Source organism: Curtobacterium sp. MR_MD2014, from assembly GCF_000772085.1.
GTDB lineage: Bacteria > Actinomycetota > Actinomycetes > Actinomycetales > Microbacteriaceae > Curtobacterium.
This window is the reverse complement of record NZ_CP009755.1, coordinates 1,832,535-1,947,877: the sequence shown is the minus strand read 5'-3', so window position 1 is coordinate 1,947,877 and position 115,343 is coordinate 1,832,535. Positions and strand designations below refer to the sequence as shown.

The window sequence follows — 115,343 nt, the reverse complement described above, 5'->3', positions numbered from 1 at the left end:
ACGACGACGGTCGCCGGGCTCACGAACGTGCGCACCCGACTCGTCGGTGATCGCGAGGGCGTGGCCGCCGACGCCGTCGTCGGGGTCGCGAAGGCATGGGCGACGGCCTGGAGGACCGTGCGGCGTCTGTGGGGCGAGGTCGCCGCGGTGGTCACCGGCCTGGGCTGGACGGTCGCCGTCGTCACGGTCGTCGCCTTCGCCGTGGGGTACCGCTTCGGTCTGCGCGAGGTCGTCGTGGTGGGCTTCGCCGGGGCGCTGCTCGCCGTCGTGGCCGCCGTCGCCCTCGTCGGGCGGACCCGGCTCGTGGTCCGGATGCGCCTGCCGCAGCACCGTGTGGCGGTCGGCGACGACGCCGGCGTCGTGGTCACCGCGGAGAACCCGGCCCGGTTGCCGTCGGTCCCGACCACGGTGGAGCTGCCGGTCGGGGACGGACTCGTGGACGTCGCCGTGCCGACCGTCGCCCCGGGTGGCGTGTTCGAGGAACAGGTACCCGTTCCGACGGTCCGACGCGGGGTGCTCGACGTCGGACCGGTCACCGGCGTCCGGGCCGACCCGGTGGGGCTGGTGCGGCGCGAGGTCGTGTGGACCGCCCGCGAACAGGTCATCGTCCACCCGCGGACGATCGCGATCCCGTCGACGAGCACGGGACTCGTCCGCGACCTCGAGGGGCAGGCCACGACCGACCTCTCCCCGGCGGACATCGCCTTCCACGCCGTCCGCGAGTACGTCCCGGGCGACGACCCGCGCACCGTCCACTGGAAGTCGACCGCGAAGTCCGGCGCGCTCATGGTGCGGCAGTTCGAGGACACCCGACGCTCGCACCTGGTCGTCGCCCTCGCGAGCCGTCGGGCCGAGTTCGCGGACGACGACGAGTTCGAGCTGGCGGTGAGCGCCGCCGCGTCACTCGGGGCTCGTGCGGTCCGCGACGGACGGGACGTCTCGGTCGTGGTGTCCGAGCGCACGTCGGAGTACGCGAAGCGGCCGTCCTACGCGGTGCACCGGCTCGCCACCGTCACGCCGACCCGCCTGCTCGACGAGTTCGCGACCGTCGGGCTGTCCGACGCGTGCCTGCCCGTCGCAGAGGTCGCCCGGATCGTCGGGAACGACACGGCGGGCATCTCCGTCGCGTTCCTGGTCGTCGGGTCGACGGTCGGGCTCCCCGCGCTCCGGCTCGCCGCCACGCGCCTCCCCGTCGGGGTCGAGGTCGTCGCCGTCACCTGCGAACCGGAGGCCCAGCCCCGGGTGCTCCGGGTGGCAGGGCTCACCGTCCTGACCATCGGCTACCTCGAGGACCTCCGCCAGGCGTTGCACCGGACGGCGGCCGCCGCGTGAGTGCCGCACCCCCGCTCGAAGGCCCGACCAGGGGCCGCCGCGCCACGCGCCGAGCGGCTCGCCGGCGCGCCCCGGTCCGCTCGGTCGGCGGCACCCTGGTCGTCTGGCTCCTGCTCGCCGTGGCGAGCACCGCCTGGTGGCCGGTCCACCGGGACGGGTCGATGGTGACCGCCGGCGTCACCGCTGTGGTCGCGGGCACCGCGGTCGCGCTGACCGGTGCACTGGGTCGGCTGCCGGCGGCGGTCGTCGGTGTCCTCACCGTGGCCGTCTTCACCGTGACCGGGGTGCCCGCCGCGGTCCCGGGGGAGTCGGCGGGGCTGCTGCCGACCGGACCCGGACTCGTCGACCTCTTCGCCGGCGTCGCGCTCGACTGGAAGCGGCTGGTCACCGTCAGCCTGCCGGTCGGGTCCTACGAGTCGCTGCTCGTCCCGTACTTCGTGACGACCCTCGTCGCCACGGTGACGGCCGTGACCGTGGCGGTCCGTGCCTCCCGGCCGGAGACCGCGAGCATCCCGGCGCTCGTCCTCTTCGCGGCGGGCGTCGTGGTCGGTCCGAGCCGTCTGGACCTGTCGGTCGCGACCGCCGTCGGCCTCGGCGGGATCGCGCTCGTGTGGGCGCTCACGGTCCGGCACGCGCGCCGGGCCGTCGCCGTGGCGACGACCGTCGGCGCCCGTGTGCCGGTGTGGCGGTCCGTCGCGCGTCCGGCGCTCGTCGGCACCGGGACGGTCCTGGCCGCTGCGGTCGTCGCGACCGGTCTCGGGTCGGTCGCCCCGCCGACGGTCGGCCGGAGCGTCGCGCGCACCGACGTCGTGCGACCGTTCGACCCGCGGGACGAGGTGAGCCCGCTCAGCGCGTTCCGGTCGTACGAGGAACCAGGTGCTGCCGACGCACCGCAGCTGCGCGTCACCGGGCTGCCGCAGGGCGGGTTCGTGCGCATCGCGACCCTCGACACGTACGACGGTGTCGTCTTCCGTGTGGGTGGCGACGACGGGTCCTCGGCCTCCGGCACCTTCGAACGGGTCCCCACGACCGTGGACGTGAGCAACGTGCGCGGCAGCGACGTGCGCGTCGAGGTGGACGTCGCCGCCTACCGTGGCGTGTGGTTGCCCACCGTCGGCGACCTGGAGTCGGTGACGTTCCGCGGGGCCGACGCCGAGCAGGATCGCCGGTCCTTCTTCTACGACCGCGCGACGTCGACCGGTGCGGTGGTCGGCGGGGTGGGGACGGACACACGCTACGACCTCGAGGCCGTGCTGCCCGACCAGCCGGACGACGAGCAGCTCGCCTCGGCGCGTCCGGGGGCCGCCGACGTGCCGTCGGCGAACGGGGTGCCGGACGCGGTGCGGGAGCGGGTCGAGTCGACGACCGCGGACGCACGGACGCCCGGCGAGGAGCTCGTCGCGGCCGTCCGGTGGCTCACCAGCACCGGGTACGTCAGCCACGGCGTCGGCGACGACCGGTCCAGCCGGTCCGGGCACGGCGCTGACCGGATCCAGGAGCTCCTCACCGCGCCGGTCATGATCGGGGACCAGGAGCAGTACGCGGTCGCCGCCGCGCTGATGGCCCGGCAGATCGGGTTCCCGTCGCGGGTGGTGATGGGGTTCACCCCGGGCGGCGACGTCCGGAGGTCCTCGTCGGATCCGGGTTCGGCGGCAGCCGGTCCGTCGGGCGGGTCCACGACCCTGCGCGGGTCGGACGTGACCGCGCGGGTCGAGGTGGACACCGCGCAGTGGGGGTGGGTCACCCTCAACCCGAACCCCGTCCTCCGCGAGATCCCGGACGAGCAGGACCAGACGCCGCAACCCGTCACGCGCCCGGAGACCGTCGTCCCACCGCCGCCCGTCGAGCAGCAGGACCAGGACCAGCAGGCCCCGCCGCAGAGCGACCGCGAGACACCGCCCGTCCCGCCGCTGTGGCTGCAGGTGCTGCTCGCAGCCCTGCCGTGGGTGCTCGCGACCCTCGGGTTCCTCGCGCTCGTCCTCCTGCCCTTCGCGGTGGTGCTGCTGCGCAAACGGCTGCGCCGACGTCGACGACGCCGCGCCCCGACACCGCGTGCCCGGGTCACCGGAGCCTGGGAGGAGTACCGGGACGCGCTGGTCGACCGCGGGCACGAGGTGCCGGGCGCAGCGACGCGGCGCGAGGTGGTCGCCGGCGCGCCCGGGCGCGGCGGGGCCGGACTCGCCGCGCTGGCGGACCGCAGCGTGTTCGGACCCGGGGCGGTCGACGCGGCGACCGCGGACCGGATGTGGTCAGCGACGGACGAGGCCATCGCGAGCCTGGCCGATGACCGCACGCGGCGCCAGCGCTGGCGGGCGGCCGTGTCGCTGCGGTCCCTCCGCTCCGCCGGGTGGTGGGGTCGACGCCGTCCGGCGACTCGGCGGAGGCCGAGCGGTGCGGTGCGTCCGTCCGGCACTGATCGCCACGACCAGGGGCGTCCCGGGGCCGGTGACTACGATGGGCCGGAGGCCGGCGAGCGTCGTGGACGGCCGAGTGAGGACAGAGGCGAACCGTGATCAGATGCGAACACTGCGGCTCGATGCTGCCCGACGGGGCGATCTTCTGCGGTGAGTGCGGGCGGTCGGTGAACGTCTCGGCGAACCGTCGGCCCGCGCCGGCTGCGCCCGTCGACGACACCCCGCCGCCACCGCTTCGGCAACCCGACCGGCACGGCCGCCGTCCCGATCCCGCCGCCGAGGCCTGGCTGCCCGAGGCGACGCTCGACCCCGCGACCCGTGCGTGGCTCATCGGCGAGGACCGGCAGCGCTCCGGCGCGACCGGGGACGCTCGCCCCACCGCACCGTCCGCTCCTGTGGTCCCGGCCGTTCCCGCAGCTCAGGCTGACGATCCGTCGTGGCTGCGCCCCGAAGGCGTCGACCCGGGTCGGTCGGACCGCGTCGGGGACGACCGGTGGACGCACGAGCAGCACCGCACGGACGAGCGGTCCGGGGCGTCGGAGCCGGAGCCGGAGCCGCCCCTCGATCCCGACGCGTCCCCGTCGTCCCCGACGGGGTCCTCCGCCGACGACGAGGCCGACACCGAACGAACCCGTCTCGCGCCGGCCCCGGGGGACCAGTCCGGCTCCGGGACGCCGTCCCCCGTGCCCGAGGCACCGTCCGCTGCGCCCGAGGCGCCGCCGACGGCCCCGGTGTGGGCGCCGCCCGTCGCACAGCAGCCGACGGCAGCTCCGTCGCGACCGTCGTGGTGGGTGGGCCGCGGAGGCGCGGCAGCCGAGCCGCCGGTCGAGGACCAGGTCGATGAGCCGTCCGCCGACGAACGTCCCCGTGCCGGCGACACCGCCGTCGTGGAGCCACTGGTCGACCGTCGTCCGGCACCGACGCCCCTGATCGCTCCGGGGAACGGTCCGGCCACCTGCCCGGTGTGCGGCCACGCCCTCGAACCTGATGACATCTTCTGCGCGGAGTGCGGCGCCGTCCGTCCGACCGTGACGGCTGCCTTCACCGGGCCCGTCGTGCCGCTGCCCCTGGCGCGGCCGGACTGGGCGGCCGACGACGAGATCCGTGTGGACGACGAGCCTTCGGACCCCGGTTCCGCCGACGGCGGCGCCGAGCGGGGCTCCACGGACCACGCGACGCAAGCGGATGTCCCCGAGGACGCCGGGTCCGGCACCGAGCACCGCGACGGCGCGGCGTCCGACGCCGGACAGCACGATGCCGGACAGTCCGACGCCGGACAGCCCGACGCCGGACAGCCCGACGCCGGACGGCCTGACGCTGGACGTCCCGACGCCGAGCGGCCCGACGCGGACCAGGCGCACGAGGACCGGTCGGACGAGCCCGCTGCGGGGCCGGGCCGCCACCTCGCCGACGACGAGGGGGCCGCGCCCGGCGTGCACCGGAGCGCACACGACGGAGGACCGGTCCCGCCTGCTCCCGCTTCGCCGACCCTGCCGTCCTCGGCGCAGGGCGCCGGCGGTCCCGACCTGCCGCCGGTCCCGCGTGCCGCGCCGCTGCCCCCGATCCCGGGGGCGACCGGCCCGGTCCTCCCGCCCGTCGGGTCCACGACGGTGCCGTCGAGCGGCGACCTCGCCCCCGACGAGGACGTCGAGGAGACGCGGATCGTCGTCAAGACCACCTCGGACGCGCCGTTCGTGCTGCACTTCAGCACCGGGGAGCGCACGGCGGTGCACGGTACGGGCCTGCTGGGCCGGCTGCCTCGACCGCAGCCGGGCGAGCGGTTCGACGACCTGCTCACGGTGCACGACCCCGGCAAGTCGGTGTCCAAGACGCACCTCGAGCTCGGGCGTGACGGCGACGACCTCTGGGTGTCCGACCGGCACTCGGGCAACGGCACGGTGATCCGGCACATCGACGGGAGCATCCGCCGCTGTGAAGCCGGGCGTCGCTACCGCGTGGAGCGCGGTGCACGGGTCGACATCGGGGAGCAGTTCTTCCTCGTGCAGTAGCCCTGACCGCCAGCCGGCCGTTCCTCCACAGGGCAGCGACCGCGACCCGGTCTCCACCAGCAGCCCCGTGCGCCCGAACCCGGACGCGCGGGGCTGTCAGTCTCGGTCCGTGTCCCCGCTCGTCGCCCGCTGCTGCCTGGTCGGTCCGGCCGTGGTGCTGCTGCTCGTCGGGGTCGTCGGCGACCTCCCGGTGGTCGCCAGGACGGTGCTGCTCGTCGCCGCAGCGAGTTGCGCGGTGCTCGACGCCCTGACGGTCCGGGGCACCGGTGCCGATCCTCCGCCCGCGGTCGTCGTGACCATGCCGACGGATGCCGTCTCCGGACCAGCAGTCTCCGGACCAGCAGTCGCCGGACCAGCAGTCGCCGCACCAGCAGTGTGCGGAGACGACGCGCTGAGCGACGCCGTCGGGGCGTCGTCGTGGACCCCGGACCCGCACGCTTCCGGCGTCGGCGTCGGCGGCGCCGTCGTCGTCGAGGGGCTGGTGCTCGGACGAGGACCCGACGGTCGAGCCGAGCGGATCCGCGCCGACCCCGGGTCGCCGTCCCACGTCGTCGTCCTCGGCACCGGGGCGTTCGCGCGGGCGGTGTTCGATGCGCTCGGCGCCCAGCTCGCCGCGTCCGCCATCGACGGGACAGCCGGTGCGGCGGGGAGCGCGGACGCGGGCGTGCGGATCGTCTCCGATGCGGGTCCGCAGTCCGGAGCGCCGCCCGGCGTGCGTCCGACACCGACGGGGACCGCGGTCGCCGTGCGCCACGACGGTCTCGGCAGGGTGCAGGCGACCGTGGTGCTCGTCCCCGGCGTCCACCTGCTCCCGCGTCGACGGGACCGCGTCATCGAGGTCACGCGGCACGGGTGCCGGCTGTGGAACGACGGCGACGGCGACGGGGACGGCGTGGCGCCGTCCTTCGAGCCCGTGCTCCCGCTGCTGGCCGGGGATCCCGTCGACGAGCTCGTCGCAGGGTGACCGTGCCGTGTCGGGCAGCCGGCGGTCAGCGCAGTCCGGCCCCCGCGCGCACGGCACCGACCGGCACGCCGCCACCGAGCACCTGCTCGCCGGTGGCGGCCAGCACGTCGGCGACGCCCGCGGCGTCCACCATGCCGTTCCGCTCGAGCAGCGTGAGCGCCGCGAGCGTCCCGGCACGCTGCGACCCGTCGAGCGTCTTGACCGCGACCGCCGCTCCACCGGGGAGCCCCATCACCATCACGCCCTCGGCACCGAACTTCGCGAGCACCCGGAGTCGTTCGATCGTCACCGTGTTCGCCCGGCCCACACCGTCGATCGCCCACGGGTGGTCGAGCACCGCGTCCACGAGTGCCGCGGTGTCCGAGTCCGAACGGGCGACGACAGCCGCGAACCCACGGGCGAGCCCCTGCAGGGTGAGCGGGAACACGGGCGCGCCGCAGCCGTCCGTGCCGACGACGTCGACGGTCTCGCCGGTGTACTCCTCCACGGTCTCCCGGACCCGCTGCTGCAGCGGGTGCGCCACGTCGAGGTAGGTCGCCTCGTCCCAGCCGTTCACCCGGCACGCGGCGAGCATCCCGGCGTGCTTGCCCGAGCAGTTCATCGCCAGGCGCCGCGGGCCGTCCATGGTGCGGGCGGTGGCTCGGTCGAACGGCAGGTCGGGCGGGCAGCCCAGGTCGGACTCGACGTGGTCGAAGGACTCGAGCATGTGCAGCGCGAGGGCCTGGTGCGCAGCGGTGCCGGCGTGACTCGCCGTCGTGAGCACGAGCTCGTCGTCGCTGAAGACCGCGCCGGCGCGACGGACGGCGAGGGCCTGGAAGGGCTTCATCGTGGAGCGGGGGTACACGCTCGCCGTCACGTCGCCGACGGCGTCGAGCACGGTCCCGTCGGCCGCGACGACGACGCCGGCACCGACGTGCCGGCTCTCGTCGAAGCCGTTCCGGTCCAGCACCGCGAGCTCGACGGAGCCCTCGGCGGTGAGAGGATGGCGGTCTGTGCGGACGTCGTGGCTCACCGTCATGCCGTCATCGTAGCGAGGGGCCGGCAGGCGCCACGTCCAGCACCCAGCAGCACGCACGAAGGAGCGCACCGTGACCGACCACACGTACGAGGTCTCCGTCCGCTGGACGGGTGACCGCGGCACCGGGACGAGCGGCTACCGCGACTACGGCCGCGACCACGAGGTCACGGCGCCGGGCAAGCACGCCATCGCCGGTTCGGCGGACCCCGCGTTCCGCGGCGACCGCGACCGGTGGAACCCCGAGGAGATGCTGCTCGGCGCCCTCGCCCAGTGCCACATGATGAGCTACCTGTACGTCGCCGTGCAGCGGGGCTTCACCGTGGTCGACTACGAGGACACGGCGACGGCCTCGCTCGACGTGCACCGCGACGGTACCGGCGAGGTCACCGAGGTCACCCTCCACCCTGTCGTCACCGTGCTCGAGGCCGACCGCGTCGCGGACGTCGAGGCCGCCCACGCCGAGGCGAACCGCCTGTGCTTCATCGCGCGCTCGGTGGCGTTCCCCGTCCACCACACGCCCGTCACCAAGGTGCGTGCGGCAGGATAGGGCCTCGTGAAGCGTCTCCGCCTGCTCCCGATCGCCATCGTCCCAGCCGTCGTGCTCGGACTCGCCGCCTGCTCCGGGAACGGCTCGGGTGACGCCTCGGCCTCGCCCAGCGCGTCCGCCAGCGCCACGGCGACGCCCATCTCGTCGTGCCCGGAGTCGGGCTCGGCGTCGAAGCGCATCGCGGTCACCGGCGCGGTCGCCGGGTCGGAGGCGCCGAAGGTCACCTTCGACAAGGGCCTCAGCGCGGAGACCCCGCAGGCCACCACGGTGGTGCAGGGCTCGGGCAAGGCGCTCAAGAGCGGCGAGTTCGCCCAGGTGTCGTACGCCGTCTACAAGGCCTCGGACGCCTCGAAGCTCGGCGCGGTCGGGTTCGACCAGGGGAACCCGCAGGTGCTCTCCGTCGGCGGGACCGGCTTCGGCGCGCTGCTCGCCTGCACGAAGGTCGGGGACCGCGTCGCGGTGGTCGGTGAGTCGTCGGCGCTCGGCTTCAACACCGGCGGCGAGATCGTCGTCGTGGCGGACGTCGTCGCGCAGACCCCGACGAAGGCGACGGGCACGCCGCAGACGCAGGACCCGTCGCTGCCCACGGTCGAGGACAAGGCGAGCGGCGAGCCGGAGATCACGATCCCGTCCGGTGCGACGGCCCCGTCGAAGACCGAGGTCGAGGTCCTCAAGCAGGGCGACGGCGCGACGATCGAGAACGGTGACACCGCGCTCGTGCAGTACAAGGGCGTGACCCTGGCGGACGGCAAGGAGTTCGACTCCTCGTGGTCGAAGGGTGCTCCGACCACCTTCACCGTCTCCGAGGGCTCGCTCATCAAGGGCTTCGTCACCGGGCTCGTCGGGCAGAAGGTCGGGTCCCAGGTCCTCATCGTGACCACGCCCGAGGACGCCTACGGCTCGAACCCGCCCGAGGGCTCGGGCATCCCGAAGGACGCTTCCCTCGTCTTCGTCGTCGACGTCCTCGCCAAGGGCTGACCCGTGCCGACCAGGCGTCGCATCGTCGTCCTCGGCAGCACGGGCTCGATCGGCACCCAGGCCCTCGACGTCGTCGCCCGGAACCCCGACCGCTTCGAGGTCGTCGGCCTGACCGCCGGCACGAACCGTGCCCTCGTCGCCGAACAGGCCGAGCGGTTCCACGTCCGTGACACCGCCTTCGGCGCGGCCGACGCCGAACGCCTCGTCCGGAGCGTCGAGGCGGACGTCGTGCTCAACGGCATCACGGGTTCCGTCGGCCTGGGTCCGACGCTCGCCGCGCTGGAGTCCGGTGCGACGCTCGCCCTGGCGAACAAGGAGAGCCTGATCGTCGGCGGTGCGCTCGTGCAGGCCGCCGCCCGTCCCGGGCAGATCGTGCCCGTCGACAGCGAGCACTCCGCGATCGCGCAGGCGCTGCGCTCCGGTTCCGACGCGGAGGTCCGCCGCCTGGTGCTCACGGCCAGCGGCGGACCGTTCCGCGGACGCTCACGGGAGAGCCTGCGCGACGTCACCCCGGCCGAGGCCCTCGCGCATCCGACGTGGGACATGGGCCTGGTGGTGACGACGAACTCCGCCACGCTGGTGAACAAGGGGCTCGAGGTCATCGAGGCGCACCTGCTGTTCGGCGTGCCCTACGACCGCATCGACGTCACCGTGCACGCCCAGTCGATCGTGCACTCGATGGTCGAGTTCGTCGACGGGTCGACGATCGCCCAGGCCTCACCGCCGGACATGCGGCTGCCCATCGCGCTCGGCCTCGCCTGGCCGGACCGGGTGCCCGGCGTCGGGGTCCCGCTGGACTGGACGACCGCGAGCACCTGGACGTTCGAACCGCTCGACGCCGAGGCGTTCGGCGCCGTCGACCTGGCCAAGCACGTGGGCGTGCTGGGTGGGACCTTCCCGGCGGTCTTCAACGCGGCGAACGAGCAGGCGGTCGCCGCGTTCCACGCGGGTGCGATCGGCTTCCTCGACATCGTCGACACCGTCCGTCGCGTCGTCGACGAGCACACCGCGGGGGAGTCCTCCCTCGACGGCGTCCTGGCGGCGGAGCGCTGGGCGCGCGTGACGGCGGACCGCCTGCTGGCCCGCTGACGCACCCGGGCGTCGCGAGCCCGCCGCGCGGTCGCGCGACGGGTGCGCCCACGGTGATCCGTGCCTCCAGGCCGGCCGGGAGGCACGGCAGACCTCTCAGGGCGCGTTCGGCTCCGTCATGGGAAGGGTCCCGTACCCTCTGACGGTGACCGTCGAATCCGTGCTCCTCTTCGTCCTCGGCGTGGTCGTCTTCATCGTCGGCCTGCTGGTCTCGATCGGACTCCACGAACTCGGACACCTGTCGTTCGCGAAGCTCTTCGGGGTGAAGGTCACGCAGTACTCCCTCGGCTTCGGCAAGGCGATCTGGTCCTTCCGACGGGGGGAGACCGAGTACGGCATCCGACCGATCCTGCTCGGCGGGTACATCTCCATGGTCGGCATGCTCAAGCCGCGTGCATCGGGCCGGCCGAACGCGATCACGAACACCGGCATGTACGGCGCGTTCGTGCAGGACGCCCGCCAGGCCAGCGCGGAGCAGATCGCCGACTCCGGCGGCGACGACTCCCGCGCGTTCTACCGGCTGACGCCGTGGAAGCGGATCATCGTCATGGTCGCGGGGCCCGCCATGAACCTGGTGATCGGCATCGTGCTGTTCGGCGTGCTGCTGTGCGGGTTCGGCGCGCCGACCACCACCTTCACGTCGAGCGTCGACTGCGTGCTGCCGACGAGCAGCGCGACGACCTGCACCGCCGGGGATGCCGAATCGCCCGCGAAGCAGGCGGGCATCCGCGACGGCGACGTCGTGCTCGCGGTGGACGGGCAGCAGGACCCGACGATCGCCGAGGTGTCCCGGGTGTTCCAGCGGTCGGCAGGGGAGAGCGTCAGCGTCGTCGTGGAGCGTGACGGCCAGCGGCGGACGCTCGAGGTCACGCCGCAGCTCGCGACCCGCGACGTCGTCACCGAGCAGGGCACGGTCGCGAAGAACGCGGACGGCTCGACGAAGACCCAGCGCGTGGGCGTGGTCGGTGTCAGCATCGGGCAGTCGCTGGTCCGGCAGTCGCCGGCGGCGGTGCTGCCCGCGACCGGGGCGCAGATCGCCGCGTCGGCGCACCTCATCATCGACCTGCCGCAGCGTCTGGTCGCCGTCTGGAACGCGGCCTTCGGCGCGCAGGAGCGGACGCAGGACAGCCCGGTGTCGGTCGTCGGCGTCGGTCGGGCGATCGGCGAGGTCTCGTCGATGAGCGGCGTGCCGGTGGTCGACAAGGCGTACACGATCCTCGGGCTGCTCGCCTCGCTCAACATCGGCCTGTTCGTGCTGAACATGGTGCCGCTCCTGCCGCTCGACGGCGGGCACATCGCCGGTGCGCTGTGGGAGGCCGTGAAGCGCCGTGCGTACCTGCTCGTCGGCAAGCCGGACCCGGGCGCGATCGACCTGGCGAAGTCGATGCCGCTGACGATGGTCGTCGTGGTGCTGCTGGCCGGGATGAGCGCGCTGCTCATCTACGCCGACATCGTGCGTCCCGTGAACCTGTTCGGGTAGCGCGGCCGCTCGCGCACGCGGGTCGCGCTGCCCACTACGCTCGGCGCATGAGCACCGCGCCAGAGGTCCGCGCCGTCGAGCGCCAGGGCATCGACGTCATCGCCGAGTCCGACCGGAAGGGGCGCCCGCGCGGGCTGTTCTGGCCGTGGTTCGCCGCCAACGTGTCGGTGCTCGGGCTGAGCTACGGTTCGTTCGTCCTCGGCTTCGGCATCTCCCTGGCGCAGGCCACGATCGTGTCCGTCGTCGGGGTGGCCTTCTCGTTCCTGCTGTGCGGCATCGTGGCGATCGCGGGCAAGCGGGGGTCGGCTCCGACGATGGTGCTGAGCCGCGCGGCCTTCGGCGTGCGGGGGAACCGGCTGCCGTCGTTCCTCAGCTGGGTCCTGACGGTCGGGTGGGAGACCGCACTGGCGTCGCTCGCGGTGCTCGCCACCTCGACGGTGTTCCGCGAGCTCGGCTGGGACGACGGTGTGGTGACGAAGCTCGTCGCCCTCGTCGTCGTCGCGGCCCTGGTGGTCGGGGCCGGGATCGCGGGCTTCGACGTGATCATGCGCCTGCAGACCGTCATCACCGTCGTGACCGCCGTGCTCACCGTCGTGTACGTGGTCCTCGCGGTGCCCTCGATCGACCTCGGCACCCTCGGCGCCCTGCCGGCGGGCAGCGCGCAGAACGTCATCGGCGCGCTGGTGCTCGTGATGACGGGCTTCGGCCTCGGCTGGGTCAACGCGGCGGCGGACTACTCGCGGTACCTCCCGCGGACGTCCTCGACGGGCGGCGTGGTCTGGTGGACGACGTTCGGCGGCGCCCTGGCGCCCGCGGTCCTCGTCGTCGTCGGCGTCCTGCTCGCCGGCTCGTCGGAGGACCTGAACGCCGCGATCGGCGCGGACCCGATCGGCGCGCTGACGACGATCCTGCCGGTCTGGTTCCTCGTGCCGTTCGCCCTCGTGGCGATCCTCGGACTCGTCGGCGGTGCCGTGCTCGACATCTACTCGTCGGGCCTGGCGCTGCTCAGCGCCGGCGTGCGGATCCCGCGGCCGGTCGCGGCGGGCGTCGACGGCGTGTTCATGGTCGCCGGCGCCGTGTACGTCGTCTTCTTCGCGAAGGACTTCATCTCGCCGTTCCAGGCGTTCCTCGTCACGCTCGGCGTCCCGATCGCCGCGTGGGCCGGGGTGTTCGTCGCCGACGTGGTGTTGCGGCGTCGGGCCTACGCCGACGGCGAGCTCGACGACGTGCGCGGTCGCTACGGGGACGTGCGCTGGGCCGCGATCGGGCTCGTCCTGCTCGGGACGGTGCTCGGCTGGGGACTCGTCACGAACACGTACGGTGTGCCCGCGTGGCTCAACTGGCAGGGGTACCTGCTGGGACCGTTCGGCCTCGGCGGCCGCGAGGGCGCCTGGGCGTACGCGAACCTCGGGGTCCTCGTCGCCCTGGTCATCGGCTTCGCCGGCACGCTGCTCACGGCGCGCGGGACGATCCGCCGCCAGGAGCACGACGCATGAGCGTCACGGTCCCGACCGACGCCTGGCTCGTCGCGATCGACCTGCAGGAGGTCTTCGCCGGCGACAGCCCGTGGGCGACACCGCGGTACGACGACGCCGCTGCCGGGACGCGACGGCTGCTCCCGCGGTTCGCCGGGCGCACCGTGTTCACCCGGTTCGTCGCGCCCGAGCGCCCGCAGGGCGCGTGGGTGCCCTACTACCGCGAGTGGTCGTTCGCGCTCGTGCCCGACACCGACCCCCTGTACGACCTGACCGCCCCCTTCTCGGCTGCGGCGACGGCCCACGGCGACCCCGTCGTCACCGAGCCGACGTTCGGCAAGTGGGGAGCGGGCCTCCGGGCCGTCGTCGGCGAGCACCCGCACCTCGTGCTCACCGGGGTGTCCACCGACTGCTGCGTCGTGTCCACCGCGCTGGCTGCGGCGGACGCGGGAGCGACCGTCACGGTCGTCGCCGACGCGTGCGCCGGCGCGAGCGACGAGGACCACGAGCGTGCCCTCGCGCTCATGCGGCTGTACGGGCCGCTCATCACGGTCGTGGACCGCGGGGCGGACCTGGTCACCGACCAGGTGTGACGTCACCGGGAGCGCGTAGAGTCACACCCGTGCCAGCAGTGAACCTCGGTCTGCCGAAAGTCCCCGAAACCCTGAGCCCGCGTCGGAAGTCGCGGCAGATCCGGGTGGGGAAGGTCCTCGTGGGCGGTGACGCCCCGGTCTCCGTGCAGTCGATGACGACGACGCCGACGACGAACATCAACGCGACGCTGCAGCAGATCGCCGAGCTCACGGCGTCCGGCTGCGACATCGTCCGCGTCGCCGTCCCGAGCCAGGACGACGCCGACGCACTGCCGATCATCGCCAAGAAGTCGCAGATCCCGGTCATCGCCGACATCCACTTCCAGCCGAAGTACGTCTTCCAGGCCATCGACGCCGGGTGCGCCGCCGTCCGCGTGAACCCGGGCAACATCCGGAAGTTCGACGACCAGGTCGGTGCGATCGCCCGGGCCGCGAAGGACGCCGGGGTGTCGCTGCGCATCGGTGTCAACGCCGGGTCGCTCGAACCGAGCCTGCTGCAGAAGTACGGCAAGGCCACGCCCGAGGCGCTCGTCGAGTCCGCCGTGTGGGAGGCATCGCTCTTCGAGGAGCACGACTTCCACGACTTCAAGATCTCGGTCAAGCACAACGACCCGATCGTCATGGTGAAGGCGTACCGTCAGCTCGCCGCCGCGGGGGACTGGCCGCTGCACCTCGGTGTCACCGAGGCCGGGCCGGAGTTCCAGGGCACGATCAAGAGCGCCACCGCGTTCGGCATCCTGCTCGCCGAGGGCATCGGCGACACCATCCGCGTCTCGCTGTCCGCGCCCCCTGCACAGGAGGTCAAGGTCGGCCTGCAGATCCTGCAGTCGCTCAACCTGCGTGAGCGCAAGCTCGAGATCGTCTCCTGCCCGAGCTGCGGCCGTGCACAGGTCGACGTCTACCAGCTGGCCAACGACGTGACGAAGGGCCTCGAGGGCATGACCGTGCCCCTGCGCGTCGCCGTGATGGGCTGCGTCGTGAACGGCCCGGGCGAGGCGCGCGAGGCGGACCTCGGCGTGGCCTCCGGCAACGGCAAGGGACAGATCTTCGTGAAGGGGCAGGTCGTCAGGACCGTCCCGGAGCGGGAGATCGTGCAGACGCTGATCGCGGAGGCGAACCGCATCGCCGACGAGATGGGTCCGGACGCCGCCACCGGGACCCCGCAGGTCGTCACGACGACCTGAGCCGCCGTCGTCGGACGCGCGCCGCTAGGCTTGCGTCCGTGGTCACACGGCTCTCCCATCTCTTCCTCCGCACGCTCCGCGACGACCCCTCCGACGCCGAGGTGACGAGCCACAAGCTGCTCGTCCGCGCCGGGTACGTCCGTCGTCAGTCCCCGGGCATCTTCGCGTGGCTCCCGCTCGGCCTGCGGGTGCGGCGCAAGATCGAGGACATCATCCGCGAGGAGATGGTGGCCGCCGGTGCGCAGGAGGTCCTGCTGCCGGCGCTGCTGCCCCGCGAGCCCTACGAGGCGACGGACCGCTGGACCGAGTACGGCGACGGCATGTTCCGCCTGCAGGACCGCAAGGGCTCCGACTACCTGCTCGCACCGACGCACGAGGAGATGTTCGCGCTCCTCGTGAAGGACCTGTACGGCTCGTACAAGGACCTGCCCGTCACGCTGTTCCAGATCCAGGACAAGTACCGCGACGAGGCCCGCCCGCGCGCCGGTCTGCTGCGCGGCCGCGAGTTCACGATGAAGGACGCGTACTCGTTCGACCTCACCGACGAGGGGCTCGACCGCAGCTACCAGGTGATGCGCGACGCCTACGAGAGGATCTTCGCCCGCCTGGGCCTCGAGTACGTCATCGTCGCGGCCGATGCCGGCGCGATGGGCGGCTCGAAGTCCGAGGAGTTCCTGCACCCGATCGGCGTCGGCGAGGACACCTTCGTCCGCAGCGCCGGCGGCTACGCGGCGAACGTCGAGGCGTACAACACGCCCGTCCCCGACGCCCTGCCGATCGCGGGGCAGCCCGAGCCCGTGCTCCTGCCCGCTGCCGACACGCCGACGATCGACACGCTCGTCGCCCACGCGAACGAGGTCGCCCCGCGTGACGGCGCACCGTGGACCGCTGCTGACACGCTGAAGAACGTCGTGCTGGCGCTGACCCACCTCGACGGCACCCGCGAGGTCGTCGTGGTCGGACTGCCCGGTGACCGCGAGGTCGACCTGAAGCGCGCCGAGGTCGCCTTCGCACCGGCCGAGGTCGAGGCCGCCGGCGACGACGACTTCCGGAAGCACCCGGGCGTCTTCGTGAAGGGCTACATCGGCCCGCAGGTGCTCGGCTCCGCGAGCCCGTCGGGCATCCGCTACCTCGTCGACCCGCGCGTGGTCGAGGGGACGAGCTGGATCACCGGCGCGAACGAGCGCGGCGTCCACGTCTCCGGCCTCGTGATGGGTCGCGACTTCTCCGCGGACGGCGTCGCCGAGGTGTCCGACGTCCGTGCGGGCGACCCCGCTCCGGACGGCTCCGGCCCGCTCGAGACCGCCCGCGGCATGGAGATCGGTCACGTCTTCCAGCTCGGCCGCAAGTACGCCGAGGCGCTCGACCTCAAGGTGCAGGACGAGAACGGCAAGCTCGCGACGGTCACCATGGGGTCGTACGGCATCGGCGTGACGCGCATCATGGCGATCCTGGCCGAGGCGCACAACGACGAGAAGGGCCTGGCCTGGCCGAAGGAGGTCGCGCCGTTCGACGTCCACGTCGTGGCGACGGGCAAGGACCAGGTCGCGTACGACCTCGCTGTGTCGCTCATCGACAGCCTCGAGGGCGAGCGGTACGACGTCGTGTACGACGACCGTCCGAAGGTGTCCCCGGGCGTGAAGCTCCGCGACGCCGAGCTGCTCGGCGTCCCCGTCGTCGTCGTCGCCGGGCGGAACGCCGCCGACGGTGTGGTCGAGCTCTGGGACCGCCGCTCGGGCGAGCGTCGGGACGTCCCGGTGGCCGAGCTGCTCGAGGCGGTCCGCGCGATCTGATCGCAACCCCTCCACGGACCGGAGGCGCGGTGTCGACCGGCACCGCGCCTCCGGTCCGTCTCGTGGTTCTGGGGTACGCTTGTAGCCGACTTCTGCGCAGTTCCACCCGCAGGAGCGACTCAGCTGAACACGGAGGCACCTCGGTGAAGATCGACCTCGCAGTCCTGCGACTCATGGAGCGCGAGCGGGAGATCCCGTTCGACGAACTCGTCCGCATCATCGAATCCGCCATCCTGACGGCGTACCAGAAGCACCGCGCGGAGAACGACGAGCCCGTCGACGCCCAGACCCGTGTCGAGCTCGACCGCAAGTCCGGCGAGGTCTCCGTCTACGTGCCGGAGCGCGACGAGGACGGCACCGTCGTCGGCGAGGCCGTCGACCAGCCGAGCGACTTCGGCCGCATCGCCGCCTTCGCCGCGAAGCAGGTCATCAACCAGCGTCTGCGCGACATCGGCGACGACAAGATCCTCGGCCAGTTCCGTGGCAAGGAGGGCGACATCGTCGCGGGCGTGATCCAGCAGGGTCCGAACCCGAAGATGGTGCACGTCGACCTCGGCACGGTCGAGGCGATCCTGCCGCCCGAGGAGCAGGTGCCGGGCGAGGAGTACAAGCACGGCAACCGCATCCGCGTCTACGTCACGAGCGTCGGCCGCGGTGCCAAGGGCCCGCAGATCACGGTCTCGCGCACCCACCCGGGCCTGGTCCGGAAGCTCTTCGCGCTCGAGGTCCCCGAGATCGCGTCGGGCGTGGTCGAGATCACGTCGATCGCGCGTGAGTCCGGGCACCGCACCAAGCTCGCGGTGAAGGCGAACGAGCCGGGCGTCAACGCGAAGGGCGCCTGCATCGGCGAGCTCGGTGCGCGCGTCCGCGCCGTGACGACCGAGCTCGGTGCGGAGAAGATCGACATCGTCGACTACTCGTCCGACCTGGCCTCGTTCGTCGCGAGCGCACTGTCGCCCGCGAAGGTCACGAGCGCGTTCGTGCTCGACGCGTCGACGAAGGCGGTCCGTGCCCTGGTGCCGGACTACCAGCTGTCGCTCGCGATCGGGAAGGAAGGGCAGAACGCCCGTCTCGCCGCGAAGCTGACCGGTGCGCGCATCGACATCCAGCCGGACTCCATACTGGACGGCGACGAGTAGGACACGACCGTGTCGGGCGACGCTCGTCGCCCGGCACCGTTTCGCTGGTGGCGTGGCCCGTCCGGGCGCGCCGGATCGCGGTGGTCGGAGGCAAGGAGTATGGTGGTTCCCGTCAGAATATGCATCGGCAGTCGTCGTCGTGCTCCCCGGTCCTCCCTCCTCCGTGTCGTCGCCCTGAGCGACGGTCGCGTCGTGGCGGACCCAAAGGCAGTCATGCCGGGGCGGGGAGCCTGGCTCACCCCGACCGTCGAAGCACACGATCAGGCCGTCAAGCGCAGGGCATACCGCCGCGCGCTCCGGCTCGACCGTGAACCGGACACGTCAGCGGTACGTGACTACCTCGAGGCGCTCAGCGCCGAAGAGCAGGCGCGTCACCGGGACACGACAGAACAGGCTGAACGGCTTATGGACAACTGATGAGCGGCTCGAAGTGAGACCCGTCATCCAGTGAGTCCTGCCCCCTTCGCGGGGTGGGACCCGTGAAGGAGAACAGTGGCAAAACCACGCGTACACGAGATCGCATCCGAACTCGGTGTCGACAGCAAGACCGCAATGGAGAAGCTCAAGGAACTCGGCGAGTTCGTCAAGGGCCCGAGCTCCAGTGTGGAACCCCCCGTCGCGCGCAAGCTCCGTGCTGCGCTGCAGGCGGACGGCGCCTCGACGGCGTCGAAGCCCGCGGCCTCGGCGAGCCCGAGCGCTCCCGCGAAGGCCGCTGCCCCGCGGTCCGGCGCCCCGAAGCCCGGCGGTCCCCGTCCGGGTCCGGCGCGTCCGGCTCCCGCGCCGAAGGCCGAGCCCGAGGTCGAGGCGCCCGTCGCCGAGACCCCGACGCCCGCCGCGCCGAAGTCGGTCGCGCAGCGCCAGGCCGAGGCCGAGGCTGCACAGAAGGCCGCGGCTGCCGAGAAGGCCGCCGCTGCCGAGCAGGCAGCGTCGGGTGAGCAGTCCGGCGACGACGCGAGCGCTCCGAAGAGCGACGCCGTCAAGCCGGGCGGCGCGCCGAAGCCCGGCTCCGCAGCCGGCCCCAAGCCCGGCGGCCCGAAGCCCGGCGCACGCCCGGGCAACAACCCCTACGCGTCCAGCCAGGGCATGGGCTCGCGCCCGCCGCGCCCCGGCAACAACCCGTACTCGTCCAACCAGGGCATGGGTCAGCGTCCCGCCGGCGGTGCCGGTGGCGGCAACGGCATCCCGCGTCCGGCCCCGCCGCGTCCCGGCGTGCCCCGTCCGGGCGCACCGCGTCCGGGTGGCCCCGGTCAGGCGAACCGTGCCCCCGGCTTCGGGCAGCGCCCGGGCCAGGGCGGCGGTCGTGGCGGCCCCGGTGGTCGTCCGGGTGGTGCCGGTGGTGCCGGTGGCGGCTTCCCGCGCCCGGCGTTCAGCGGTCCGCGTCCCGCCGGCGGCGGTGGCCGCGGTCGTGGCCCCGGTGGTGGTACCGCCGGTGCGTTCGGTCGCGGTGGCGGCAAGAGCCGTGCCCGCAAGTCGAAGCGGACGAAGCGCGCCGAGTACGAGATGCGGCAGGCGCCGTCGCTCGGCGGTGTGCAGGTCCCTCGTGGCGACGGCAACACGGTCGTGCGACTCCGTCGCGGTGCGAGCATCTCGGACTTCGCGGACAAGATCGACGCCATGCCCGGCAACCTGGTGACCGTGCTGTTCCACCTCGGTGAGATGGCCACGGCGACCGAGTCGCTGGACGAGGCCACGTTCGAGGTCCTCGGCGAGGAGCTCGGCTACAAGATCCAGATCGTGTCGCCGGAGGACGAGGACCGCGAGCTCCTCGAGGGCTTCGACATCGACATCGACGCCGAGTACGCCGACGAGGACGACTCCGTCCTGCAGCAGCGTCCCCCGGTCGTCACCGTCATGGGTCACGTCGACCACGGCAAGACCCGACTCCTCGACGCCATCCGCAACTCGAAGGTGGTCGAGGGCGAGGCCGGCGGCATCACGCAGCACATCGGTGCGTACCAGATCGTCACCGAGCACGAGGGCATCGAGCGTCCGATCACGTTCATCGACACCCCGGGTCACGAGGCCTTCACCGCCATGCGTGCCCGTGGTGCGCAGGTGACGGACATCGCGATCCTCGTGGTCGCGGCGGACGACGGCATCATGCCCCAGACGATCGAGGCGCTGAACCACGCGCAGTCGGCCAACGTGCCGATCGTGGTCGCGGTGAACAAGATCGACAAGGAGGGCGCGAACCCGGCGAAGGTCCGGCAGCAGCTCACCGAGTACAACCTGGTGGCCGAGGAGTACGGCGGCGACGTCATGTTCGTCGACGTGTCGGCGCGCAACAACGTCGGCATCCAGGACCTGCTCGACGCGGTGCTGCTCACGGCGGACGCCGGTCTCGACCTGCGTGCGAACCCCGACAAGGACGCCCGCGGTGTCGCGATCGAGGCCCGCCTCGACAAGGGTCGCGGTTCCGTCGCGACGGTGCTCATCCAGTCCGGCACGCTGCACGTCGGCGACGCCATCGTGGCGGGCACGGCCTACGGTCGCGTCCGTGCCATGACGGACGAGAACGGTGTGGCGGTCAAGGCCGCGACGCCGAGCCGTCCGGTCCAGGTGCAGGGTCTGTCGTCGGTGCCGCGCGCCGGTGACACCTTCCTGGTCACGGAGGAGGACCGCACGGCCCGCCAGATCGCCGAGAAGCGTGAAGCGGCCGAGCGCAACGCCCAGCTGGCCAAGGCCCGCAAGCGCATCTCGCTCGAGGACTTCACCCGTGCTCTCGAGGAGGGCAAGGTCGACTCGCTCAACCTCATCATCAAGGGTGACGTCTCCGGTGCCGTCGAGGCACTCGAGCAGTCGCTCCTGGACATCGAGGTCGACGACAGCGTCCAGCTCCGCATCCTGCACCGCGGTGTGGGTGCGATCACGGAGTCGGACATCGACCTGGCCACGATCGACAACGCGATCGTCGTCGGCTTCAACGTCCGCCCGGACGTCAAGGCCCGCGAGCGTGCGGCGCGCGAAGGCATCGACGTGCGCTTCTACTCGGTCATCTACAACGCACTCGAGGACATCGAGCAGTCCCTCAAGGGCATGCTCAAGCCCGAGTACGAAGAGGTCCAGTCGGGTGTCGCCGAGATCCGCGAGGTGTTCCGCTCCTCGAAGTTCGGCAACATCGCCGGTGTCATCGTCCGCTCCGGCACGATCACGCGCAACGCCAAGGCGCGCGTCATCCGTGACGGTGTGGTGCTCGCCGACGGCCTGGCCATCGAGTCGCTGCGTCGCTTCAAGGACGACGTCACCGAGGTCCGCACGGACTTCGAGGCCGGTATCGGTCTGGGCAAGTACAACGACATCCAGATCGGCGACGAGATCGAGACCACCGAGCTCGTCGAGAAGCCGCGCGACTGACGCCTGGCTATCCTGGACCCCGCTCCTCCCTCGGGAGGGGCGGGGTCCGTCCCGTTCCACCAGTAGATTCCCTGCCCCAGGAGGCACCCATGGCCGATCCGCAGCGCGCTCGCAAGATGGCGGACCGCATCAAGGAAGTCGTCGCACGGCGGCTCGACAAGGGGCTGCGCGACCCGCGCCTCGGCTTCGTCACGATCACCGACGTCCGCGTGACGGGCGACCTGCAGCACGCGTCGGTGTTCTACACGGTCTACGGCACCGACGAGGAGCGTGCCGACTCGGCCGCCGCGCTCAAGGCCGCGACCGGGATGCTCCGCAGCGAGGTCGGCAAGAACATCACGGCGCGGCTCACCCCGTCGCTGGAGTTCATCGCGGACGCGCTGCCGGAGACGTCGGCCCACATGGAGGACCTGCTCGTCCAGGCGCAGCAGCGGGACGCGCAGGTACGCGCCGCGTCGGCCGGCGCACAGTACGCCGGCGATGCTGACCCGTACAAGCACGACGACGAGGACGAGGACGAGGAGCGCGACGAGCGCGCCTGACCTGCCGCAGCACCACGACGGCCGCCGGACACCCCGTCCGGCGGCCGTCGTCGTGCGACGGGCGGCCACGGGGCGGACGGGGCCGTGAGGCGGCGGGCGGGCGGCCGTCAGGCGTCGGGCAGGCGGTACCCGGTCGCGTCGTCGCCGACCACGAGTCCGTCGCGCAGCAGGGACGCGATCGCCCGGGCTCGCTGCTCGGCGTCCGGCCACACCAGGTCGACCTCGTCGCGCGTGACGGGCACGTCGCTCGCGCGCAGCTCGGCCATCACCAGACCACGCACCTGGCGGTCGCTGCCGGCGAAGCGCGCCTGCTTCGCGGCCCGGGGCCCGTCGTGCTCCGGGTACCCGGCAGCCCGCCAGGCACACCGGTCGGCGATCGGGCACGCGTCGCACGCGGGGGAACGGGCGGTGCAGACGAGCGCGCCGAGCTCCATCACCGCGGCGTTCGTGGCCGCTGCGGTGTCGCGGTCCTCGGGGAGCACCGAGTCCATGAGCGGCAGGTCCCGCTTCGCGTTCGCCGGTCCGGGCTCGCCCTCACCGAGGACCGCACGGGCGAGCACACGGCGGACGTTCACGTCGACCACGGGGTGCCGGTCGCCGTACGCGAAGACCGCCACGGCGCGGGCGGTGTAGTCACCGATGCCGGGCAGGGCGAGGAGCGCGTCGACGTGGCGCGGGACCACGTTGTCGTGCTGCTCGGCGATCAGGGTCGCCGCCGCGTGCAGTGCGAGCGCCCGTCTCGGGTAGCCGAGCCGGTCCCACGCGCGGACCGCGTCGCCGGGGGGTGACGCCGCGAGGTCCGCAGGCGTCGGCCACCGGGTGAGCCACGCCTCCAGACGGGGGACGACCCGCGCGACCTGCGTCTGCTGCAGCATGATCTCGCTGACCAGCGTGCCCCAGGCGGGGAACCCCGGCCGCCGCCACGGCAGGTCGCGGGCCTCGGCGCGGAACCAGGCCACCAGCGGGGACGCGATGTCGGGACGGCTCCGGTCCGTCGGGTTCTCCACAGCCGGTCGGGAGGCTCCGCTCGCGTTCACCACGACAGCCTACGGTGGGTGCATGGCACGCTGGGCACCGCAGGAGACCGACACGATGGCCGCGATCGCGAGCGAGGTGATCGCGCAGGTCGGGACGAACCGGACCGTCGTCGGCATCGACGGGCAGGACGGCACCGACCTCGAACGGGTCGCCGCGGCGCTCGTCGGGGCCTTCCAGCAGCAGGGGGTGTCCGCGATGGCTGCCGCTGCGCCGTCCGCCGACCTCGACGTCCTCCGCGCCGACGTCGTGACGCCGTTCCGCACGACCGGGGCGGGGGAGGGCGTGCTCGTCGTGCACGGGCAGGGACTGCTCGCACCGGGTCCGCGGGGGCTCTGGCGCTGGTCGCTGTGGGTGGAGCAGGAGGACGGCCGCCTCGAGCGTCGCGCGGACGTCAAGATCGCCGCCTCGGCCGTGCTCGACGTGACGGACCCGGACCACCCCCGTCGCGAGTGGAACGACGCCTGCTGACCACACCGGGCAGGTCGGGCTGACGCACGTCGCTGGTACCCTCGTCCGGTGCTCGCTACCCCGCCTGACGGCATCCTCCTCGTCGACAAGCCGCAGGGCATCTCCAGTCACCGGGTGGTGTCGATCGCACGTCGGCGCCTCGGCCTGAAGAAGATCGGCCACGCGGGCACCCTCGACCCGATGGCGACCGGTCTGCTGCTGCTCGGCGCCGGACCGTCCACCCGGCTCCTCACGCACCTGGTCGGACTCGGGAAGACCTACACGGCGACGATCCGACTGGGCGTCGGGACGGACTCGGACGACGCGGACGGCACGCCGACGTCAGCCGTCGGGGTCGCGGACGCCGACGTGTCCGACGACGCCATCGAGCGTGCGGTCGCAGCGCAGCGCGGGGTGATCGACCAGGTGCCCTCGACGGTCAGTGCGATCAAGGTCGACGGGCGACGGGCCTACGACCTCGCCCGGAAGGGCGAGGAGGTCGTGCTGCGCTCCCGCACCGTCACGGTGTCCCGCTTCGAGGTCACCGGCCGCGACGACCACACCGTCACCGTCGACGGTGCAGCGGTCCCCGTCGTGGACCTCGACGTCGTGGTCGACTGCTCCTCGGGCACCTACGTCCGGGCGCTCGCGCGTGACGTCGGGGCGGCCCTCGGCACCGGCGCCCACCTCACGGCGCTCCGCCGCACCGCCGTCGGCCCCTTCGCCGTCGCGGACGCGGTGGACCTCGAGGACGAATCAGTCGACGTCGCGGCGGCCCTGGCACGCCCGGCGGACGTCGCGCGTCGACTGTTCGACGTCGTCACGCTCGACGCGGTCGCGGCGAAGGACCTCACGGACGGCAAGCGGGTCGCGGTCGAGCACCCCGACCACGACGGACCGGTCGCTGCGGTCGCGCAGGACGACGACCGGCTGGTCGGCCTCGTCTCGGTGCGGCGCGGTCGGTTGCGGGTCATCACCAACTTCCCGGCCCCGGCGACCGTCGGGACGACGACGGACGGAGCGCGCGCGTGATCGAGTGGTTCATGTGGGTGCAGCTGGCGGTGGCCGTGGTCGCCGGGCTGTTCGCCGTGGTCGTCGGGTTCCTCGGCTGGAAGCCCAACGACTACACCGTCGGGTCCCTCGCCCTCATCGAGCTGCTGCTCCTGGCGCAGGGCGTGGTCTCGCTCGTCCTCCCCGCCGTCGGCAGTCCGCCGCAGGGCAACGCGCTCGAGTTCGGGGTGTACGCCGTGTCGGTGCTGCTCGTGCCGCCGGCAGCGATCCTGTGGGCCCTGATCGACCGGACGAAGTGGAGCACGGTCGTGCTCGGCGCCGGGGCGTTCACCGTCGCGGTGATGATCTACCGCATGTACCAGATCTGGTTCGCGCTGAACTGAGCCCGTCGTCGTCGCCGGTGCCCGCTCGTCCGCGCGCGTCACCCGTCGTCGGTAGACTCGTCGCCGTGGCGAACAGATCCTCCCTCGCGACCGGCATCGGCCGCGTCCTCATCGCCGTGTACGGCATCCTCGCCCTCGCGGCGACCGGGCGCAGCGTCGTCCAGATCATCGAGAAGTTCTCCTTCGCGCCGTTCGCCTACACGCTGAGCGCCGTCGCCGCCGTCGTCTACATCGTGGCGATGATCGCGCTCATCGCCCCCGGCCGTGCCTGGTACCGCGTCGCCTGCGTGACCATCGGGTTCGAGATGGCCGGCGTGCTGGTCGTCGGCACCCTGTCGCTCCTCGACCGTCAGCTCTTCCCGGACGACACCGTGTGGTCGTACTACGGCCTCGGCTACCTCTTCGCACCGCTCGTGCTCCCGATCGCGGGGCTCTGGTGGCTCCGCAAGCACCACCGCACCGCCGTCGCCGGACCCGCTGCCGCGTCGGCGACGGTCGGCGAGTAGGGATCGGCGTGCAGTACTACGACGACGTCGCCGACGTGGCGCAGGGCTTCGGACCGAGTGCGGTCACCATCGGCAAGTTCGACGGCGTCCACGTCGGACACCGGGCGGTGATCGCGCACCTCGAGCGCGCCGCCCGTGAGCGCGGGCTGGTGTCCACCGTGGTCACCTTCGACCGCCACCCGCTCAGCGTCATCGACCCCGACCGGGTACCGCCGGCGCTGACGAGCACCCCGCAGCGCCGCGAGCTCCTCGAGGGCATCGGGGTCGACGCCATGCTCCTGCTGCGCTTCGACCAGGACCTGCAGTCGCAGGCACCCGAGGCGTTCGTCTCCGAGATCCTCGTCGGCACCCTGCACGCCGAGCTCGTGTTCGTCGGCAGCGACTTCCGGTTCGGCGCCCGCGGTGCCGGCGACGTCGCGCTCCTGCGTCGACTGGGGGAGCAGCACGGCTTCCGCGTCGAGCTCATCGACGACGTCGACCTGCGCGACGACGTGCGCCCCGCCGACGAGCGACGCGTCTCGTCCACCTGGATCCGCGAGCTGCTCGGTGACGGACGTGTGGCCGAGGCTGCCCGTCTGCTCGGGCGGGAGCACGCGGTCCGGAGCACGGTGGTGCACGGGAACCAGCGTGGTCGGGCCATGGGGTACCCGACGGCGAACCTCGATCCTGCGTGCGAGGGCTTCGTCCCGGCGGACGGCGTCTACGCGGCCCGCGTGCTGCACGAGGGCACGGTGTACCCGGCGGCGGTGTCCGTCGGCAACAACCCGACGTTCCAGGGTGTCCCGGCGAAGCAGATCGAGGCGCACCTGCTCGACGTCGACATCGACCTGTACGGGGACACCATCTCGGTGCTCTTCGTGTCGTTCGTCCGCGGCATGGTCGCGTTCTCGTCGATGGACGAGCTCGCGGCCCAGATGCGGCAGGACGACCTCGACATCCGGCTGTTGCTCGGACTGCCCGCGCCGGTCTGACGCCGGGCCGGGCCCGCCCTGCGTGAGTCTCGGCCAGCCCCGCGCGGGTCTCGGCCGGCCAGGGGCGAGTCTCGGCCAACCGAGGGCGAGTCTCGGCCTGAGCGACACGTCTCGCGCGTCCGAGCACGAGCACCGTCGCTCAGCCCGAGACTCGGCTCGCAGCTCGCAGCTCGCAGCTCGCAGCTCGCAGCGACGCAGGACGCCCCGCGACCGATCAACGGTCACGGGGCGTCCTGCGCGGTGCTGATCAGCTCCCGAGGGCGTCGAGCCAGATCTTGCGGGCGTCGAGGGCCTCCTGCGCCGCCGTGATCTTGCGGGCGTCCCCGGAGGCCTGTGCGGCCTCGAGCTCGGCCTGGAGCTTGCCGATGGCGTCCTCGAGCTGACTGGCGAGGCCGGACTGTCGCGCCTTGCGCTCCGGGTCCGAGGCCTTCCAGTGCTCGTCCTCGAGGCTCCGGACGTGGTCCTCGACCGCGCGCAGGCGGTCCTCGATCCGGCGGACGTCGCCGCGGGGGACCTTGCCGATCTCGTCCCACCGGCGCTGGATGTCCGTCAGGGTCCGGCGTGCGGCGACGCGGTCGGTCTGCTGCAGCAGCGGCTCGGCCTCGGTCAGCAGGGCCTGCTTCGCGACGAGGTTCGCGCTGAACTCCTCGTTCTCGACGGCGGCCTCGGCGTGGCGCTGCTCGAACAGCACGTCGCCGGCTGCCTTGAACCGTGCCCAGAGTGCGTCGTCGTGGCGCTTGCCGGCGCGCCCGGCCCGCTTCCAGTCGTCGAGCAGCTCGCGGTAGGCCGGGATGCCGTCCGTCCCGCGGGTCGCGAGCGCCTCGGCCTGCTGCACGAGCTCCTGCTTGCGGTTCCGCGCGTCGCGGTGCTGCGCGTCGAGCTCCGAGTAGAAGGCACGGCGGTGCTGGTCGACCGTCGAGCGGGCGGCACGGAAGCGCTTCCAGAGGTCGTTCGCGTCGTTCTTCGGCAGGCGCGGACCGTCGTGCTGGTGCTGCTGCCAGCGGGCGAACACGTCGTCGAGCTGCGCGGTGATCTGCTTCCACTGCGCGCGGGCCGGGTCGACGGCGGCGAGCGACTCGGCCTCCTCGACCAGGGACGCGCGGTACGCGAGCGCGTCCGTGAGCGCCTGCTGCGCCTGTGCCTGCTGCTCCTTGGTGAGCGACCCCACCTGCTCCGACAGGCTCGCGACACGGTTCTCGAGCGACTTCAGGTCGCCGACGACCCTGGCCTCGGCGACCTGCGTGCGCAGGTGCTCGACGGTCCGGGCGACGTCGTTCGCCGAGGCGCCACGCTGGACGCGCTGCTCGGCGATCTTCACCTGCCCCTCGAGGTCGGCGTACTTGCGCGCGAAGTACGCGAGGGCCTCGTCCGGGGTGGCGTCCGGGTACTCGCCGACAGCCTTCTCGCTGTCGTCGTACCGGACGTACACCGTCCCGTTCTCGTCGACCCGGCCCCAGGTCGTTGCTTCGTCAGGTCCCACAGGTCTCGCCTCGATCGTGGTCGTGCATCACCGACGTCCCCGTCGGCACGGTCAGGTCGTCAGCCTATTGCACCGGAGGGGCGCGGGGGCCAGTGGGACGTGCGGGCTGTGGACGACCGCGGACCCGGGTCCGCGGCGACCCGGTCCGGTCAGCCGTCCTTCCGGATGGTCGCGCCGGTGATCGTCGTGGCGACCTCCGGCTCGCCGGTGCCGTCGGACCCCGCCGACGCGATGCCCTTCGAGGTGATCTCGCGCTCCAGGTCGCCGAGCCCGCTCGTGACCTTGCCGACCACGGTGTAGCCGCCCGTCGACGCGTCGAGCGTCGTGTCGCCGTAGACGATGAAGAACTGCGTGGACTGCGAGTACGGCGACGCGCCGCGCGCGATCGCCAGCGTGCCCTCGGCGTAGCGGCCGTCGCTCGGGACGTTCTCGAGCGGGCCGTACTGGAACCCGGCGTCACCCGTGCCGTCGCCGTTCGCCGAGCCGCACTGCAGGAACCGGAAGTCGGTGCTGTCGGCCAAGCGGTGGCAGGTGGTGCCCTCGTAGAACTGCTTCCGGATGAGGTCGATCTCCACGCTCGCCGCCTGCGGAGCGGCCGCGCCGTCGAGCTCGATGCCGAGCTCGACGTCCTTGTTCAGCGTCAGCGTGCCGGTCCAGGTCGCCCCGTCAGCGATGCCCTTGCTCGGCACCTTCCCGGTGTTGCCGGCCGTCGCACTCGCCGACGGGGTCGGGGTGGACGTGGCACTCGCGCTCGCGTCCGGTGCATCGCCGGCCCGCGATCCCGCGAAGGCGAGCTGCGACCCGGTGGCGAGCGCCGCCACGAGCACGAGCACACCCGCGCCGACGACGTTGTCCCGCACCCTCCGGCGTCGCTGCCGGTCGTGCAGGCCCTGTCGGGCCTGGTACAGACGGAGCCGCTCACGCGCCTCGCGGTTGTCGCGCGCCTGGTTCTTCGGTGCCACGGTGCTGATCGGACCTCTCGTCGACTGTGCCGACGAGCGTAGCGGACCGCGGGGGACGCCCGGCCTGGAGGCACGCAGCACGTCGGCGGTCCGGCCTACCATCGGAGCATGGCAGCGGATCGATCGGGCATGCGCGCGCCCACGACGGGTGGTCGCGCCGGGTTGGCTCAGGGGTCCGTCCCGCTGGCGGTGCGGATGCGTCCGACGAGCCTGGACGAGGTCGCGGGGCAGCAGCACCTGCTCGGGCGGGGCAGTCCGCTGGTGCAGCTCGCCACCGGGACGCGTGAGAACCCCGGCGGGGTGTCGGTGATCCTCTGGGGTCCGCCCGGCACCGGCAAGACGACCCTGGCACAGGCGATCGCGCGGCAGTCCGGTCGCGAGTTCGTGGAGCTCTCGGCCGTGACGGCCGGCGTGAAGGACGTGCGCGAGGTCATGGAGAAGGCCCTCACGCACCGCGACCTGTACGGCTCGACCACCGTGCTGTTCCTCGACGAGATCCACCGCTTCAGCAAGGCCCAGCAGGACGCGCTGCTGCCCGGTGTCGAGAACGGGTGGGTCATCCTCATCGCCGCGACGACCGAGAACCCCTCGTTCTCCGTGATCTCCCCGCTGCTCTCCCGTTCCCTGTTGCTCACCCTCAAGCCGCTCACGGACGAGGACCTCGGCATGCTCGTGGACCGGGCGGTCGAGGACCCGAGGGGCCTGGGCGGCTCGGTCGTCCTCGGGGACGACGCTCGTTCGGCGATCGTCCGGCTGTCCTCCGGCGACGCGCGTCGGGCCCTCACCGCGCTCGAGGCCGCCGCGTCCTCCGCGATCGCGGCGCGCACCGGCGATGCGGACGACGACGAGGACGAACCGCGCGACGACGTCGCCCTCGACGTCGCCCTCGACGACGTCGAGACGGTGCCGCTGGTCGACGCCGACACGGTGGCCGCCGCGGTGGACCGTGCCCTGCTGCGGTACGACCGACAGGGCGACGAGCACTACGACGTCATCAGCGCCTTCATCAAGTCGGTCCGGGGGAGCGACGTCGACGCCGCGCTGCACTACCTCGCACGGATGATCGAGGCCGGCGAGGACCCGCGGTTCATCGCACGGCGCATCATCATCTCGGCGTCCGAGGACATCGGCATGGCGGACCCGCAGGCCCTGCCGATCGCCGTCGCGGCTGCGCAGGCGGTGCAGCTCATCGGGATGCCCGAGGGGCGCATCCCGCTGGCCGAGGCCGTGGTCTACCTGGCGACGGCCCCGAAGTCGAACGCGTCCTACAACGGCGTGAACGCGGCGGTGGCGGACGTCAAGGCCGGGCGGATGGGCGTCGTCCCGGCGCACCTGCGCGACGCGCACTACCCCGGTGCGAAGCGGCTCGGGCACGGCAAGGGCTACGTCTACTCGCACGACGCCGAGCACGGGGTCGCCCGGCAGCAGTACCTGCCCGACGCCCTCGAGGGCACGGAGTACTACACGCCGACCGGCAACGGGTACGAGCGTGAGGTCGGGCCCCGGCTCGAGCGACTCCGCAAGATCACCCGCGGCGAGTGACACCCGGTGCTTCTCCGGGCCTCTCGATGCTGCTATCGTTGACGGGCCTACGTCCTGGTCCTCGCGTGCGGCTGCGCCGAGGACAGAGTCCCGCTCCGGCGGGACGGGGACAGAGGTTCGGACTGTAGCCGTCCGATCCCACAGGCTCATCCCTCTGGATCCCGTCGCCGGGACCGCGCGCACGACTGCGTGCCGTGTCCGGCGAGTCATTCAGTTCAGACAGAGAAAAGGACCCTGTGTCTACCAAGTCACGCACCCGCAGCAAGACCCGCCTCTCGCGCGCGCTCGGCATCCCGCTGACGCCGAAGGCGGCCCGCTACCTCGAGAAGCGCCCCTACGGCCCCGGTGAGCACGGCCGTACCCGCCGTCGTGCGGACAGCGACTACGCCGTCCGCCTCCGTGAGAAGCAGCGTCTGCGCGCCCAGTACGGCATCCGCGAGAAGCAGCTCCGCATTGTCTTCGAAGAGGCCCGCAAGACGAAGGGCCTGACCGGTGAGAACCTGGTCGAGCTCCTCGAGCAGCGCCTCGACGCCCTCGTGCTGCGTGCCGGCTTCGCCCGCACCACCGCGCAGGCGCGCCAGCTGATCGTGCACCGTCACATCCTGGTCGACGGCAAGCTCGTCGACCGTCCCTCCTTCCGCGTGAAGGAGGGCCAGATGATCCACGTCAAGCAGCGCTCCGAGTCCCTCGAGCCCCTCCAGGTCGCCGCTGCCGGTGGTCACCTCGAGGTCCTGCCGAAGGTCCCGGGCTACCTCGAGGTCGAGATCGAGAAGCTCCAGGCCCGCCTGGTCCGTCGCCCGAAGCGCGCCGAGGTCCCCGTGACCTGTGAAGTGCAGCTCGTCGTCGAGTACTACGCAGCTCGCTGATCCACGGATCACGCCCGAACGGCGGGTCGTCCTCTCAGGAGGACGGCCCGCCGTTCGGCGTCCCGGCCGTCCCACGCCACTACACTCGTTCGGGCACGCACCGCTCGCGTGCGCGAGAGGGAGAGGGAGAGGCACCGTGAAGCAGCTGTTCTTCGTCGCCGTCGGCGTCGTCATCGGCTTCGCCGCCGCGCACCGGATCGCGAACACACCCGGCGGCGCCCGCCTCTTCGCGGACGTGAACGCCAGGACGAAGGCGTTCACCGACGCCGTCGCCGACGGGTACCGCTCCCGCGAGGCCGAACTCCGCACCGACGCCTGAGCGTCACCGCGCCCCAGCTCCCACGCACCCTCCGCCGACCTGAATCAGGAAGCACCATGCAGACCGCAGAGATCCGCCGCCGTTGGCTCCAGTTCTTCGGCGACCGCGGACACACCGTCGTCCCGTCCGCGTCGCTCGTCTCGGACGACCCGTCGCTGCTCTTCACGGTCGCCGGCATGGTCCCGTTCATCCCGTACCTGACCGGGCTGGTCCCCGCACCGTACCCGCGCGCGACGAGCGTGCAGAAGTGCATCCGGACCAACGACATCGAGGAGGTCGGCAAGACCCCTCGGCACGGCACGTTCTTCCAGATGAACGGCAACTTCTCCTTCGGGGACTACTTCAAGGAGCAGGCGATCCAGTACGCCTGGCAGTTCCTGACGACGCCGGAGTCGGACGGCGGCCTCGGGTTCTCGGCCGACGACCTGTGGGTCACGGTCTACGAGGACGACGACGAGGCGATCGCCTTCTGGAAGCAGCACTCGTCGCTGCCGGACGACCGGATCCAGCGCCTCGGCAAGGACACCAACTACTGGTCGACCGGGCAGCCCGGACCCGCCGGCCCGTGCTCCGAGATCTTCTTCGACCGCGGCCCGGAGTACGGCGTCGACGGCGGCCCGGCGACCGACGACGACCGCTACGTCGAGATCTGGAACCTGGTGTTCATGCAGTACCAGATCGCCGACGTCCGGTCGAAGTACGACTTCACGATCACCGGCGAACTGCCGAACAAGAACATCGACACGGGCATGGGGCTCGAGCGCGTCGCCTTCATCAAGCAGGGCGTCGACAACATGTACGAGATCGACCAGGTGCGTCCGGTGCTGGACCGCGCCGCAGCGATCTCGGGCCGTCAGTACGGCGCCGTGCACGAGGACGACGTCCGGATGCGGGTCATCGCCGACCACGTCCGATCGTCGCTCATGCTCATCGCGGACGGCGTCACCCCGTCGAACGAGGGCCGCGGGTACATCCTCCGCCGTCTGCTCCGCCGCACGGTGCGCGCCATGCGCCTGCTCGGCGTCGAGGGTGCGACCTTCCCGCAGCTCTTCCCGGCGTCGCGCGACGCCATGCGCGAGGCCTACCCGGAGGTCGCCGGTGACTACGACCGGATCGCCCGGATCGCCTACGCGGAGGAGGAGACGTTCCTCCGCACGCTGGCGCAGGGCACCACGATCCTCGACGTCGCGGTCGAGCGCGCGAAGCAGGACGGTGCCCCCTCGATCGGCGGCGACACCGCGTTCCTCCTCCACGACACGTTCGGCTTCCCGATCGACCTGACGATGGAGATGGCGGACGAGGCCGGCGTCCGGGTCGACCGCGGGGCGTTCGAGACCCTGATGTCGGAGCAGCGTGCCCGCGCCAAGGCCGACGCGAAGAGCAAGAAGACCGCCCTCGCCGACCTCAGTGTCTACAGCGCCTTCCGCGCGAAGGGCGAGACGGTCTTCCTGGGCTACGACGCGCTCGAGGCCGAGTCCGCCGTGCTCGGCATCATCGTGGGCGGCGTCAGCGTCGACCGCGCTGTCGCCGGAGACATCGCCGAGGTGATCCTCGGTGAGACGTCCCTGTACGCCGAGTCCGGCGGTCAGGACGCCGACCAGGGGTCGATCGTCGGCAACGGCTTCGACCTCGAGGTGCTCGACGTGCAGCGCCCGGTCGCCGGGCTCTGGAGCCACACCGTGCAGGTCCGCTCCGGCGAGGTCGGCGTCGGTGACGCCGCCACGACGGTCGTCGACGGCGAGTACCGCCGCGGCGCGACCCAGGCGCACTCGGCGACGCACCTGGTCAACGCGGCGCTGCGCGACGTGCTCGGACCGGAGGCCCTGCAGGCCGGCTCGTACAACAAGGCGGGCTACATGCGCCTCGACTTCTCCTGGTCGCAGCCGGTCTCCGGTGCCACCCGCTCGGAGATCGAGGAGGTCGTGAACGCGGCGATCCGCTCGGACCTCGCGGTGCAGACGCGCGTGCTGCCGCTCGACGAGGCCAAGGCGCTCGGTGCGCAGGCGCTGTTCGGCGAGAAGTACGGCGCCGAGGTCCGCATGGTCGACATCGGTGGTCCGTGGTCGCGCGAGCTCTGCGGTGGCACCCACGTCGCCTCCAGCGCGCAGGTCGGCCTCGTCAACCTGGTCGGCGAGTCGAGCGTCGGCTCGACCAACCGTCGCGTCGAGGCCCTCGTCGGACTCGAGGGCTTCCGCGACCTGGCCGTCGAGCGGACGATCGTGTCGCAGCTCTCGAGTGCGCTGAAGGCTCCCCGTGAGGACCTGCCGACCCGCGTGCAGGGCCTGATGGAGGACCTGCGCACCGCCCAGAAGCGGATCGCCGAGTTCGAGTCCGCCAACCTGCAGCAGCGGGTGCCGTCGATCGCACGCCGGGCCGAGACGGTCGGCGCGGTCACCGTGGTCGCCGAGACGGTCGACGGCCTGCAGTCCGGGGACGACCTGCGTGCCCTCGCGACGGGCGTGCGCGGTCAGCTCGGGGACGGTGCCGCGGTCGTGGTGCTCGGTGCCGTGATCAGCGGCAAGCCCGTGGTGATCGTCGCGACGAACGACGCGGCGCGGTCGGCCGGCATGCAGGCGGGTCCCCTCGCCAAGGAGGCAGCCGGTGTCCTCGGCGGCGGTGGCGGCGGCAAGCCCGACCTCGCCCAGGGCGGTGGCACCGATGCGGCGGCGCTGCCCGCGGCGCTGCGCGCCGTGACCGCACGACTGGCGGGCTGATCGTGTCGGTGCGTCCGGGCCGCCGGCTCGGCGTCGACGTCGGCAAGGCCCGCATCGGCGTCGCGGTCTGCGACCGCGACGGCCTGCTGGCCACCCCGGTCGAGACGGTGCCCCGGGCCCAGGCGACCGACGTGCGCCGGATCGTCGAACTGGCCGACGAGTACGACGTGCTCGAGATCGTCGTGGGGCTGCCGCTCTCGATGTCGGGTGACGACACCCCGTCGACCGCCGATGCCAGGGGCTTCGCGGAGCGGCTGGCCGAGCACCGGACCGTACGGCTGGTCGACGAACGGCTCTCGACGGTGACGGCGCAGCGCGGTCTGCACCAGGCCGGGAAGAACACCAAGAAGTCCCGCGCCGTGATCGACCAAGCGGCCGCTGTTATCATCCTGCAACACGCGCTCGACCACGAGCGTGCGTCCAGCGCCGCTCCCGGCGCAACGCTCCCCTGACCGACCGGCCCCGGGACGGGTCGGGAGACCGTCGTTCCCGGACCGACGGGGCCCAGGTGGAGCCCCCGACCCGAGAGACCGAGGATCCCTTGGCAGACGACCTGGACTGGGACGCGATCATCGCGCCCGGTGACGACGCAGGGCGGCGACGTCGCCCCACCGACCCCGACGCCGAGCCCGACCGACCGATGTCCCGTCGTGAGGCGCGTGCTGCCGAGGCAGCCGAGTCCGAGCGGGCGCGGCGGGCGCCGGCGGAGGACACCGACGGTCGTCGTCCGGCGGACCAGGACCCGGCGTCGCAGCCCTCGACGGCGGCGACGCGACCGGCATCGCCGGCGGACGCCCCGGTCGCGCGGTCGGACGACGAGCTCCACCCGGACGTCCGAGCACTCCTGACCGGGGAGCTCCGGGCGCCCGATGCGCAGGCGGTGCGTGCGGCGCGGGCCGAGGCCGGCCCGGGCCGGGCCACGCGTGACGCGGGCGTCGTCGACGGTTCCGCTGCCGCCGCGGGCGGGCCTGCCGGAGCCGACCGGGGAACCGGCGGTACCGGAGGCGGACGTGGGCGTGGTGCCGGAGGCGGGGGAGCCTCCCGGCCGCCACGCGAACCGCGGCCGAAGCGGCGACGTGGCCCGCTCGTGGCGGGCATCGTGATCGTCGCCCTCGTCCTGGGCGGCGGCGTCGGCGCGTACGCCTTCGCCGCACCCAAGGTGCAGCAGGTGCTCAGTGCGATCGGCGGGTCCAGTGAGCCCGACGACTACACCGGCGACGGGACGAGCAAGGTCACCGTGACCATCAAGCAGGGCGACATCGGCGAGGACGTCGCGAAGACCCTGCAGCGCAGCGGTGTCGTGAAGAGCTCGAAGGTGTTCTACAAGCTGCTGTTGACCTCACCGGACGTCTCGTTCCAGCCGGGCTCGTACGAGCTCAAGAAGGAGATGAGCTCGAAGGCCGCGCTCGACGCACTCAAGGACTCCGACAACCGCGTCCAGGCCTCGATCGTGATCCCCGAGGGGACCGCGCTGCAGGACATCGAGGCGGGGATGGTCTCGAAGGCGGGGCTGACCGAGGCCGAGGTCAGTGCAGCGGCGAAGGACGTGCAGGCGTACGGGCTCCCGTCCGGCGTGACGACGCTCGAGGGATGGCTCTTCCCGGCGACGTACCCGATCAACCCCGGGTGGACCGCGAAGCAGTACTTCCAGTCGATGGTCGACACGATGAAGGAGCACCTGGCCGCCGCCGGCGTGGCCGAGGGTGACCAGGAGCGGGTCGTCGTCTTCGCCTCGCTCGTGCAGAAGGAGGCCGGCCTGGCTGCCGACTACCCGAAGGTCGCGCGGGTGTTCCAGAACCGGCTCGACATCGACATGGCGCTGCAGTCGGACGCGACCGTCGCCTACGGGACGGGCAACACGCACAAGGTGACCACGACCGACGAGGAGCGAGCGGACGCGGGCAACGCGTACAACACCTACGTGCACAAGGGTCTGCCCCCGGCACCGATCTCGAACCCCGGCGACCTGGCCATCAAGGCCGTCACGAACATGGCCGACGGGAAGTGGCTCTACTTCGTGACGGTCGACCTCGACACGGGTGAGACCGTCTTCTCGGACACGTACGCGGAGCACCAGGTGGCCGTGAAGCAGTTCCAGGCCTGGCTCCGCGCACACCCCGAGTACCAGTAGGCCCGCGGCGGTCCGGTCGCGTCGCACGACCGGACCCTGTGGGAGGATGGTCGACATGCTTCGTTGGTTGACCGCTGGTGAGTCCCACGGACCCGAACTCATCGCGATGCTCGAGGGCCTGCCCGCGGGCGTCCCGGTGTCGTTCGAGTCCATCCGCGCCGACCTCGCGCGTCGGAAGCTCGGCTACGGGCGCGGGTCGCGGATGAAGTTCGAGCAGGACGAGCTCCACGTCTCGGGCGGGGTCCGCCACGGGTACTCGCTCGGCAGCCCGATCGCCATCCGCATCGGCAACACCGAGTGGCCCAAGTGGGTCGAGGTCATGAGCCCCGAGCCGGTCGAGTCGACCGAGATGTCCCGTGGTCGCAGCGCGCCCCTGACCCGACCGCGTCCCGGACACGCCGACCTGGTCGGCATGCAGAAGTACGGGTTCGACGAGGCCCGACCGATCCTCGAACGCGCGTCCGCTCGCGAGACGGCGGCGCGGGTCGCCCTCGGCGCGGTCGCGAAGTCCTTCCTGGCCGAGCTCGGCATCCGCTCGATCGCGCACACCCTGCAGGTCGGCACCGTCCGCGTGCCCGACGGCACGCCGCTGCCCCTGCCCGACGACGTCGACCGCCTGGACGAGGACCAGCTCCGCTGTGCCGACCCGGAGACCTCCGCGCGGATGGTCACCGAGGTCGAGGCGGCGAAGAAGGACGGCGACACCCTCGGCGGGGTCGTCGAGGTCCTGTTCTACGGCGTCCCGCCGGGGCTCGGCTCCCACGTGCACTGGGACCGTCGTCTCGACGCACGACTCGCCGCGGCGATCATGGGCATCCAGGCGATCAAGGGCGTCGAGGTCGGCGACGGGTTCGCCACCGCGGGACGCCGTGGGTCCGAGGCGCACGACGAGCTGTACCGCGAGGACGGCGAGATCGTCCGGACGAGCGACCGCGCCGGCGGGACCGAAGGCGGCATGTCCACCGGGACGGTGCTCCGTGTCCGCGCGGGCATGAAGCCCATCGCGACCGTGCCGCACGCCCTGCACACCATCGACGTCGCCACCGGCGAGGACGCGGCCGCCCACCACCAGCGGAGCGACGTCTGCGCGGTACCGGCATCGGGCGTCGTCGCCGAGGCCATGGTCGCGCTCGTGCTCGCCGATGCCGTGCTCGAGAAGTTCGGCGGCGACAGCCTGACCGAGACGAAGCGCAACCTCGACGCGTACCTGGCGGCCCTGCCGGAGACCCTGCGCACCCGCCGGACGGACGGCGCTGAGTCGCGCGCGGCCGAGCCCACGACCGTCCGGTGAGCGGCGCCGACGCGTCGACCACCGGCGGTCTCGCGGGCACCGGTGCGCCGGTCGTCGTGATCGGGCCGATGGGGGCCGGCAAGTCGAGCGTCGGCAAGCGCGTCGCCAAGGCCCTGGGCGTGCCGTTCACGGACACCGATCGCGTGATCGCGCGGGAGCACGGCCCGATCCCGGGGATCTTCGCCGACCGCGGTGAGCCGGCGTTCCGCGCGCTCGAGGCCGAGGCCGTGCGCGCAGCCGTCGCGACCGGCGGTGTGGTCTCCGTCGGTGGGGGAGCCGTGACGCACCCGGACACCCGTGCTGCGTTGCGTGGCGCCCGGGTCGTGCTGCTCACCGTGTCACCCGAGGCCGTCGCAGCCCGGATCGCGGGGACCGACCGGCCGCTCCTCGCGCAGGGCGGGATCGACGCGTGGCAGACCATCGCCGACGAGCGGGCGGCGACCTACGCCGAGCTCGCACACGCGACGTTCGACACGTCGCGCCGCCCGATGTCGCACGTCGTCCGGGACGTCGTCGCGTGGGTGACCGAGCAGCAGACCGGCTCCGGCGAGGAGCGCACCGGCTCCGCCGAGGAGCGCACCGACTCCGCTGAGGAGCACATCGGCTCCGACCAGGAGCACACCACCGGAGGGACACCGTGACCGCGTCGAACCTGCCCGAGGGCACCACCGAGATCCGGGTCGGCGGCGAGGGCGGGTCCCTCGTCGTGGTCGGCAACGACCTGTCCGGCTCGGTCCCGTCGCTGCTCGGACCCCGCGTTGCGAAGGTGCTCATCGTGCACGCACCGACCCTGGGAGCGCGGGCGAACGAGCTGCGTGCCGTCCTCGTCGAGGCCGGTCTCGACGCACTGATCGCCGAGGTCCCGGACGCCGAGGCCGCCAAGCGCGTCGAGGTCGCCGCGTTCTGCTGGCAGGTCATGGGGCAGGCGGACTTCACCCGGACCGACGCTGTCATCGGGCTCGGCGGGGGAGCCGTCACCGACCTCGCCGGGTTCGTCGCGGCGACGTGGCTCCGCGGGGTGCCGTTCCTGGCGATGCCGACGAGCGTGCTCGGGCTGGTCGACGCGAGCGTCGGCGGCAAGACCGGCATCAACACCAACGAGGGCAAGAACCTGGTCGGGGCGTTCCACCACCCGCGCGCGGTGGTCGCCGACCTCGACCTCGTCCGGACGCTGCCGAGGAACGACGTGCTCACCGGGTTCGCCGAGATCGTGAAGGCCGGCTTCATCGCCGTCCCCGAGATCCTGGACGTCATCGAGGCCGACGTCGCCCGCGTCACCGACCCGACGACGCCCGAGTTCCGCCGCGTGGTCGAGCTCGCGATCGCGCTGAAGGCCGAGGTGGTGTCGGAGGACTTCACCGAGCAGGGGCGTCGGGAGATCCTCAACTACGGGCACACTCTCGGGCACGCGATCGAGCACGCCGAGCGCTACCAGTGGCGACACGGCGCGGCGGTGTCCGTCGGCATGGTGTTCGCCGCGGAGCTCGCCCGGTTGACGGGCCACCTGGACGACGCCACCGTCGACCGGCACCGCTCGATCCTCGAGTCGCTGGAGCTGCCGACGACCTACGGCCTCGGTCGCTGGGAGGGCCTGCTCGCGACGATGCGGCGCGACAAGAAGGCACGAGCGGGCATGCTGCGCTTCATCATCCTCGACGGGGTCGGCAAGCCCGCCACCCTCGAGGGTCCGGAGGACCACCTGCTGTTCACCGCGTACCAGGAGGTCGGCGTCTAGCCCACCGGCGACCGGTCCGGTCAGCGGAGCTTGCGGCGTGTGCGACGCCACCACCACTTGACGCGGAGCGACACGGTGAGGACGTCGGTCCGCTTCCATTCGCGGAACTCGTCGACGGTGGCTCCGTTCACCCACGCGTAGTACTGCTCGCGCCCGTCGAGGTCGAGATCCGGTGCGTCAGGGAGTGGTCTCCGGAGCGGCATCTGATCCGGTCCTTCCGTCGATGGTCGTCGTGGTGGGGTCGGGCTGGGCTTCGGCGGCGATGATGCGACGCAGCGCCTGGGTGGCGAGCCGCCGGTCCGGTTCGGACCACCACGCTACGTCTTCGAGTGCCACGAGCACACGTTTCGAGATGTCGTACTCCGGGCTGTCCCGTCGACGAGCGAGCGCCCAGACGAACCGTGTCCAGGCATGGTCGCGGTCCGCGGACCGTCGCGCCTGGAACGCGCCGAACCAGCTGACGACGGCTGCGGCGATCGACGCCGTCGCAGCGATCGCGGCGGTGGTGAGTGCAGTGTCCATGCCACGAGGGTCGTGCAGTGGACCTGACCTGACGCGTCCGGTCAGCCGACCTGTGGGCGGTGAACCGTGCCTCCCGGCTGTGCAGGGACGGGGCAGGCCCGCAGGCCCGGGGAGCAGACTGGGGCGGTGCCCACCCCGCCCCGCCTGAGCGACCTCGGCCAGCAGGACGTCGCCGCCGGCAGCCTGCGTACCCGTGCCCGACGCTTCGCCGAACTCCTGTCGATCGCCCGCCGCCACGAACTGGTGCCGTTCCGACGGCTCGACTTCTCACGCGACCCGGAGACGTCGGACCTGCGGCGGCGGCAGGCCGAGCACCTGCGTCGCGCCCTCGAGGAGGCGGGCGGCGGGTTCGTGAAGATGGGACAGCTCCTGTCGACGCGCGACGACCTGCTGCCGGACGAGTGGACCGAGGGGCTCGCGCACCTGCAGCGCAGCGTCCGCCCCGCCGACGCGGTCGAGGTCGCGGCGCTCCTCGAGGAGGAGCTGGGCGCGCCCGTCGACGAGGTGTTCGCGTCCTTCGACACCGAACCGGTCGCCGCTGCGTCCATCGCGCAGGTGCACCGGGCCACCCTCCGTGACGGCACCGTCGTCGCCGTGAAGGTCCAGCGACCCGGGATCGACGCCGCGGTCCGGCGCGACGTCGACATCGCGCTGCGGGTCGTCAGGTTCCTGGCCCGGACGAGCACCGAGGCACGACAGGTCGGCGTCGCGGACGTCGCGCAGCAGTACGCCGACGACCTCGTGCGGCAGGTGGACTTCACGTCGGAGATGCGGAACCTCACCGCACTGCGTGCGGCGCAGGCGCGGAGCGCCCGACCGGACGCGGTCGCCTACCCCGAGCCGTACCGCGACCTCTCCGGGCGTCGGGTGATGGTGATGGAGTTCCTCGAGGGCGAGACGCTCAGCGCGGTCCGGGCCGCCGGGGGCGGTCAGGACCTCGACGCCCCGATGCGGGCCGTCCTCGACGCCTTCCTCCGGCAGATCGTCTTCGACGGGATCTACCACGCTGACCTGCACCCGGGCAACGTCGTGCTGCTGCCCGACGGCCGTCCGGCCCTGATCGACTTCGGGTCCGTCGGTCGGCTCGACCCGGGCCTGCGGAGCACCGTGCAGGACCTGCTCGCCGGCTACATCCAGGACGACACCGAGCGGATCGCGGACGCGGTGATGCGCATGGCCCCGGTGCGCGACGTCGAGGACGAGCCGGACTTCCGCCGGGACATCGCCGCGTTCGTCGCGGACGAGCTCGGGCCCGGTGCACGGATCGGCGTCGAGACGGTGGACGACGCCGTCGCCGTGTTCGGGCGCTACCGGCTCAAGCCGCCGCCGGACTTCGTCGCCGCGGCCCGCGCGCTGGCGATCTTCGAGGGCACCCTGCGCAGCCTCGCGCCGTCGTTCGACCTGCTCGAGGAGTCCCGCGACCTGGCCAGGCGGCAGATCCGCGACCAGCTCCGACCGCGAGCGGTCCGGGACCTCGCGGTCCGTGAGCTCTTCGGCGTGGTGTCGGCCGCGCGCAAGCTGCCCCGGCGGGTCGACCGGATCACCGAGGCGCTCGAGACCGGCAGGTTCGCGGTGAACATCCGGCTGTTCTCGGACCGGCGGGACCGCGAGGTGGTCTCCGGTCTGGTCCGGCGCGTCCTGCTCGTCCTGCTCGGAGCGGGCGCCGGCGTGCTGGCGATCGTGTACCTCGCCTCGCCGGCGCGGCCGACCGCGGTGCTCTCGACCGGCGCCGCGGGCGGGATCCTGGGCGGTACCGCCGTGGTGCTGCTGGTGTGGGCCGCGATCGACGCGTGGCGGGCTCGACGCCGGCGGTGACCCACGGGTGGCCGGCCGGGCAGCCACGCCGCCGCCCGCACTGCGCCCCGCCCCGGCCGGTCCGTGCCCGTCCGCTACACTCGACGGGGCGTCGGCGCGGGCACACCCCGCCGTCGCCGGGACCGGACGCACGTCCGGGAGACCTTCACAACACCATCGAACGGAAGACCCATGGCGAGTACCACTGACATCAAGAACGGCGCCGTTCTCATCATCGACGGGCAGCTCTGGTCGGTCGTCGAGTTCCAGCACGTGAAGCCGGGCAAGGGCGGCGCCTTCGTCCGCACCAAGCTCAAGAACGTCGTCTCGGGCAAGGTCGTCGACCGCACGTTCAACGCCGGCGCGAAGATCGACACCGCGACCGTGGACCGCCGCGACTACCAGTACCTGTACCAGGACGGCGAGTCCTACGTCTTCATGGACACCGACACGTACGACCAGGTCCCCGTGTCGGAGACCGTCGTCGGCGACGCCAAGAACTACCTGCTCGAGTCCGCCATGGTCACCATCGCGATGAACGAGGGCAACCCGCTGTACATCGAGCTCCCGACGTCGATCGTCACCGAGGTCGAGACCGAGCCGGGCCTGCAGGGCGACCGTTCCTCCGGTGGCACGAAGGACGCGACCATCATCGCGACCGGTCACCGCATCCAGGTGCCGCTGTACCTGGAGAACGGCACCACCGTGAAGATCGACACGCGCGACGGCAGCTTCCTCGGCCGCGTCAACAACTAGGCGCCGACCACATGAGTGCTCGTTCGAAGGCCCGCAAGCGCGCCCTCGACATGCTCTACGTCGCCGAGGTGCGTGAGCTCCCGATCGCGGACGTCCTGGCGACCGAGACGGTACGGCACCTCGACCAGCCCGAGCGCGCCTCGAGCTGGGACTACGCCCGGCAGATCGTCACCGGCATCGACGACGACCGCGCGGCGATCGACAAGGTGATCGTCGAGCACGCGCAGGGGTGGTCCGTCGCCCGCATGCCCGTCCTCGACCGCTGCATCCTCCGGATGGGCGTCTGGGAGCTCCGGTACAACCCGGAGGTCCCGGACGCGGTCGCGATCGCCGAGGCGGTCGAGCTCGCGCAGTCGCTCTCGACGGAGGACTCGGCCGGCTTCGTGAACGGCGTCCTCGGCGCCGTCGCGGGCGGCCGTGCACCGTCCGGTCGGAGCGCCGACGAGGCTGCCGCACCGTCCGGTCGGACTGTCGCGGGGGACCAGGAGTCCGAGTAGGGTTGTCCACGTCAGCATCCTTTAAGTCCGTCCGGTGAGGCGGGGAAGGAGGTCGGCGTGGGCACCAGAACGGTCCTGCAACACCCCGACATCACGCGTGCTCTGACACGCATCGCGCACGAGATCCTCGAGGCCAACCACGGCGCCTCGGACCTCGTGCTCCTGGGCATCCCGACACGGGGTGCCGTCCTGGCCGAGCGGCTCGACCGCGTCCTGGCCGACATCGAACCCGAGTGGGCAGCGGACCGCGACCAGCGGCTCGGCACGCTCGACGTCACGATGCACCGGGACGACCTCGGCCACGGCATCGGTCGTGCGCCGCACCGCACGACGATCCCGACGAGCGGCATCGACGGCAAGGTCGTCGTGCTGGTCGACGACGTGCTCTACTCGGGTCGCACCGTGCGGGCAGCGCTCGACGCCCTGCAGGGCATCGGCCGGCCCCGGGCGGTGCGGCTCGCGGTGCTCGTCGACCGCGGCCACCGCGAACTGCCCATCCGGGCGGACCACGTCGGCAAGAACCTGCCGACGGCCGCCGACGAGCGGGTCACGCTGCGCCTGACCGAGACGGACGGCACCGACGAGGTCGTCATCGAGCAGCACGAGACGCCGCAGCACACGCCGCAGCACGAGCAGGGGGTCGCCCCGTGAAGCACCTGCTCTCCACCGCCGACCTGTCGCGCGCCGAGGCCGTCCGGATCCTCGACGTCGCCGAGGAGATGGCCGAGGTCAACACCCGCGAGGTCCGGAAGCTCCCGGCCCTCCGCGGCAAGACCGTCGTGAACCTGTTCTTCGAGGACTCGACCCGGACCCGCATCTCGTTCGAGGCAGCCGCCAAGCGGCTCTCCGCCGACGTCATCAACTTCGCGGCGAAGGGCTCCAGCGTCTCGAAGGGCGAGTCGCTGAAGGACACCGTGCAGACCCTCGGTGCGATGGGCATCGACGGCATCGTCATGCGCCACCCGGCGTCGGGAGCCCCGCGGGTCCTCGCCGAGGCCGACTGGATCGACGTCCCGGTCGTGAACGCCGGTGACGGGACGCACGAGCACCCGACGCAGGCCCTGCTCGACGCCTTCACGATGCGCCGACGGATCCACGGCACCGACAGCCGCGGCCGGGCGCTCGACGGCGTCCGCGTGGCGATCGTCGGCGACGTCCTGCACAGCCGTGTCGCCCGGAGCAACGCCTGGCTGCTGCGCACGCTCGGTGCCGAGGTGACCTTCGCCGCGCCGCCCACGCTGCTGCCCGCGGTCGACCGTCCGTTCGGCGCCGCCGTGCACCACGACCTCGACGCAGCCCTCGGGGAGGACCCGGACGTCGTGATGCTGCTCCGCATCCAGCAGGAGCGGATGAACGACGCGTTCTTCCCGAACCCGCGGGAGTACACGCGGCACTTCGGTCTGACGGCGGCACGGGCGGCGGCCCTCTCGGAGCGCACGCTGATCATGCACCCGGGCCCGATGAACCGCGGCCTGGAGATCGCCGGCGTCGCCGCCGACGACCCGCGCTCGACCGTCGTCGAGCAGGTCGCCAACGGCGTCTCCGTCCGCATGGCCGTCCTGTACCTCGCCCTGACCGGCGAGCACGAACCGAAGGAGCCCGTCGCATGACCGCCCACCTCATCCGCGGCGCGCAGCTGGTCGACGGCTCGCGTGCCGACATCCGCCTGGAGGGACGACGCATCACCGCGGTCGGCTCCGGTCTCGACACGGTCGGCGCGACGGTGGTCGACGCGGACGGTCTGCTCGCCCTCCCCGGGCTCGTGGACCTCCACACGCACCTCCGTGAGCCCGGCTCCGAGGAGTCGGAGACCGTCCTCACCGGCTCGCGGGCCGCGGCAGCCGGCGGTTTCACCGCGGTGAACGCGATGGCGAACTCGTCGCCGGTCGCCGACACCGCTGGAGTGGTCGAGCAGGTGCAGGCGCTCGGCGACGACGCCGGGTACGTGACGGTCCGCCCGATCGGCGCGGTGTCCCAGGGGCTGCAGGGCACGCACCTGTCCGAGATCGGCGCGATGGCGACCTCGCGCGCCCGGGTCCGGGTGTTCTCGGACGACGGCTCCTGCGTGTCGGACCCGCTCCTCATGCGCCGGGCGCTCGAGTACGTCAAGGGCTTCGGCGGTGTGCTCGCGCAGCACGCGCAGGAGCCCCGGCTGACCATCGGTGCGCAGATGAACGAGGGTCGGCTGTCGTCGGAGCTCGGGCTCGCCGGGTGGCCGGCCGTCGCCGAGGAGGCGATCATCGCCCGCGACGTCCTGCTCGCCGACCACGTCGGTGCCCGCCTGCACGTCTGCCACGTCTCGACCGCCGGCAGCGTCGAGGTGATCCGCTGGGCGAAGTCCCGCGGCATCGACGTCACCGCCGAGGTCACACCGCACCACCTGATCCTGACCGAGGACCTCATCGCGGGGATCGACGGCGCACCCGGGTACGACGCCCGGTACAAGGTGAACCCACCGTTGCGCTCCCGCGAGGACGTCGACGCGCTGCGCGGAGCACTGGCCGACGGCACGATCGACATCGTCGCGACCGACCACGCACCGCACACCGCCGAGGCGAAGTGCTGCGAGTGGCCGGCCGCGGCGAACGGCATGGTCGGGCTCGAGTCGGCGCTGAGCGTCGTGCACGCCGCCGTGGTCGAGGACGGCCGCCTCGACTGGGCCGACGTCGCCCGCGTGCTGTCCGAGGCACCGGCGCGCATCGGCCAGGTCGAGGGGCACGGTCAGCGCATCGCCGAGGGTGCCCCCGCCGAGCTGACGCTGTACGACCCCGCGGCGGTGCGGGAGTTCTCGGTCGACGACCTGCACGGCCAGTCGCAGAACTCGCCGTACCTCGGCATGCGGCTGCCCGGCCGGGTGGTCGCGACCTTCCACCACGGCTACCCGACGCTGCTCGACGGCGTGCTCGTCGACGCCGAGATCGTCGCCGCGGCCGCAGCCGCGACCCCGTCGGCGCGGTCGACGAAGGCGGCGTCCGCGTGAGCCGGGCGGTGACACGGTGAGCGGCGACGCACTGCGCTGGCTGACCGGAGCGGCGATCCTGCTCCTGGTGGCCGCGCTGTTCGTCGCGATGGCGCGCACCTGGCGGACCCGGACCCGCGCGCAGACGGCAGCCGTGCCTCCCGTCCCGGTCCCGACCGGGCTGGGACCGGCGGTCGGGTCGTGGGACGGGTTCACGGTCGCGACGACCCGCGCTGACGAGCCGCTCGAGCGGATCACGGCAGGCGGTCTCGGGTTCCGGGGCCGCGGCGGCGTGACCGTGCACGACACCGGCGTGGTCCTGCACCACGCCGGAGCCGAGGACCGGTGGATCGCCGCGACCGCCGTCCGCGGCGCCGACCGGGCCACCGCGGCCATCGACCGGGTGGTCGAACCCGGAGGACTGGTCCGTCTGCGATGGACGGCGACCGGCGCCGCAGCAGCGACGGACCTCGACACCTACTTCCGGTTCCCGGAGGGCGGCGCAGCAGCACTCGCCGCCCTGCAGGGACTGACGACGACGCACGAACACCCGCACACCGCGGGCGAAGGGACGAACTGATGACACGCGAACGGGCCGTACTGGTCCTCGAGGACGGCACCCGCTACGAGGGACGGGCGTACGGCGCCCGAGGCCGATCCCTGGGAGAGGTCGTCTTCGCCACCGGCATGACCGGCTACCAGGAGACGCTGACCGACCCGTCCTACGCCGGACAGATCGTGGTGCAGACCGCGCCGCACATCGGCAACACCGGTGTCAACGACGAGGACCCCGAGTCCCGTCGCATCTGGGTCGCCGGGTACGTGGTGCGCGACCCCAGCCGCGTCGTGTCGAACCACCGCGCGAACGCGACGCTGGACGACCACCTGGTGCGCGACGGCATCGTCGGCATCTCCGGGATCGACACGCGCGCGCTCACCCGCCGGATCCGCGACGCCGGCGCCATGAAGGGCGGCGTGTTCAGCGGCGCCGACGCGGACCTGTCCGCCGAGGAGCAGCTCCGGGCCGTGCGCGAGCAGGCCGCGATGACCGGCGCGAGCTTCTCGTCGATCGTGTCGACCCCGGAGACCTACGTGGTCCCCGCCGTCGGCGAGCAGATCGGCCGGCTCGCCGTGCTCGACCTCGGCGTGAAGGCCTCGACCACCCGCTACCTCGCCGAGCGCGGGTTCGAGGTGCACGTCGTGCCGCAGGACATCACGTCCGAGGCGCTGCAGGAGCTCGACCCGGACGCGCTGTTCTACTCGAACGGCCCGGGTGACCCCGCCGCGAGCGACGCGCAGGTGTCCCTGCTGCAGGAGTCCCTGCGGACCGGCCGCCCGTTCTTCGGCATCTGCTTCGGCAACCAGCTCCTCGGTCGCGCGCTCGGCTTCGGCACGTACAAGCTGCCGTTCGGCCACCGCGGCATCAACCAGCCCGTGCTCGACACCGCCACCGGCAAGGTCGAGATCACGAGCCAGAACCACGGCTTCGCGGTCGACGCGCCCCTGGGCGAGGTCCTCGAGTCGCCGGCCGGGTTCGGGCGGGTCGAGGTCTCGCACTACTCCCTGAACGACGACGTGGTCGAGGGCCTCCGCGCGCTCGACGTGCCCGCGTTCAGCGTGCAGTACCACCCCGAGGCGGCGGCCGGCCCGCACGACTCCATGTACCTGTTCGACCGGTTCGCGGACCTGGTCCGTGCGCGACGCGACGGGGAGCCGCTCGACGCGGCGACCGCCACCGCCACGACCCCCGCAGCCGACCCGACGACCGACGCCGGCGCGTCGGCCGCGCAGAACGAAAGCAGCAACTGATGCCGAAGCGCGCAGACATCAACTCCGTCCTCGTCATCGGCTCGGGCCCGATCGTCATCGGTCAGGCCGCCGAGTTCGACTACTCCGGCACCCAGGCGTGCCGCGTGCTCCGCGCCGAGGGCGTCCGGGTCATCCTCGTCAACCCGAACCCGGCGACGATCATGACCGACCCGGACTTCGCCGACGCGACGTACATCGAGCCGATCACCAGCGCCTCGCTCGAGGAGATCATCAAGATCGAGCGTCCGGACGCGGTCCTGCCGACGCTCGGCGGCCAGACGGCGCTCAACGCCGCGATCAAGCTCGACGCCGAGGGCATCCTCGCGAAGTACGACGTCGAGCTCATCGGTGCGAAGGTCGACGCGATCCAGCGCGGCGAGGACCGCCAGCTCTTCAAGGAGCTCGTGCTCGAGTCCGGCGCCGACGTCGCCCGCAGCCACATCGCGCACACGCTGGACGAGGCGAAGGCGTTCGCGCAGGACCTCGGCTACCCGCTCGTCGTCCGGCCGTCCTTCACCATGGGCGGTCTCGGCTCCGGCTTCGCGTACAACGAGGAGGAGCTCGTCCGCTTCGTCGGCGACGGCCTGCAGTCCAGCCCGACCACCGAGGTGCTCCTCGAGGAGTCCATCCTCGGTTGGAAGGAGTACGAGCTCGAGCTGATGCGGGACAACTTCGACAACACGGTCGTGATCTGCTCGATCGAGAACGTCGACCCGGTGGGCGTGCACACGGGTGACTCGATCACCGTCGCCCCCGCGCTGACGCTGACCGACCGTGAGTACCAGAACATGCGGAACATCGGCATCGACATCATCCGTCGCGTCGGTGTCGACACCGGTGGCTGCAACATCCAGTTCGCGGTCGACCCGTCGAACGGGCGCCTGATCGTCATCGAGATGAACCCGCGTGTCTCCCGCTCGTCCGCGCTCGCGTCGAAGGCGACCGGCTTCCCGATCGCGAAGATCGCCGCGAAGCTCGCGATCGGGTACCGCCTCGACGAGATCGAGAACGACATCACCCGGGTGACGCCGGCGAGCTTCGAGCCGACGCTCGACTACGTCGTCGTGAAGACCCCGCGGTTCGCGTTCGAGAAGTTCCCGGCGGCCGACGCCACGCTCACCACGACCATGAAGAGCGTCGGCGAGGCGATGGCCATCGGCCGCAACTACGCAACGGCGCTGCAGAAGTCCCTGCGGAGCCTCGAGAAGCGCGGGTCGAGCTTCCACTGGGACACCCCGGCGGCCGAGCTCGACAAGGACGCGCTGCTGTCGAGGGCCCAGGTGCCGACCGACGGTCGCATCGTGACCGTGCAGCAGGCCCTGGTCGCCGGCGCCACTGCGGACGAGGTGTTCGAGGCCACGAAGATCGACCCGTGGTTCATCGACCAGATCGTCCTCATCAACGAGGTCGCCGACGAGGTGCGTGCGGCGGAGACGCTCGACGCGGACACCCTGCGCTGGGCGAAGGAGCACGGCTTCAGCGACGCCCAGATCGCGTCCCTGCGCGGCATCTCCGAGCAGGAGGCACGCGACGCCCGTCACGCGCTCGGCATCCGCCCGGTCTTCAAGACGGTGGACACCTGCGCCGGTGAGTTCCCGGCCCTCACGCCGTACCACTACTCGTCGTACGACGCCGAGACCGAGGTCGCCCCGAGCGACCGGAAGAAGGTCGTCATCCTCGGCTCCGGCCCGAACCGCATCGGTCAGGGCGTCGAGTTCGACTACTCGTGCGTGCACGCCTCGTTCGCACTGAGCGACGCCGGCTACGAGACGATCATGATCAACTGCAACCCCGAGACGGTCTCCACCGACTACGACACCTCGGACCGGCTCTACTTCGAGCCGCTCACCACCGAGGACGTCCTCGAGGTCATCGAGGCCGAGGCGGCCTCCGGTGAGCTCGTCGGCGTCGTCGTCCAGCTCGGCGGGCAGACCGCCCTCGGCCTGGCGAAGCCCCTCGAGGCCGTCGGCATCCCGATCCTCGGCACGACCCCGAGCGCGATCGACTCCGCCGAGGAGCGTGGCCAGTTCGCCGCGATCCTCGAGCAGGCCGGGCTGCTCGCACCGCGGAACGGCACGGCCCACGACCTCGCGAGCGCGACCGCGGTCGCCGAGGAGATCGGCTACCCGGTCCTCGTCCGCCCGTCCTTCGTGCTCGGCGGACGCGGCATGGAGATCGTCTACGACCCGGCCGCCCTGGCGGACTACTTCGACCGGATGGCCGACCAGGCGATCATCGGTCCGGACCTGCCGCTGCTGGTCGACCGGTTCCTCGACGACGCGGTGGAGATCGACGTCGACGCGCTCTTCGACGGCGAGCGGCTCTACGTCGGCGGCATCATGGAGCACATCGAGGAGGCCGGCATCCACTCCGGCGACTCGGCCTGCACCCTGCCGCCGGTCGGACTCGGCAAGGCGGAGATCCGCGGCGTGGTCGAGGCCACCGAGAAGATCGCCCGCGGCATCGGCGTGCAGGGCCTGCTGAACGTGCAGTTCGCGATCGGTGCGGGCGTGCTCTACGTCCTCGAGGCGAACCCGCGCGCCAGCCGCACGGTCCCGTTCGTGTCGAAGGCACTCGGCATCCCGCTCGCCAAGGCGGCCTCCCGCGTGATGACCGGCACCTCGATCGACGCGCTCGTCGCCGAGGGGATGCTGCCGGAGCGGGACGGCTCCTCGGTGCCGCCGCAGGCACCGGTCGCCGTCAAGGAGGCCGTGCTGCCCTTCCGCCGCTTCCGCACCCACGACGGCCAGGTCGTCGACTCGGTGCTCAGCCCCGAGATGCGCTCCACGGGCGAGGTGATGGGCATCGACCGCGACTTCCCGCGGGCGTTCCTCAAGTCGCAGGACGCCGCGTACGGCGGCCTGCCGACGAGCGGCACGGTCTTCGTGAGCGTCGCGGACACCGACAAGCGCCAGGTCGTCCTGCCCGTGCACCGCCTGCAGCAGCTCGGCTTCACGATCACCGCGACCGAGGGGACCGCCGAGGTCCTGCGCCGCAACGGCATCGAGGTCACCCTGGTCGGCAAGTACAGCGAGGGCGGTGAGAGCGTGGTCGACCTGCTCGCCCGCGACGCGGTCGACATCGTCATCAACACGCCCTCCGGCGCCGCCGGTCGTGCGGACGGCTACGAGATCCGTGCGGCCACGGTCGCCGCGGACAAGCCGCTCTTCACGACGATCGCGCAGCTCGGTGCGGCCGTCGCCGCGATCGAGACGATCGGCACCCCGCTCAGCGCCCGCAGCCTGCAGGACTACGCGCTCGAGCGCGCGACCTGGTGAGCGACGGACGGACGGGAGGCCCGGCCTCCTTCGGTGTCCGCCTCGCCGCCGCCGTGGGGGAGCGTTCTCCCCTGTGCGTCGGCATCGACCCCCACGCCGCCACCCTGGCGGCGTGGGGGCTCGGCCGCGACGAGCAGGGCCTCACCGCCTTCGGCGCGACCCTGGTCGACGCGGCCGCCGGCCGCGCCGCGATCGTGAAGCCGCAGATCGCCTTCTTCGAGGCGGCCGGGGTCCCCGGCTACCGCGCGCTCGACGCGACCCTGCGTCGGGCACGCGATGCGGGCCTCCTGGTCGTCGCCGACGTGAAGCGGGGCGACATCGGCTCGACCGGCGACGACTACGCGCTCGCGTGGCTCGACCGCGACGGGCCGTTCCGGGCGGACGCGATGACGGTCTCGCCGTACCTCGGGTACGGGTCCCTCGCCGGCACGGTCGACGTCGCCCGACGGAACGGTGCGGGCGTCTTCGTGCTCGCGGCGACGAGCAATCCGGAGGCGCGCGTGCTCCAGACGGCCGTGCTCGCCGAGGGGCCGCGTGCCGGACGGTCCGTCGCTGCCGGTATCGTCCTTGCTGTGGCAGACGACAACCGGACCGGCGGCGAGCAGCCGCTCGGGGACGTCGGGCTCGTGCTCGGCGCCACCCTCGACCTCGACGACTTCGGCATCGACGCGGGCGCCATCGGCAACGCGCCGGTGCTCGCCCCGGGCTTCGGTGCCCAGGGTGCCCGGATCGAGGACCTGCGCGCCCGGTACGGTGCGCGGGCCGAGCAGGTCCTGGTGAACGAGTCGCGCGGGTTGCTGACCGACGGCCCGGACGGGGTCGCCGCGCTGGTGCAGGACCGCGTGGACCGCATCCACGCCGCACTCGGGGCCGCCGCGTGACGGACCAGACGCCCACGGACCAGACGCCCGGCTCCGGGACCCCGGACCGCAGCGACCTGCCCGCGCACCGCAACCCGCCGGAGGTCGACCGCGTCGCCGCCGCCCGCGCGGCGGTCGCCGCTCGGCGCGCCCGTGCTGCCGTCAAGGCGCAGGTGGCGTCGGGGGAGCGCAGCGCCCTCGAGGTCGCTCGCGCCGCGTGGTCCGACGCGGACCTGCCCGCCGAGAAGTCGCTGCGCGTGCGCGATCTGCTCACGAGCATGTCCGGGATCGGCCCGGCGCGTGCCGAGGCCGTGATGGGGGAGCTCCGCATCGCCCCGTCGAAGCGGCTCGGCGGGCTCGGCACCCGGCAGCGCTCCGCCCTGGCCGACTGGCTCGCCGCCCGCGGCCGGAAGCGCGGTGCGTCGAAGCTCGTCGTGCTTGCCGGACCGACCGCCGTCGGCAAGGGCACCGTGAGCGCGCACATCCGCGAGCACTTCCCCGACGTGGACCTCAGCGTGTCGGCGACGACCCGGAAGCCCCGCCCGGGCGAGGTCGACGGCGTGCACTACTACTTCGTGGACGACGCCGAGTTCGACCGGATGATCCGGGACCGCGAGCTGCTCGAGTGGGCCGTGGTGCACAACTCCTACCGGTACGGCACGCCACGGCCGCCGATCGACCGCGCGCTCGACGCCGGCGACAAGGTGCTGCTCGAGATCGACCTGCAGGGTGCTCGGCAGGTCCGCGACGCCATGCCCGAGGCCGTGCTCGTGTTCCTGCTGCCGCCGACGTGGGAGGAACTCGTCCGACGGCTCATCGGACGCGGGACCGAGTCCGCCGAGGAACAGGCACGCCGACTCGAGACCGCGAAGGTCGAACTGGCCGCGCAGGACGAGTTCGACGTGCGCATCGTGAACTCGGATGTCGGCACCGCGGCACGCGAGGTCGTAGACTTGTTCTCTGCGCCCTGACACGGCGCACCCGCGCGCGCCTCCTCGGCGTCGCGCCCGCGCAGCCCGACCGCGGTCGGGCGGTCCGATCCGGTCGGACCCGCGCCCCACGCACCCGCAGCCGACAGGAGACACCATGGCCAACCCCCAGGGCATCATCGACCCGCCCATCGACGACCTGCTCGCCAAGGTGGAGTCGAAGTACGCGCTCGTCATCTTCGCCTCGAAGCGCGCCCGTCAGATCAACGACTACTACGCCGACCTGCACGAGGGGTCGCTGTTCGACAACGTCGGTCCGCTCGTCGACTCGACGATCGACGACAAGCCGCTGTCCGTCGCTCTGCACGAGATCAACGAGGACAAGCTGACCGTCACCAAGCAGCAGCAGCCCACCGACTGACCCCGGTGAGCGGCACCAACCTGCGCCTCTTCACGTCCGAGTCGGTGACGGAGGGGCACCCCGACAAGATCTGCGACCAGATCTCGGACACGATCCTCGACGCCCTGCTCGCGGTCGACCCGCACGCGCGCGTCGCCGTGGAGACGATGGTCACCACCGGGCTCGTGCACGTCGCGGGCGAGGTCACCACGTCCGGCTACGTCGAGATCCCGAAGCTGGTCCGCGACGTCATCACGGGCATCGGGTACAACTCGTCCGAGGTCTCCTTCGACGGCCGCACCTGCGGTGTCGAGGTGTCGATCGGCGCGCAGTCGCCGGACATCGCCCAGGGCGTCGACGAGTCGCTCGACAGCCGGTCCGGCGCGGGCATCGACGAGCTCGACCGCCAGGGCGCCGGCGACCAGGGCATCATGTTCGGCTTCGCGACGAACGAGACGCCCGAGTACATGCCCGTCGCGATCTGGCTCGCGCACCGCCTGGCGGAGCGGCTGGCCGAGGTCCGCAAGAGCGGGCAGCTCGACTTCCTCCGCCCGGACGGCAAGACCCAGGTCACCGTCGGCTACGACGGCGTCGTGCCGAAGACCGTCGAGACGGTGGTGCTCTCCACGCAGCACTCGCCCGCGGTCACGCTCGACGAGCTCACCGCGCAGATCACGGAGCACGTCATCCGTCCGGTGCTCGACCTGGTCGACCTCGACTCGTCGCACGTCGACGTGATCGTGAACCCGACCGGTCGCTTCGAGATCGGCGGCCCGCAGGGTGACGCCGGACTCACCGGACGCAAGGTCATAGTCGACACGTACGGCGGGGCCTCCCGCCACGGTGGCGGCGCGTTCAGCGGCAAGGACCCGTCGAAGGTCGACCGCTCGGCCGCCTACGCGCTCCGCTGGGTCGCGAAGAACGCCGTCGCCGCGGGGCTCGCGGACCGGCTCGAGGTCCAGGTCGCCTACGCGATCGGCCGCGCGAAGCCCGTCGGTCTGTACGTCGAGTCGTTCGGCACCGGACACGTCGACGACGCCACGATCGAGGCCGCCATCACCGAGGTGTTCGACCTGCGTCCCGCCGCGATCATCCGCGACCTCGACCTGCTCAAGCCCCGGTACGCCCAGACCGCGGCGTACGGCCACTTCGGCCGCGAGCTGCCGGGCTTCACCTGGGAGCAGCTCGACCGCGTCGAGGAGCTCCGCGCCGCAGCAGGACTCGTCACCGCCGCCGTCTAGGCGCCGTGTGACCACCGTCGCGCGCGTCGTCCTCGACTCGCCGCTCCCGCAGTTGGACCGTCTGTTCGACTACCGGGTGCCGGCCGAGCTCGAGGACGACTGCGTGCCGGGGGTCCGGGTCAAGGTGCCGCTGCGCACCGGCGCCCGGATGTCCGACGCGTACGTCGTCGAGGTCGTCTCCGAGGGAGACTGGCCGGGGGAGCTCAGTCCCGTCGAACAGGTCGTGTCACCGGTGCCCGTGCTGGCCCCGGAGATCTGGACGCTCGCGCGTGCCGTCGCCGACCGCGCCGCCGGTGTCGCCTCCGACGTGCTCCGGCTCGCCGTGCCGACCCGTCAGGTCCGTGCCGAGAAGGCCTGGCTCGCCCGCGACACCTCGTGGTCACCGCCGACAGTCGAGCCGACCCCGGTGACGGGCTACGCCGAGGGCGTCCTGGAGGCCCTGCTCGCCGACCACGGACGGGCTGCGGTCGACGCCGTGCCCCACCCGGTCGACCTCGGGACCGTCGACGACCCCGTGTGGGTGCCCGGTTGGGCCGCGACGCTCGCACAGGCGGCGTCGCACGTCGTCGCCCGCGAGCAGTCGGCCGTGCTCGCGGTCCCGGACTTCCGCGACGTCACGGACCTCGAACGCGCGCTCCTCGCCGTGCTCCCGCCGGAGCGCGTCGTCCGGTTCGACGCCAAGCAGACGAACGGGCAGCGTGCGAAGGCGCTGCTGCAGGCGCGGACGCACGCCGTCGTGGCCATCGGCAACCGGACCGCGGCGTTCGCACCGGCGTCCGAGCTCGGGCTCGTGGCGATGTGGGACGACGGCGACGCGTCCTTCGTCGAGCCGCGGGCCCCGTACGTGCACACGCGCGACGTCGCCCTCGTGCGGACCGCGCAGTCCGGCGCCGCACTCCTCTTCGTCGCGCACGCCAGGTCGACCGACGTCCAGCGGCTCGTCGAGCTGCACTGGCTCCAGGAGCTCGCGCCGTACCGGGTACCGACGCCGAAGGTGATCCCGACCGCGCAGCAGGCGGGGGCCGAGGGCTTCGCGGCCCAGGCCCGCATCCCCAGCACGGCGTGGCGCGCCGCGCGGGAGGCCAGCCAGCACGGGCCCGTCCTCGTGCAGGTCGCCAACCCGGGCTTCGGCACCGGGCTGGTCTGCGCCGACTGCGGGGAACGCGCGCACTGCCGCGTGTGTGGCGGCCCCCTGGGGAGCCCGCACCGGAACGCGACCCCGCAGTGCCGGTTCTGCGGTGCCCTCGCCGTGGGGTTCCGGTGCCCGACGTGCGGCGGTGGGCGGCTCAAGCCCGTCGGGCAGGGGGCCCAGCGGACCGCCGACGAGCTCGGCCGGGCGTTCCCCGGCACCCGGATCGTGGTGGCGGACGGTTCCCGACCGCTCGACGAGGTCCCCGCCCGCCCCGCGGTCGTCGTCGCCACACGCGGCGCGGAGCCGAGCGCGCCGGGCGGGTACGCGTGCGTACTGCTGCTCGACGGCGAACGGCTCCTGGCCCGCGAGGGCCTCCGGGTGCAGGAGGACGTGCTCCGCTTCTGGACGAACGCCGCCGCGAAGGGCGCACCCGGCGCCGAGGTGTACCTCGTCGGCATCGGCGGCAAGCTCGCCACGGCGATGGCCCTCTGGCGGCTCGACGGGCCGGCGCACGACGAGCTCGTCGACCGACGGGCCCTGCACTTCCCGCCGGCCGTCCGGGTGGCGACGCTCACCGGTACGGACGAGGCGGTGACCGAGGCGGTCGAGGCCCTCGGTGACGCGGTGGTCGGGGCGGTGCTCGGGCCGGTTCCGGTACCCGACGACCCGGTGCCCGGGACGGTCCGTGCGATCGTGCGCTTCGCCTACGCGCACGGGGCCGAGGTCGCGGCGACGCTCAAGGCCGAGGTCATCCGTCGTTCGTCGACGCGCCGGGTGCTCCCGGGCGGCAACCGACGTCGCGCGGCGCCGACCCTGCGCGTGCGACTCGACGACGCCGAGCCGTTCACCGAGGTCTGACCCGCCGCGGACGCGCCCACGGAGTCGAGGTGCCGCGACGCGCCGGGCGCGCACCGAGCCTCCCGTCCGTCCGGACGGTGTGCCAGGCTGGTCGGTGGTGGCCACGAGCCGCCGACGACCACACCACACGCACGACGAAGTGACGAGGTGACGCCGATGCGGGCGCTCTGGAAGCCGGACGCCGGTCCGGGACTGATCATGACCGACCGGCCGGTGCCGGTCCCGACCGAGGACGAGGTCCTCGTCCGCGTGCTGCGGACCGGGATCTGCGGGACCGACCTGCACATCGAGCGGTGGGACGACTGGGCCGCGTCGGCCGTGACCGCACCGCTCGTGCCCGGCCACGAGTTCTCCGGCGAGGTCGTCGAGGTCGGCGCCGCCGTGCGTGACGTCGCCGTCGGCGACCTCGTGTCCGGCGAGGGGCACGTCGTCTGCGGCACCTGCCGGAACTGTCGCGCCGGACGTCGGCAGATGTGCATCCGCACGAAGGGGCTCGGCGTGCAGCGCGACGGCGCGTTCGCGGAGTACCTGACGCTGCCGGGCACGAACGTGTGGGTCCACCACGGCCCCGTCGAACCCGAGGTGGGTGCCCTCTTCGACCCGCTCGGCAACGCCGTGCACACCGCGCTCGCGTTCCCCCTGGTCGGCGAGGACGTGCTGGTCACCGGGTGCGGACCGATCGGCCTCATGGCGATCGCGGTGGCCCGGCACGCCGGTGCGCGGTTCGTCGTCGGGACGGACGTCAGCACGGAGCGGCTGCGCCTCGCGGAGGGCATGGGCGCCGACCTCGGGGTGGACGTGCGTCACGACGGGGCGGCCACGGTCCGTGCGGCTCAGGAGCGGCTCGGCATGCGTGAGGGCTTCGACGTCGGCTTCGAGATGTCCGGCGCCCCGACCGCGCTGCCCGCGATGGTCGAGAACATGAACCACGGGGGGCGGATCGCGATGCTCGGGCTGCCGAGCGGCCCGATCGCGGTGGACTGGGCCAAGGTCGTCACGCACATGCTCACGGTGAAGGGCATCTACGGCCGTGAGATGTACGAGACGTGGCAGGCGATGAGCTCGATGCTCGCCACGAGTGCGGTCCTGCGCGAGCGCATCGGCTCGATCGTGTCGGCGTGCCACCCGGCGCGCGACTGGGAGACAGCGTTCGCCGCGGCGGCGAGCGCGGACGGCGGCAAGGTCGTCATCGACTGGACGGAGACCTGATGTACGGCGCGATCAAGGACCACCTGGCGACGGAGCTCGCCGGGATCGAGGCCGCGGGGCTGACGAAGCGCGAGCGCGGCATCGCCGGTCCGCAGCGTGCGGCGATCGCGGCGGACGGCACCGACCTGCTCAACTTCTGTGCGAACAACTACCTCGGGCTCGCGGACTCGACCGACCTCGTCGACGCGGCGAAGGACGCCCTCGACCGCTGGGGCTACGGGGTGGCGAGCGTGCGGTTCATCTGTGGCACGCAGGACCTGCACCTCGACCTCGAGCGTCGGGTCGCCGGCTTCCTCGGCACCGAGGCCGCGATCCTGTACTCGTCGTGCTTCGACGCGAACGGTGGGCTGTTCGAGGTGCTGCTCGGCCCGGAGGACGCGATCATCTCCGACGAGCTCAACCACGCGTCGATCATCGACGGCATCCGGCTCTCGAAGGCGCAGCGGTTCCGGTACCGCAACCGCGACACGGCCGACCTGGAGGCGCAGCTCGCCGCCGCATCGTCGGCCCGGTTCCGCGCGGTGGTCACCGACGGCGTCTTCTCCATGGACGGCTCGATCGCGCCGCTCGCCGAGATCTGCGACCTCGCCGAGCGGTACGACGCACTCGTCATCGTCGACGACTCGCACGCCGTCGGGTTCGTCGGCGAGCACGGGCGGGGCACCCCCGAGCTGTGCGGCGTCGCGGACCGCGTCGACGTCTACACCGGCACGTTCGGCAAGGCGCTCGGCGGGGCGTCCGGCGGGTACGTGGCCTCGCGCCGGGAGATCGTCGACCTGCTGCGGCAGCGCTCACGCCCGTACCTGTTCTCGAACTCGCTCGCGCCGGTGATCGCGGCGGGGACCGTCGCGGCGCTCGACCTCGTCGAACGGTCGGACGACGCCCGCGCCCGGCTCGCAGCCAACGCCAGGACGTTCCGGACGCTCATGTCGGACGCGGGCTTCGAGCTGCTGCCGGGGGAGCACCCGATCGTGCCCGTGATGTTCCACGAGGCCGGCCGTACCGCGCGGATCGCGGACGAGATGCAGGCGCGGGGCGTCTACGTGACGGCGTTCAGCTACCCGGTGGTGCCGCAGGGGAGAGCCCGGATCCGGGTGCAGCTCTCCGCGGCGCACACCGAGGAGCAGGTGCGCCGCTGCGTGGACGCCTTCGTCGGGGCCCGCGCCGCCGTCGACGCCTGACGACCTCCCGCGGAACGCAACGACGGCGGCCGCTCGCAGGGGAGTACCGCTGCGAGGAGCCGCCGACGTTGCGTCCAGCGGGTTCGGCCCCGGGTCAGGCGCCGACCGGACGGCGGCGCTCCCGCGGGAAGACGACGCCGAGCGCGACCATGCCGATCGCGAGCACGAGGTGCAGCCAGTTGTCCGCCCAGTTGAGCGGGACGAAGTTCGCGCCGGACATCGTGCCCGCCGTGAACAGGCCGTAGACCCACAGCACGAAGTAGACGACGCCGCCGATCACGAGGTACATCCGCGACCCCGTCGCCCGGTTCGCCGCGAGGAGGCCGACGACGCCGAACAGCAGGTGCACGATGTTGTGCAGGACCGACACCTGGAAGATCCCGAGCAGCATCGCCATCGAGTGGTGCCCGGCACCGCCGAGGTCGCCGGAGGTCAGCCCCGGCACGAACCCGGCGATCCCGACGAGCAGGAACACGATGCCGACGACGAGCGCGACCTTCTGGATCGACGAGCCGGCGTAGCGGTTGGTGGAGGTGGTGACGTCACTCATGGTCCGGACGTTACCCAGCCCGCTCGCAGTCCGTTCCCGGCCGGCAGCGTCCCGCGCGCGTCGGACACCGTCGGCCGTGGGACGATGGACCCCATGCGTCTCGTCGTCGCCGGCAGCCCCGCTGCGGCCGTCCCCACCCTCCGACGTCTCGCCGCCTCCGACCACGAGATCGCGGCCGTCCTCACCCGACCCCCGACACCCCAGGGTCGGAAGCGTGTCCTCACGCCGACCCCGGTGGCGCAGGTCGCCGAGGAGCTCGGACTGCCCGTCATCGAGGCCACCCGGGTGGACGACGCCGTCACCGCGCAGCTGGTCGAACTGCAGGCCGACCTCGGCGTCATCGTCGCGTACGGTGCGCTCCTCCGTCGTCCCGCCCTGGACGCTCCACGTCTCGGTTGGGTCAACCTGCACTTCTCCGAGCTGCCGGCGTACCGCGGCGCCGCACCCGTCCAGCGTGCCGTGATGGCGGGCGACACCCGGACCGCCGCGACCGTCTTCCAGCTCGTCGAGGCGCTCGACGCCGGTCCCGTGTACGCCGCCGACCCGTTCACGATCGACCCGGACGCCACCAGCGGTGAGGTCCTCGCCGCGATGGCCGAGACCGGAGCGGACACCGTCCTGCGGGTCGTCGACGCCCTGGCCGACGGCAGCGCGGTCGCCACCGAGCAGTCCGGGACGGTGACCCTCGCCCCGAAGCCGACCGCCGACGACGCGCACGTCGCCTTCACGGAGCCGGCCGTGGCCGTCCGTGCCCGCGTCCGCGGTGTGACGCCCGAGCCCGGCGCGTTCGCCCACCTCGGCGAGACGCGGGTGAAGCTGCTCCGCAGCGCGCTCCTGCCGGGAGGCGCGGCCTCCTCCACCCCGCACCTCGCGCCCGGTGCGCTCGCACTGGTCGACGGACGACTCCTCGTCGGCACGGCCGACGTCCCGCTCGTGCTCACCGAGGTCCAGCCCGCCGGCAAGAAGGCGATGGACGGCGCCGCGTGGGCACGCGGCCTCGGCTCGCTCGAGGGCGTGGTGCTCTCGTGAGCGCGGCGCAGCAGTCCTCCCGGCGGTCGCGCGGCGACCGTCGCCCCCGTCCGACCAGCGCCAGGCGGGTCGCGTTCGACGTGCTCCGCGCGGTGCAGGTCGACGACGCCTACGCCAACCTGCTCCTGCCCACGCGCATCCGTCGCGCCGGTCTGTCCGCCCGCGACGCCGCCTTCGCCACCGAGCTCACCTACGGGTCGATCCGCATGCTCGGCCGCTACGACGCGATCGTCGGGGTCGCATCCGGTCGCCGGGTCGACAACATCGAGTCCGACGTGCTCGACGTGATGCGCCTCGGCGTGCACCAGCTGCTCGGCATGCGCACACCCACGCACGCGGCGGTCTCGGCGACCGTGGAGCTCGCACGCGAGGTCGGCGCCCGCCGGGCCACCGGCTTCGTCAACGCGGTCCTGCGCAAGGTCGCCGCGAGGACCGACGACGAGTGGGACGCCCTGGTGACCGAGGGTCGGAGCGGCGACGCGCTGCTGGCCACCCGCTGGTCGCACCCGTCGTGGGTGGTCGCCGCACTCCGTGACGCCCTGGCGGCCGAGCGGTCGCGGGACGAGCTCGCTGCCCTGCTCGCGGCCGACAACGTCGCGCCCCGCGTGCAGCTCGTCGCGCTGCCCGGGCTCGCCACCGACGAGGACGTCCGCACCGCGACGGCGACCGCTGCTGAGGACGGATCCGGAGCGGACGACGGGGCCGGAGCCGACGGCGGGGCCGGAGCCGACGAGCAGCCCCGCACCGACGACGGAGCCGGAGCCGACGACGAGACCGGCACCGCGCCTCCCGGCCGGGTCGCCGGGGCCGACGCCGGCCCGGTGTCCCCGGTCGGCATCCGCGGGACGACCGGCGACCCCGCACGGGTCCCCGGCGTCGCCGCCGGTCGGCTCCGGGTGCAGGACGAGGGGTCGCAGCTCGCGGCCCTCGCCCTCACGCGGTCGTCCGCCGTCCGTCCGGGGGAGCGGTGGCTCGACATGTGCGCCGGGCCCGGGGGCAAGGCCGCGCTCCTCGCCGCCGAGGCCGCCCAGGGCGGAGCGTCCCTGGTCGCCAACGAGCTCGTGCCCGCCCGCGCCGGACTCGTGCGCAAGGCCCTGTCCACCGTGGCGGGTGACGACACCGTCACGGTCGTCGAGGGCGACGGACGGCGCTTCGGCAAGCCGGGCGACGAGCTGTTCGACCGGATCCTGCTCGATGCTCCGTGCACGGGCCTCGGCGCGCTCCGTCGGCGTCCCGAGGCGCGGTGGCGCAAGCAGCCCGAGGACGTCCCCGAGCTCGCGGCGCTGCAGGCCGAGCTGCTCGATGCGGCGGTCCGTGCACTCGCCCCGGGTGGCACGCTCGCGTACGTGACGTGCTCGCCGCACCTGGCCGAGACGCGCGGGCAGGTCGACGCGCTGCTCGAGCGGCACGGCGACGTGCTCGAACAGCTCGACACCGCCGGCGTGGTCCGGTCGGTGGCGGCCCGGGACCCGCAGGTCGCCGACGGTCCGACGGCGCAGCTCTGGCCGCACCGGACCGGCACCGACGCGATGTTCGTCGCACTCTTCCGTCGTCGCCCCTGACCCCTCCCGCAACACGCAACCTCGGCGTCTGCTCGCGGGTTGTCGGCCCAGGAACGATCTGATATGTTGGAGGAACACGACCGGTTCCGCCTGCGAGAGCAGGTCCAGGGCCGGTCCTCTTCGTTCTCGGCCCGGGGGAGGCCCGCTGTGGAACCCAAGCCGTTCCGGCCGTACCGAGAGCAGGTGGCACTCCTGCGAGGACGTGGGATGCACGTGCCCGACGAGGACGCCGCCGTCCGCGAACTGCGCCTCGTCAACTACTACCGGCTGAGTGGCTACTGGTACGCGTTCCGCGAGACCACGGGCGGTGCGCGGGGTGATCGCTTCCGCCCGGGGACCCACCTCGAGGACGTCCTCGCGCTCCACCGTTTCGACGAGCGTCTGCGGACGACGGTGTTCGACGCCCTCGCTCCGGTCGAGCTCGCACTGAGAGCCGCGCTGGGGCACGCACTCGGGCGGCTCCACCCGAGCGCCCATCTGCGTCCCGATCTGCTCGGTCCGCTGGCACGCGCCGGCGACGGCCACCGCAATTGGCTGGAGCGGCACCGCGGTGAGGTCGCCAGGAGCCGGGAGGAGTTCGTCGAGCACCACCGGTCCGGGTACGGGGGAGTCCTGCCGGTGTGGGCCGCGGTCGAGGTGATGGACTGGGGGACGGTCTCGAGGCTGCTCGGCTTCGCGCCGCCGAGCGTCCAGACCGAGGTGAGCGGACGGTTCGGTCTCCGAGCACCGCAGCTGACCTCGTGGTTGCGCGCGCTCAACGTGGTGCGCAACGCATGTGCCCACCACGGACGCCTGTTCAACCGCGCGTACGCCATCCGACCGAAGCTGCCCCCGGTCGGCGCCGACCCTTCGTTGGACACCGCACGCGCATCGATGAACCGCACGTACGGGCAGCTCACCCTGGTGCAGTACCTCCGTGTCCGGAGCGGACTGGGGACCGCGACGCAGCTCACCGGTGTCCTGCGCGAGTTCCCGACCGTGCCGCTCGTCCCGTTCTCCGACACGGGAGCCCCGCTGGAGTGGGAGACCGCCGTCTGGACGGGCAGCGGCGCTCGGTAGGGTTGCCGGGTGACGATCCGCATCTCGCCGAGCATCCTGTCCGCCGACTTCGCCAACCTCGAGCGGGAGCTGCACCGCATCGAGAGCGCCGACATGGTGCACGTCGACGTGATGGACAACCACTTCGTGCCGAACCTCACCCTGGGCCTGCCGATCGTGCAGCGCCTGCAGGACGTCTCGCCGGTGCCGCTCGACGTGCACCTCATGATCACCGACGCCGACACCCAGGCGCCGAAGTACGCCGAGACCGGTGCCTCGAGCGTCACGTTCCACCTCGAGGCCGCCGACGACCCGGTGGCGACCGCCGCGGCGATCCGGTCGAACGGTGCCCGCGCCGCCGTCGCCGTGAAGCCCGGCACCCCGATCACGCAGGTGCTCCACCACCTCGACGCGTACGACATGATCCTGCTCATGACCGTCGAGCCCGGGTTCGGCGGGCAGTCGTTCATGCCCTCCGTCATGCCGAAGCTCGCCGACGCCCGTGGCGCAGTCGACGCCTCGGGGCTCGACGTCTGGCTCGAGGTCGACGGCGGCATCGCGGTCGACACCGTGCCCGAGGCGGTCCGCAGCGGCGCCGACACGCTCGTCGCCGGATCCGCCGTCTACGGCGGTGAGCCCGCGCAGCGCATCGCCGACCTGCGCGAGGCGGCTGCGGCGGCACGCGCGTGACCGCCCAGGTGGGCGGCGCGTCGGGGGCGACCGGCGCCTCCCGTCCGGACGGTGCGTCCGGTGCAGCCGCGCAGGACGGTAGCCTGGTCCCCGTGAAGACGTTCGACGACCTGTTCGCGGAGCTGACCGAGAAGGCGCGCACGCGCCCCGAGGGCTCCGGCACCGTCGCCGAACTGGACGCCGGCGTGCACCAGATCGGCAAGAAGATCGTGGAGGAGGCCGCCGAGGTCTGGATGGCGGCTGAGTACGAGGGCGACGAGCGCACCTCGGAGGAGATCTCGCAGCTGATCTACCACCTCCAGGTGCTCATGGTCGCGAAGGGGCTCACCCCGGCGGACGTCTGGCGACATCTGTAGGAACGCGTGTCGCGCTCACCGAGCGCCACCGCGACCCGCAGCCGTCCCGACCTCCAGCAGAAAGCAGACCACCTGATGCTCCGCATCGCCGTGCCCAACAAGGGTTCGCTGTCCGAGACCGCCTCCGAGATGCTCAAGGAGGCCGGGTACGCCGGTCGCCGCGACCCGAAGGCGCTCCACCTGCTCGACGAGCGCAACGGTGTCGAGTTCTTCTTCCTCCGTCCGCGCGACATCGCGACGTACGTCGGCTCCGGCGCACTCGACGTCGGCATCACCGGCCGCGACCTGTTGCTCGACTCCGGGTCGGCGGCGCACGAGGTCGACGCGCTCGGGTTCGCCGACTCGACCTTCCGGTTCGCCGGGACGCCCGGCCGGTTCACCGAGCTGCAGGACCTCGACGGCGTCCGCGTCGCGACGAGCTACCCGGGACTCGTGGGCGAGTTCCTCGCCCGGCACGGGGTGACCGCGACCCTCGTGAAGCTCGACGGCGCCGTCGAGAGCGCCGTGCGCCTCGGTGTCGCGGACGCCGTGGCCGACGTCGTCTCGACCGGCAGCACGCTCCGTGCCGCCGGGCTCGAGATCTTCGGTCCGGTGATCCTCGAGTCGACCGCGCTGCTCATCTCCAACGACGAGCGCATCCCGGGCATCGACGTCCTGCGTCGCCGCCTGCAGGGCGTGCTCGTCGCCCGCGGCTACGTCATGCTCGACTACGACATCCCGACCGACCTGCTGGAGCAGGCCACCGCGGTGGCGTCGGGCATCGAGTCGCCGACGGTCTCCCCGCTGCACGACCGCGACTGGTCGGCCGTCCGCGTGATGATCCCGCGCGAGGACGCGAACCTCATCATGGACGCGCTGTACGACCTCGGTGCGCGCGCCATCCTGGTCAGCCCGATCCACGCCGCACGCCTGTGAACGACGCGGTGCGAGCCGACGTGACCGGACCCGACAGCGGCGCGGCCGGTGTCGCCGGTGGCGTCTCGGTCCGGGTCATCCCGTGCCTCGACGTGTCCGGCGGTCGCGTCGTCAAGGGCGTCAACTTCCTCGACCTGCAGGACGCCGGGGACCCGGTCGAGCTCGCGGCCCGCTACTACGAGCAGGGTGCCGACGAGCTGACCTTCCTCGACGTCGGTGCCACGGTCGAGAACCGCGCGACCATGTTCGAGACGGTGACGCGCACGGCGGAGCAGGTCTTCATCCCGCTCACCGTCGGCGGTGGCGTCCGGAGCGTCGACGACGTCTCCCGCCTGCAGCAGTGCGGCGCGGACAAGATCGGCGTCAACAGCGCGGCGATCGCGCGGCCGGAGCTCGTGAGCGAGATCGCCGACCGCTTCGGCGCGCAGGCGGTGGTGCTGTCGCTCGACGTCAAGCGCTCGGACCGGATGCCCTCCGGTTTCGTCGTCACGACCCACGGCGGACGGACCGAGTCCGACCTCGACGCGATCGCGTGGGCACGCGAGGGCGTCGAGCGCGGCGCGGGCGAGCTGCTCGTCAACTCGATCGACGCGGACGGCACGAAGCACGGCTTCGACCTCGAGCTCATCGCCGCGGTGCGTGCGGTGTCGTCGGTCCCGGTCATCGGCTCGGGAGGCGCCGGTCGCCTCGAGCACTTCGCCCCGGCCGTCGAGGCGGGCGCGGACGCCGTGCTCGCTGCCAGCGTCTTCCACCGGGGCGAGATGACCATCGGGGACGTCAAGGCGGCGCTGCGCGCCGCCGGCCAGCCCGTCCGCTGACACCCCGTCCGCCGACACCCCGCCGTAGGCTAGGAGTCTCATGACCGACAGCACCAGCACCAGCACGGAAGCGGTCCTCGACCGCGCACGGTTCGGTGCGGACGGCCTGCTCCCCGCAGTCGTGCAGGAGGAGTCCTCGAAGGACGTCCTCATGCTCGGCTGGATGGACCGCGAAGCCCTCCGCCGCACCCTGACCGAGGGCCGCGTGACCTTCTGGTCGCGCTCCCGACAGGAGTACTGGCGCAAGGGCGACACGTCCGGGCACGCGCAGTACGTCCGGGCTGCCGCACTCGACTGCGACGACGACACGCTGCTCGTCACCGTGCAGCAGGTCGGGGCCGCCTGCCACACCGGTGCGCACAGCTGCTTCGAGGTCGACCCGCTCGAGCCCGTGACCGCGACCGCGCCGGTGCAGGCCGCGCCGGCGCAGGCCGGGACGGACGCGACTGACCCGACGTCGGCGACCACGACCGCGGAGGCGATCCGATGACCGGCGCGAGCCGCGCGGAGGAGCCGCGCACGACCTCCCGGCAGGCCTTCGACGACCTGCTCGACGGCCACCGCGTCGTCCCCGTCGTCCGCGCGCTCTACGCCGACAGCGAGACGCCGGTCGGTGTGTACCGCAAGCTGGCGGACGGTCGCCCCGGTTCGTTCCTGCTCGAGTCCGCCGGCCAGGGCGGCCTGTGGTCGCGCTGGTCCTTCGTCGGCGTCCGGAGCTTCGGCGTCCTGACCCAGGACGGCGACCGGGCGTCCTGGATCGACACCGGCATCCCGGCGTCGCGGGCCGTCGGCTCGCTCGACGGCGCCCCCCTCGACGTCCTCGCCCGCCTGCACGACCGGTGGGCGACGCCCCGCGTTCCCGGCACCCCGCCCCTGGTCGGCGGCACGGTCGGGTTCATCGGGTGGGAGGCCGTGCGGCAGCTCGAGCACCTGCCGAACGTGCCCGCGGCCGACTTCGAGGTGCCCGGGCAGGCCCTCGCCTTCGTGTCCGAGCTCGCGGCGCTCGACCACCGCACCGGCCTCGTGCTCCTCGTCGCGAGCGTCCTCAACGACGGCACCGACGACCCGGACACGATGTGGTCCGACGCGCAGTCCCGGCTCGACCGGATGCAGGCGGACCTGGTGCAGCCGAGCGCGGCGACGGTCGCCGAGGCGTTCGAGATCGCCGAGCCGACCCCGCGCCACCGGACGTCGCCGGAGGACTACATGGCCGCGGTCGAGCGGTCCAAGGACTTCATCCGCGACGGTGACGTCTTCCAGGTCGTCGTCTCGCAGCGGTTCGACCACGACGTCACCGCCGACCCGCTCGACGTCTACCGGGTGCTCCGGACACTGAACCCGAGCCCGTACATGTACTTCCTCGCGCTGGCGGACAGCGCCGACGAGCGCTTCTGGATCGTCGGCGCCTCGCCCGAGGCCCTGGTCAAGGTGCAGGACGGGCGGGCGATCACCCACCCGATCGCCGGCTCGCGCCCACGCGGCGCGAGCCCGGTCGAGGACGTCCGCCTGGGTGACGAGCTGTTCGCCGACCCGAAGGAGCGCGCCGAGCACCTCATGCTGGTCGACCTCGCCCGGAACGACCTGCAGAAGGTGTGCGAGCCGGGGACCGTCGCGGTGACCGAGTTCATGACCGTCGAGCGCTTCAGCCACATCATGCACCTGGTGTCGAGCGTCGAGGGATCGGTCCGACCGGGGGCGTCGGCGATCGACGTCTTCCGCGCGACCTTCCCGGCCGGCACCCTGTCGGGGGCACCGAAGCCGCGTGCGCTCGAGATCATCGACGAGCTGGAACCGGCGAAGCGCGGAGCGTACGCGGGCGTGGTCGGCTACTTCGACTTCGCCGGCGACGCCGACCTGGCGATCGCCATCCGTACGGCGCTCATCAAGGACGGGGTCGCACGCGTGCAGGCCGGTGCCGGCCTGGTCGCCGACTCCGACCCGCGCACCGAGCACGAGGAGGCCGTGAACAAGGCGGCCGCCCCGCTGCGCGCGGTCGCGACCGCGAACCGGATGCGCGAGGTGCGCGCGTGACGGCCCGGCGCTCCCGCCCGCTCGTCGTCGTCGCCGGCCTCGCGGTCGCCGGCATCGTGATGCTGTCGTGGACCCAGACGTGGTTCACGGTGCACCTGCACGCCGGCACCGCGGTGGTGCCGCGCGTGGTGGCGGACGGTGCCGCGGTCGTCCCGCAGTACACGGCGCTCGCGATCGCGAGCCTGGCGCTGTTCCTCGCGCTGACGATCGCCGGCCGTGTGCTGCGCGTCGTGCTCGCGGCCGTCGAGGTGCTGCTCGGCATCGCCGTCGTGGCGACCGGCATCGGCGCCCTGGCGGACCCCGTCGCGGCGTCGAAGGGCGCGGTGGGCGAGGTCGCGGGCGTCAGCGACACCGGCGCGGTGCGCCAGGTCGTCGACCGGGTCGACGTCACCGCGTGGCCCGCCGTCGGCATCGCGGGTGGCGTGCTCGCCGTGGTGCTCGGGATCGTCGTGTTCGTGGTGCAGCGGCAGTGGCCCGGGCCGACCCGGAAGTACGCCGCGGCGACCGCCGGGGCCGCCGCCGACGCCCGTGCGGCCGCCCCGACCCAACGCGACGCGATCACCGACTGGGACGACCTCAGCGCGGGTGACGACCCGACCGCCGGGGACGGTGCGGTGGGGGAACCGCCCACGACCGACACGGTAGGATCGGATCGGCGCCGATCGGACGACGGCGCCGGAGCAGAACGAGGAGCACCGTGAGCAACACTGAGCCCGCAGAACTCGGCGAAGGCCACTCGCCCGCCGCCTGGACCGCCGTCGTGATCATGCTGATCGGCTTCGCGGCAGGCACGCTGTTCTTCTGGTTCGACCTGGCGTGGGGCGTCTGGGCGTCCGCCGTCGTCGTGGTGATCGGCCTCGTCGTCGGCGCCGTGATGGCGAAGGCCGGCTACGGCGTCAACGGTCCGAAGTACGTCGCCAAGCACCACGCGGAGTAGTCCCGTGCCGAACGTGCTCGAGACCCTCGTCGCGGGCGCGCTCGAGGACGCCGCCGCCCGTCGTGTCGACCGTCCGCTCTCGGACGTCGAGCGCGACCTGGACCGGGTGGCGTCGCCGCTCGACGCCCTCGACTTCCTGTCGCCCGGCGACCGCGTGAAGATCCTCGCCGAGGTCAAGCGTGCGAGCCCGTCGCGCGGCTCCATGGCGCCCATCGAGGACCCGGCCGCCCTCGCCGCCGACTACGAGCGTGGCGGAGCGTCGACGATCAGCGTGCTCACCGAGGGGCGGAAGTTCCTCGGCAGCCTCGCCGACCTCGAGGCGGTGAAGGCGCGCGTGTCGCTGCCGGTGCTGCGCAAGGACTTCATCGCCGACCCGTACCAGGTGCTCGAGGCCCGCGCCGCCGGTGCCGACCTGGTGCTGCTCATCGTGGCGGCGCTCCAGCAGCGACAGCTCGTGGAGCTGCACGAGCTCGCCGAGCAGCTCGGCATGCGCGTGCTCGTCGAGGCCCACTCCGGTGACGAGGTCTCCCGTGGCCTCGACGCCGGCGCGCGGATCCTCGGCGTCAACGCCCGCGACCTCACCGACTTCTCGCTGGACCGCGACCTCTTCGGCTCCCTCGCCGACCGCATCCCCGACGGGGTCGTGCGCGTCGCCGAGTCGGCCGTCGCCGCGCCCGCCGACGTCGCCCACTACCGCGCAGCGGGTGCCGACGTCGTCCTGGTGGGGGAGGCGCTCGTCACGGGCGCGGACCCCGCCACCACCCTCGCGTCGTTCATCGCCGCCGCGGACGGCTCCGGCCGCCCGCGCGCCTGACCGACACCGTCCCACCGGTCGCCCCGCACACCGGGGCGTCCGAACACCCCGGGAGACCCACCGTGACCTCACTCCGTGACCTGCAGGGCCCGTACTTCGGCGACTTCGGCGGACGCTTCGTCCCCGAGTCGCTCGTGCTCGCGCTCGACGAGCTCGAGACCGCCTTCCGCGCGGCCTGGGCGGACCCGGCGTTCCGCGAGGAGCTCGACACGCTCCAGCGCGAGTACACCGGCCGCCCGTCGATCATCACCGAGGCGCCGCGGTTCGCGAAGCACGCCGGTGGTGCCCGGATCATCCTCAAGCGCGAGGACCTCAACCACACCGGTTCGCACAAGATCAACAACGTGCTCGGTCAGGCCCTCGTCGCGAAGCGGCTCGGCAAGACCCGGCTCATCGCCGAGACGGGAGCCGGGCAGCACGGCGTCGCGACGGCCACCGCCGCTGCGCTCTTCGGGATGGACTGCGTCGTGTACATGGGCGCCGTCGACACCGAGCGCCAGGCACTGAACGTGGCGCGGATGCGGCTGCTCGGTGCCGAGGTGATCCCGGTCGAGACGGGTTCGCGCACGCTGAAGGACGCCATCAACGACGCGCTGCGCGACTGGGTGGCGAACGTCGACTCGACGCACTACCTGCTCGGCACCGTCGCGGGGCCGCACCCGTTCCCGGAGATGGTCCGCGAGTTCCACAAGGTGATCGGCGAAGAGGCCCGACAGCAGGTCCTCGACCGCATCGGTCGCCTGCCGGACGCCGTCGCCGCGTGCGTCGGCGGCGGCTCGAACGCGATGGGCATCTTCGAGGCCTTCCTCGACGACGAGTCGGTCCGGTTGCACGGCTTCGAGGCCGGCGGCGACGGCATCGAGACGGGGCGGCACGCCGCGAGCATCTCGCTCGGGCGCACCGGTGTCCTCCAGGGCACGATGTCGTACCTCATGCAGGACGAGGACGGCCAGACCATCGAGAGCCACAGCATCTCGGCGGGCCTCGACTACCCGAGCGTCGGTCCCGAGCACGCCTACCTGGCCTCGATCGGCCGCGCGCAGTACTCGCCGATCACCGACGCCGAGGCGATGGAGGCCTTCCGCCTGCTCGGCCGGACCGAGGGCATCCTGCCGGCCATCGAGTCGGCGCACGCGCTCGCAGGGGCGATCAAGCTGGGCAAGGAACTCGGCCCCGACGGCGTCGTGCTGGTGTCCCTGTCCGGACGTGGTGACAAGGACGTCGCGTCCGCCAGTCGCTACTTCGGCATCCTCGACGAGAACGCGGTGCAGCTGTGACGAACCCCGGTCCCTCCACCTCGGTCGCGACGACGATCGACACCGCCAACGCCGAGCGCGCCGGAGCCGTCGTCGGGTACCTGCCCGCCGGCTTCCCCGACCTGCAGACGAGCGTGGACGCGGCGGTCGCCCTCGCCGAGAACGGCGTCGACGTCATCGAGCTCGGCCTGCCGTACTCCGACCCGGTGATGGACGGTCCGGTGATCCAGCGCGCCGCGGAGGAGAGCCTGGCGAACGGCTTCCGTGTCGCGCAGGTCTTCGACGCCGTCGACCAGATCACGAGCCGTGTCGACGTGCCCGTGCTCGTCATGACCTACTGGAACCCGGTGCTCCGGTACGGGGTCGACCGGTTCGCCGACGACCTCGTCGCGGCCGGGGCGTCCGGGCTCATCACCCCGGACCTCATCCCGGACGAGGGTCGCGCCTGGATCGACGCCTCCGAGCGCACCGGGCTCGACCGGGTCTTCCTCGCGGCGCCGTCCTCGACGGACACCCGCATGGAGCAGGCGGTCCGCTCCAGCCGCGGCTTCGTCTACGCCGTGTCGACGATGGGCGTCACCGGCGCCCGCGTCGGCGTCGACACCGCCGCCCGCACCGTCGTGTCGCGACTGCGCGACGCCGGTGTGGAGCGCACGTGCGTCGGCCTCGGCATCTCGACGGCAGACCAGGTGCGCGAGGTCCTCGAGTACGCCGACGGGGCGATCGTCGGGTCCGCCTTCGTGCGCGCCCTCGCCGACCTCGGCGTGCAGGGGGTCGCGGACCGCGCGGCCGACCTGACCAGCGGCGCCGCGCGCAGCTGAGGCGAGCACCGGTCCGGACGGGAGGCGCGGTGTCGGTGGGTCGACCGGCGCACCGGCCCCGCGCCTCCCGTGCGCCGTGCTCCCAGTTCCCACAGGTCGACCCACCCCGTTCCTGGTCGGCGCGGTTCCCGCGCTACAGTGAGCGGGGCCGACCCTCCAGCGGCACCGCGGCCGTCCAGCACCGAAAGGCGACAGCACCTCCATGCCCCTCCTGAGCATCCCGAGCCCGAGCACCGCGTGGCAGTACTTCGACCTGACCGCCTGGCTGCGCGACGTCTTCGGGTGGTCGCTCCCGCTCGACTTCCGCATCCACGCGTACGCGATCTGCATCCTGCTGGGCATCGTCGCGGCCGTCGTGCTCGCGAACCGGCGGCTCAACGCCCGCGGGGTCGAGCGCTGGATCATCATCGACATCGCGATCTGGGCGGTGCCCGCCGGCATCATCGGCGGTCGGTTGTTCCACGTGTTCAGCCACGTCAGCGACTACTTCGGGCCGGGGCGTGACCCGCTCTCGTTCCTCTACATCTGGGAGGGCGGGCTGGCCATCTTCGGCGCGCTCATCCTCGGGTCGGTCGGTGCGTACATCGGGTGCCGTCAGGTGGGCCTGCGCTTCTCGACCCTGATCGACGCGATCGCTCCCGGCGTCCTGCTCGCCCAGGCGTTCGGTCGCCTCGGCAACTACTTCAACCACGAGCTCTTCGGCATGCCGACGAGCCTGCCGTGGGGGCTCGAGATCGAGTCGTCGAACGCGGCGTTCCCGAAGGGGCTGCCCGAGGGCACCCTGTTCCACCCGACCTTCCTCTACGAGATCATCTGGAACGTCGTGGGCGTCGTCGTGATCCTGCTGCTCGACAAGCGGTTCCGGCTGCAGTGGGGCAAGGTCATGGCGCTCTACCTGATCTGGTACGGCACCGGTCGCTCGGTCCTCGAGTCCATCCGCGTCGACACGAGCGAGACCTTCGCCGGGATCCGCACGAACGTCTGGATGTCCTTCGCCGCGATCCTGCTCGGCATCGTGATCTTCCTCGTGCAGACCCGTCGGCACACCGGCAACGAGCCCAGCCCGTACCTGCCGGGTCGCGAGCCGCGTCGGTCCTCCGATGTAGACTCGGACGACACCTGGTCGGAACACGACGACGACGCTCCGGCGGTCGCCGACGACGCCGATCCGGTCCCAGCAGCAGGCCGCGCGCGGTAACTCCGCGACCGGCAGCACCGGCTCCTCGGACGGCACCCGCCGGCCGCGGGGCACCATCCGAACGGTCGGGTCGCCACGAGCGGCCCCGCCACCTCGCGCGTCGTCTGCGCACCCTCCACGGCGACGCGCACGGGCACCAGGTCCGCCCGCTCGGGCGGAACGCACCACCGGGCCACCGACGTCCCTGTTCCACTCCCTCGTGAGGACGGTTCCCCATGGCGCTCCAGCCAGACCCTGCCCCCCGTTCGACGCGCTCCCTGCAGCCGGCGCACCGACGATTCTCGGCCGTGCCCGAGGCGACCGGTGCGTACGACCCGGCGAACGAGAAGGACGCCTGCGGCCTCGCGATGGTCGCGACGCTCCGCGGTACCGCGGGGCACGACATCGTCGACGCCGCGCTGGGTGCACTCCGGAACCTCGAGCACCGCGGTGCCGTCGGTTCCGACGCGGGCACCGGTGACGGCGCGGGCATCCTGTGCCAGGTGCCGGACGCGTTCCTGCGCGACGAGGTGTCGTTCGACCTGCCCGCCGCGGGGGAGTACGCCGTCGGGACGGCCTACCTGCCCGTCGACGAGGACGAGCGCCACGCGGTGAAGGGTGCGGTCGAGCGCCTGGCCCGCGAGGAGGGCCTGAAGGTCCTCGGGTGGCGTGCGGTCCCGGTGCGGCCGGAGGTCCTCGGGACGCTCGCGCGCGCCGCGATGCCGGCGTTCGAGCAGCTGTTCGTCGCCTCCACCCGTCACGACGTGCACGGCGCCGCCTGGAGCGGCATCGCCCTCGACCGGCAGGCCTTCCGGCTGCGCAAGCGCGCGGAGCACGGCGTCGAGGTCTACTTCATGTCGCTGTCGAGCCGCACCATGGTCTACAAGGGCATGGTCACGACGCTCCAGCTCGAGCCGTTCTACCCGGACCTCAGCGACGAGCGCTTCGCCTCGAAGCTCGCGATCGTGCACTCGCGCTACTCGACGAACACCTTCCCGTCGTGGCCGCTGGCGCAACCGTTCCGGACGCTCGCCCACAACGGCGAGATCAACACCGTCCGCGGCAACCGGAACTGGATGCGGGCGCGCCAGTCGCAGCTCGAGAGCGAGCTGCTCGGCGACCTCGCACCGCTGCTGCCGATCGTCAGCCCGGGCGCGAGCGACTCGGCGTCGTTCGACGAGACCCTCGAGCTGCTCACGCTGACCGGCCGCAGCCTGCCGCACGCGGTGTCGATGATGGTGCCGGAGGCCTGGGAGAACCAGGTCGGGATGGACCCCGACCTGCGGGCGTTCTACGAGTACCACTCGATGCTCATGGAGCCGTGGGACGGCCCGGCGGCCATCACGTTCACCGACGGCGCGGTCGTCGGCGCGACGCTCGACCGCAACGGCCTGCGTCCCGGGCGATTCCTGGTGACCGACGACGGCCTCATCGTGATGGGCTCGGAGACGGGCGTCATCGACGTGCCGCCGGGCAAGGTCGTCCGCAAGGGCCGCCTGCGTCCGGGTCGGATGTTCGTCGTGGACACCGAGGCCGGGCGGATCATCGAGGACGACGAGGTCAAGCGCGAGCTGGCGACCGCGGGGCCGTGGGCGCAGTGGCTCGACGAGGGGCGCATCAACCTGAGCGACCTGCCGGAGCGCGAGCACATCGTGCACACCCCGGCGTCGGTCACCCGGCGACAGCGCGCGTTCGGCTACACGGAGGAAGAGGTCCGCATCCTCCTCCGCCCGATGGCGCAGACGGGTGCGGAGCCCCTCGGCGCGATGGGCTCGGACACGCCGATCGCCGTGCTCTCCGAGCGCCCGCGCCTGCTGTTCGACTACTTCACGCAGCAGTTCGCGCAGGTGACGAACCCGCCGCTGGACTCGATCCGCGAGCAGGTCATCACCTCGATGGGCATGGGCCTCGGGCCGGAGCGCAACCTGCTGAGCGCCGGCCCCGAGCACGCGAAGCAGATCGTGCTCGACTTCCCGGTGATCGACAACGACGAGCTCGCGAAGATCCAGCACTTCGAGACGGAGTCCGGTCGGCACCTGACGGTGACGATCAAGGGCCTGTACCGCGTCGACGCGGGCAAGAAGGCGATGCAGAAGCGCATCGCCGCGGTCTGCGACGAGGTCGACCAGGCGATCGAGTCGGGCAAGCAGTTCATCGTGCTGTCCGACCGTGACGGCAACGCCGAGCAGGCACCCGTGCCGAGCCTGCTGCTGCTCGCTGCGGTGCACCACCACCTCATCCGCACCGAGCAGCGCATGAAGGTCGGACTCATCGTCGAGGCCGGCGACGTGCGCGAGGTCCACCACGTCGCGACCCTGATCGGCTACGGCGCCTCGGCGATCAACCCGTACCTGGCCATGGAGACCTGCGAGAACCTCGTGCGCTCGGGGATGATCACCGGGATCACCCCGGAGCAGGCCGTCCGGAACGTCATCAAGGCGCTCGGCAAGGGCGTGCTCAAGATCATGTCGAAGATGGGCATCTCGACGGTGTCCAGCTACGCCGGCGCCCAGGCGTTCGAGGCGGTCGGGCTCAGCCAGGAGTTCGTCGACCGGTACTTCACCGGGACGTCGTCCATCCTCGGTGGCGTCGGGATCGAGGTCATCGCCAAGGAGAACGCCGAGCGGCACGCCCAGGCGTACCCGCAGGACGGCGCCGTGCTGTCGCACGAGCGGCTGCAGACCGGCGGCGAGTACCAGTGGCGCCGTGAGGGTCCGCCGCACCTGTTCAACCCGGACACGGTGTTCCGGCTCCAGCACGCCACCCGTGCCCGTCGGTACGACATCTTCCGCGAGTACTCGCAGGCGGTCGACGACCAGTCCGAGGAGCTCATGACGCTCCGCGGTCTGTTCCGGTTCCGTCACGGCGTCCGGAAGCCGATCGCGTTGGACGAGGTCGAGCCGATCGAGTCGATCGTGCAGCGGTTCAACACCGGCGCGATGTCCTACGGGTCGATCTCACAAGAGGCCCACGAGACCCTCGCGATCGCGATGAACCGCCTCGGTGCGCGCTCGAACACGGGCGAGGGCGGCGAGGACGTCGAGCGTCTGCTCGACCCCGAGCGTCGCAGTGCGATCAAGCAGGTCGCCTCCGGTCGGTTCGGCGTCACGAGCATGTACCTGACGCACGCGACCGACATCCAGCTGAAGATGGCGCAGGGCGCGAAGCCGGGCGAGGGCGGGCAGCTGCCGCCGACGAAGGTGTACCCGTGGGTCGCCCGCACGCGGCACGCCACCGCCGGCGTCGGACTCATCTCGCCGCCGCCGCACCACGACATCTACTCGATCGAGGACCTCAAGCAGCTGATCTTCGACGTCAAGCGGGCGAACCCGGCCGCGCGCGTCCACGTGAAGCTCGTGAGCCAGTCCGGCATCGGCGCGGTCGCAGCGGGCGTGACGAAGGCGCTGGCCGACGTCGTGCTCGTGTCGGGCCACGACGGTGGCACCGGCGCGTCCCCGCTCAACTCGCTGAAGCACGCGGGCACCCCGTGGGAGATCGGTCTCGCCGAGACCCAGCAGACCCTGATGCTGAACGGCATGCGCGACCGGGTGGTCGTGCAGGTGGACGGGCAGATGAAGACCGGCCGTGACGTCGTCGTGGCGGCGCTGCTCGGCGCCGAGGAGTACGGCTTCGCGACGGCTCCGCTCGTCGTCGAGGGCTGCATCCTCATGCGCGTCTGCCACCTGGACACGTGCCCGGTCGGCGTCGCGACGCAGAACCCGGAGCTCCGGAAGCGCTTCACGGGCAAGCCGGAGTTCGTCGTCAACTTCTTCGAGTTCATCGCGCAGGAGGTCCGGGAGCTCCTCGCCGAGCTCGGCTTCCGCACGCTGGACGAGGCGATCGGGCAGGTCGACGCGCTCGACACCGACCGTGCCGTCGAGCACTGGAAGGCCTCCGGTCTCAACCTCGCGCCGGTGCTGCACGGACCGGAGTTCGGCCGCGACGAGCCCCGACGCCACCTGCGTGAGCAGGACCACGAGCTCGACGAGCACTTCGACGTGCAGCTCGTCCAGCAGACGGCGGACGTGCTGGAGCACGGTGGTTCCGTTGCGCTCGACCTGCCGATCCGCAACACGGAGCGCGCGGTCGGCACCATGCTCGGCCACGAGGTCACGCTGCGGCACGGCGAGCACGGCCTGCCCGCCGGGTCGATCGACATCACGCTGCGCGGCTCGGCCGGGCAGTCCCTCGGTGCGTTCCTGCCCGCCGGCATCACGCTCCGCCTGGTCGGGGACAGCAACGACTACGTCGGCAAGGGCCTGTCCGGCGGCGCCATCGTCGTCCGTCCGGACACCGAGTCGGCGTTCGAACCGTCGGAGAACGTCATCGCCGGCAACGTCATCGGCTACGGCGCGACCCAGGGCAGCATGTTCATCCGCGGCATCGTGGGCGAGCGCTTCCTCGTCCGCAACTCCGGCGCGACCGCGGTCGTCGAGGGCGTCGGCGACCACGCACTCGAGTACATGACCGGCGGGCTCGCACTGATCCTGGGCGAGACCGGACGCAACCTCGGCGCCGGTATGTCCGGCGGCACCGCGTACGTGCGCGGCCTCCGTCGGGAACACGTGAACGCCGACGCGCTGGCGACCGGTGAGCTGCGGCTCGAGGAACTGGACAGCGCCGACGTCGAGATCGTCACCGACCTGCTCCGGCAGCACCTCGCCGAGACCGGGTCGACCGTGGCCGGCGACCTGCTCGACTCCGGCGACCTCGGCGACTTCGTCAAGGTGCTCCCGCGGGACTACGCCGCCGTGCTCGCAACCCGCCAGCAGGCGGTCGACGAGGGCCTCGACCCCGACGGCACCGTCGTCTGGAACCGCATCCTGGAGGTCACCGGTGGCTGACACGACCCGGGCCGCCGTGCGGACCCCGATCCCGACCGACGCGGACATCCACACCCACACCCCCGTCCAGACCCAGACCGAGCAGGAGGCGAACCATGGCTGACCCGAAGGGCTTCCTCAAGGTGCAGGAGCGCGAGCTCCCGCCCCGCCGTCCCGTGCCCGTGCGCCTCATGGACTGGAAGGAGGTCTACGAGCAGCAGGAGTCCGGTGCCCTGAAGCGACAGGCCGGTCGCTGCATGGACTGCGGCGTCCCCTTCTGCCACCAGGGCTGCCCGCTCGGGAACCTCATCCCGGAGTGGAACGACCTGACCTGGCGCGGTGAGGGTCGACAGGCGATCGAGCGTCTGCACGCGACCAACAACTTCCCGGAGTTCACCGGGAAGCTCTGCCCGGCCCCGTGCGAGGCGTCCTGCGTGCTCGGCATCAACCAGCCGCCGGTCACGATCAAGCAGGTCGAGGTCTCGATCATCGACGAGGCGTACAAGAACGGCTGGGTCACCCCGCACCCGCCGGAGCGCCTGACCGGCAAGACCGTCGCGGTGGTCGGGTCCGGCCCCGCCGGTCTCGCGGCCGCCCAGCAGCTCACGCGCGCCGGGCACACGGTCGCCGTGTACGAGCGCGACGACCGCATCGGCGGCCTGCTGCGCTACGGCATCCCGGACTTCAAGATGGAGAAGCGCCAGATCGACGCGCGCCTCGCCCAGATGCAGGCCGAGGGCACCCGCTTCCGCGCCGGTGTGGAGATCGGCGTCGACATCACCTGGGACGACCTGAAGTCCCGCTACGACGCGGTCGTCGTCGCGACGGGCGCCACGGTGCCGCGCGACCTGCCGATCCCGGGGCGTGACCTCGAGGGCGTCCACTACGCGATGGACTACCTCGTCCAGCAGAACAAGGCGAACGCGGGAACCACCGTCGACAACCAGCTCACCGCCGAGGGCAAGCACGTCGTCGTCATCGGCGGTGGCGACACCGGCGCCGACTGCATCGGTACGGCCCACCGTCAGGGCGCCCTGAGCGTGACGAACCTGGCGATCGGCAAACAGCCGCCGCTCGAACGTCCGTCCGAGCAGCCGTGGCCGATGTTCCCGACGGTGTTCGAGGTCACGAGCGCCCACGAGGAGGGCGGCGAGCGGCACTTCCTGGCGTCGACCGTCGAGTTCCTCGGCAACGCCGCCGGCGAGGTCCGCGCGCTCCGGGTGGCGGAGACCGAGTACCTCGACGGCCGGCGCGTGCCGAAGGCGGGCACCGAGCGCGAGATCCCCGCCGACCTGGTGCTCATCGCGATGGGCTTCACCGGTCCGGAGACCGACACGATCGAGCCGCAGCTCGGGCTCCCCGCCACGGTGTCGGGCGCGGTCGCGCGCCAGGCCGACTACTCGACGAACGAGCCGGGCGTGTTCGTGGCGGGCGACGCCGGCCGTGGCCAGTCGCTCATCGTCTGGGCCATCGCCGAGGGACGCGCGGCTGCGTCCAAGGTTGACGAGTACCTCGAGGGCTCGACGATCCTGCCGGCGCCCGTCAAGGCCACCGACCGCGCGCTCACGGTCTGACGCCGTGAACGCCCCCGGAACACCGGTCCACCGATGAGCAGCAGGCCACCGGCACTCGATAGGGTGCTGGTGGCCTGCTCTCGTTCCGCGCGGCCCCACAGCGCGGAAACCGGCACCACCCACCACACGAAGGAATCCATTGAGACGCGCAAAGATCGTTTCGACGCTCGGTCCGGCTACGTCGGACTACGAGACCGTCAAGGAGATCATCGAAGCGGGCGTCGACGTCGCCCGCCTCAACCTCAGCCACGGTGACTACAGCGTCCACGAGGCCAACTACGAGAACGTCCGTCGCGCCGCGGAGGACCTCGGCAAGCCGGTCGCGATCCTCGTCGACCTGCAGGGTCCGAAGATCCGTCTGGCGAAGTTCGCCGACGGTCCGCACGAGCTCGCGGTCGGTGACGTCTTCACGATCACGACCGAGGACGTCCCCGGCTCGAAGGAGATCTGCGGCACGACGTTCAAGGGCCTGCCGCAGGACGTCAAGCCCGGTGACCCGCTGCTCATCGACGACGGCCGTGTGCGCCTGCGCGTGCTCGACACCGACGGCGTGCGTGTGCGCACCGAGGTCGTCGTCGCCGGTACGGTCTCGAACAACAAGGGCATCAACCTGCCCGGCGTCGCCGTCAACGTCCCCGCGCTGAGCGAGAAGGACGAGGCGGACCTCCGCTGGGCGATCCGTCAGGGCGCCGACCTCATCGCGCTGTCGTTCGTCCGCAACGCCTCGGACGTCGTCCGCGCCCACGAGATCATGGACGAGGAGGGCAAGCGCCTCCCGATCATCGCCAAGGTCGAGAAGCCGCAGGCCGTCGACGCCCTCGAGGAGATCATCGACGCCTTCGACAGCATCATGGTCGCCCGTGGTGACCTCGGCGTGGAGCTCCCGCTCGAGGCCGTCCCGATCGTGCAGAAGCGCGCCGTCGAGCTGTCCCGTCGCATGGCGAAGCCGGTCATCGTCGCGACGCAGATGCTCGAGTCGATGATCTCGTCGCCGATCCCGACCCGCGCCGAGACCTCCGACGTCGCGAACGCCGTCCTCGACGGCGCGGATGCCGTCATGCTCTCGGGCGAGACCAGCGTCGGCGAGTACCCGGTGCAGACGGTCCGCACCATGGCCCGCATCGTCGAGTCGACCGAGGACCACGGCCTCGAGCGCATCGCGCCGCTCGGCACGAAGCCGCGCACGCTCGGTGGCGCGATCACGCTCGCCGCGGTCGAGATCGCCGAGTTCACCGAGGCGTCGTACCTCTGCGTCTTCACCGAGTCCGGCGACTCGGCCCGCCGCATGTCCCGACTGCGCCACGGCCTGCCCATCATCGCCTTCACCCCGAACGAGGCCACGCGTCGCCGCATGGCGCTCACCTGGGGTGTCCGCTCGTTCCTCGTGGAGCGCAAGACGCACACCGACGAGCTGTTCTCGCAGGTCGACGACGTGCTGCTCGCGAACGGCCTCGCCGCCCCCGGCGACCGGGTCATCGTGACGGCCGGTTCGCCCCCCGGACTCGAGGGGTCGACGAACGACCTGCGCGTGCACCGCGTCGGCGACGCGCACGCCGAGGCGGCTCCCGCCTACGTGCGGGACTGACCCCGGTCACCACGCCGACAGGGCGCGGACGGGAGGCACGGCGCGACACCGCGCACGGCCTCCGGTCCGCGCCCTGTCGCGTGTCCGCCCGTGCGTCGCGTCGAGTCACCGGCGTGCCGACACGCCGGCGTCGCCGCGAGACGGGCCGGAGCGAGCGAGACGCCGTCGGATCCGGCGGCGTCTCGTCGGGACGGCGGCGTCTCGTGGGGACGGCGGCGTCTCGTCGGGACGGCGGCGGCGGTCTCGACACGCAGGAACCGGCCACCCGCGGTGCGGCGCGACCGCGCGTCGGGCCGAGCGGGCAGGATCGGTGCTGTGAGCCTCCAGGACGACCGCCCCACCGCACCCACCGCAGCGGACGTCCGCCGCTGGCGCCGCTACCTGGCGGACGAGCGGGCGGAGGCCGCGGTCTACCGGAACCTGTCGACCCGCAGGACCGGTGAGGAACGCGAGATCCTGGCCGCACTCGCCGACGCCGAGGGTCGGCACGAGCAGCACTGGCTCGACCTGCTCGGTGACGACGTCGGGCGGCCGCTCCGCGGCAGCCTCCGCACCCGGGTCCTCGCCGCGCTCGCGAAGCGGTTCGGTTCCGTGTTCGTCCTGGCGCTCATGCAGCGTGCCGAGGACCGTTCGCCCTACGCCGACGACGACGACGCGACCGCGCGCATGGCGGCCGACGAGCGGATCCACGGCGAGGTCGTCCGCGGCCTCGCGAACCGCGGGCGCATGCGGTTGTCCGGCACCTTCCGCGCAGCGGTGTTCGGCGCCAACGACGGACTCGTCTCGAACCTCGCGCTGATCATCGGCATCAGTGCCTCGGGCGCCGATCGGCACTTCGTGCTGCTCAGCGGCATCGCCGGGCTGCTCGCCGGCGCGCTGTCCATGGGGGCGGGGGAGTACGTCTCGGTGCGGTCCCAACGCGAGCTGCTCGACGCCTCCGCACCCCACCCCGAGGCCGGGCGCGCGGTGGCCGACCTCGACGTCGACGCGAACGAGCTCGCGCTGGTCTACCGGGCCCGGGGCATGGACGAGGCCGCGGCGCAGGAGCACGCGGCCGAGGTCCTCGGCGGTCGAACGGTCTCGGCAGCCGCCGCGACCGACGACCACGAGGCGGTGGGGAGCGGCACGAGTGCGGCGGTGTCGAGCTTCTGCTTCTTCGCCTCGGGCGCGATCATCCCCGTGCTGCCGTACCTGTTCGGGCTCGAGGGCTGGCCGGCGATCGTGCTCGCGGCCGTGCTGGTCGGCATCGCGCTCCTCGGCACCGGCGCGGTCGTCGGCGTGCTCAGCGGCGCGTCGCCGCTGCGGCGGGCGCTGCGCCAGCTCGCGATCGGCTTCGGCGCTGCCGTCGTGACGTACGGCCTCGGCCTGCTGTTCGGGACGGGCAGCGCGTAGCCGTCACCCGGCCAGGCCTGCTGTTCGGGACCGGCAGCGCGGAGTCGGCACCCGGTCGGCGGTCACCGGTCGTCGGGGCTGGCGACCCTCACCGCCGGTCGGTGCGACCGGTGCCGACCGCCTCACGGCGGACCGCAGCGCGCGGCGGCAGCAGGAGGAGCGCGGCCGCGCCGACGCCGATCAGCGCGATGCCGGAGAACACCGTGAAGACCGACAGCGCGAGCGCCGGCGCGACGAGCACGACCACGCCGCCGATGCACGACAGCAGGCCGCTCACCACGGTCGGCGATCGCGAGGAACCGGGGTGGCCCACGACGGCACCGACGAGCGCGGCGACGCCCTCCACGAGGAACCCCACCCCGGCCAGCACCGCGTAGACGAGGAGCGGGACGGCGGGAGCGAGGAGCGCGACGAGTCCCGCCACCCCGACGAGCCCGCCGACGGCACCCGCCGTCCACCGCCACACCGCGGACGTCCCGTGCCCGCGGACCGCGGCGACCACGCGCATCGTGCCGGCGACCACGAGGTAGACGCCGAAGACGAGGGCGACGAGCACGATCGACGGCGCGGGCCAGACGACGGCCACGATGCCGAGCACGATCGCGACGACGGCCGTGGCGACGACGAACGCACGGAAGGACCGCACGGCGCGAGAGTCCACGGGTGCCCCTTCCGCTCGGTCCGCGAGGACACCGACGGTACCCGGGGGCGGTCGCCGGTGTCCGGGGGAGGCCGCGGGCGCTCTGGGGAGGTCACGGACGCCCGGGGCGGTCGCCGCCGCCCGGGGTCGCCACCCGGCGCAACCGCTTGCAACCCCCGGCGTCGTACCGTCGCCGCAGGTGCTGGACCAGCGCCACCGACAGCGTCGTCGAAAGGTGTCCACCATGACCATCGCAGCATCGCCATCGACCTACGCCGCACCCGGCGAGGACGGGGCGCTCGTCTCCTACCGTTCCCGGTACGACCACTTCATCGGCGGCGAGTACGTCCCGCCCGCCGGCGGCCGGTACTTCGAGAACCCCACGCCGGTGACGGGCAGGGTCTTCACCGAGGTCGCCCGGGGGGACTCGACCGACGTTGACCGGGCGGTGGAGGCCGCCTGGAGGGCCTTCCCCGCCTGGTCGCGCACGAGCGTCGCCGAGCGCGCCGGCATCCTCAACCGGATCGCCGACCGGATGGAGGCGCACCTCGAGGAGCTCGCGGTCGCCGAGACCTGGGAGAACGGCAAGCCGATCCGCGAGACCCTCGGCGCGGACATCCCGCTCGCCGTCGACCACTTCCGCTACTTCGCCGGGGCGATCCGCGCGCAGGAGGGCTCGACGGGGGAGATCGACCACGACACCGTCGCCTACCACTTCCACGAACCGCTCGGCGTCGTCGGGCAGATCATCCCGTGGAACTTCCCGATCCTCATGGCGGTGTGGAAGCTCGCGCCGGCCCTCGCCGCCGGCAACTGCGTCGTGCTCAAGCCCGCGGAGCAGACGCCGGCATCGATCCACGTGCTGGTGGAACTGATCCGCGACCTCGTGCCCGCCGGGGTCCTCAACGTCGTGAACGGGTTCGGCATCGAGGTCGGCGCGCCGCTCGCCCAGCACCCGGACATCCGCAAGGTCGCCTTCACGGGGGAGACCACCACCGGCCGGCTCATCATGCAGTACGCCTCGCAGAACCTGATCCCGGTGACGCTCGAGCTCGGCGGGAAGAGCCCGAACGTGTTCTTCGCCGACGTCGCGCAGGAGCGGGACTCCTTCTACGACAAGGCCCTCGAGGGGTTCGCGTTCTTCAACCTCAACCAGGGCGAGGTCTGCACGTGCCCGTCCCGGGCGTTGGTGGCGCGCGAGATCTACGACGGGTTCGTCGCGGACGGGCTCGACCGGGTGCGCGCGGTCAAGCAGGGACACCCGCTGGACCCGGCGACGATGATCGGCGCGCAGGCGTCGAACGACCAGCTCGAGAAGATCCTGAGCTACATCGACATCGGGAAGCAGGAGGGGGCGAAGCTGCTGACGGGCGGCGAGCGGGCGGACCTCGGCGGTGACCTGTCCGGCGGCTACTACGTGCAGCCCACCGTCTTCGAGGGCGACAACGCCATGCGCATCTTCCAGGAGGAGATCTTCGGCCCCGTGCTCGCGCTCACCAGCTTCGACGGCTACGACGACGCCATCCGGATCGCCAACGACTCCCTCTACGGACTGGGTGCCGGGGTCTGGAGCCGCGAGGCGACGACGCTCTACCGCGCCGGGCGCGACATCCAGGCCGGTCGCGTGTGGTCGAACACCTACCACCAGTACCCGGCCGGAGCGGCGTTCGGCGGGTACAAGCAGTCCGGCATCGGCCGCGAGAACCACAAGATGATGCTCGAGCACTACCAGCAGACGAAGAACCTGCTCGTGTCGTACGCCGACGGTCCGATGGGCTTCTTCTGATGCCCGACCCGGACCGCCCGGCCGCGGCGCGCGTCGCGGTGACGCCGGCTGCGGGGGAGCTCCTGCGCTCCCTCGCCGCTCGGCACGGGCCGCTCATGTTCCACCAGTCCGGCGGCTGCTGCGACGGGTCGAGCCCGATGTGCTACCCGGTCGGGATGTTCCGGACGGGGCCGGCCGACGTGCTCCTCGGTGCGCTCGACGTCGACGGCACCGGACCCGTCGAGGTCTGGATGTCACGCGCGCAGTTCGAGTACTGGAAGTACACGCACCTGACGATCGACGTGGTCGACGGTCGGGGCGCGGGCTTCTCGCTCGAGGTGCCGGAGGGCAAGCGGTTCCTCACGCGGTCGCGCATGCTCACCGACGACGAGCTCGACGACCTCGGTCTGGTCCCCGCGGACCACCGGACGTAGGCTGGCCCCGTCGACCGCGACGACGCGGCGGACGTCTCGTCACGAGGAGGCCCGATGCGCGCACCCGCGGGGCTGCGTCCGCTCGTCGCCGCGTCCTGGCGTCGTTGTGCCCGGGTCGACCCGGACGACCGGCCGTCGCTGGCGCTGGGGCCCGACGAGCTCGACGCGCTCCGCCGCCACGGGCCGCTCGGGACGGCACTGCCCGTGGTGCGGCGGCTGCTGCTCGACGACGTGCGGTCCGCGGGGTGCGTCGTCGCCGTCACCGACGCCGCCGGGCGTCTCGTCTGGGTCGACGGCGCGCGTCCCGCCCGCAGCGCAGCCGAGGACATGGGCTTCCTGCCGGGTGCGGACTGGGCGGAGGAGCGCGCCGGCACGAGCGCGCCCGGTACGGCCCTGCGGCTCGACCGGGCGGTGCAGATCCACGCGGACGAGCACTGGGCGACCGCCGTCAAGGCCTTCTCGTGCACGGCGGTGCCGCTCCACGACCCGACCGGCGCCGTCGTCGGGGCGCTCGACATCACCGGCGATGCGCGCGCGGTCGAACGCCACACCCTGCCGCTCCTCGTCGCCACGGCCGCGGTGGCCGAGGCGGAACTGGCACTCCGGGCGGTGCAGGGCATCCGCACCCCCGGACCGACCGGGGACGTGCCCCGTGGACGCGGCCGCGGTGCGCCGTGTCCGGCCGTCGGACTGGCCCTCCTCGGCTCGGACACCGCGACACTGACCTCCGACGGGCGCACGGTCCGGCTGTCGGAACGGCACTCGGAGATCCTCGCGGTGCTCGCATCGACGCCCGGCGGCCTCGCGGCGGCGGACCTGGCGGTCGCCGTGTACGGCGACCGCGGTGCCGTCACCACGCTCCGTGCCGAGGTGGTGCGCCTGCGTCGCGTGCTCGCGGCGCACGCCCCCGGTGCGACGGTGACCTCGCGACCGTACCGACTCCAGGGGCTGCGGACGGACGTCGACTCCGTCCTGTCCGCGCTCGACCGCGGGGCGCGCCTCCAGGCCGTCGACCGGTACGTCGGCCCGGTCCTGCCCGGTTCCGTCTCGCCGGGCGTCGACGACCTGCGCGACCGGGTCAGGACGCGGTTCCGTGAGGCGCTCGTCGCCGACGGTGGCGTCGAGGCGCTCCAGGCGTGGGCGCGGACGGCGGACGGCGCCGCCGACGCGCAGGTGCTGCGCGCGCTGCTCGCGGTCCTGCCGCCGCGGTCGCCGCGTCGGTCGGCCCTGGTGGCTGCGATCGAGGCGCTCGACGGATCGTGACGGGCGACCCGGCCCGGCCGGGAGGCACGCCACGCGTCGACCGTCCGGCCGACGACGCGCGCCTCCCGCACCGGGTCGTCCCGCTCAGGACCCGGAGGTCGGTGCCGGGGTGGCGGAGCCGTCCGTGCCGCCGTCCCGGTCCGGCTGCGGCGGCTCCGGGGCGTCCGTGCCCTTCGGCGGCGTGGGTGCGTCGCTCTCCTCCGGCTTCGGCGCGTCGGAGCCCGTGGGCGGCTTCGGGGCGTCCGCGCCCTCCGGCGGGGCGGGGACGGCGCCGTCCTTCGGCTTCGGGGCGTCGCCGGCCGCGGGCGGAGCTGCCACGCAGCCCGGAGCCGGAGCGGCGCCCTCCGCGCCCTTCGCGCCGGGACCGGGGGCACCCTTCGTGCCCGGAGTGGGAGCACCGGAGGGTGCACCACTCGGTGCGCCGCTCGGCGCTCCCGTCGGTGCGCTCGTGGCACTCGGTGCGCCGGAGCCGTCCGCGACGGCAGCGGTGACGCCGAGCCCGCCGAGGAGCAGCGCCGCGGCGGCCGCGGAACCGATCCCCACGCGACGCAGGGTGCGCCGACGGCGGTCGGGCGCGGTGACGGGCTGGTCGTGTCGTTCGTCCTGCATGGTGTGCCTTCCGTGTCGGTGTCGGCGGACCGGGGCGGTCCGGCGACGAGGACGACGGTCGAGCTCGAACCTGAAGCAGGACTGAAGCACAGGCTTCGTCCAGCGTCCTCCATGCTGCTTGCGGGCAGTGCCCACCTACCGTGTCCGCCGTGAACGCACCCGCACGTGTCCTGGTGGTCGAGGACGACGACTCCCTCCGCACCGCCGTGGCCGCGACCCTGCGCGCCGAGGGGTTCGTCGTGACCGAGGCCACCGACGGCCGGGCGATCGCCGAGGACCTCGACCGCGCCGCTCCCGACCTCGTCCTGCTGGACTGGATGCTGCCCGGACCGAGCGGCATCCTGCTCGCGGCACGGATCCGGACGCGGTCGGACGCCGCCGTCGTGATGATGACCGCCCGCGACGAGCTCGACGACCGGCTGCGCGGCTTCGCCGAGGGGGCCGACGACTACGTGGTGAAGCCGTTCGCGATGGCCGAGCTCGTGGCTCGCGTCACGGCCGTGCTCCGCCGCCGCGGTCGGGTCCCGTCGGTGATCGAGGTCGGCGACCTCGTGCTCGACCCGGAGGGCGCGACCGTGCGACGCGCCGGCGTCCTGCTCGACCTGACGGCCACCGAGTTCCGGCTGCTGCGGTTCCTCGCCGAGAGCCGTGGCCGGACCGTCTCCAAGGGGCAGATCACGACGCAGGTGTGGGGCTACGAGGACATCGCGCCGAACCTGGTCGAGGTCCACCTCAGCGCACTCCGCCGCAAGATGGAGGTGCACGGTCCCCGGCTCGTGCACACGGTCCGCGGGCTCGGGTACCGGCTCTCCGTCGACCGGGGCGCGGCGTGACCGCGGTCGACCGACGGCTGCGCACGTCCTCGCTGCGACTGCGGACCGTGGTCGCGGTGCTCGTGCTGCTCGCGGTGCTGCTGGCCGGGCTCGTCGTCGCGGTCGAGGCGGTGCTCGGCGCGCGACTGCGTGCACAGGTCGAGGACCGACTGCGGGACCGGGCTGCCGCCGCTGCCGCACTCGTGGGGGTGCTCGACGCGGACGACCTCGCCGACCGCTTGTCGGCGCAGGGCCTCTCGGTGCGGATCGTGCAGCCCGACGGCGCCGCGGTCGAGGCAGGGCCGACACCCGACCAGCTGCGCTCCGGACCGCCCGACCCCGGGCAGCTCCCGGGTCCGGCGCCGCGCGACCGGTCGTCCTCCAGCGGCTCGACCGGGGCTGCCGACGCCGGTGCATCGGCGTCCTCCGGTGCGACGGTGGTGTCGTCGCGTGCCAGTGAGGACGACGGCGTGCTCACACTCCGGTCCGTCCTCGACGACGGCACACGCATCACGCTGACCGCCGGCACCCGCGACGTGCAGGAGACCCTGACGCAGCTCGGCTGGGTGATGGGCGGTGCGTCCGCGGTGTTCCTGGGTGTCGCCGTGGTCGGAGTGGTCCTGGTCGTGCGTCGCGCGCTGCGTCCGCTCGACGAGGTCACCGCGACGGCCCGATCGATCGCCGACGGTGACCGTGGTCGGCGGTTGCGCCCTGCCAGGACGGACACCGAGATCGGCCGCGTCGCCGCCGCGTTCGACGAGATGCTCGACGCCGTCGAGGGCGCCGAAGCGCAGGCCGTGGCCGCTGAGGAACGGGTCCGGGGCTTCCTGTCGGACGCCGCACACGAGCTCCGCACGCCCGTCGCCGGCGTCCGCGCGGCGGCGGACACGCTGGTCCGGAGCGGTGGCGACGACCCGGCGACGACCGAGGTGCTCGCGGTGCACGTCGTCCGCCAGGCCGACCGCGCGGCGCGCCTCGTCGACGACATGCTCACGATGGCGCGACTCGACCGGGGGATCGCGCTCGACCGGCGGCCGACCGACCTCGTCCCGTGGCTGCGCGCCGAGGTCGACCGACTCGAGCTCCGGCTGCCGGGGATCACCCTGCACCCCGCACTCCCGACCGAGCCCGTCCCGGTCGAGGTCGACGCCGACCGACTCGCGCAGGTGCTCGGCAACCTCGTCGACAACGCGGCGCGGGCCACGGGCGGGACGGGGACGGTGCGGCTGACCCTCGGCACGGACGCCGACGAGGCGACGCTCGTGGTCGAGGACGACGGGCCCGGCATCCCCGTCGACGACCGGGAGCGCGTGTTCGACCGGCTCGTCCGACTGGGGGAGTCGCGGGACGTCCGGTCGGGTGGTGCCGGACTCGGCCTGCCGATCGCCCGCGGCATCGCGGTCGCCCACGGAGGCACGCTCGTCCACGACGACGACGGGACGCTCGGCGGCGCGCGGTTCGTGCTCCGCCTGCCCCGCGCGACCCGCGCCGTCGACCCCGGGTCGGGCGCGGACCGGGGTGTCGCTCCGGCCCCGGTGTCTGCCACGATGGGGACGTGAGCGCTCATCAGGAGAACGGACGGATCGTCGCGGTGAGCCGCGACGCCGAGCACCGCTTCAGCAAGCCCGTCGTCGAGGAGATCACCCTCGTCGCGGGGTGGGGCGTCGACGGCGACGCGCACGCCGGGACGACCGTGCAGCACCGCTCCCGCGTCGCCAGGGACCCGTCACAGCCGAACCTGCGGCAGGTCCACCTGCTCCACGCCGAGGTGTTCGACGAGGTCGCCGCCTCCGGGCACACCGTCGTGCCGGGGGACATGGGGGAGAACGTCACGACCCGCGGCGTCGACCTGCTCGGACTGCCGACCGGGGCCCTGCTCCACCTCGGTGACGCGGCCTGTGTGCGCGTGACCGGGCTCCGGAACCCGTGCCAGCAGATCAACGACTTCGACCCGGGGCTGCTGCGCGCGGTCCTCGGCCGAGCGGAGGACGGCACCGTGGAGCGCAAGGGCGGCGTGATGGGCGTCGTCGTGACGGGGGGCATCGTCCGCGCGGGCGACGCCGTCCGGGTCGAGCTGCCCGAGGGAGCGCTGCAACCGCTCGCCCCGGTGTGAGGACCGGGGGCGGGGCCGGGCCCTGCTAGCCTGGAGCCCTCGCGAGTGTGGTGGAACGGTAGACACGGGGCACTCAAAATGCTCTGCCTCACGGCGTGCGGGTTCGAGTCCCGCCACTCGTACAAGGTCGCTCACGGCGTGCGGGGCCGGGCGCACCGAGCGTCCCGCCACTCGTACGAGGTCGCTCACGGCGTGCGGGGCTGGGCGCACCGAGCGTCCCGCCACTCGTACAAGGTCGCTCACGGCGTGCGGGGCTGGCGTACAAGGTCGCTCACGGCGTGCGGGGCTGGGCACACCGAGCGTCCCGCCACTCGTACAGAAGTTCGTCGAACCGCGCATCCACAGCTGACGGAAGCCACGCGCTCCGTCTAGTAGGCTCTCGGTCGTGAGTGACACAGAAGCAACCCCCGCAGCACCGCGTCGCGTCGTCGTCGCCGAGGACGAGTCGCTCATCCGTCTCGACATCGTCGAGATCCTCCGCGACAACGGGTTCGACGTGGTCGGGGAAGCCGGCGACGGTGAGACCGCCGTCCAGCTCGCGACCGACCTGCGCCCGGACCTCGTCGTCATGGACGTCAAGATGCCCCAGCTCGACGGCATCTCCGCTGCCGAGAAGCTCTCCAAGAACCACATCGCTCCGGTGGTCCTCCTCACGGCGTTCAGCCAGAAGGACCTCGTCGAGCGCGCGACCGAAGCCGGTGCCCTGGCCTACGTCGTGAAGCCCTTCACCCCGAACGACCTGCTCCCCGCGATCGAGATCGCCCTCTCGCGGCACCAGCAGATCATCACGCTCGAGGCCGAGGTCGCCGACCTCGTCGAGCGGTTCGAGACCCGCAAGCTCGTCGACCGCGCCAAGGGCCTGCTCAACGAGAAGATGGGCCTCACCGAGCCCGAGGCGTTCCGCTGGATCCAGAAGGCATCGATGGACCGTCGTCTGACGATGCACGACGTCGCGAAGGCGATCATCGAGCAGCTCAGCGCCAAGAAGTAACGAGCAACCGCTCGCTCACGCGGAGAGCGCCGCCGGACACCGTCCGGCGGCGCTCTCCGCGTTCCGGACCCCGCGGACGTCGGTGTACGGGTACCGGCCGACATCACGCCGGTCGATCGTCACGTGCAACGTCGGACGATGCGCCTGCACCGGGTACGCGCGCATCGTGCGACACCGCACCTGTCGAACGACGCGTTCCGTGTCGGAGACCGCGTGCAGCGGCAGGGCCGCGGCAGAGCGCCGGACGGGAGGCGCGGGTCGGACCCGCCGCAGCCGCGCCACGTGGCAGGGTGGGGGCATGGACGACGTGGTGATCCGTGCCTCCCGGCCGGAGGACATGCCGACGGTGGCCGATCTGCGTTGGCGGTGGAGCGTCGAGGAGGACGGCGCCGTGCCCACGGTGACGCCCGACGAGTACCGCGAGGCAATGTCGGCCTTCGCCGCCGAGCACGCCGACTCGCACCGGTGCGTGGTCGCGGAGCGCGTCGGGGAGGTGCTGGGGATGGCGTGGCTCGCCGTGCACCCGCGGCCGCCGGCGCCGCACCGGCCGCGCGGACGCGTGACCGCCGAGTTGCAGACCGTGTACGTGCACCCCGACCTGCGCGGCGGGGGCGTCGCCGCACGCCTGGTCACGGCCCTGCTCGACATCGCCGACGAACTCGGCGCGGAGCGCACCGCGGTGCACTCCAGCGTCGCCGGTGAGACGCTCTACCGTCGGCTCGGGTTCGGCGATGCCCGCCTGCTGCTGCAGCGACCGCCCGAGGACTGAACCGCTAGCGCCGCTCGCGGATCATGTTCGTGATCCGCACGGTGGAGCAGCGTCGGCCCTCGTCGTCGGTGAGCACGATCTCGTGCGTGGTGAGCGTGCCGCCGAGGTGGATCGCCGTGCAGGTCCCCGTGACCCGGCCGCTCGTCGCACTGCGGGAGTGCGACGCACTGAGCTCGATGCCGACCGCGTAGCGGCCGGGCCCGGCGTGCACGTTCGCAGCCATCGACCCGAGGCTCTCGGCGAGCACGACGTACGCTCCGCCGTGCAGCAGCCCGACCGGCTGGCGGTTGCCCTCGACCGGGATCGACCCGACGGCACGCTCCGCGCTCAGCTCGGTGATCTCCATGCCCATCTTCGTGGCGAGCTCGCCCGTGCCGCGGTCGGAGAGTCGCTCGTCGACGGCTCCGGAGGCGGTCGGTTCGTGGGTCACGTCGTCGGTCACGCTCGCGGACTCCCGTGTCGGATGGCGTCGGTAGGCTGTCCGGGTGTCGGACTCCGCAAAGCCTACCCTCATGGTCATCGACGGCCACTCGCTCGCCTTCCGGGCCTTCTACGCACTGCCGGTCGACAGCTTCGTGAACCGCGAGGGGCAGCACACGAACGCCATCCACGGCTTCATCTCGATGCTGCTCATGCTCCTGCAGCGCGAGAAGCCGACCCACCTGGCGGTCGCGTTCGACATCTCCCGCTTCTCCTTCCGCACCCGCGAGTACGAGGACTACAAGGGCACCCGCTCGGAGACCCCGCCCGAGTTCAAGGGCCAGATCCCGCTCCTGCAGCAGGCGCTCGAGGCGATGGGCATCACGACGGTGACGAAGGAGGACTACGAGGCCGACGACATCCTCGCCACCTTCGCGCGACAGGGTGCCGAGCAGGGGTACCAGGTGTACGTGGTCTCGGGTGACCGCGACTCGATCCAGCTCGTCAACGACGACGTCACGCTGCTGTACCCGTCGGTCCGCGGCGTCTCCGAGCTCACGCGCTACGACCGCGACAAGGTGTACGAGCGGTACGGCATCGAGCCGCACCAGTACCCGGACATCGCGGCGCTCGTGGGGGAGACCAGCGACAACCTGATCGGCATCGACAAGGTCGGCGAGAAGACCGCGGTCAAGTGGGTGACCGCGTACGGCTCCCTCGACGGTGTCCTCGAGCACGCCGACGAGATCAAGGGCGTCGTCGGGAACAACCTCCGCGAGCAGAAGGACCGGGCGATCCGGAACCGCAGGCTGAACCGGCTCGTGAACGACGTCGAGCTGCCCGTCGGACCGGCCGACGTCGCCCTCCGCCCGCTGGACGAGCAGGCCGTCCGCGACCTCTTCGCCAAGCTGCAGTTCCGCACGCTGCTCGACCGGGTCTTCAAGGTCGCCGGTACCGGTGAGCCGAGCGAGGCGAGCGATGCTCCCGGCTCGGTCGACAGCGGCGCGCCGACCCCGCCGAAGGTCACCACGGTCATCGACGAAGAGCTCGGGTACTGGCTCGAGCGCAAGGGTGCGAACGACGCCGAGAACGGGTTCGGCGTCGCGGTCGAGGTCATCGACGGCCGGCTCAGCGCGATCGGCATCGCGACCCACGACGACGCCGTCCTGGTGCCCGGCGGCAGCGGCGCGAAGGACTACGAGCAGCTCGCCGCGTGGTTCGCCTCCGACGCCCCGAAGCACTTCCACGACGCCAAGGCCGCCATCAAGGCGCTCGGCACGGTCGGCATCACGGTGCGGGGCATCGCCGGGGACGCCCGCATCACCGGGTGGCTCGCGCAGCCGGGCAAGCAGGGGCAGCCCCTCGCCGACCTCGTGTACCAGGAACTCGGCGAGGAGCTGCCGACCGCCGACCCGAACCAGCTCGTCCCCGAGAGCGAACCGGTCAACGTCGGCGTGCACGCCTGGTACGTCCTGCGGGTCGACACCGCGCTGCGCTCCCGCGTCGACGAGTCCTCGCTGCGGGTGCTCGACACGATCGAGCTGCCGCTCGTCCCGGTGCTGGCGGGCATGGAGACCATCGGTGTCGGTATCGACCGCCCGGTCCTGACCGGACTGTCGCACGACCTGGGGGAGCGCGCCGCCGAGCTCGCGCAGCAGGCCTTCGCCGAGATCGGCCACGAGGTGAACCTCGGCTCGCCGAAGCAGCTGCAGGAGGTCCTGTTCACCGAGCTCGCGATGCCGAAGACCCGCAAGACGAAGACCGGCTTCTCGACCGACGCGGCGAGCCTGGCCGACCTGCAGGAGCAGCACCCGCACCCGTTCCTCGGACTGCTGCTGCAGCACCGCGACGCCACGAAGCTCCGGCAGATCGTCGACACGCTCGACGCCGCGGTCGTCGACGGACGCATCCACACCCGCTACGAGCAGACCGGCACGAGCACCGGCCGGGTCTCGTCGACGGACCCCAACCTGCAGAACATCCCGGTCAAGACCGCCGTGGGTCGCCGCATCCGGTCGGCCTTCGCGGTCGCCGAGCCGTACACGACGCTCGTGACCGCCGACTACTCGCAGATCGAGATGCGCATCATGGCGCACCTGTCCGGCGACCCGGGGCTCATCCAGGCGTTCAACGAGGGCGAGGACCTGCACCGCTTCGTCGGTGCCCGGGTGTTCTCGGTCGAGCCGGCGGACGTCACGCCCGAGATGCGCACGAAGGTGAAGGCGATGTCGTACGGCCTGGCCTACGGCCTCAGCCCGTTCGGCCTGTCGAAGCAGCTCCGCATCGAGCAGTCCGAGGCGCGCACGCTCATGAACGAGTACTTCGCCCGCTTCGGTGCGGTGCGCGACTACCTCCGGGGCGTCGTCGAGCAGGCCCGTGAGGACGGCTACACCGAGACGATCTTCGGTCGCCGGCGTCCGTTCCCGGACCTGAAGAGCCCGAACCGCGTCCTCCGCGAGAACGCCGAGCGCGCCGCGCTGAACGCGCCGATCCAGGGGTCGGCCGCCGACATCATGAAGATCGCGATGCTCGGCGTCGACGAGGACCTCCGCGAGGGATCGCTCGAGTCGCACCTGCTGCTCCAGGTGCACGACGAGCTCATCCTCGAGGTCGCTCCCGGCGAGCAGGAGCGCGTCGAGGAGATCCTGCGCACCCGGATGGGCGCGGCTGCCGAGCTGAGCGTCCCGCTCGACGTGTCGGTCGGCGTCGGCCCGAACTGGGAGTCCGCGGCGCACTGACAGCGGTCGGTCGCGACGCGGCCACGTCACGGACGGGAGGCGCGGTGCCGGCTGGCACCGTGCCTCCCGTCCGTTCGTGGTGACGTGCAGCCAGCGTGGTGAGCGTTCCTGCCCATCACACGTGACCTGGGATGCCGAACCGCGCGTCGGAGGCAGGAAGGAACGGCGTCCCACGCGCGGATCGACCTCCCGTGCGCGGATCGGTACCCGGCGCGCGCCGAGGCGCTCGATAGGGTCGGGGCATGAGCGAAGACCGACCCGTCCGCCAGCCGTCCGCCGTCGACCGCGTCGCCGAGGACTGGGTGTCCACCCTCGTCGACCTCGACCCGACCGTCGCCACGTACATCGGGGTCCCCGGGCGCACCGACGGCTACGGCGACACCTCGCCCGTCGGCGCCGACGCCCTCGCCGACGCCGCACGTTCCGCGCGCCGGGCCCTCGACGCCGCCGAGTCGACGGACGACGTCGACCGGGTGACGAAGACCGACCTCGGAGCGGAGCTCGACCTGGTCGTGGAGTCGCACGAGCGGAAGCTGCACCTGCGGGACCTCAACGTGATCGCGAGCCCCGCGCAGGAGTTCCGCGACGTCCTCGACCTGATGCCGACCGCGACCACCGACGACTGGCAGGACGTCGCGGGGCGCCTGCACGCGCTGCCGGACGCCCTGGAGGGCTACCGCGAGACCCTGCTGCAGGGCACGCGCGAGCAGGTCACGCCCGCCGCGCGCCAGGTCGCACTCATCGCTGAGCAGGCCGCGCGCAACGGTGCCGAGGACGGGTTCTTCCGCCAGCTCGTCGACGGCGCCGCGCTCGAGGGCGGGGCGCCGCTGCCCGAGTCGCTCCGCGGCGAGCTGGTACGCGGCGCCGAGGTCGCGGCGGCCGCGTACCGGTCGTTCGGCGGCTTCCTCGAGCACGAGCTGCTGCCCCTGGCGACCCCGGTCGACGCGGTCGGTCGCGAGGACTACGAGCTGCACTCCCGACGCTTCCTGGGTGCCGTCGTCGACCTCGACGAGACGTACGAGTGGGGCATCGAGGAGCTCGCCCGGATGCGCGACGAGCAGGAGCGCATCGCGGACCGCATCGAGTCCGGCGCCTCGGTGGCGCGCGCGATCGAGGTCCTCGACGCCGACCCCGCCCGCATCCTGCACGGCACCGACGCCCTGCAGCGGTGGATGCAGGAGACCAGTGACGCGTCGATCCGCGCGATGGACGGGGAGTACTTCGACATCGCCGACCCGATCAAGCGCCTGGAGTGCCGGATCGCCCCGACGCAGGAGGGTGGGATCTACTACACCGGCCCCTCCGACGACTTCTCGCGTGCGGGCAGGATGTGGTGGTCGGTGCCGCAGGGCGTCACGGAGTTCGGCACGTGGCGTGAGAAGACGACGGTCTACCACGAGGGCGTGCCCGGTCACCACCTGCAGATCAGCCAGGCGGTCTACAACCGCGGGGAGCTCAACACGTGGCGTCGGCAGCTGGCCGGACCGTCCGGGCACGTCGAGGGCTGGGCCCTCTACGCCGAGCGGCTCATGGAGCAGCTCGGGTTCCTCGACGACGACGGGGACCGCCTCGGCATGCTCGACGGCCAGCGGATGCGGGCGGCCCGCGTGGTGCTCGACATCGGTGTGCACCTGCAGAAGACCAACCCCGACGGCGGTGGCTGGACGTGGGAGTACGCGCTCGACTTCATGGGCCGGAACGTCAACATGGCGCCGGAGTTCGTGCAGTTCGAGGTCGCCCGGTACTTCGGGTGGCCGGGGCAGGCGCCGTCCTACAAGGTCGGGCAGCGCGTCTGGGAGTCGATCCGCGACGAGCTGGCCGCACGCGAGGGCGCTGCGTTCGACCTGAAGGCCTTCCACCACCGGGCGCTCGCACTCGGCGGGGTCGGCCTGGACACGCTCCGGAGCGCGCTGCTCGACTGACGGCGTGACGGGTCGACGGACGGGAGGCGCGTGGCGGGGTCGCCGCGTGCCTCCCGTCCGTCCTCCGGTCACCCCGCGACACGCGACACGCCCGGTTGTGGGGCCCGCGGCCCTGCGGCTAGACTCAATCGGCGCAATCCGCGCCAACCAACCACTGCCATGACGGCTCGCACCGACGTTCGGTGCGGACCAGGGGGTCGCTCCCTCGCCGTCACGGCCCGACTCATGTCCGTTCGGAGCAATCTCTACATGACAACCACCACGACCAAGGCTCCCAAGCAGGTCGCCATCAACGACATCGGCTCGGCTGATGACTTCCTGGCCGAGGTCGAGAAGACCCTCAAGTTCTTCAACGACGGCGATCTGATCTCCGGAACCGTCGTGAAGATCGACCGCGACGAGGTCCTCCTCGACGTCGGCTACAAGACCGAGGGTGTCATCCCCTCGCGCGAGCTCTCGATCAAGCACGACGTCGACCCCAACGAGGTCGTCGAGGTCGGCGACGAGGTCGAGGCCCTGGTCCTCCAGAAGGAGGACAAGGAAGGCCGCCTCATCCTGTCGAAGAAGCGTGCGCAGTACGAGCGTGCGTGGGGCGACGTCGAGAAGATCAAGGAGTCCGACGGCGTCGTGACCGGCACGGTCATCGAGGTCGTCAAGGGCGGTCTCATCGTCGACATCGGCCTCCGTGGCTTCCTCCCGGCCTCGCTCATCGAGCTGCGTCGCGTCCGCGACCTGACCCCGTACCTGGGCCAGGAGCTCGAGGCGAAGATCCTGGAGCTCGACAAGAACCGCAACAACGTGGTCCTCTCGCGCCGCGCCCTGCTCGAGCAGACGCAGTCCGAGTCGCGCACCACCTTCCTCAACAACCTCCACAAGGGCCAGGTCCGCAAGGGCATCGTGTCGTCGATCGTCAACTTCGGTGCGTTCGTCGACCTGGGCGGCGTCGACGGTCTCGTCCACGTCTCCGAGCTCTCCTGGAAGCACATCGAGCACGCCAGCGAGGTCGTCGAGGTCGGTCAGGAAGTCACCGTCGAGATCCTCGAGGTGGACCTGGACCGCGAGCGCGTGTCGCTCTCGCTCAAGGCCACGCAGGAGGACCCGTGGCAGGTCTTCGCCCGCACCCACGCGATCGGTCAGATCGCACCGGGCAAGGTCACGAAGCTCGTGCCGTTCGGTGCCTTCGTCCGCGTCGCCGACGGCATCGAGGGTCTCGTCCACATCTCGGAGCTCTCGAACAAGCACGTCGAGCTCGCCGAGCAGGTCGTCTCCGTCGGTGACGAGGTCTTCGTCAAGATCATCGACATCGACCTCGACCGTCGTCGCATCTCGCTCAGCCTCAAGCAGGCGAACGAGGGCGTGGACCCGGAGGGCACCGAGTTCGACCCGGCGCTCTACGGCATGCCGACCGAGTACGACGACCAGGGCAACTACAAGTACCCCGAGGGCTTCGACCCGGAGACCAACGAGTGGCTCGAGGGCTACGACACCCAGCGCACCGAGTGGGAGGGCCAGTACGCGGCCGCCCAGTCGCGCTGGGAGGCCCACAAGGCGCAGGTCGCGAAGACCATCGCGGACGAGGAGAAGGGTGGCTTCGACCTCCCCGCCTCGGCCTCGAGCTCGTCCTCGTCCTCGTCGACCTTCTCGAGCGAGTCGAACGGTCAGGGCACCCTGGCCGACGACGCCTCGCTCGCGGCGCTCCGCGAGAAGCTCAGCTCGAACAACTGATCGAGCGGGCCGCACGTCCCGGAAGCCCGGTACCCCTGAGGGGGTGCCGGGCTTCCGGCGTTCCACGACGTCCTCGGTAACCTGGACCGGTGCGCATCATCGGTCTGACAGGCGGCATCGCCGCGGGCAAGTCCACCGTCTCCCGTCGCTGGGCGGAGCACGGGGCGGTCGTCGTCGACGCCGACCGGCTCGCGCGGCAGGCGGTCGCTCCGGGCAGCCCCGGGCTCGCCCGTGTCGTGGAACGGTTCGGGACGGGCGTGCTCGCCCCCGACGGCGCGCTCGACCGGGCCGCCCTGGGCAGCATCGTCTTCTCCGACGCCTCGGCGCGGAAGGACCTCGAGGGGATCACCCACCCGGAGGTGTGGCGGCTCGCACGGGGAGCGTTCGACGCTGCCGAGGCCGCTGATCCGGAAGCCGTCGTCGTCTACGACGTCCCGCTCCTCGCCGAGGCCCGGGGGAGTCGGCCGATCCGGTTCGACGCGGTCGTCGTCGTGGACGCCCCTGCGGCGCAGCGGGTCGGACGACTCGTCGAGCACCGGGGCATGCCGCGTGACGAGGCCGAGCGACGTGTGGCGGCCCAGGCGTCGGACGCCGAGCGGCTCGCCCTCGCCGACCACGTCGTCGACGCGACCGGATCGCTCGAGGACACCCTGCGGTCCGCCGACGCGGTGTGGGACCGCATCGCGTCCTGAACGGGCCCAGCAGGCCCGGGTACCCGCTCAGCTGTGGGCGATCAGGGCCGTCGGGTGTCAGGGGGCGCGACTACCGTTGTACCCATGGCAGTGTCGATCCAGCCCACCCGGGCGATCCGTCCCTTCGAGGTGATCAGCGAGTACTCGCCGAGCGGTGACCAGCCGGCGGCGATCGCCGAGCTCGCCGGTCGGATCAACGCGGGTGAGACCGACGTCGTGCTGCTCGGCGCGACCGGTACCGGCAAGTCGGCGACCACCGCCTGGCTGATCGAGCAGGTCCAGCGGCCGACGCTCGTGCTCGCGCACAACAAGACCCTGGCCGCGCAGCTGGCGAACGAGTTCCGCGGGCTCCTGCCGAACAACGCGGTCGAGTACTTCGTCTCGTACTACGACTACTACCAGCCCGAGGCGTACGTCCCGCAGACGGACACCTTCATCGAGAAGGACTCGTCGGTCAACGCGGAGGTCGAGCGGCTCCGGCACTCGACGACGAACTCGCTGCTCAGCCGGCGCGACGTCGTGGTGGTGTCGACCGTGTCCTGCATCTACGGCCTCGGCACGCCCGAGCAGTACATGAACGCGTCGATCGCGCTCCACGTCGGCCAGACGATCTCCCGCGACCAGCTCGTGCGCAAGTTCGTCGGCATGCAGTACCAGCGCAACGACGTCGACTTCGCCCGCGGCACCTTCCGCGTCCGCGGCGACACCATCGAGATCATCCCGATGTACGAAGAGCACGCGATCCGCATCGAGATGTTCGGTGACGAGATCGAGGCGCTCACCTCGCTGCACCCGCTGACCGGCAACGTCATCGCGGACCTGCCCGGTGTCTCGATCTTCCCGGCGTCGCACTACGTCGCAGACACCGACGTCATGCACCGGGCGATCGAGCGGATCAAGGACGAGCTGGCCGACCGACTCGCCGAGCTCGAGGGCCAGGGCAAGCTGCTCGAGGCCCAGCGGCTCCGCATGCGCACGACCTTCGACATCGAGATGATGGAGCAGATCGGCTTCTGCTCCGGCATCGAGAACTACTCGCGCCACATGGACGGGCGCGATGCGGGCGAGGCGCCGCACTGCCTCATCGACTACTTCCCGGACGACTTCCTCATCGTGATCGACGAGTCGCACGTGACCGTGCCGCAGATCGGCGCGATGTACGAGGGTGACGCCTCCCGCAAGCGCACGCTCGTGGAGCACGGGTTCCGCCTGCCGAGCGCGCTCGACAACCGACCGTTGACGTGGGAGGAGTTCCTCGAGCGCGTCGGGCAGAAGGTCTACCTGTCGGCGACCCCGGGCAAGTACGAACTCGGCGTCACCGACAGCGTCGTCGAGCAGATCATCCGTCCGACGGGTCTGGTCGACCCCGAGATCGTCGTGAAGCCGAGCGACGGCCAGATCGACGACCTGCTCGAGGAGATCAAGCTGCGCGTCGAGCGTGACGAGCGCGTGCTCGTCACGACCCTGACCAAGCGGATGGCCGAGGAACTCACGGACTTCCTCGGCAACGCCGGCGTTCGCGTGCGGTACCTGCACTCCGACGTCGACACCCTGAAGCGTGTCGAACTGCTGACGGAGCTGCGCCAGGGCGTGTACGACGTGCTCGTCGGCATCAACCTGCTGCGCGAGGGCCTCGACCTGCCCGAGGTGTCCCTCGTGGCGATCCTCGACGCCGACAAGGAAGGGTTCCTGCGGTCGTCGACATCCCTCATCCAGACGATCGGCCGTGCCGCCCGCAACGTGTCGGGCCAGGTGCTCATGTACGCCGACAAGATCACCGACTCCATGCGCCAGGCGATCGACGAGACCGATCGGCGCCGCGAGAAGCAGGTCGCCTACAACCTCGAGCACGGCATCGACCCGCAGCCCCTCCGCAAGAAGATCGCCGACATCACCGAGGTGCTGCAGCGCGAGAGCGACGACACCAAGGCGCTGCTCGAGGGTCGCCCGGGTTCCGACGGCCGCCGGTCGCCCACGCCGAACCTGCGTCGCGAGGGCATCGCGGGAGAGGGCGCGACCCAGCTCGAGGCGACGATCGCCGACCTCAACGACCAGATGCTGCAGGCCGCGGCCGAGCTGAAGTTCGAGCTGGCGGCACGGCTCCGCGACGAGGTGCAGGACCTGAAGAAGGCGCTGCGACAGATGGAGTCCGCCGGGCATGTCCGCTGACACCTCCGGGACCGCGCGGCGGACGGTCGTCGTCACGGGTGCCAGCGCCGGCCTGGGCTACCACGCAGCCGAGCAGCTCGCGGCACAGGGCCACCGGGTGGTGCTCGCCACGCGGAACCCCGAGCGTGCCGCCGCCGCCGAGCGGAGCATCCGGAAGCACGTCGACGACGCCGCACTCGTGCACCTGCACCTCGACCTGGCCGACCTCGACAGCGTGCGTGCCGCGGCCGTGCGGCTCCGGGAGCTCGGCCCCGTGCACGCCCTGCTCAACAACGCCGGCGTGGTCGGATCGGCTCGCCCGCAGCGCACCGCGCAGGGCTTCGAACTGCAGGTCGGCACGAACCACCTCGGACACTTCGCCTGGACGGCGCTGGCGCTGCCGGCCCTCGACCAGGACGCGGGGCGTGTGGTGCACCTCGGCTCCATCGCGCACCGCTTCACGACGCTCGACCGGACGGATCCGCTCGCGGTCGGCCGCTACGAGGGCCACCGCCAGTACGCCAGGAGCAAGCTCGCGGTGATGCTGTTCGGCTTCGAGCTCGCGCAGCGGCTCGGCGACGCCGGCTCGCGGGTGCGCAGCGTCGTCGCGCACCCCGGGCTGGCACTCGACGCCGCCGCCCCGCCCCGACCGGACGTCGCACCGACGCGGTCCGAACCGGCGTGGATGCGAGCGGGCTCGGGCTGGGTGGCGCAGGGCAAGGACGCCGGGGCGTGGCCACTCGTGCACGCCGCCGTCGGTGAGGCCGTGCGCTCGGGGGAGTACTGGGGGCCGGCCGGTCCGCTCCAGTTCGCCGGTCGTCCGGCCCTCGTCCCGGCGCGCCCGCGTGCCCACGACCGCACCGTCGCTGCGCGCCTCTGGACGGCGAGCGAACAGGCGACCGGCGTCGCGTTCGCTCTCGACGCACTCGGCTAGACCGCCACGCCCGGACGGATGTCGGTCCCGCTTCGTAGAATCGTCTGCGATGACCATCACCTCTGACCGCGGAACCGCGACCCCGGGCCGGAACGCCTTCGGCGAGCCTGCAGACCTCCACATCCCCGGCGGGACGGCGCCGCACAGCACCTCGACGCTCAGCGTCCGGGGCGCTCGCGTGCACAACCTCCGCGACGTCGACCTCGAGATCCCTCGGGACTCGCTCGTCGTGTTCACCGGGCTGTCCGGGTCGGGCAAGTCCTCGCTCGCGTTCGACACGATCTTCGCCGAGGGCCAACGGCGCTACGTGGAGTCGCTGTCGGCCTACGCCCGGCAGTTCCTCGGCCAGGTGGACCGGCCCGACGTCGACTTCATCGAGGGCCTGTCGCCGGCGGTCTCGATCGACCAGAAGTCGACGAACCGGAACCCGCGGTCGACCGTGGGCACCATCACCGAGGTCTACGACTACATGCGTCTGCTCTGGGCGCGCATCGGTGTCCCGCACTGCCCCGTCTGCGGCGAGGTGATCAGCAAGCAGAGCGTGCAGCAGATCGCGGACCAGCTCATGGAGTTCGAGACCGGCACGCGCTTCCAGGTCCTCGCGCCGGTCGTCTCCAAGAAGAAGGGCGAGTTCGTCGACCTCTTCCAGGAGCTCGCGGCCTCGGGGTACGCCCGTGCGATCGTCGACGGTGAGCGCATCCAGCTGAGCGACCCGCCCAAGCTCAAGAAGCAGGTCAAGCACGACATCTCGGTGATCGTCGACCGTCTCGTGGCGAGCGACGACATCCTCGGCCGCCTCACCGACTCGCTCGAGACCGCCCTGCGGTTGACGAACGGCACCGTGGCGATCGACCTCGTCGACCACGAGGGGCCCGGCGCGGTCCGGACCTACTCCGAGAACCTGTCCTGCCCGAACAACCACCCGCTCGCGCTCACCGAGGTCGAGCCGCGGACCTTCTCGTTCAACGCACCGTTCGGTGCCTGCCCCGAGTGCTCGGGCCTCGGTACCCGCATGTCGGTCGACCCCGACCTGGTGCTCGGCGACCCCGAGGCCTCGCTGCGTGACGGCGTCCTGCTGCCCTGGACGGGCACGAGCGGGCTGTACTCGTACTTCGAGAAGCTCCTCGCGGGTCTCGGCAAGGACCTCGGGTTCGGCCTCGACACCCCGTGGAACCAGCTCGACCCGTCGGTGCAGGCCGCGATCCTGACCGGCAAGGACTTCCAGGTCTCCGTGTCGTGGAAGAACCGTTTCGGCCGCGAGATGCGGTACACGAGCGGGTTCGAGGGCGTCATGCCCTACATCGAGCGCAAGTTCGCCGAGGCCGAGTCGGACTCGCAGCGGCAGCGCTTCCAGGGCTACCTGCGCGAGGTCCCCTGCCCGGTCTGCGACGGCACGCGCCTGAAGCCCGAGGTCCTCGCCGTGACGGTCGACGGTCGCAGCATCGCCGACGTGACCGACATGTCGCTCGACCAGGCGTACGGCTTCATGGAGGAGCTGACGCTCACCGAGCGTGAGGCGCACATCGCGGCCGCCGTCCTCCGCGAGATTCGCGCGCGGCTCGAGTTCCTGCTCGAGGTCGGCCTGAACTACCTGACCCTCGCACGCGGAGCCGGCGGGCTCTCCGGCGGCGAGGCACAGCGCATCCGGCTCGCGACGCAGATCGGATCGGGCCTGACGGGCGTGCTCTACGTGCTCGACGAGCCGAGCATCGGCCTGCACCAGCGCGACAACCGTCGGCTCATCGACACGCTCGTCAAGCTCAAGGACCTCGGCAACACCCTCATCGTCGTCGAGCACGACGAGGACACCATCCGCACGGCGGACTGGGTCGTCGACATCGGACCGGGCGCGGGCGTGAACGGCGGCAAGGTCGTGCACTCCGGCTCCTACGAGGGCATCATCGCGAACCGCGAGTCGGTGACCGGTGACTACCTGGCAGGTCGGCGCGCGATCGAGGTGCCCGCCGAGCGACGGAAGATCAACCCGAAGCGCGTCATCAGCGTGCAGGGCGCCCGGGCGAACAACCTCAAGCAGGTCGACGTCGACTTCCCGCTCGGTGTCTTCACCGCGGTGACCGGCGTCAGCGGCTCCGGCAAGTCGACCCTGGTCAACGACATCCTGTACAAGGTGCTCGCGAACCAGCTCAACGGCGCACGGCACATCGCCGGCAAGCACACCCGCGTGAAGGGCCTCGACCAGCTCGACAAGGTCGTGCACGTCGACCAGGCGCCGATCGGCCGCACCCCGCGGTCCAACCCGGCGACCTACACCGGCGTGTTCGACCGCATCCGGCAGCTCTTCGCCGAGACGCCCGAGGCGAAGGCGCGCGGCTACCAGCCCGGTCGCTTCAGCTTCAACGTCAAGGGCGGCCGCTGCGAGAACTGCTCGGGTGACGGCACGATCAAGATCGAGATGAACTTCCTGCCCGACGTCTACGTGGCGTGCGAGGTCTGCGGCGGTGCGCGGTACAACCGCGAGACGCTGCAGGTGCACTACAAGGGCAAGGACATCTCCGAGGTCCTCGACATGCCGATCAGCGAGGCGGCCGAGTTCTTCGAGCCGATCTCGGCGATCCACCGCTACATGGCGACGCTCGTCGACGTGGGCCTGGGCTACGTGCGCCTCGGGCAGAGCGCGACGACCCTCTCCGGTGGCGAGGCCCAGCGCGTCAAGCTCGCGACGGAACTCCAGCGCCGCTCGAACGGCCGCACGGTCTACGTGCTCGACGAGCCGACGACCGGCCTGCACTTCGAGGACGTCCGGAAGCTGCTGCTCGTGCTGCAGAGCCTGGTCGACAAGGGCAACACCGTGATCACGATCGAGCACAACCTCGACGTGATCAAGTCCGCCGACTGGCTGGTCGACATGGGACCCGAGGGCGGCGCCGGTGGCGGTACGGTCCTGGCCGTCGGCACCCCGGAACACGTGGCCGACGTCCCCGAGAGCCACACCGGTGTGTTCCTGCGCGAGATCTTCGATGCGCAGGACGCCCGTGTCGGCAAGGAGCAGGCGGTCGGTGCGCGTCAGGCCACGCAGAAGCACCAGGGCGGGCAGCAGAGCAAGCAGAAGGCGGGTGCTCGGTAGGTGGCGGACACCGTCTCCTGGCGGCCGAAGGCGGGGGAGATCCCGACCGACCCAGGCGTCTACCGGTGGCGTGACGAGGCCGGTCGGGTGCTCTACGTCGGCAAGGCGAAGAACCTCCGCGCCCGCCTGAGCAACTACTTCGCACCGCTGCCGACCCTCCACGAGCGCACCCGACGCATGGTGCTCACGGCCCGGAGCGTCGAGTGGACCACCGTCGGCTCCGAGATCGAGGCACTGCAGCTCGAGTACACGTGGATCAAGGAGTTCGACCCGCCGTTCAACGTCAAGTTCCGGGACGACAAGTCGTACCCGTACATGGCGATCACCCTGGGCGAGGAGTCGCCGCGGGTGATGGTGACGCGGAACCGGAAGATCAAGGGCGCGAAGTACTTCGGGCCCTACCCGAAGATCTGGGCGGTGCACGACACCATCGACCTGATGATCAAGGTGTTCCCGATCCGCACCTGCTCGGACTCGTCCTACAAGAAGGCGATGCAGACGGGCAAGCCGTGCTTCCCGGGCCAGATCGGCAAGTGCGGTGGACCCTGCTCGCAGAAGGTCACCATCGCCGAGCACCGGGCGATCGTCGAGGAGTTCGTCCGGTTCATGGGCAGCTACGACCGCAGGGTGATCACGACCCTGCGGCAGCGCATGGCCGCGGCCGCCGACGCCATGGACTACGAGCAGGCGGCGCGGTACCGCGACCAGGTCGGTGCCCTCGAAGCGGTGCTCGAGAAGTCGGCGGTGGTCCTCCGTGACTCGGTCGACCTCGACCTGTTCGGTGTGGCCGAGGACGAGCTCGCCGCCGCCGTGCAGCTGTTCTCCGTGCGCGGCGGGCGCATCCGCGGTGTCCGGGGGTGGGTGGTCGACAAGGAGCTCGACATCAGCACCGGTGACCTGGTCGAACAGATCGTCCAGGGCCAGTACGCGACGAGCGACGACGTCCCGCGCGAGGTCGTCGTGCCGGAACTCCCCGAGGACGCCGAGGCCCTGCAGCAGTGGCTCAGCGAGCGGCGCGGCAGGCGCGGCACGAAGCTCAGCACGGCCCAGCGGGGCGACCGGGCGGGCCTCGCGCGCACGGCCGCCCAGAACGCCGCGCAGGCGCTCATGCTCTACAAGACGAAGCGCAGCGCGGACTACACGACCCGGTCGGCTGCCCTCGCCGACATCCAGGACGCCCTGGGCATGACCGAGGCCCCCCTGCGGATGGAGTGCTACGACATCTCCCACCTGCAGGGCACGAACGTGGTGGCGTCGATGGTGGTGTTCGAGGACGGGCTCCCGCGCAAGGACCAGTACCGCCGCTACACGATCGCCGAGACGACCGACGACACCGACAGCATGTACCAGGTGCTGTCGCGACGGCTGGCGCGCCTCGACGAGGACGCCGCGGTGCCGGACGTCCCGGACGCCACGAGCGAGGACGTCGTCGAGGGCACGAAGCCGACGAAGCGGTTCGCGTACCGTCCGCAGCTGCTCATCGTCGACGGCGGCCAGCCCCAGGTCCAGGCGGCCAAGCGGGCGATGGACGAGGCCGGCGTGCACGACATCGCCCTGGTGGGCATCGCGAAGCGCCTCGAGGAACTGTGGTTGCCCGACGACGACTTCCCGGTGATCATGCCGCGCAACTCCGAGGCGCTCTTCCTGATCCAGCGGATCCGTGACGAGGCGCACCGGTTCGCGATCACGCACCAGCGGACCCGCCGGAAGCGCGACGTCCGGTCGCAGCTGTCGGAGATCCCCGGGCTCGGCCCGACCCGGGTGAACGCCCTGCTGAAGCACTTCGGGTCGGTCGCGCGCCTGCGTGAGGCGACGGCGGAGCAGATCGCCGAGGTGAACGGCGTCGGGCCGGCCACCGCGGCGGCGGTCGTCACGAAGCTCGCGCAGACGCCCCGCAGCGCGCCGGAGGGGAGCCCGCCCGGAGGAAGCGTGCCGGAGGCGAGCGACGCCGACCCTGCCGGGCGCGCAGCCAGCACCCCCGGTCCGGAGCGGACGACGGACCCGGACGCGCCCGCAGCAGCCGCCGCGGAGGAGCCGAGCCGCGCCTCCCGGCCGGTCGGCCCCGTCCGCGTCCCGGACGTCTCCGCCGACGGCCCGTCGCGTCCACGGTGACCGGCCCCGCTCCGAGCGCGGGACGGTAGCCTGGACGCGCAGCCGAGACCCGAAGCCGAGACCTCCCCGGGCCGTGGCCCGGGCCGCCACGACGGAGCCCTCCCACACATGAGCGACACGAGCGACGACCGAACAACCCCGACGTCCGCGTCGCAGCAGCACGACATCCTCATCGTCACCGGCATGTCCGGCGCCGGCCGTTCCACGGTCGGCAAGGCGCTCGAGGACCTCGGCTGGTACGTGGTCGACAACCTCCCGACGCAGATGCTCGGCCCGCTCACCGAGCTCGCGGACCGTGCCGGGGAGAAGATCCCGAAGATCGCGACCGTCGTCGACGTCCGCGGCGGACGGTTCTTCACCGACCCGGAGCAGGCGGTCGAGCAGGTCCGTGCCAGCACCTCCGCCCGGGTCCGGGTGCTCTTCCTCGAGGCGACGGACGCCGTGCTCGTGCGCCGCTTCGAGCAGGTCCGCCGGCCGCACCCGTTGCAGGGCGACGGGACGCTGCTCGACGGCATCGGCCTCGAGCGTTCGCGGCTGTCCGGGCTGCGCGAGGCCTCCGACGTCGTCATCGACACCTCGGACCTGAACATCCACCAGCTCGCCAACGCCGTCACGGAGCGCTTCGCCGACGACCACTTCGTCGGGGTCCAGGTCACGCTCATGAGCTTCGGGTTCAAGTACGGGCTGCCCGCCGACGCCGACATGGTCGCGGACGTGCGGTTCATCCCGAACCCCTACTGGGTGCCGGAACTCCGCCCGCACACCGGCCTCGACGCCCCCGTCTCGGAGTACGTCCTGTCGCAGCCGGGCGCCCGCTCGTTCGTCGAGCGGTACGCTGCCGTGCTCGAGCCCGTGCTGGCGGGATACCAACGCGAGAACAAAAGACACGCTACGATCGCCATCGGCTGTACCGGCGGCAAGCACCGCTCGGTCGCCGTCGTCGCCGAGTTGGCGAACCTCCTCCGCGGGATGTCCGACGTCGCCGTGCGTGTGAAGAACCGAGATCTCGGCCGGGAGTGACCGTTCCTCCGGCCGCTCCACACCCACGTGCGCCGGACCCGCGGACCCCACCAGAGAAAACGTTAGGAATGATGCTGTGCCGTTGACTGCCGAGGTCAAGGACGAACTGGCCAGGGTCGTCGTGAACCGCAACACGGTCCGCGCCGCCGAACTCGCGACCATCCTGCGGTTCGCGGGCGGCCTGCACGTCATCTCGGGCAGGATCGCGGTCGAGGTCGAGCTCGACACCCGGATCATCGTCCACCGCGTGCGCAAGGACCTGGCGGAGCTGTACGGCGTGCGGAGCGAGGCGTCGGTGGGGTCGTCCGCGTCCTCCCGCCGCGGCACCCGCTACCTGGTCCGCGTGCTCGAGGCGGGGGAGACGCTCGCCCGCCAGACCGGGCTCATGGACGCGCGCCGTCGCCCGGTGCGTGGCCTGCCGAACCGTCTGACGACCGGCAACCGCGAGGACCTCGCCGCCATCTGGCGCGGTGCGTTCCTCGCCTCCGGCACGCTGACCGACCCCGGTCGCGCCGCCGCGCTCGAGGTCACCTGCCCGGGCAACGAGGCGGCGATGGCACTGGTCGGTGCCGCCTCGCGCCTCGGGATCGCCGCGAAGGGCCGCGAGGTCCGCGGCGTCCACCGCGTCGTCATCCGCGAGGGCGAGGCGATCGGCCAGATGCTCACCGTCATGGGCGCCGCCCGCACCACCGCCGAGTGGGAGGAGATGCGCCAGCGCCGCGAGGTCCGCGCCACCGCCAACCGTCTGGTGAACTTCGACGACGCCAACCTCCGCCGCTCGGCGCAGGCCGCCGTCGCCGCGTGCGCCCGCGTCGAGCGCGCGCTCGAGATCCTCGGTGACGACGTCCCGGACCACCTCAAGTACGCCGGGTCGCTCCGGCTGCAGCACCGTGACGCCTCGCTCGACGAGCTCGGTCAGCACGCCGAGCCGCCGATGACCAAGGACGCGATCGCCGGCCGCATCCGCCGCCTGCTCGCGATGGCCGACAAGAAGGCGGTCGACACCGGCGTGCCGGGGACCGAGGCCAGCGTGCCGGAGGAGCTCGAGGGGGCGTAGCCCCGACCGGCCCCACGACGGACGGGAGGCGCGGTGCCGGCTGGCACCGCGCCTCCCGTCCGTCCGTCCGGGGGAGCGTCCACCACCGTCGGCGGGACCGTCCGGACGGACCGTCATCCGGCGCGGGCGCGCAGTGTCCGACTGCTAGGGTCGTTACGGCGACGTTACGGGGCGTATCGTCCACCACACGTGGGTCCGCAGGGCCGCACGACTCCGAAAAGCAGCGCCCCCGGGGCGCTCCACACCCACCAGGAGATCCATTGACCGTCAAGATCGGCATCAACGGCTTCGGCCGCATCGGCCGTAACTTCTTCCGGGCCGCCCTCGCCAAGGGCTCCGACCTCGAGATCGTGGCGGTGAACGACCTCACCGACAACGCGGCCCTCGCGAACCTGCTGAAGTTCGACTCCATCACGGGTCGTCTCGGCGTCTCCGTCGAGCTCGACGGCGACAGCATCGTCGTCGACGGCAAGCCGATCAAGGTCCTCGCGGAGCGCGACCCTGCGAACCTCCCGTGGGGCGAGCTGGGCGTCGACATCGTCATCGAGTCGACCGGCTTCTTCACCAAGGCAGCCGACGCGCAGAAGCACATCGACGCGGGCGCCAAGAAGGTCATCATCTCGGCCCCGGCGACCGGCGACGACGTCACCATCGTCCTCGGCGTGAACGAGGACCAGTACGACCCCGAGAACCACAACATCATCTCGAACGCGTCGTGCACCACGAACAGCCTCGCGCCGCTCGCCAAGGTCTTCCACGACAAGTTCGGCATCGAGCGTGGCCTCATGACGACGGTGCACGCGTACACCGCCGACCAGAACCTGCAGGACGGCCCGCACAAGGACCCGCGTCGTGCCCGCGCCGCCGCGCTCAACATCGTCCCGACCTCGACCGGTGCGGCGAAGGCCATCGGCCTCGTCATGCCCGAGCTCGCCGGCAAGCTCGACGGCTACGCCCTCCGCGTGCCGGTGCCGACCGGTTCGATCACCGACCTCACCCTCGAGACGTCGTCCGAGGTCACCGTCGACGAGATCAACGCCGCCTACAAGGAGGCCGCCGAGGGCCCGCTCAAGGGCATCCTGCTCTACAGCGAGGACCCGCTGGTGTCGACCGACATCACGACGGACCCGCACTCGTCGATCTACGACTCCGGCCTGACCAAGGTCATCGGCAAGCTCGTCAAGATCACCTCGTGGTACGACAACGAGTGGGGCTACTCGAACCGCCTCGTCGACCTGACCGAGTACGTGGGCGAGCGACTCTCGGCATGAGCCTCCGCACCCTCGAGGACCTCGGCGACCTCGCCGGCAAGCGCGTCGTCGTCCGGTGTGACCTGAACGTCCCGCTCAAGGACGGCACGATCACCGACGACGGCCGCGTGCGCGCGTCGCTGGGCACGCTCAACACGCTCGTCAACGCCGGTGCGCGGGTCATCGTGATCTCGCACCTCGGTCGTCCCGACGGCACGCCCGCGCAGGAGTACTCGCTCGCCCCCGTGGCGCAGCGGCTCTCGGAACTGCTCGGCAAGGAGGTCACCTTCGTCGGCGAGACCGTCGGCGACGAGGCGACCGCGGCCGCCGAGGCCCTCGGGGACGGCGACGTCCTGCTGCTCGAGAACCTCCGCTTCAACCCGGAGGAGACCTCGAAGGACGCGTCGGCGCGCACGGCGTTCGCCGAGCGGATCGCCGCCCTCGGTGACGCGTTCGTGTCGGACGGCTTCGGCGTCGTGCACCGCAAGCAGGCCTCCGTGTACGAGCTCGCGGCAGCGCTGCCCAGCGCGGCCGGCTCGCTCATCGAGTCCGAGCTGACGGTGCTCGAGCGGTTGACCAAGGACCCGCAGCGGCCGTACACGGTCGTGCTCGGCGGATCGAAGGTCAGCGACAAGCTCGGTGTCATCGAGCACCTGCTCCCGCAGGTCGACACGCTGTGCATCGGTGGCGGCATGCTCTTCACGTTCCTCGCGGCCCAGGGCCACGGGGTCGCGAAGTCGCTCCTCGAGCAGGACCAGCTCGACACCGTCCGGGCGTACCTCGCCAAGGCGGACGAGCTCGGCGTGACGATCGACCTGCCGACCGACGTCGTGGTGGCCTCCGGGTTCGCTGCGGACGCCGACCACGAGACCGTCGCCGCCGACGCGATCGAGTCCTCGTCGTTCGGCACGGACGGCATCGGCCTCGACATCGGCCCGGAGACCGCGGCGCGCTTCGCGTCGGCGGTGTCCGGCTCGAAGACCGTGTTCTGGAACGGTCCGATGGGCGTGTTCGAGTTCCCGGCGTTCGCAGCAGGCACGAAGACCGTCGCGCAGGCGTTGACCGAGGTCGACGGCCTCGGTGTCGTCGGCGGTGGCGACTCCGCGGCGGCCGTCCGGTCGCTCGGGTTCTCGGACGACCGGTTCGGACACATCTCGACCGGCGGTGGTGCGAGCCTCGAGTTCCTCGAGGGCAAGTCGCTCCCCGGTCTCGAAGCACTGGGGTGGTCCCGATGACCCGCACGCCGTTCATCGCCGGCAACTCCGGGAAGGACGCAGCATGAACCGCCGTCCGTTCATCGCCGGTAACTGGAAGATGAACCTGGACCACCTCCAGGCCATCGCCACCGTGCAGAAGCTCGCGTGGACCCTGAAGGATGCCCGCCACGACCACGACGACGTCGAGGTCGCGGTGTTCCCGCCCTTCACGGACCTCCGCAGCGTGCAGACGCTCATCTCGGCCGACAAGCTCGAGATCCGGTTCGGCGCCCAGGACCTGTCCCAGTACGACTCCGGTGCCCACACCGGTGACGTGTCCGGGGCGTTCCTCGCAGCGCTCGACGCGCAGTACGTCATCGTCGGACACTCCGAGCGGCGCACGCTGCACGGGGAGACCGACGAGGTCGTCGCCGCGAAGACCGCCGCTGCAGTCAAGCACGGCCTCGTGCCGGTGGTCTGTGTCGGTGAGACCGGCGAGGAGCGCGAGCAGCGCGGCGCCGGTGTCGTCCCGGTCGAACAGCTCAAGGTCGTCCTCGAGGCCGTGAAGCCGTCCGAGATCGTCGTCGCGTACGAACCGGTCTGGGCGATCGGTTCCGGTCAGGCCGCGACTGCGGAACAGGCCCAGGAGGACTGCGCCGCGCTGCGTCGCGGGATCGCCGAGGCCTGGGGCGACGACCTCGCCGCCAGCACGCGCGTGCTCTACGGCGGTTCTGTGAAGTCGGGCAACATCGCCGGCTTCCTGCGCGAGCCCGACATCGACGGCGCGCTCGTCGGTGGGGCCTCGCTCGACGTGCAGGAGTTCGCGGCGATCGCGCGCTTCCGGCAGCACGTCGGACTCTGATCCATCCTGCTCAGGCCGGCCACGTCCGCGTGGCCGGCCTGAGCCACGCCCGTGCCGGTGTCGGGGCTGCTCACGCGGCCCGCTACACTTGCAGGGCTGACTTCACACGAAAGGTACGTCGTGGCGATACTCTCCGTCGTGCTGCAGGTCCTGCTCGCGATCACGAGCCTCCTGCTCACGCTCCTCATCCTCCTGCACAAGGGCCGCGGTGGCGGTCTCTCCGACATGTTCGGCGGCGGCGTGACGAGCAACCTCGGGGCGTCCGGCGTCGCCGAGCGCAACCTCAACCGCATCACGGTGATCCTCGGTCTGGTCTGGATCGTCTCGATCATCGTGCTCGGTCTCATCAACAAGTTCACGGCAGGGAGCTGAGCCATGGCAACCGGAGGCAGTGCAATCCGAGGGTCCCGCGTCGGCGCGGGTCCGATGGGGGAGCAGGACCGCGGCGTCCAGGCCGAGCGCGTGGCCGTCTCGTACTGGGACGCCCTCGGCAACGAGGTCGTGCGGTACTTCTCGGCGACCCTGCCGGACGACGAGATCCCGGAGACGGTGGACTCGCCGTCGACGGGTCTGCCGGCCGGCCGCGACAAGGAGAACCCTCCCGTCGTCGCGAAGACCGAGCCCTACAAGACGCACCTCGCGTACGTGAAGGAGCGCCGCACCGAGGAAGAGGCAGCGCAGCTCCTCGAGGACGCGCTGCAGCAGCTCCGGCAGCGCCGCGGTACCGCGAAGTAGCACCCGACGTCAGAAGGCCCCCGCACCGATCCGGTGCGGGGGCCTTCGTCGTCCGCGGGACGTGTAGTCGGTGCCCCTCGGTCCTCCGGTCCTGGCTGTTCCGGTCGCAGGACGTGCCGCGCGCGGTCGTTCGGGTCGCACGACATGCCGTCGGGGTCGGAGGTGAGCGGCAAGTCGTGCGACCGGAAGCGGGCAGGCGACGTCCGCACGGCAGTTGCGCGGGCCGGCACCGACGACGGACGGGAGGCGCGGTGCCAGCCGGCACCGCGCCTCCCGTCCGTCTGGGGGTCGCGTCTAGTAGGTCGACGCGATGAGGTTCTCGGGGACCTCGCGCGCGGCGTCCTGGTCCACGAAGAACACGGTGCGCTTGCGGCCCTGCACGCCGCCGACGGGGACCTCGTCCACCGCGGCACCGGCCAGTGCGAGGCCGAGCACCGACGCCTTCTCGGCGCCGGACAGGATGACCCACACGCGCTGCGAGGCGTTGATCACCGGGAAGGACAGCGTCAGGCGCTGCGCCGGCGGCTTGGGGGAGTCGTCGACCGTCAGCACGGCACGGTCGGTCACCGCGAGCTGCGGGAACTCGGGGAAGAGCGACGCCGTGTGGCCGTCGGGGCCGACCCCGAGCAGCGTGATGTCGAAGCGCGGCGCGACCGCACCCACGGGTGCTGCCTCCTGGAGCTCGCGCTCGTACTGTGCGGCGGCCTCGTCGATGGACAGCCCGGCGTCGGACGGTGCCATCGGGTGGATGTTCGCCTGCGGGATGTCCACGTGCTCGAAGAAGTCCGTCTGCGTGCCGGTGACGTTGCGGTCCGCATCGCCCTCGGCGACCCAGCGCTCGTCGACCCACCACACGTGCACCTTCGACCAGTCCACGCTCTCACGCGCAGGCGACTGCCCGATCGCCGCGAGGACCAGGGTCGACACCGAGCCGCCGCTGATCGCGATGTCCGCGCGCTCCTGCTCGTCCAGCACGTCGATGATCTTCGTGATGAAGCGAGCGGCGACCGACGCGCCGAGGGACTGCTTGTCCGGGTGCACCAGCACCCGTCGTTCGTTGGTCACGTGTCTCCCGTGTTCGTGGCGGCCGACCGGTGCGACCGCCTTCGGTCCGACCGGGGCGGGCGGCGGTCGTGTCGACCGCCGCCCGGACCCCGGCCGTGTGCGGTGCTCAGCCGGCGATGGACTCGCGCAGCTGGGGCACCCCGTGCTTGACGACGTCTCCGAAGAGGACGTCCGCGTCGAGTCTACGGAGTTCCTCTGCGAGGCAGTCGCGCAGGTTCCGTCGGGGCAGCGACAGGTCGTGCGTCGGCTGCCCGGGCATCGACAGGGTCGCGACGTCGACGAGCGAGCGCTCGAGGTCGATCGTGCCCGAGGCACGCTCGAGCTTGACCCCGTGGATGCCGCTCGACCCGGTGGCCCGCGGCGAGGTGACGACGGACACCGGCACCTGCAGCTGCAGCTGGAGCCACGCGGCGAGCAGGATCGTGGACGGACTGTCGCTCGCACCGGACACCTCGACGCCGGTGACGGGCTCGTACGGCGGCTGGTCGAGCGCCGCGGCGAGCTGGTTGCGCCAGAGCGTCAGGCGGGTCCACGCGAAGTCGGTGTCACCCGGCACGTAGGACTTCCCGAGCGCCTCGATCGCGCTGTTCGGGTCCTTCTGCGCGGCGGCATCCGTGATGCGACGCTGCGCGATCCGGCCCAGCGCGGACGCTGCCGGCTGCTCCGGAGCGGCCTGCGGCCACCATGCGACGACGGGGGCGTCGGACAGGAGGAGGCCGGTGACCAGGCTCTCCTCGTCCGTCGCGGTCTCGCCGTACGCACGGAGGACGATGACCTCGCTCGCGCCCGCATCGCTGCCGACGCGGATCTGGGCGTCGAGTCGACCGGGGGACTTCGTGTCGCCGTCGTTCTTCGACACGATGATCACCCGCATCGGGTGCTCGCG

General features: G+C 72.1%; 99 protein-coding genes and 1 tRNA gene (2 of these 100 cut by a window edge). 89 read left to right on the top strand and 11 right to left on the bottom strand.

Going from position 1 to position 115,343, the window contains the following annotated elements; translation table 11 throughout:
- The 4 genes from NI26_RS08955 to NI26_RS16900 form a co-directional block, all read left to right on the top strand.
- Positions 1 to 1,332: the 3' portion of a DUF58 domain-containing protein gene (locus tag NI26_RS08955; RefSeq protein WP_081984892.1), read on the top strand. It extends 81 nt beyond the left edge of the window; only the last 1,332 of its 1,413 coding nucleotides appear in the window; the start codon falls outside the window, past its left edge; its stop codon occupies positions 1,330 to 1,332.
- Positions 1,329 to 3,845 (top strand): transglutaminase domain-containing protein, encoded by a 2,517-nt coding sequence (locus NI26_RS08950; RefSeq protein ID WP_066654601.1) that lies wholly within the window; start codon positions 1,329 to 1,331, stop codon positions 3,843 to 3,845. Before NI26_RS08955 ends, NI26_RS08950 begins: the two co-directional genes overlap by 4 nt.
- Positions 3,842 to 5,755, top strand: a complete 1,914-nt coding sequence (locus tag NI26_RS08945) for a zinc-ribbon domain-containing protein (protein ID WP_144411306.1) — start codon at positions 3,842 to 3,844, stop codon at positions 5,753 to 5,755. Before NI26_RS08950 ends, NI26_RS08945 begins: the two co-directional genes overlap by 4 nt.
- A gap of 109 nt (positions 5,756 to 5,864) precedes the next feature.
- Positions 5,865 to 6,719 carry a hypothetical protein gene (locus tag NI26_RS16900; protein ID WP_066654597.1) on the top strand — a complete coding sequence of 285 codons (855 nt, stop codon included), beginning with the start codon at positions 5,865 to 5,867 and terminating at the stop codon, positions 6,717 to 6,719.
- Positions 6,720 to 6,744: 25 nt separating this feature from the next.
- Here NI26_RS16900 and NI26_RS08935 read toward each other — a convergent pair whose 3' ends face one another.
- The gene (locus NI26_RS08935) at positions 6,745 to 7,737 is read right to left on the bottom strand and encodes an asparaginase (protein WP_066654595.1); all 993 of its coding nucleotides are present in this window, start codon (positions 7,735 to 7,737) and stop codon (positions 6,745 to 6,747) included.
- A 70-nt stretch (positions 7,738 to 7,807) separates the two neighbouring features.
- On the opposite strand from NI26_RS08935, the gene NI26_RS08930 reads away from it, so the two are divergent.
- The 12 genes from NI26_RS08930 (at position 7,808) to rbfA (ending at position 21,911) form a co-directional block, all read left to right on the top strand.
- Entirely contained in the window at positions 7,808 to 8,284 is a 477-nt protein-coding gene (locus NI26_RS08930) for an OsmC family protein (RefSeq protein WP_066654593.1), read from the top strand.
- Positions 8,285 to 8,290: 6 nt separating this feature from the next.
- Entirely contained in the window at positions 8,291 to 9,262 is a 972-nt protein-coding gene (locus NI26_RS08925) for an FKBP-type peptidyl-prolyl cis-trans isomerase (protein WP_066654591.1), read from the top strand.
- Between the two features lie 3 nt (positions 9,263 to 9,265).
- Positions 9,266 to 10,351 (top strand): 1-deoxy-D-xylulose-5-phosphate reductoisomerase, encoded by a 1,086-nt coding sequence (gene dxr / locus NI26_RS08920; RefSeq protein WP_066654590.1) that lies wholly within the window; start codon positions 9,266 to 9,268, stop codon positions 10,349 to 10,351.
- A gap of 145 nt (positions 10,352 to 10,496) precedes the next feature.
- Entirely contained in the window at positions 10,497 to 11,831 is a 1,335-nt protein-coding gene (locus NI26_RS08915; RefSeq protein WP_235426336.1) for a M50 family metallopeptidase, read from the top strand.
- 47 nt (positions 11,832 to 11,878) lie between these two features.
- Positions 11,879 to 13,327 (top strand): purine-cytosine permease family protein, encoded by a 1,449-nt coding sequence (locus NI26_RS08910; RefSeq protein ID WP_066654588.1) that lies wholly within the window; start codon positions 11,879 to 11,881, stop codon positions 13,325 to 13,327.
- Positions 13,324 to 13,899, top strand: coding sequence for a cysteine hydrolase family protein (locus NI26_RS08905; protein WP_066654586.1), 576 nt, complete (start codon positions 13,324 to 13,326; stop codon positions 13,897 to 13,899). The genes NI26_RS08910 and NI26_RS08905 overlap by 4 nt, the downstream gene beginning before the upstream one ends.
- A 50-nt stretch (positions 13,900 to 13,949) precedes the next feature.
- The gene (gene ispG / locus NI26_RS08900) at positions 13,950 to 15,083 is read left to right on the top strand and encodes a flavodoxin-dependent (E)-4-hydroxy-3-methylbut-2-enyl-diphosphate synthase (protein WP_066658317.1); all 1,134 of its coding nucleotides are present in this window, start codon (positions 13,950 to 13,952) and stop codon (positions 15,081 to 15,083) included.
- Positions 15,084 to 15,121: 38 nt separating this feature from the next.
- Positions 15,122 to 16,876, top strand: a complete 1,755-nt coding sequence (locus tag NI26_RS08895) for a proline--tRNA ligase (RefSeq protein WP_066654584.1) — start codon at positions 15,122 to 15,124, stop codon at positions 16,874 to 16,876.
- Positions 16,877 to 17,019: 143 nt separating this feature from the next.
- On the top strand, positions 17,020 to 18,015 hold the full coding sequence (gene nusA, locus NI26_RS08890) for a transcription termination factor NusA (protein WP_066654582.1): 996 nt from the start codon (positions 17,020 to 17,022) through the stop codon (positions 18,013 to 18,015).
- 99 nt (positions 18,016 to 18,114) lie between these two features.
- Positions 18,115 to 18,432 (top strand): YlxR family protein, encoded by a 318-nt coding sequence (locus tag NI26_RS16185; RefSeq protein WP_081984890.1) that lies wholly within the window; start codon positions 18,115 to 18,117, stop codon positions 18,430 to 18,432.
- A 75-nt stretch (positions 18,433 to 18,507) separates the two neighbouring features.
- The gene (gene infB, locus NI26_RS08885; protein ID WP_066654580.1) at positions 18,508 to 21,369 is read left to right on the top strand and encodes a translation initiation factor IF-2; all 2,862 of its coding nucleotides are present in this window, start codon (positions 18,508 to 18,510) and stop codon (positions 21,367 to 21,369) included.
- Positions 21,370 to 21,458: 89 nt separating this feature from the next.
- Entirely contained in the window at positions 21,459 to 21,911 is a 453-nt protein-coding gene (rbfA, locus tag NI26_RS08880; protein ID WP_066654578.1) for a 30S ribosome-binding factor RbfA, read from the top strand.
- Between the two features lie 107 nt (positions 21,912 to 22,018).
- Here rbfA and NI26_RS08875 read toward each other — a convergent pair whose 3' ends face one another.
- Positions 22,019 to 22,918 carry an A/G-specific adenine glycosylase gene (locus NI26_RS08875; protein WP_066654576.1) on the bottom strand — a complete coding sequence of 300 codons (900 nt, stop codon included), beginning with the start codon at positions 22,916 to 22,918 and terminating at the stop codon, positions 22,019 to 22,021.
- Between the two features lie 52 nt (positions 22,919 to 22,970).
- On the opposite strand from NI26_RS08875, the gene NI26_RS08870 reads away from it, so the two are divergent.
- The 5 genes from NI26_RS08870 to NI26_RS08850 all read left to right on the top strand — a co-directional run bounded on the left by NI26_RS08870 (position 22,971) and on the right by NI26_RS08850 (position 26,267).
- Positions 22,971 to 23,417, top strand: a complete 447-nt coding sequence (locus NI26_RS08870) for a hypothetical protein (protein WP_144411305.1) — start codon at positions 22,971 to 22,973, stop codon at positions 23,415 to 23,417.
- Positions 23,418 to 23,465: 48 nt separating this feature from the next.
- Positions 23,466 to 24,428, top strand: coding sequence for a tRNA pseudouridine(55) synthase TruB (truB, locus tag NI26_RS08865; protein ID WP_066654572.1), 963 nt, complete (start codon positions 23,466 to 23,468; stop codon positions 24,426 to 24,428).
- The gene (locus NI26_RS08860) at positions 24,425 to 24,790 is read left to right on the top strand and encodes a hypothetical protein (protein WP_066654569.1); all 366 of its coding nucleotides are present in this window, start codon (positions 24,425 to 24,427) and stop codon (positions 24,788 to 24,790) included. Before truB ends, NI26_RS08860 begins: the two co-directional genes overlap by 4 nt.
- 65 nt (positions 24,791 to 24,855) lie before the next feature.
- Positions 24,856 to 25,296, top strand: a complete 441-nt coding sequence (locus tag NI26_RS08855) for a hypothetical protein (RefSeq protein WP_066654565.1) — start codon at positions 24,856 to 24,858, stop codon at positions 25,294 to 25,296.
- A gap of 8 nt (positions 25,297 to 25,304) precedes the next feature.
- A complete protein-coding gene (locus NI26_RS08850; protein ID WP_066654563.1) occupies positions 25,305 to 26,267 on the top strand; it encodes a bifunctional riboflavin kinase/FAD synthetase in 963 nt (320 codons plus the stop codon).
- Between the two features lie 247 nt (positions 26,268 to 26,514).
- On the opposite strand, the gene NI26_RS08845 is transcribed toward NI26_RS08850, so the two are convergent.
- Complete coding sequence (locus NI26_RS08845) at positions 26,515 to 27,747, bottom strand: DUF349 domain-containing protein (RefSeq protein WP_200884092.1); 1,233 nt, start codon at positions 27,745 to 27,747, stop codon at positions 26,515 to 26,517.
- A 149-nt stretch (positions 27,748 to 27,896) separates the two neighbouring features.
- On the bottom strand, positions 27,897 to 28,709 hold the full coding sequence (locus NI26_RS08840; RefSeq protein ID WP_066654561.1) for a peptidylprolyl isomerase: 813 nt from the start codon (positions 28,707 to 28,709) through the stop codon (positions 27,897 to 27,899).
- 129 nt (positions 28,710 to 28,838) lie between these two features.
- Here NI26_RS08840 and NI26_RS08835 point away from each other — a divergent pair, with 129 nt between their 5' ends.
- The 9 genes from NI26_RS08835 to aroB all read left to right on the top strand — a co-directional run bounded on the left by NI26_RS08835 (position 28,839) and on the right by aroB (position 39,307).
- A complete protein-coding gene (locus NI26_RS08835; RefSeq protein ID WP_081984889.1) occupies positions 28,839 to 30,251 on the top strand; it encodes a replication-associated recombination protein A in 1,413 nt (470 codons plus the stop codon).
- A gap of 236 nt (positions 30,252 to 30,487) precedes the next feature.
- Positions 30,488 to 31,117, top strand: coding sequence for a 30S ribosomal protein S4 (gene rpsD, locus NI26_RS08830; RefSeq protein ID WP_066654559.1), 630 nt, complete (start codon positions 30,488 to 30,490; stop codon positions 31,115 to 31,117).
- Between the two features lie 136 nt (positions 31,118 to 31,253).
- Entirely contained in the window at positions 31,254 to 31,436 is a 183-nt protein-coding gene (locus NI26_RS08825; RefSeq protein WP_066654557.1) for a hypothetical protein, read from the top strand.
- A 56-nt stretch (positions 31,437 to 31,492) separates the two neighbouring features.
- Complete coding sequence (gene alaS, locus NI26_RS08820) at positions 31,493 to 34,150, top strand: alanine--tRNA ligase (protein WP_066654551.1); 2,658 nt, start codon at positions 31,493 to 31,495, stop codon at positions 34,148 to 34,150.
- Positions 34,151 to 34,158: 8 nt separating this feature from the next.
- Positions 34,159 to 34,602 (top strand): Holliday junction resolvase RuvX, encoded by a 444-nt coding sequence (ruvX, locus tag NI26_RS08815; protein WP_066658313.1) that lies wholly within the window; start codon positions 34,159 to 34,161, stop codon positions 34,600 to 34,602.
- Between the two features lie 89 nt (positions 34,603 to 34,691).
- Positions 34,692 to 36,281 carry an endolytic transglycosylase MltG gene (mltG, locus tag NI26_RS08810; protein WP_235426335.1) on the top strand — a complete coding sequence of 530 codons (1,590 nt, stop codon included), beginning with the start codon at positions 34,692 to 34,694 and terminating at the stop codon, positions 36,279 to 36,281.
- Between the two features lie 55 nt (positions 36,282 to 36,336).
- The gene (gene aroC, locus NI26_RS08805; RefSeq protein ID WP_066658306.1) at positions 36,337 to 37,572 is read left to right on the top strand and encodes a chorismate synthase; all 1,236 of its coding nucleotides are present in this window, start codon (positions 36,337 to 36,339) and stop codon (positions 37,570 to 37,572) included.
- Positions 37,569 to 38,213: a shikimate kinase gene (locus NI26_RS08800; protein ID WP_400429041.1), complete on the top strand. Its 645-nt coding sequence runs from the start codon at positions 37,569 to 37,571 to the stop codon at positions 38,211 to 38,213. Before aroC ends, NI26_RS08800 begins: the two co-directional genes overlap by 4 nt.
- The gene (gene aroB, locus NI26_RS08795; RefSeq protein WP_200884091.1) at positions 38,210 to 39,307 is read left to right on the top strand and encodes a 3-dehydroquinate synthase; all 1,098 of its coding nucleotides are present in this window, start codon (positions 38,210 to 38,212) and stop codon (positions 39,305 to 39,307) included. The genes NI26_RS08800 and aroB overlap by 4 nt, the downstream gene beginning before the upstream one ends.
- A gap of 177 nt (positions 39,308 to 39,484) precedes the next feature.
- Here the strand turns inward: aroB and NI26_RS08785 are convergent, their stop codons facing one another.
- Positions 39,485 to 39,829, bottom strand: a complete 345-nt coding sequence (locus tag NI26_RS08785; protein WP_066654547.1) for a hypothetical protein — start codon at positions 39,827 to 39,829, stop codon at positions 39,485 to 39,487.
- 126 nt (positions 39,830 to 39,955) lie between these two features.
- Here NI26_RS08785 and NI26_RS08780 point away from each other — a divergent pair, with 126 nt between their 5' ends.
- From NI26_RS08780 to NI26_RS08705, 16 genes are all read left to right on the top strand, one after another.
- Positions 39,956 to 41,644 carry an ABC1 kinase family protein gene (locus NI26_RS08780; RefSeq protein ID WP_066654545.1) on the top strand — a complete coding sequence of 563 codons (1,689 nt, stop codon included), beginning with the start codon at positions 39,956 to 39,958 and terminating at the stop codon, positions 41,642 to 41,644.
- A 171-nt stretch (positions 41,645 to 41,815) separates the two neighbouring features.
- Positions 41,816 to 42,379: an elongation factor P gene (gene efp, locus NI26_RS08775; RefSeq protein ID WP_058729119.1), complete on the top strand. Its 564-nt coding sequence runs from the start codon at positions 41,816 to 41,818 to the stop codon at positions 42,377 to 42,379.
- Positions 42,380 to 42,390: 11 nt separating this feature from the next.
- Positions 42,391 to 42,876 (top strand): transcription antitermination factor NusB, encoded by a 486-nt coding sequence (gene nusB / locus NI26_RS08770; RefSeq protein WP_066654543.1) that lies wholly within the window; start codon positions 42,391 to 42,393, stop codon positions 42,874 to 42,876.
- Positions 42,877 to 42,933: 57 nt separating this feature from the next.
- On the top strand, positions 42,934 to 43,527 hold the full coding sequence (gene pyrR / locus NI26_RS08765; RefSeq protein ID WP_066654541.1) for a bifunctional pyr operon transcriptional regulator/uracil phosphoribosyltransferase PyrR: 594 nt from the start codon (positions 42,934 to 42,936) through the stop codon (positions 43,525 to 43,527).
- On the top strand, positions 43,524 to 44,486 hold the full coding sequence (locus tag NI26_RS08760; protein ID WP_066654539.1) for an aspartate carbamoyltransferase catalytic subunit: 963 nt from the start codon (positions 43,524 to 43,526) through the stop codon (positions 44,484 to 44,486). Before pyrR ends, NI26_RS08760 begins: the two co-directional genes overlap by 4 nt.
- Entirely contained in the window at positions 44,483 to 45,856 is a 1,374-nt protein-coding gene (locus NI26_RS08755) for a dihydroorotase (RefSeq protein WP_066654537.1), read from the top strand. The genes NI26_RS08760 and NI26_RS08755 overlap by 4 nt, the downstream gene beginning before the upstream one ends.
- Positions 45,857 to 45,872: 16 nt before the next feature.
- Entirely contained in the window at positions 45,873 to 46,415 is a 543-nt protein-coding gene (locus NI26_RS08750; RefSeq protein ID WP_066654534.1) for a PH-like domain-containing protein, read from the top strand.
- Complete coding sequence (carA, locus tag NI26_RS08745) at positions 46,415 to 47,644, top strand: glutamine-hydrolyzing carbamoyl-phosphate synthase small subunit (RefSeq protein WP_066654531.1); 1,230 nt, start codon at positions 46,415 to 46,417, stop codon at positions 47,642 to 47,644. The genes NI26_RS08750 and carA overlap by 1 nt, the downstream gene beginning before the upstream one ends.
- Positions 47,644 to 50,922 carry a carbamoyl-phosphate synthase large subunit gene (carB, locus tag NI26_RS08740; RefSeq protein ID WP_066654525.1) on the top strand — a complete coding sequence of 1,093 codons (3,279 nt, stop codon included), beginning with the start codon at positions 47,644 to 47,646 and terminating at the stop codon, positions 50,920 to 50,922. The genes carA and carB overlap by 1 nt, the downstream gene beginning before the upstream one ends.
- On the top strand, positions 50,919 to 51,803 hold the full coding sequence (pyrF, locus tag NI26_RS08735; protein WP_081984888.1) for an orotidine-5'-phosphate decarboxylase: 885 nt from the start codon (positions 50,919 to 50,921) through the stop codon (positions 51,801 to 51,803). Before carB ends, pyrF begins: the two co-directional genes overlap by 4 nt.
- 56 nt (positions 51,804 to 51,859) lie before the next feature.
- Positions 51,860 to 52,753, top strand: a complete 894-nt coding sequence (gmk, locus tag NI26_RS08730) for a guanylate kinase (protein ID WP_066658295.1) — start codon at positions 51,860 to 51,862, stop codon at positions 52,751 to 52,753.
- A gap of 115 nt (positions 52,754 to 52,868) precedes the next feature.
- Positions 52,869 to 53,132, top strand: a complete 264-nt coding sequence (gene rpoZ, locus NI26_RS08725) for a DNA-directed RNA polymerase subunit omega (protein WP_022906709.1) — start codon at positions 52,869 to 52,871, stop codon at positions 53,130 to 53,132.
- Between the two features lie 5 nt (positions 53,133 to 53,137).
- Positions 53,138 to 54,352 carry a methionine adenosyltransferase gene (metK, locus tag NI26_RS08720; protein WP_066654523.1) on the top strand — a complete coding sequence of 405 codons (1,215 nt, stop codon included), beginning with the start codon at positions 53,138 to 53,140 and terminating at the stop codon, positions 54,350 to 54,352.
- Between the two features lie 7 nt (positions 54,353 to 54,359).
- The gene (locus NI26_RS08715; RefSeq protein WP_066654522.1) at positions 54,360 to 56,342 is read left to right on the top strand and encodes a hypothetical protein; all 1,983 of its coding nucleotides are present in this window, start codon (positions 54,360 to 54,362) and stop codon (positions 56,340 to 56,342) included.
- A 156-nt stretch (positions 56,343 to 56,498) separates the two neighbouring features.
- Positions 56,499 to 57,551, top strand: coding sequence for an L-threonine 3-dehydrogenase (tdh, locus tag NI26_RS08710; protein ID WP_066658292.1), 1,053 nt, complete (start codon positions 56,499 to 56,501; stop codon positions 57,549 to 57,551).
- Positions 57,551 to 58,732, top strand: a complete 1,182-nt coding sequence (locus NI26_RS08705) for a glycine C-acetyltransferase (protein ID WP_066654521.1) — start codon at positions 57,551 to 57,553, stop codon at positions 58,730 to 58,732. The genes tdh and NI26_RS08705 overlap by 1 nt, the downstream gene beginning before the upstream one ends.
- Before the next feature lie 94 nt (positions 58,733 to 58,826).
- Here the strand turns inward: NI26_RS08705 and NI26_RS08700 are convergent, their stop codons facing one another.
- Positions 58,827 to 59,282 carry a DUF4383 domain-containing protein gene (locus NI26_RS08700; protein WP_174234689.1) on the bottom strand — a complete coding sequence of 152 codons (456 nt, stop codon included), beginning with the start codon at positions 59,280 to 59,282 and terminating at the stop codon, positions 58,827 to 58,829.
- Between the two features lie 93 nt (positions 59,283 to 59,375).
- Between NI26_RS08700 and NI26_RS08695 the strand changes: the two genes are divergently transcribed.
- From NI26_RS08695 to NI26_RS08605, 19 genes are all read left to right on the top strand, one after another.
- Positions 59,376 to 60,311 carry a methionyl-tRNA formyltransferase gene (locus NI26_RS08695; protein WP_066654520.1) on the top strand — a complete coding sequence of 312 codons (936 nt, stop codon included), beginning with the start codon at positions 59,376 to 59,378 and terminating at the stop codon, positions 60,309 to 60,311.
- Entirely contained in the window at positions 60,308 to 61,873 is a 1,566-nt protein-coding gene (locus NI26_RS08690) for an RsmB/NOP family class I SAM-dependent RNA methyltransferase (protein ID WP_066654518.1), read from the top strand. Before NI26_RS08695 ends, NI26_RS08690 begins: the two co-directional genes overlap by 4 nt.
- Positions 61,874 to 62,080: 207 nt before the next feature.
- Entirely contained in the window at positions 62,081 to 62,932 is an 852-nt protein-coding gene (locus NI26_RS08685; protein WP_235426334.1) for an Abi family protein, read from the top strand.
- A gap of 9 nt (positions 62,933 to 62,941) precedes the next feature.
- Positions 62,942 to 63,601, top strand: coding sequence for a ribulose-phosphate 3-epimerase (gene rpe / locus NI26_RS08680; protein WP_066654514.1), 660 nt, complete (start codon positions 62,942 to 62,944; stop codon positions 63,599 to 63,601).
- A gap of 92 nt (positions 63,602 to 63,693) precedes the next feature.
- The gene (locus NI26_RS08675; RefSeq protein ID WP_058726551.1) at positions 63,694 to 63,957 is read left to right on the top strand and encodes a phosphoribosyl-ATP diphosphatase; all 264 of its coding nucleotides are present in this window, start codon (positions 63,694 to 63,696) and stop codon (positions 63,955 to 63,957) included.
- Positions 63,958 to 64,032: 75 nt separating this feature from the next.
- Positions 64,033 to 64,872 (top strand): ATP phosphoribosyltransferase, encoded by an 840-nt coding sequence (hisG, locus tag NI26_RS08670; RefSeq protein ID WP_066654512.1) that lies wholly within the window; start codon positions 64,033 to 64,035, stop codon positions 64,870 to 64,872.
- Positions 64,873 to 64,892: 20 nt separating this feature from the next.
- The gene (gene hisF / locus NI26_RS08665) at positions 64,893 to 65,690 is read left to right on the top strand and encodes an imidazole glycerol phosphate synthase subunit HisF (protein ID WP_066658289.1); all 798 of its coding nucleotides are present in this window, start codon (positions 64,893 to 64,895) and stop codon (positions 65,688 to 65,690) included.
- Positions 65,691 to 65,730: 40 nt separating this feature from the next.
- On the top strand, positions 65,731 to 66,180 hold the full coding sequence (gene hisI, locus NI26_RS08660) for a phosphoribosyl-AMP cyclohydrolase (RefSeq protein WP_066654510.1): 450 nt from the start codon (positions 65,731 to 65,733) through the stop codon (positions 66,178 to 66,180).
- Complete coding sequence (locus NI26_RS08655; RefSeq protein ID WP_066654508.1) at positions 66,177 to 67,721, top strand: anthranilate synthase component I; 1,545 nt, start codon at positions 66,177 to 66,179, stop codon at positions 67,719 to 67,721. Before hisI ends, NI26_RS08655 begins: the two co-directional genes overlap by 4 nt.
- Complete coding sequence (locus tag NI26_RS08650) at positions 67,718 to 68,422, top strand: Trp biosynthesis-associated membrane protein (protein WP_066654506.1); 705 nt, start codon at positions 67,718 to 67,720, stop codon at positions 68,420 to 68,422. Before NI26_RS08655 ends, NI26_RS08650 begins: the two co-directional genes overlap by 4 nt.
- Positions 68,419 to 68,658 (top strand): DUF6704 family protein, encoded by a 240-nt coding sequence (locus NI26_RS16895; protein WP_066654504.1) that lies wholly within the window; start codon positions 68,419 to 68,421, stop codon positions 68,656 to 68,658. Before NI26_RS08650 ends, NI26_RS16895 begins: the two co-directional genes overlap by 4 nt.
- 13 nt (positions 68,659 to 68,671) lie before the next feature.
- A complete protein-coding gene (gene trpC, locus NI26_RS08640) occupies positions 68,672 to 69,472 on the top strand; it encodes an indole-3-glycerol phosphate synthase TrpC (RefSeq protein ID WP_066658277.1) in 801 nt (266 codons plus the stop codon).
- Between the two features lie 62 nt (positions 69,473 to 69,534).
- Positions 69,535 to 70,749 carry a tryptophan synthase subunit beta gene (gene trpB / locus NI26_RS08635; RefSeq protein ID WP_066654498.1) on the top strand — a complete coding sequence of 405 codons (1,215 nt, stop codon included), beginning with the start codon at positions 69,535 to 69,537 and terminating at the stop codon, positions 70,747 to 70,749.
- Positions 70,746 to 71,549, top strand: coding sequence for a tryptophan synthase subunit alpha (gene trpA / locus NI26_RS08630; RefSeq protein ID WP_066654497.1), 804 nt, complete (start codon positions 70,746 to 70,748; stop codon positions 71,547 to 71,549). The genes trpB and trpA overlap by 4 nt, the downstream gene beginning before the upstream one ends.
- A gap of 202 nt (positions 71,550 to 71,751) precedes the next feature.
- Entirely contained in the window at positions 71,752 to 72,747 is a 996-nt protein-coding gene (lgt, locus tag NI26_RS08625; RefSeq protein WP_081984882.1) for a prolipoprotein diacylglyceryl transferase, read from the top strand.
- A 347-nt stretch (positions 72,748 to 73,094) separates the two neighbouring features.
- Positions 73,095 to 77,570 carry a glutamate synthase large subunit gene (gene gltB, locus NI26_RS08620; RefSeq protein ID WP_235426634.1) on the top strand — a complete coding sequence of 1,492 codons (4,476 nt, stop codon included), beginning with the start codon at positions 73,095 to 73,097 and terminating at the stop codon, positions 77,568 to 77,570.
- Between the two features lie 95 nt (positions 77,571 to 77,665).
- On the top strand, positions 77,666 to 79,123 hold the full coding sequence (locus tag NI26_RS08615; protein ID WP_066654496.1) for a glutamate synthase subunit beta: 1,458 nt from the start codon (positions 77,666 to 77,668) through the stop codon (positions 79,121 to 79,123).
- A gap of 139 nt (positions 79,124 to 79,262) precedes the next feature.
- On the top strand, positions 79,263 to 80,708 hold the full coding sequence (gene pyk, locus NI26_RS08610) for a pyruvate kinase (RefSeq protein ID WP_066654495.1): 1,446 nt from the start codon (positions 79,263 to 79,265) through the stop codon (positions 80,706 to 80,708).
- A gap of 315 nt (positions 80,709 to 81,023) precedes the next feature.
- Positions 81,024 to 82,100, top strand: coding sequence for a VIT1/CCC1 transporter family protein (locus NI26_RS08605; protein WP_066654492.1), 1,077 nt, complete (start codon positions 81,024 to 81,026; stop codon positions 82,098 to 82,100).
- Between the two features lie 88 nt (positions 82,101 to 82,188).
- Here the strand turns inward: NI26_RS08605 and NI26_RS08600 are convergent, their stop codons facing one another.
- A complete protein-coding gene (locus tag NI26_RS08600) occupies positions 82,189 to 82,761 on the bottom strand; it encodes an HdeD family acid-resistance protein (RefSeq protein ID WP_158407755.1) in 573 nt (190 codons plus the stop codon).
- A 223-nt stretch (positions 82,762 to 82,984) separates the two neighbouring features.
- On the opposite strand from NI26_RS08600, the gene exaC reads away from it, so the two are divergent.
- From exaC to NI26_RS08585, 3 genes are read left to right on the top strand one after another with little or no spacing between them, the layout of a single operon-like run.
- Positions 82,985 to 84,526, top strand: coding sequence for an acetaldehyde dehydrogenase ExaC (gene exaC, locus NI26_RS08595; RefSeq protein WP_066654488.1), 1,542 nt, complete (start codon positions 82,985 to 82,987; stop codon positions 84,524 to 84,526).
- Positions 84,526 to 84,939 carry a DUF779 domain-containing protein gene (locus NI26_RS08590; protein ID WP_066654485.1) on the top strand — a complete coding sequence of 138 codons (414 nt, stop codon included), beginning with the start codon at positions 84,526 to 84,528 and terminating at the stop codon, positions 84,937 to 84,939. The genes exaC and NI26_RS08590 overlap by 1 nt, the downstream gene beginning before the upstream one ends.
- Before the next feature lie 54 nt (positions 84,940 to 84,993).
- Positions 84,994 to 86,202, top strand: coding sequence for a GAF domain-containing protein (locus NI26_RS08585; protein WP_066654484.1), 1,209 nt, complete (start codon positions 84,994 to 84,996; stop codon positions 86,200 to 86,202).
- A gap of 84 nt (positions 86,203 to 86,286) precedes the next feature.
- On the opposite strand, the gene NI26_RS08580 is transcribed toward NI26_RS08585, so the two are convergent.
- Positions 86,287 to 86,811 carry a hypothetical protein gene (locus tag NI26_RS08580; protein ID WP_066654482.1) on the bottom strand — a complete coding sequence of 175 codons (525 nt, stop codon included), beginning with the start codon at positions 86,809 to 86,811 and terminating at the stop codon, positions 86,287 to 86,289.
- A gap of 149 nt (positions 86,812 to 86,960) precedes the next feature.
- Between NI26_RS08580 and NI26_RS08575 the strand changes: the two genes are divergently transcribed.
- The 6 genes from NI26_RS08575 to NI26_RS08545 all read left to right on the top strand — a co-directional run bounded on the left by NI26_RS08575 (position 86,961) and on the right by NI26_RS08545 (position 91,496).
- Positions 86,961 to 87,644 carry a response regulator transcription factor gene (locus NI26_RS08575; RefSeq protein ID WP_235426333.1) on the top strand — a complete coding sequence of 228 codons (684 nt, stop codon included), beginning with the start codon at positions 86,961 to 86,963 and terminating at the stop codon, positions 87,642 to 87,644.
- Positions 87,641 to 89,182 carry a sensor histidine kinase gene (locus tag NI26_RS08570; protein WP_081984878.1) on the top strand — a complete coding sequence of 514 codons (1,542 nt, stop codon included), beginning with the start codon at positions 87,641 to 87,643 and terminating at the stop codon, positions 89,180 to 89,182. The genes NI26_RS08575 and NI26_RS08570 overlap by 4 nt, the downstream gene beginning before the upstream one ends.
- A complete protein-coding gene (locus NI26_RS08565) occupies positions 89,179 to 89,736 on the top strand; it encodes an MOSC domain-containing protein (RefSeq protein WP_066654478.1) in 558 nt (185 codons plus the stop codon). The genes NI26_RS08570 and NI26_RS08565 overlap by 4 nt, the downstream gene beginning before the upstream one ends.
- A gap of 41 nt (positions 89,737 to 89,777) precedes the next feature.
- Positions 89,778 to 89,858: transfer RNA gene (locus NI26_RS08560), tRNA-Leu, on the top strand.
- Between the two features lie 263 nt (positions 89,859 to 90,121).
- Complete coding sequence (locus NI26_RS08555; RefSeq protein ID WP_022903868.1) at positions 90,122 to 90,727, top strand: ANTAR domain-containing response regulator; 606 nt, start codon at positions 90,122 to 90,124, stop codon at positions 90,725 to 90,727.
- A 298-nt stretch (positions 90,728 to 91,025) separates the two neighbouring features.
- Positions 91,026 to 91,496 (top strand): GNAT family N-acetyltransferase, encoded by a 471-nt coding sequence (locus NI26_RS08545; RefSeq protein WP_066654475.1) that lies wholly within the window; start codon positions 91,026 to 91,028, stop codon positions 91,494 to 91,496.
- 4 nt (positions 91,497 to 91,500) lie between these two features.
- Here NI26_RS08545 and NI26_RS08540 read toward each other — a convergent pair whose 3' ends face one another.
- Positions 91,501 to 91,926: a PaaI family thioesterase gene (locus NI26_RS08540; RefSeq protein WP_066658268.1), complete on the bottom strand. Its 426-nt coding sequence runs from the start codon at positions 91,924 to 91,926 to the stop codon at positions 91,501 to 91,503.
- Positions 91,927 to 91,981: 55 nt separating this feature from the next.
- Between NI26_RS08540 and polA the strand changes: the two genes are divergently transcribed.
- The 15 genes from polA (at position 91,982) to NI26_RS08465 (ending at position 113,392) form a co-directional block, all read left to right on the top strand.
- Positions 91,982 to 94,654 (top strand): DNA polymerase I, encoded by a 2,673-nt coding sequence (polA, locus tag NI26_RS08535; RefSeq protein WP_066654473.1) that lies wholly within the window; start codon positions 91,982 to 91,984, stop codon positions 94,652 to 94,654.
- 242 nt (positions 94,655 to 94,896) lie between these two features.
- A complete protein-coding gene (locus NI26_RS08530; protein ID WP_066654471.1) occupies positions 94,897 to 96,576 on the top strand; it encodes a DUF885 domain-containing protein in 1,680 nt (559 codons plus the stop codon).
- 249 nt (positions 96,577 to 96,825) lie between these two features.
- Positions 96,826 to 98,301 (top strand): 30S ribosomal protein S1, encoded by a 1,476-nt coding sequence (rpsA, locus tag NI26_RS08525; protein WP_066654468.1) that lies wholly within the window; start codon positions 96,826 to 96,828, stop codon positions 98,299 to 98,301.
- Positions 98,302 to 98,390: 89 nt separating this feature from the next.
- Complete coding sequence (coaE, locus tag NI26_RS08520; RefSeq protein WP_066654460.1) at positions 98,391 to 98,993, top strand: dephospho-CoA kinase; 603 nt, start codon at positions 98,391 to 98,393, stop codon at positions 98,991 to 98,993.
- A 96-nt stretch (positions 98,994 to 99,089) separates the two neighbouring features.
- Positions 99,090 to 101,162, top strand: coding sequence for an excinuclease ABC subunit UvrB (gene uvrB / locus NI26_RS08515; protein ID WP_066658265.1), 2,073 nt, complete (start codon positions 99,090 to 99,092; stop codon positions 101,160 to 101,162).
- Positions 101,152 to 102,075, top strand: coding sequence for an SDR family NAD(P)-dependent oxidoreductase (locus tag NI26_RS08510; protein WP_066654448.1), 924 nt, complete (start codon positions 101,152 to 101,154; stop codon positions 102,073 to 102,075). Before uvrB ends, NI26_RS08510 begins: the two co-directional genes overlap by 11 nt.
- Positions 102,076 to 102,124: 49 nt before the next feature.
- Complete coding sequence (gene uvrA, locus NI26_RS08505; RefSeq protein ID WP_235426332.1) at positions 102,125 to 105,160, top strand: excinuclease ABC subunit UvrA; 3,036 nt, start codon at positions 102,125 to 102,127, stop codon at positions 105,158 to 105,160.
- A complete protein-coding gene (gene uvrC, locus NI26_RS08500) occupies positions 105,161 to 107,272 on the top strand; it encodes an excinuclease ABC subunit UvrC (RefSeq protein WP_066654439.1) in 2,112 nt (703 codons plus the stop codon).
- 108 nt (positions 107,273 to 107,380) lie between these two features.
- A complete protein-coding gene (rapZ, locus tag NI26_RS08495) occupies positions 107,381 to 108,292 on the top strand; it encodes an RNase adapter RapZ (protein ID WP_066654437.1) in 912 nt (303 codons plus the stop codon).
- 76 nt (positions 108,293 to 108,368) lie between these two features.
- Positions 108,369 to 109,349: a DNA-binding protein WhiA gene (gene whiA / locus NI26_RS08490; RefSeq protein WP_066654429.1), complete on the top strand. Its 981-nt coding sequence runs from the start codon at positions 108,369 to 108,371 to the stop codon at positions 109,347 to 109,349.
- Between the two features lie 260 nt (positions 109,350 to 109,609).
- The gene (gene gap / locus NI26_RS08485; RefSeq protein WP_058749583.1) at positions 109,610 to 110,620 is read left to right on the top strand and encodes a type I glyceraldehyde-3-phosphate dehydrogenase; all 1,011 of its coding nucleotides are present in this window, start codon (positions 109,610 to 109,612) and stop codon (positions 110,618 to 110,620) included.
- Positions 110,617 to 111,834 (top strand): phosphoglycerate kinase, encoded by a 1,218-nt coding sequence (locus NI26_RS08480; RefSeq protein ID WP_066654427.1) that lies wholly within the window; start codon positions 110,617 to 110,619, stop codon positions 111,832 to 111,834. Before gap ends, NI26_RS08480 begins: the two co-directional genes overlap by 4 nt.
- A 43-nt stretch (positions 111,835 to 111,877) precedes the next feature.
- The gene (tpiA, locus tag NI26_RS08475) at positions 111,878 to 112,657 is read left to right on the top strand and encodes a triose-phosphate isomerase (protein ID WP_066654426.1); all 780 of its coding nucleotides are present in this window, start codon (positions 111,878 to 111,880) and stop codon (positions 112,655 to 112,657) included.
- A gap of 120 nt (positions 112,658 to 112,777) precedes the next feature.
- Positions 112,778 to 113,029: a preprotein translocase subunit SecG gene (gene secG / locus NI26_RS08470; protein WP_058727797.1), complete on the top strand. Its 252-nt coding sequence runs from the start codon at positions 112,778 to 112,780 to the stop codon at positions 113,027 to 113,029.
- A gap of 3 nt (positions 113,030 to 113,032) precedes the next feature.
- Positions 113,033 to 113,392 carry an RNA polymerase-binding protein RbpA gene (locus tag NI26_RS08465; protein ID WP_066654425.1) on the top strand — a complete coding sequence of 120 codons (360 nt, stop codon included), beginning with the start codon at positions 113,033 to 113,035 and terminating at the stop codon, positions 113,390 to 113,392.
- Positions 113,393 to 113,686: 294 nt separating this feature from the next.
- On the opposite strand, the gene pgl is transcribed toward NI26_RS08465, so the two are convergent.
- Entirely contained in the window at positions 113,687 to 114,457 is a 771-nt protein-coding gene (gene pgl, locus NI26_RS08460) for a 6-phosphogluconolactonase (RefSeq protein ID WP_066654423.1), read from the bottom strand.
- 106 nt (positions 114,458 to 114,563) lie between these two features.
- Positions 114,564 to 115,343: the 3' portion of a glucose-6-phosphate dehydrogenase assembly protein OpcA gene (locus NI26_RS08455; RefSeq protein ID WP_066654421.1), read on the bottom strand. 165 nt of this gene lie beyond the right edge of the window; 780 of the gene's 945 nt are visible here — the last part of the coding sequence; its start codon lies off the right edge, out of view; its stop codon occupies positions 114,564 to 114,566.

Excerpts from the sequence above, each read along its gene's own strand:
- NI26_RS08785 (WP_066654547.1), bottom strand. The coding sequence starts at position 39,829 with ATGGACACTGCACTCACCACCGCCGCGATCGCTGCGACGGCGTCGATC.
- NI26_RS08870 (WP_144411305.1), top strand. The coding sequence starts at position 22,971 with ATGGCACGCTGGGCACCGCAGGAGACCGACACGATGGCCGCGATCGCG.
- rpoZ (WP_022906709.1), top strand. The coding sequence starts at position 52,869 with ATGGCCAACCCCCAGGGCATCATCGACCCGCCCATCGACGACCTGCTC.
- NI26_RS08480 (WP_066654427.1), top strand. The coding sequence starts at position 110,617 with ATGAGCCTCCGCACCCTCGAGGACCTCGGCGACCTCGCCGGCAAGCGC.
- hisG (WP_066654512.1), top strand. The coding sequence starts at position 64,033 with ATGCTCCGCATCGCCGTGCCCAACAAGGGTTCGCTGTCCGAGACCGCC.
- exaC (WP_066654488.1), top strand. The coding sequence starts at position 82,985 with ATGACCATCGCAGCATCGCCATCGACCTACGCCGCACCCGGCGAGGAC.
- NI26_RS08465 (WP_066654425.1), top strand. The coding sequence starts at position 113,033 with ATGGCAACCGGAGGCAGTGCAATCCGAGGGTCCCGCGTCGGCGCGGGT.
- lgt (WP_081984882.1), top strand. The coding sequence starts at position 71,752 with ATGCCCCTCCTGAGCATCCCGAGCCCGAGCACCGCGTGGCAGTACTTC.
- NI26_RS08695 (WP_066654520.1), top strand. The coding sequence starts at position 59,376 with ATGCGTCTCGTCGTCGCCGGCAGCCCCGCTGCGGCCGTCCCCACCCTC.
- NI26_RS08590 (WP_066654485.1), top strand. The coding sequence starts at position 84,526 with ATGCCCGACCCGGACCGCCCGGCCGCGGCGCGCGTCGCGGTGACGCCG.
- carA (WP_066654531.1), top strand. The coding sequence starts at position 46,415 with ATGACACGCGAACGGGCCGTACTGGTCCTCGAGGACGGCACCCGCTAC.
- hisI (WP_066654510.1), top strand. The coding sequence starts at position 65,731 with ATGACCGACAGCACCAGCACCAGCACGGAAGCGGTCCTCGACCGCGCA.
- rbfA (WP_066654578.1), top strand. The coding sequence starts at position 21,459 with ATGGCCGATCCGCAGCGCGCTCGCAAGATGGCGGACCGCATCAAGGAA.
- NI26_RS08585 (WP_066654484.1), top strand. The coding sequence starts at position 84,994 with ATGCGCGCACCCGCGGGGCTGCGTCCGCTCGTCGCCGCGTCCTGGCGT.
- NI26_RS08685 (WP_235426334.1), top strand. The coding sequence starts at position 62,081 with ATGCACGTGCCCGACGAGGACGCCGCCGTCCGCGAACTGCGCCTCGTC.
- NI26_RS08510 (WP_066654448.1), top strand. The coding sequence starts at position 101,152 with ATGTCCGCTGACACCTCCGGGACCGCGCGGCGGACGGTCGTCGTCACG.
- NI26_RS08835 (WP_081984889.1), top strand. The coding sequence starts at position 28,839 with ATGCGCGCGCCCACGACGGGTGGTCGCGCCGGGTTGGCTCAGGGGTCC.
- NI26_RS08615 (WP_066654496.1), top strand. The coding sequence starts at position 77,666 with ATGGCTGACCCGAAGGGCTTCCTCAAGGTGCAGGAGCGCGAGCTCCCG.
- NI26_RS08755 (WP_066654537.1), top strand. The coding sequence starts at position 44,483 with ATGACCGCCCACCTCATCCGCGGCGCGCAGCTGGTCGACGGCTCGCGT.
- NI26_RS08935 (WP_066654595.1), bottom strand. The coding sequence starts at position 7,737 with ATGACGGTGAGCCACGACGTCCGCACAGACCGCCATCCTCTCACCGCC.
- NI26_RS08530 (WP_066654471.1), top strand. The coding sequence starts at position 94,897 with ATGAGCGAAGACCGACCCGTCCGCCAGCCGTCCGCCGTCGACCGCGTC.
- rpsA (WP_066654468.1), top strand. The coding sequence starts at position 96,826 with ATGACAACCACCACGACCAAGGCTCCCAAGCAGGTCGCCATCAACGAC.
- alaS (WP_066654551.1), top strand. The coding sequence starts at position 31,493 with ATGCAGACCGCAGAGATCCGCCGCCGTTGGCTCCAGTTCTTCGGCGAC.
- NI26_RS08655 (WP_066654508.1), top strand. The coding sequence starts at position 66,177 with ATGACCGGCGCGAGCCGCGCGGAGGAGCCGCGCACGACCTCCCGGCAG.
- NI26_RS08580 (WP_066654482.1), bottom strand. The coding sequence starts at position 86,811 with ATGCAGGACGAACGACACGACCAGCCCGTCACCGCGCCCGACCGCCGT.
- tpiA (WP_066654426.1), top strand. The coding sequence starts at position 111,878 with ATGAACCGCCGTCCGTTCATCGCCGGTAACTGGAAGATGAACCTGGAC.
- NI26_RS08700 (WP_174234689.1), bottom strand. The coding sequence starts at position 59,282 with ATGAGTGACGTCACCACCTCCACCAACCGCTACGCCGGCTCGTCGATC.
- nusB (WP_066654543.1), top strand. The coding sequence starts at position 42,391 with ATGAGTGCTCGTTCGAAGGCCCGCAAGCGCGCCCTCGACATGCTCTAC.
- NI26_RS16185 (WP_081984890.1), top strand. The coding sequence starts at position 18,115 with ATGGTGGTTCCCGTCAGAATATGCATCGGCAGTCGTCGTCGTGCTCCC.
- uvrA (WP_235426332.1), top strand. The coding sequence starts at position 102,125 with ATGACCATCACCTCTGACCGCGGAACCGCGACCCCGGGCCGGAACGCC.
- carB (WP_066654525.1), top strand. The coding sequence starts at position 47,644 with ATGCCGAAGCGCGCAGACATCAACTCCGTCCTCGTCATCGGCTCGGGC.
- gltB (WP_235426634.1), top strand. The coding sequence starts at position 73,095 with ATGGTCGCGACGCTCCGCGGTACCGCGGGGCACGACATCGTCGACGCC.
- NI26_RS08910 (WP_066654588.1), top strand. The coding sequence starts at position 11,879 with ATGAGCACCGCGCCAGAGGTCCGCGCCGTCGAGCGCCAGGGCATCGAC.
- rapZ (WP_066654437.1), top strand. The coding sequence starts at position 107,381 with ATGAGCGACACGAGCGACGACCGAACAACCCCGACGTCCGCGTCGCAG.
- aroC (WP_066658306.1), top strand. The coding sequence starts at position 36,337 with ATGCTTCGTTGGTTGACCGCTGGTGAGTCCCACGGACCCGAACTCATC.
- NI26_RS08705 (WP_066654521.1), top strand. The coding sequence starts at position 57,551 with ATGTACGGCGCGATCAAGGACCACCTGGCGACGGAGCTCGCCGGGATC.
- tdh (WP_066658292.1), top strand. The coding sequence starts at position 56,499 with ATGCGGGCGCTCTGGAAGCCGGACGCCGGTCCGGGACTGATCATGACC.
- NI26_RS08905 (WP_066654586.1), top strand. The coding sequence starts at position 13,324 with ATGAGCGTCACGGTCCCGACCGACGCCTGGCTCGTCGCGATCGACCTG.
- efp (WP_058729119.1), top strand. The coding sequence starts at position 41,816 with ATGGCGAGTACCACTGACATCAAGAACGGCGCCGTTCTCATCATCGAC.
- NI26_RS08545 (WP_066654475.1), top strand. The coding sequence starts at position 91,026 with ATGGACGACGTGGTGATCCGTGCCTCCCGGCCGGAGGACATGCCGACG.